This window comes from Aestuarium zhoushanense, from assembly GCF_056431045.1.
Map to the genome: position 1 here is coordinate 584955 of NZ_JBWKMA010000023.1, position 113817 is coordinate 698771.

Below are 113817 nucleotides of genomic sequence, written 5' to 3' on the forward strand. Positions count from 1 at the left end.
TCCGTTGAGACGCGTGACCTGTTCCGCCGTCCACTTTTGCCCGATGAAATGAATGAATTCGACGCTATCGTGATCGACCCGCCGCGTGCGGGTGCAGAGGCTCAAGTTGCTGAAATTGCTGAGTCCAAAGTTGCAACGGTGGCAATGGTGTCGTGCAATCCAGTGACGTTTGCTCGTGATGCGAAGACATTGATTGATGCGGGCTTTACGCTTGGCCCCGTGACGGTTGTCGATCAGTTCCGTTGGTCTCACCATACCGAGGTCGTTGCTGCATTTACGCGCAATTGATGTCAATTTGGGTAGCTAGGCGGCGGATTCAAATTCGTGTAAACGGTGCGCAATAAAAGCGAAAATCGCATCGAGGCAGTACCCAATGTTCACACGGATTCTATTGATCCTAACCATCGCGCTTGGCCTATCGTCATGCGGGCGCACGTCGAAATTTGTGTCCTATGACGGACCAGAGGTGACGTCGATTGTGGTGAACAAAGGTGCGCGTCGCATGTATCTTATGCACGATACCGATGTGATGCGGAGCTACGACATCCGCATGGGATTTGCCCCCGAAGGGCACAAACAGTTCGAAGGTGACGGTAAAACGCCCGAAGGAACCTATGTGATCAACCGTCGGAATCCGAATTCGGCTTATCACCTGTCGCTCGGCATTTCATATCCGAACGCTCAGGACAGAGCCTATGCCGCCTCGCAAGGCCGCGCCCCAGGTGGTGAAATCTTTATCCACGGGACGCCATCACTCGCGGATAGCAGCATTGATTGGACGGCGGGCTGTATCGCTGTTTCGAACGCTGAGATCGAAGAGATTTACGCGATGGTCCCGAACGGAACGCCAATCTTTATATACCCTTAAAGGGGCTTGCCCGTCACAAAGGTCCACCAGATTTTGCCGTTGGATTCTTGGAACCACGCAAAACCCATTTCGCGGGCGCTGGGGTCAAGAATCACATCGCGGGTGTCTGCCTGTTCAAGCCAGGCAGCCAAGGTTTGCATCTCTGTCTCGAAGGTTTCAGAGATGTTTTCACCCAAGATCTGGCCCGAATAGCCAACGCGACGACCACGGTCGAGCGGCGAGGAGCCGTCCGATCCAAAGTGCCACGGACGGTTCTGGAGGGACATGTCACGCGAATGAGTCGCGGCAGCCGCGTTCAATTGGGCGTTCAGCGTAAGCGGTGTCAGGCCTCGTGCCTGACGCAGAACGTTCACACCGTCGAGCATCCGATACTCGATCGCGGCCTCGTCGCTTGGTTCGATGACATAGATAGACGGCAGAGGGAGCCCATCTGGACCAAGACGCGGCCCGTTACCCAACGTGCAGCCCGCAAGACCCAAAGCCGCGAACCCGAACATAACGTGACGACGATTCATGATGAACTCCTGTTAGACGCGAAACTCATAACCGTTGATTCGTGGCAATTCAAACCCAGTTGCGCAAGGTTTGGCCGATCTCCGCTATGTGTGAATTGAATGAAACAGCACAAAAGCGTATTTCATCATCAAACAACCGTGGACCTTACCACGCCGGAGCATACAGACATGACCGACCCGAAATTTAGCCGCCGTGCATTTGTGGCCGCTGCCGCCGCAACCATCGGCACCCGCAGCGTCGCGCAGACCGAAGGTTCGACCGAAATCGAAAGCGATATCTCGCATTCGGTTCAACGGAACATCTCGAGCTTCCGATCCTTGGATTGGCGCCCGTATTTCGACACCCTTCGCAACGGTGCGATATTGGTCGATACGCAGAGCCGTGCACTTCATTTCTGGTCCGAAGATCAGTCTGTTTACAAGCTCTTCCCGACCTCTGTGCCGTTGACGGCCGACCTTACCCGCTTGGGTAAAACAGAGATTGTGCGTCGCGTTATTGGGCCTGAATGGCGTCCGACACCGTCGATGCTAGAACGGAACCCCGAATGGCCAGACTACATTGGGCCGGGGCCAGATAACCCACTTGGGACCCACGCCCTCTATCTGTCGTGGCAGTATTACCGAATCCACGGCACCCATGACACGCGCAAAATCGGTCGTCGGTCGTCGAACGGGTGTATCGGCCTGTACAATGAACACATCGCCGAGCTTTATGGATTGACCAAAGTAGGCACTCAGGTGTTGCTGATTTAACCACAATCACAAAATCTTTTGTGGCGAAAATAAGAAAACCTCTTGGCAGAACGCCTGATTATCTAGTTTACACTCGTACACGAGGTAAGTCTTGACTGTCGCGGACCGTCCTCAACACTTAGGTTCCTGCGACAAGAAAATTGGAGAATTGTTATGAAAAAAATCGCTCTCGCCGCTGCTTTCACCGGTTTCGCTTCTGCTGCTTTCGCAGGTGGCATGGCTCCGGTTGTAACTGTTGAGCCAGTAGTTGTTGAAGAAGCAGCGACTTCGTCGTCCGCTTCGGGCCTGATCATTCCGCTGATCCTGGTTGCTCTGATCGCTGCTGCAGCTTCGAACTAATTCGAAGTCTCAGTGACAAGATTGGGCCGGTTGCGATGCAACCGGCCCTTTTCTTTTACCCAATCCAGCCTTTGAGGTTCTGGATGATGATGCCAGTCAGCGCTTCGATATGCGCTGGGTCATCGTTGAGGCATGGAATGTAGCTGAAATGCTCGCCCCCCGCCTCTTCAAAGCTCTCTTTGATCTCTTCGTTGATTTCTTCCAGCGTTTCGATGCAATCGGCGCTGAAGGCAGGTGCGATCACTGCAATGTGTTTGTGACCTTGTTCGGCAAGGCGGGCGACCTCTTCGACGGTGTAGGGCTGAAGCCATTCTTCGGGGCCAAATTTCGACTGGAAAGTCGTTTTGATCTGCGTGTCATCCCAACCAAGCCGTTCTTTCAAGAGGCGCGTGGTTTTGGCGCAATGGCAGTGATAGGGGTCGCCCGCTTCGGTCAAGTATCGTTTCGGCAAACCGTGGTATGAGCAAACCAACATTGATGGCTTTTCGTCCATCGCGTCATAGGCACGCTGCACTGATGCCGCTAGTGCGTCGATATAAGCGGGATCTTCGAAATAGGGCGGTACGATACGGGCGACGGGCTGGAATTTTTCCTTCATCAGCGCACGGAAGAACTGATCGTTTGCCGTGGCTGATGTCGCGCCCGCATATTGCGGATAGAGAGGGAAAAACAGGATGCGGTCACAGCCTGCATCAACCATCTCGCGGACCTTCGATTCCGTTGATGGATTGCCGTAGCGCATGCAGAAATCGACGATCACTTGTTCACCGAACAACCCGTTCAAGCTCGCACGGATCGCAGTGGTTTGGTCCCGTGTGATCGTCATCAACGGGCTTTCGTCTTTTTCAGTGTTCCAGATAGAGCGATAGGCAGCACCAGATTTTTGCGGACGGATCGAAAGAATGATGCCCTGCAGGATTGGTTGCCATTTCCACGCTGGGTAATCGATGACACGTTTGTCCGACAAAAACTCGCTCAGGTATCGGCGCATCGACCAGTAATCGGTCGCATCAGGCGTACCTAGGTTTGCCAGCAAAATGCCGATACGGCGCGGTTTGATGGCGGGGTGGTCGGCTGGTGCGTGGACGGGGCATTTCGCCAATCCGCCAGTGTTCTTTACGTCTTTCATGTCAGTCCCGTTCCGTAGTTTGGGCCAGAGATATGTCAAAACCCCGATGGGTCAATCATCCGTCTGGGGCAGGTTGAGTTCTTTTGCACCAAGTGCGTCCGCCAGTCGCGCCGTGGCTGATCCTGGGCGGAGGGGCTTTTGTTGGCTCTCATCAGGAGCCCAGCCCGTTAAAAAGATCACTTCGAATGTTGCACGAATACGCCCGTCCGCATCGCTAAAGTGTTCGGCATATAGCTTTGCCGCCTCCGCAAAGACTGCGCGGCGGGTCGGCTTTCGTAGTCGTTGCGACAGCGCGTTGGCCTCACCCATCGCACGAAGGTCACGCATCAGCGCCCAAGCATCCTCGTAGGTCACATTCAGTGGCATCGCGTCCGCAACGGGCAACGCCATGCCTGATCGCTGCAACAACGCACCTAGGTCGCGGATCTCTGCCATTGGGGCGACGCGTGGCGATAGGCCGCCCGTCACGCGACTCTCGGCTTCGGCTAGAACGCTCCGTAGTTCGTGGAGCGTTTGTCCCCCGAACATCGCGCCCAAAAACAGGCCATCGGGTTTGAGAGCGTGACGAGACTGGACGATTTGGCCGATGGGATCGTTGGCCCAATGCATCGACATCGCATGGATCACGAGATCATGCCGACCTGCATCAAGGGCTAGTAAATCGGTATCTGCCACTTGGACCGCGTCAGGGAAGTGCGTCGCCCAATATTCAGGCTGACTAGAGACAATCGCGGGCGCGTTAAACGGCCTGTTAACCTCGATCAGTCTTTCCTGAATCTCGTCTGCCACAGCATCGAGCATGAATGTTGCAGTCATACGAGACCGGTTGCGGTCTAGCGATGCGCGGTCGGCGATATTTGGCGGGGTTCTCATGCCCTTTGTTTAGGGAATACCAACGATGTTGCATAGTGTTGTCCGCATGGTTCTGCCGCGTCAGTGTGGCCTATGTGATCAACTCACCGACGCTGACTTTGGCCTATGTCCTGACTGTTGGGCCACCACGGATTTCGTGAATGGTTTGGTCTGCGACCATTGTGGTGTGCCGCTGATGGGTGAGGATGAAACCGCGCTCTGCGACGAATGTCTGGCCGAGCCGCGACCTTGGGCAACTGGGCGGACTGTGTTTGGGTATTCAGGTGGAGGGCGAAAGCTGGTTCTGTCGCTCAAGCACGGGGACCGACAAGACCTTGTTCCAATGCTGTCGGCGATGCTGTCCCGCGCGGCCCGTCCGTTGTTGAGCGATGATACGGTGATTGTTCCGGTTCCGCTGCATTGGACGCGGTTGTTTCGGCGCAGGTTCAACCAATCGGCCCTTTTAGCTGCCGAAACAGGGCGTATTTTGGGTCGTCCCGTTGTCGTTGATGGTTTGGCGAAGGTGCACCGCACGCGGCCGACTGAAGGCATGTCGCGCGAGGCCCGACTTGCTGTCCAGCAAGGTTCAATCCGACCACATCCTAAAAATGGCTGCCGTATGCGGGGGCGTTCCGTTCTGATCATCGACGATGTGATGACCACTGGCGCTACTCTTGCTGCGGCGACTGAAGGGGCGCGTTTGGCTGGCGCAAAGCAGGTTTGCGTTCTGACACTGGCGCGAGCGTATAAAGAAACCTAAATATACGGGTGAACACGAAAGGTCCGTTATGAAACCCGTAGAAATCTACTCCTCCCCGTTTTGTGGCTTTTGCCACCGCGCAAAGCATCTGCTGACCTCCAAAGGTGTCGCCTTTACTGAGATCGACGTGATCGAGCATCCCGATCGTCGCGCTGAAATGGTGGAGCGCGCCAATGGTGGCCGCACCGTGCCACAGATTTTCATTGATGGCGCCCATGTTGGGGGCTGCGACGATCTATTCGCTCTTGAACGCGCGGGTAAGCTCGACCCGATGCTGGCGTGAGGGCTGCGCTTTTACAGATCAGTTCAAGTGACGATCCGCTGACGAACCTGTCGCGGGTCAAAGAGATGATTGCATCGGCCGTTGCTGGTGGTGCTGGGTTCGTCCTGACGCCCGAAGTGACGAACATCATTAGCCAAGATCGGCAGCATCAGAACGGCGTTCTACACCTCGAAGCAGATGATCCCGTTTTGGCAGGGCTGCGCGATGCTGCGGCTGAGCATGGAATTTGGCTCGCTATCGGTTCGCTCGCGATCAAAACGGGGGATGAAGATGGGCGTTTTGCCAATCGGTCCTTCGTGATCGCGCCCGATGGGTCGATCCGCGCCCGTTATGATAAAATCCATATGTTCGACGTTCAGGTCTCTGAGACTGAAACGTTTCGCGAATCCGCAGGGTTCCGACCAGGCGAAGAGGCGGTAACATGCGAAACGCCCTTTGGCATTTTGGGGCTGACGGTGTGTTACGATGTTCGGTTCCCGTATTTGCATCGTGCGCTTTGTCAGGCGGGTGCGACGATCCTACTGGCCCCTGCTGCGTTTTCACCCGTCACGGGCGCCGCGCATTGGGAACCTCTCTTGCGGGCGCGCGCGATTGAAAACGGAGCCTATGTTCTGGCTGCAGCACAAACAGGCAATCACGCTGTGCTTTCGGGCAAACCACGTCAAACCTACGGTCATTCGATGGTAATCTCTCCTTGGGGAGAGGTTTTAGTCGATGCTGGAGTAGACGAAGGTATTGTTTTCATTGATTTGAACCCCGATGAGGTGGCACAAGCACGGGCGCGCGTACCGTCTTTGTTGCATGATCGAGTTTTTAGGGGACCGGATGGACAAGAATTCAAATAACCTTGCCGTTTCGCTCTTTAGCGAGATCTTGACCGTGGATCAGTTGGCCCGCGCCAATGTTGTTCGCGTGCTGCCCAAGGGTATGGAACTGTCCCATTTTTCCGTTCTGAATCACCTTGCTCATGCTGGTGATGAACGCACGCCAGCGCAATTGGCAAAGACGTTTCACCTGACCCGAGGTGCGATGACGAATACGCTGGGGAAACTAGATTGGGCAGGTTGGGTGCATATTCGCCCTGACTGGGATGATGCACGACGCAAGTTGGTGGCTATCAGCCCTGCGGGTCTTGCCGCGCGTGATGCGGCACTTGCTGCTATGACGCCCGTGATTGCGGGGCTCGTTGATAAGGTCGGCGCAGAAAAAGTCCGCGCCGTCCTGCCTGTGTTGCGCGAGCTGCGATTGCAGCTGAGCGAAAACGATTAACGTTTGATCGATGCGGTGACGTAGTTCACTGACAAATCACGATCACTGATCGACCATGTCCATAGCACTGGATTGAACACGAACCCTTTGCGATCAACGGGGTCGAGGCCGCCCTTGCGGATCAAGTCATAGAGTTCGTCTGGCGTGATGAACTTTGACCATTCGTGCGTGCCTTTTGGCAGCCAGCGCATCACATACTCCGCACCTAAAATCGCAACGGCAAAGCTCTTGGGGTTGCGATTGATAGTCGAACAGATGTGCAGCCCGCCTTGCTTCAAGAGTTGCTGGCAGGCGGTCAGATAGGCCAGTGGATCAGCCACATGTTCCACCACTTCCATGTTGAGAACCACGTCGTACTGTTCACCCGCAGCAGCCATCGTTTCGGCGGTGGTCCAACGGTAATCGATGTCGAGGCCAGATTGACGAGCGTGGGCTTGGGCCACGGGGATGTTCCGTTCGGCCGCATCGACGCCTACAATCGTGGCACCCAGACGCGCCATCGGTTCGCACAAGAGGCCGCCACCGCATCCGATATCCAGAATTCGCAGCCCCGCAAACGGTTTGTCGTCGTCCAGATCACGACCAAACTCCGCTGCGATTTGTTCGGTGATGTATTTCAGCCGGATTGGGTTCATCATGTGGAGCGGCTTGAACTTGCCCTCAAGATCCCACCATTCCGCTGCCATAGCTTCGAATTTGGCAACTTCTGCGGGATCAACGGTCGTCTGGGTCATCTTTGCCTCCAAAGGGGGAATGGTCTGGCGGTTTACCGTGCTATATAGAGGTGACATGGACAAAGTCTCAGGTCAAAGACGCGCGGTGCCGCACCTTTATCCCCCGATCGACCCATTTGACCAGCAGATGCTGGATGTGGGTGACGGGCACAGAGTGTATGTCGAACAATGTGGTCGCCGTGACGGTGTGCCTGTCATCGTTGTTCACGGCGGACCGGGTGGCGGTTGTAGCCCTGCGATGCGGCGTTATTTCGACCCAGACGTGTATCGTATCGTTCTGTTCGATCAGCGTGGATGTGGTCGGTCCTTACCTCATGCGAGCATCGAGGCGAACACGACGTGGGACCTTGTCGCGGATATGGAGAAGATCCGTGAGACCCTGAATATTGGACGTTGGTTTGCCTTTGGCGGAAGTTGGGGCGCGACGCTGGCCTTGATCTACGCGCAGACCCATCCTGAACGCGTGTTGGGTTTGATCCTGCGCGGCGTATTCCTTATGACCGATCCAGAGCTGGATTGGTTCTATGGTGGTGGCGCGGGTGCGTTCTGGCCAGACCTTTGGGCCCGTTTCGAAAGCCTCATTCCTGAGGAAGAGCGGGACGATATGATCGGCGCCTATCACCGTCGTTTGTTCAGCGGGAACCTGATGGAGGAGACACGTTATGCGCGGGCTTGGGCCAATTGGGAGAACGCGCTGGCATCCATCGAATCCAATGGTTTTGCAGGCGAAGCACCGGGGGAATACGCGCGGGCATTTTCGCGGCTAGAGAACCATTACTTTATCAACAAGGGGTTCCTGACCGAAGACACTGCGATCTTGAATAACCTTCACCGTCTGCGCGGTATCCCAGGCCATATTGTCCAAGGTCGCTACGACATGATCTGCCCGCCGACTTCGGCTTACAAACTGCACAAAGGCTGGATTGGCTCGCGGATGCGGATGATCCCACAGGCGGGTCATGCGCTGTCTGAGCCGGGGATCACGCGGGAATTGGTGCGGATCATGGATGAGATCGCGGCGGAGTTTTAATAGCCATTCATCCATAAGGAGGCTGCGGGTAACCTGCTGGCTCCCAACAAGTTCTTGGATGGCATGGACCCAAGCGATTTGCTTCGCTACGGTATTCAAGTTGAACCCAAACGGAGTCTGCACAGGTGCAGTCCTACAAACGAAGAAACCTGCTGAAATACGGTATCGCCGCTGCGGTTTTGACTGCATCGGGCGTATCGGCGCGTGCGGGTTCTGTTGGTGGACGACTCACTGTTGGTCTTTCGGGGGCATCGCCGCTGGACAGTTGGGATGCACGGACGTTTTCAGACAGTTTCATGATAGCCTGCGGGCAGGGCGCTGTTTTTGATTGTCTGACCGAAGTGACGGCGGATGGATCGTTGGTCGGTGAGCTCGCCGAAAGCTGGGAGTCATCGGCGGACGGACGTATTTGGACGGTTGCGTTGCGGCGTGGCGTGAGTTTTCACAACGGCAAACCGTTTGTCGCGCAGGATGTAATCGACAGTTTTGATCTACATCGTGGAACGGCATCAGGCGCGCGGGTTATTGTCGATGGCATTCAGAACATATCTCGTTTGTCGGACCATCAGGTGCGATTCACGCTGACTTCTGGGAATGCTGATTTTCCGTATTTGCTGTCCGACTATCACCTGATCATCTACCCCTCTGGTCAGATCGATGAAGCGATCGCCCACGGGATTGGCACTGGCCTCTACCGCGTTGAAAGCTTTGAACCGGGGGTACGGTTTGTCGGTCGTCGCGTGCAGAGCCATTACAAAGACGGCTCGGCAGGTTGGTTCGACCGCGTTGAATACGTGGCGATGAATGATCGTGCGCGGCGTATGAATGCGCTTCTTACAGGTCAGGTGGATGCTGTTGATCGGGTGGACCCTGCTGCCGTATCGCGGCTTTCGACCCATCCGCGGATAAATATCGTCGAGACGACCGGGAATATGCACCTCGCGTTTGGAATGCGGACAGATACGGCTCCGTTTGATGATCTGAATGTTCGTCTGGCGCTCAAGCACGGCATCGATCGGCAGGCGATTGTTGATCAGGTGCTGCATGGTCACGGACGGGTCGCGGCGGATAGCCCGATTGGACCTGCGAACCAGTTCTATGCGGGGCTCGAACCTCTGGCTCATGACCCTGAGCGTGCCGCATGGCATTTGCGTCAGGCTGGGCTGTCGAACGTTTCTGTTGATCTGTTCACGTCTGATGTCGCGATGAATTCGTCTGCGGTCGATCTGTTCCGCACGGCTGCCGCGCCAGCGGGCATTGATATTCAGATCATAGAGGCGGCATCTGTTGGGTATCGGGGCGACACATTCGGGAGCCAGCCATTTGCAGCGACCTATTGGTCAGGTCGAGTGACCGAAGACTGGATGCTCTCGACGGCCTATCATGCAGGTAGCCCTTGGAATGATACGCGCTGGGCGGATGGACGGTTCGAACAGTTGCTTGTCGCGGCGCGGGCGGAATTTGACCCTGATCTGCGGTCAGAACTCTACTCTGAAATGCAGAAAATCCTACGCGATCAGGGCGGTGCAATTATTCCCGCGTTTGCAAATTGGATCGGTGCAACCTCGGATCGGGTCGCAATCCCCACGTCGATTGGCAACCTTTGGCCCATTGATAACGCGCGCATGGCAGAACGGTGGTGGGTGGCCTGACGGTTTCCCTTGCAGACTCAGCAGTATGGGCCTATATGGCCTCTCAACAGCGGCGCTGACGGTTCCGACCCGACGCTCCACCGGGAAAGATCGACGGGCCGCGAGCCCGTTTTTTTGTTTTTGGAGAACAGATGACTGATCTGATCGCCAAGGCGGCATTGGACCGCCGGATCGCAGAAATTATTACCCCTGTCATTGAGGACATGGGGTACGAAGTTGTGCGCGTCCGTTTGATGAAAAGCCTCAAGGAAACCACCTTGCAGGTCATGGCGCAGAAACCCGATGGCACCATCGAGGTTGACGACTGCGCTAAGATTTCGACCGCGCTTTCGGCAACGCTCGACGTCGAGGACCCGATCATTGAGGCCTACAGCCTCGAAGTATCGTCCCCCGGTATCGATCGTCCGCTGACACGTCTCAAGGATTTCGAGCAATGGGCCGGCAACGAGGCCAAGATCGAAACCAGCGAGATGATCGACGGTCGTCGGCGCTTTAAAGGCCAGCTTGCTGGCGTCGAAGGTGATGAAGTTCTGATCACGCTTGATGAGCAGGGCGAAGACATCACCATCGGTCTGAAATTCGACTGGCTGTCAGATGCCAAACTGGTTCTGACAGATGAATTGATCCGCGAAGTTCTGCGCGGTCGCAAAGACAAGGGCCAAATCGATGAGGCCCAGTATGATGAAGTTGAAACCATCATTGATGGCGACGAGGAGTAAGAGACATGGCAATTACCTCTGCCAACCAGCTTGAGCTGCTGCAAACAGCCGAAGCCGTAGCCCGCGAGAAAATGATCGACCCGAACTTGGTCGTCGAAGCGATGGAAGAGTCGCTCGCTCGTGCAGCGAAATCGCGTTACGGTTCGGAAATGGACATTCGCGTGTCGATCGACCGCAAAACTGGTAAAGCAACCTTTACCCGTGTTCGTACCGTTGTTGCTGACGAAGATCTTGAGAACTATCAGGCTGAGTTCACCGTTGATCAGGCGAAGCAATATATGGCTGACCCGCAAATTGGTGACGAGTTCTCTGAGGAAGTTCCGCCAGTTGAACTGGGCCGTATTGCTGCTCAGTCCGCTAAACAGGTTATCCTTCAGAAAGTCCGCGAAGCTGAGCGTGACAAGCAGTACGAAGAATTCAAGGACCGCGCAGGCACCATCATCAACGGTTCCGTTAAGCGTGAAGAATACGGCAACGTCATCGTTGACGTAGGTGCTGGTGAAGCCGTTCTGCGTCGTAACGAGAAAATCGGCCGCGAAGCATACCGCCCAGGTGACCGTATTCGTGCATACGTTAAAGACGTTCGTCGTGAACCTCGTGGCCCACAGATCTTCCTGTCGCGTACCGCTCCTGAGTTCATGGCTGAGCTCTTCAAAATGGAAGTGCCGGAAATCTACGAAGGCATCATCGAGATCAAAGCGGTTGCTCGTGACCCAGGTTCGCGCGCAAAGATCGCTGTTATCTCGTTCGACAACTCGATTGATCCGGTTGGCGCTTGCGTCGGTATGCGCGGTAGCCGTGTTCAGGCCGTTGTGAACGAGCTTCAAGGCGAGAAAATCGACATCATTCCGTGGAATGAAGATACTCCAACCTTCCTTGTGAACGCACTGCAGCCGGCAGAAGTGTCGAAAGTGGTTCTGGACGAAGAAGCTGGCAAAATCGAAGTCGTTGTTCCTGAAGAACAGCTGTCGCTTGCGATTGGTCGCCGTGGTCAGAACGTGCGTCTGGCGTCTCAGCTGACCGGCCTCGACATCGACATCATGACTGAGGAAGAAGAATCCAAACGTCGTCAGGCCGAGTTCGAAGTGCGCACCAAGCTGTTCATGGAAAACCTCGATCTGGACGAATTCTTTGCTCAGTTGCTGGTTTCAGAAGGCTTCACCAACCTCGAAGAAGTTGCCTACGTTGACGTTGACGAACTGCTCGTGATCGACGGCGTTGATGACGACACTGCAAACGAACTGCAAGCGCGCGCTCGTGACGTTCTGGAAGCCCAGAACCGCAAAGCGATGGAACGTGCACGTGAGTTGGGCGTCGAAGACAGCCTCGTTGAATTCGAAGGTCTGACACCGCAAATGATCGAAGCCCTTGCCGAAGACGGCGTGAAATCGCTCGAAGATTTCGCGACCTGCGCGGACTGGGAATTGGCTGGCGGCTGGACCACTGTGGACGGCGAACGCGTCAAGGACGATGGCGTCCTTGAGAAGTTCGACGTGAGCCTCGAAGAAGCTCAGGACATGATCATGACCGCTCGCGTCATGCTTGGCTGGGTTGACCCTGAAGAGCTCGAAGCGGACGCAGCAGATGAGATTGAAGAGGGGGCTGAGGAGTAATCCTCGGAGTTCTTGAGAATGACCCGTGGCGGACAACATAAAAATCGGGATATGGAAACTGAACGCAAGTGCATCGTCACTGGCGAAGTTCAGCCTGTGTCTGGGTTGATCCGCTTTGTGGTTGGTCCTGATAATCAGGTCTATCCTGATGTGATGGAGAAACTTCCCGGTCGGGGCATGTGGGTTTCAGCCACTCGTAGTGCTCTGGAACAGGCTGGAAAGGGTCATTTTTCGCGATCTGCAAAGGCTCCTGTGACGGTGCCTGAAGGGCTCGCCGATGACGTAGAGCGTCAACTTGTGCGCCGTGTGACTGATTTGATCGCACTGGCTCGAAAGGGCGGCTATGCCATTGGCGGCTTTGAGAAAGTTAAGGACTGGTTGGCAGGTGGGGAACGTGTTCGCGTTCTCTTGCAGGCCAGCGATGGATCCGCGCGCGGAAAAACCAAACTCTGGACGCCGGAAGGCGCCCGATATTTCGACTGCCTCACGGCTGATGAATTGGGTTTGGCTTTCGGGCGTCAAAGTGTGATACATGGCGCGCTCGCTTATGGCGGACTCAGCGACCGTGTTGTAGAGGAAGCCGCAAAGCTGAAAAGCATGCGTATAACTGACGGCGGCAATTCGGCCACCGGAAAGGAAAAAGTAGCTAGATGAGCGATAACGACGGAAAAAAACCTCTTGGTCTGCGTGGCGGTTCGGGAAATGTGAAGCAGAGCTTCAGCCATGGACGCACCAAGAACGTCGTGGTTGAGACCAAGCGCAAACGCGTTGTGGTTCCCAAACCAGGTGCAGCCAAACCAGGCGGCACTACACGACCAACTGTAGGTGACCCCTCCAAGCGTCCAGCCGGTATTTCTGATGCCGAACTGGAACGCCGTATGAAGGCACTCGCGGTAGCGAAAGCCCGCGAAGCCGAAGATGCCGCAAGGCGTGAGGCCGAAGACAAAGCACGCGAAGAAGAGCGTGATCGTCGTCGTGCCGAAATCGAAGCAAAAGAACGCGAAGAGCGCGAGCGCGAAGAAGCGCTCCGTGCGAAGGCGGAAGAAGAAGAGCGCAAAAAGCGTGAAGCTGAAGAAGCCGCACGTGCTGCTGAAGTAAAGAAAGCTGCCGCTGCTGCGCCGGCACCTGCTGCCGCTGCTGCGCCGGCAGGTGGTGAGGATGACCGCTCTGGTCGTTCCGTGGGCGCTGGCCCGCGCAAGGTTGATCGTCAACGTGACGACGCCCGTGATGACGCGAAAAACGCGAAAGCCAAAGTGGCGTCGCGTGATGGCGGCCGCCGCTCTGGTAAGTTGTCGCTGAATGATGCGCTGGCAGGTGGTGACGGTCGTCACCGCTCGATGGCGGCGATGAAGCGTAAGCAAGAGAAAGCCCGTCAAAAAGCGATGGGTGGACAAATGCAGCGCGAGAAAATCGTGCGTGACGTCCAGCTTCCTGAAGCGATCACCGTTGCAGAACTTGCGAACCGTATGGCCGAACGTGTGGCTGATGTTGTGAAAGCTCTGATGCAGAACGGCATCATGGCGACACAGAACCAGACGATCGACGCGGATACCGCAGAACTGATCATCGAAGAGTTCGGCCACCGTGTACAACGTGTGTCGGATGCTGACGTTGAACAGGCGATTGAGCAGGTTCAGGACAAAGCTGAAGACCTGAAACCGCGTCCGCCGGTCATCACCATCATGGGACACGTTGACCACGGTAAGACTTCGCTTCTCGACGCGATCCGCAAGGCGAACGTTGTATCTGGCGAAGCTGGCGGCATCACCCAGCACATCGGTGCGTATCAGGTCACCACTGACTCTGGCGCTGTTCTGTCGTTCCTCGACACTCCGGGCCACGCTGCGTTTACGTCAATGCGTGCTCGTGGTGCGCAGGTCACGGACATTGTTGTTCTCGTTGTTGCGGCTGACGACGCCGTGATGCCGCAGACCATCGAAGCAATCGCTCACGCAAAAGCGGCGAAAGTTCCGATGATCGTTGCGATCAACAAGTGCGATAAACCATCAGCGAACCCTGATAAGGTCCGTACAGACCTCTTGATGCACGAAATCGTGGTCGAGAAGATGTCTGGCGACGTTCAGGACGTTGAAGTTTCGGCCAAAACTGGCATGGGTCTCGACAGCCTCCTCGAAGCAATTGCGCTTCAGGCGGAAATCCTCGAACTCAAAGCTAACCCGAACCGCGCTGCTCAGGGCGCTGTGATCGAAGCTCAGCTCGATGTGGGTCGTGGTCCGGTTGCAACTGTTCTGGTCCAGAACGGTACTCTGAAACGCGGCGATATCTTCGTTGTGGGTGAACAGTGGGGTAAAGTCCGCGCGCTGATCAACGACCAAGGTGAGCGTGTTGACGAGGCTGGCCCGTCTGTTCCTGTTGAGGTTCTTGGCCTCAACGGCACTCCGGAAGCAGGTGACGTTCTGAACGTGACCGAAACCGAAGCGCAGGCGCGTGAGATCGCTGAATACCGTGCTCATGCTGCGAAAGAAAAACGCGCAGCGGCAGGTGCAGCGACCACCCTCGAACAGCTGATGGCGAAAGCGAAAGAAGACGAGAACGTTTCTGAGCTGCCCGTTGTTGTTAAAGCTGACGTTCAGGGTTCTGCCGAAGCAATCGTTCAGGCGCTGGAAAAAGTCGGCAACGACGAAGTCCGCGTTCGCGTTATTCACTACGGTGTTGGAGCGATCACCGAGACTGACGTTGGTCTTGCAGAAGCATCGGGCACCCCGGTTATCGGCTTTAACGTTCGTGCGAACGCACCGGCACGTAACTCCGCGAACCAGAAGGGCGTTGAAATTCGTTACTACTCGGTCATCTATGACCTCGTTGACGACATCAAAGCTGCTGCATCTGGCCTTCTGTCCGCAGAAATCCGCGAGAACTTTATCGGTTACGCGAACATCAAAGAGGTGTTCAAGGTTTCCAACGTCGGCAAAGTTGCTGGCTGTCTGGTCACCGAAGGCGTGGCCCGTCGTTCGGCTGGTGTGCGCCTGCTGCGTGATAACGTTGTTATCCACGAAGGCACGCTCAAGACCCTCAAGCGCTTCAAAGATGAAGTGGCCGAGGTTCAGTCCGGTCAGGAATGCGGTATGGCGTTCGAGAACTACGACGATATCCGTCCAGGCGACGTTATCGAGATCTTCGAACGTGAAGAAATCGAGCGCAGCCTGTAATCAGGCCGCGTTTCGCACAAAAGAAAAGGGACGGTCCAACGAGGACCGTCCCTTTTTCTTTGTCATGTCGGAAAATGTTCCGATCTTAGGCCGCAACGTTTGCTGGACGCCCAACGTAAGTGCGGTTGCCGATGCTGATTACAACGTTGCCGTTATCCGCGTCGCGCAGAAACTTGCCCTGCAAGGACACACTGCTGCCGATAATAATTGTACGGTACATATCTAACACCTCAGGTTGTCGCCTAGAGTTAAAGCTACCTGATGGGTGGCTGTTAAAAATAGCTATCCCAAAGGATGATTTTAGAGCCAGTCGCGTAGAATTGGGATGAGCGGAATGTCGGCAGGGGGCATCGGGTAATCGTTCAGATGTTCCTTGCGGACCCAAGCCAGCTTTTGGCCCTCTTTGGGTTGTGGTGTGCCATTCCAGCGCCGGCACGCAAACAACGGCATCAGAAGGTGGAAATCGTCGTAGCTGTACGAGGCAAACGTCAGCGGCGCGAGGCAGGAATTCCACGTTTCGATACCGAGCTCTTCTTGGAGTTCGCGGACCAGTGCGGCCTCGGGCGTTTCGCCTGTTTCGACTTTACCACCTGGGAATTCCCATAGGCCCGCTAGGGACTTTCCCTCGGGCCGTTGCGCAAGCAGAACGCGCCCATCGACATCGATGAGCGCGACTGCGGAAACGAGGATGATTTTCTTCGTCACGAGCGATAATCCGCGTTGATCCGAATGTATTCGTAGGTCAGGTCACAGGTCCAAACTGTTGAGGCGCCAGTCCCGATACCGAGATCAACACCGATGATCAGTTCAGCGTTTTTCATGTAAGCGCTTGCGTCCGCTTCGGAATAATCTGGCGCGCGCCATCCGTTTTCAGCCACGGTGATGTCGCCAAACCGAATGGAGAGACGATCACGGTCGGCTTCGGCACCAGATTTACCGACAGCGGCAACGATACGACCCCAGTTGGCATCTTCGCCAGCAATCGCGGTTTTAACCAACGGAGAGTTTGCGACTGAAAGGCCGACGCGTTTTGCGTCTGCGTCGTTGGCTGCGCCTGTAACTTGGATCTCAACGAACTTCGTTGCGCCTTCGCCGTCGCGGATCACTTGATGAGACAGGTCGAGCATCACCTTGTGAAGCGCGGCCTCAAAGTCAGCATTGCCGGTGACATCCACGCCAGATGCGCCCGTTGCGCCGATGAGGAGCGTGTCAGAGGTCGATGTATCGCTGTCGACGGTGATGCAGTTGAAGGTTTTGTCGGTGAGTTTCGACAGGACACCCTGCAGAGCGTCGTAGCCGATTTTCGCATCCGTAAAGATGTAGACGAGCATGGTGGCCATGTCAGGCGCGATCATGCCTGAACCTTTGGCGATGCCTGCAATCTTGACCGTCTGACCGTTCACGGTGATTTCAGCCGCGGACCCCTTCGGGAAGGTATCGGTGGTCATGATTGCCTTTGCAGCGCCTTCGATGCCGCCCGCGTTGAGGTTTGCGGATAGCTCGCCAATTTTCGCGGTGATACGGTCGTAGGGTAGGGGTTCGCCAATTACGCCAGTTGACGAGGTAAAGATGCGATCAGCGTCGATACCAGTCTGTTCCGCAACGCCAGCGCAAAGGGCGGTCACAGCCTCAACACCACGAGCGCCTGTAAACGCGTTCGAGTTGCCCGAGTTCACGATGATGGCGGCCCGTCCCGCCTGTGTTTTCCCGTTTTTGGCCTGACAGTCCAAAACGTTCGCCGACCGTGTGGCCGAGCGAGTGAAAACGCCCGCAACGGTGCTGCCTTCGACCAATTCGGCCAGCATCACATCGGTGCGGTTGTTGTATTTCACACCAGCCATAGCCGATGCAAAACGGACGCCATCAATGACCGGAAGGTCGGGGAATGCCGCAGGGGCAAGAGGCGAGACGGGCATAGTTTTACTGCTCCAGCAGGTCGAGGTTGGTGAGAGCGGCTGGATCGATCGAGCCAGCTTCGATGCGTGTAATGTCAGAATCAGAGGTGATCTGAGCCAGATAGGTGGTGATCATTTCCTCTTGGATTTTAGCGGCGAGTTCGTCTCGCATATCGTCGAGGGTCGGGTTTGCCTGATCGCGTGTTTCGTTCAGTTTGATGATGTGCCAGCCGAATTGAGTCTCAACGGGTTCAGATACAGTGCCGACTTCCATAGCGACGACGGCTTGTTCGAAGGGCTCTACCATCATGCCTGGGCCGAACCAACCGAGCTGGCCACCGTTCGGGCCAGATGGACCTGTCGACAGTTCAGTAGCGACGGTTGCAAAGTCTTCGCCTGCATCAACGCGTGCTTTCGCGGCGAGCGCTTCTTCCTGGGTGGCCAAGAGGATGTGCGATGCGTTGTATTCAGGTGTCGGCTCTGCGTCAGCGAATTGCGCGTCATAGGCAGCCTGAAGAGCCTCTTCGGTGACTGCAGCTTCGGACAGAACAGAGATACGTTCGCCCGCTTTGATCGAACGGGTTTCGTTTTCGATCGCGTATTGAGCGCGTGCAGGCAGATCAGTCATTTCATCGGCGAGCAACTGTTGTTGGATCAGTTGTTCGAGGATACCGTCCCAGAGAACTTCGGGCGGGAGTTGCTGATATTGGGCGGGCAGTTGCGCCATGGTGATAATCATGTGCGACAGTGTGATGTCGGTGCCATTTACAGTCGCGACGACGGTATTTCCGGTCGGTTCCTCAGCCTGTGCAGTGGCCGCAAAGAGGGCGAGGGCACTTACTGCTGCGAATGTAGCGAATTTCTTCATCAAATCTTTCCCAATTCGGCTGCGAAAGCCCCGCAGCGTTGACACTTTATGGCCCTCCCCTTACATCCCGAAGAGGCATTGAGGGACCGTCTTGTCACCTGTTTAGGCGTTGCTGCTGTAAGCGACAAGCAACCTCCTCATCATAACGACGTCATTAGGCCCCAAATTGAGGGCGCGGAGAGAACATGCTGGGATTCGGAACGCTGGCCAAAAAGGTGTTTGGCACCGCGAACGACCGCAAGATCAAGGCAACCAAGCCGATCATCGCAAAGATCAACGCGCTGGAGCCCGAATTCGAGAAGCTGACAGATGAACAGCTGATCGAGAAGTCCAACGAATTTAAGGGACGCATCGAGGGTGGTGAATCACTCGACTCGCTGCTGCCCGAGGCCTTTGCGAACTGTCGCGAAGCCGCCAAGCGTGCATTGGGTCTGCGGGCCTTTGATGTGCAGTTGATGGGCGGGATTTTCCTGCACCAAGGTAACATTTCCGAGATGAAGACCGGTGAAGGTAAAACGCTCATGGCGACCTTCGCGGCCTATCTGAATGCTCTCACGGGCAAAGGCGTTCACGTTGTGACGGTGAACGACTACCTCGCACGTCGTGACGCGGAATGGATGAGCAAAGTTTACGGTGCCTTGGGTCTGACCACGGGCGTTGTCGTTCCTCAGCAGCCCGAAGACGAAAAGCGCACGGCTTATGCCTGCGACATCACCTACACGACCAACAACGAACTTGGTTTCGATTACCTTCGTGACAACATGAAGTCCGAACTGAGCCAGATGATGCAGCGTCAGCACTACTTCGCGATTGTGGACGAGGTCGACTCGATCCTTATCGACGAAGCGCGGACCCCGCTGATCATTTCTGGTCCAGCGCAAGACCGTTCGGAGCTGTATAAAGCCATCGACGCGTTGATCCCAGAGCTGGCTGAATCGCACTACACCATCGATGAAAAGTCCCGTCAGGTGACCTTTACCGACGAGGGCAACGAATTTCTCGAAGAACGTCTTCGGACCGCAGGTATTTTGCCAGCCGACCAGTCGCTCTACGATCCGGAAAGCACCACCATTGTTCACCACGTGAACCAAGGCCTCCGTGCTCACAAGCTGTTCACCAAGGACAAAGACTACATCGTTCGTGACGGCAACGTTGTGCTGATCGACGAATTCACAGGCCGTATGATGGCGGGCCGTCGTCTGTCGGACGGTCTGCATCAAGCGATCGAAGCCAAAGAGAACTGCGCGATCCAGCCCGAGAACGTGACACTCGCGTCGGTGACATTCCAGAACTACTTCCGCCTGTATGAAAAACTGGGCGGTATGACGGGTACGGCGATGACCGAAGCCGACGAGTTCATGGAAATCTACCGTCTCGGCGTCGTCGAAGTTCCGACCAACCGTCCGATTGCGCGTAAAGATGAACACGATCAGGTGTACCGTTCGGCACAGGAAAAATTTGATGCCATCGTCAAAGAAATCGGTATCGCCCATGAAAAAGGCCAGCCGATCCTTGTCGGTACGACCTCGATTGAAAAATCGGAATTCCTGTCCCAGCTTCTGACCGCTGCAAAAATCCCGCACAACGTTCTGAACGCGCGTCAGCACGAGCAAGAGGCGCAGATCGTTGCAGAGGCTGGTAAGCTCGGCGCTGTGACGATTGCGACGAACATGGCGGGCCGTGGCACTGACATTAAGCTCGGCGGTAACGTTGAGCACAAAGTTCTCGAGGCGATTGCTGCGAACCCTGAGGCCGACCCCGAAGCCATCCGTGCGCAGATCGAAGAAGCGCATAAGGGTGACGAAGAGGCGGTTAAGCAGGCCGGTGGTCTGTTCGTTCTGGCAACCGAACGTCACGAATCCCGTCGTATTGACAACCAGCTCCGTGGCCGTTCGGGCCGTCAGGGTGACCCAGGTCGTTCGGTGTTCTTCCTGTCGCTTGACGATGACCTGATGCGTATCTTTGGGTCCGAGCGTCTAGAGAAGGTTCTCTCTGGCCTTGGCATGAAAGAGGGCGAAGCGATCATTCACCCGTGGGTGAACAAATCGCTCGAACGTGCGCAGGCTAAGGTCGAAGGCCGCAACTTTGACATTCGTAAGCAGCTGTTGAAGTTCGATGACGTGATGAACGATCAGCGTAAGGTGATCTTTAAGCAGCGCCGCGAAATCATGGAAGCGGCGGACCTGTCCGAGATTGTTGGTGATATGCGTCAGGACGTTGTCGACGATCTGGTCGACCAGTTCATTCCTGCGCGGTCCTATGCGGATCAGTGGGATGCTGAAGGTCTTAAGGCTGCATGTCTCGATAAGCTGGGCGTTGACGTGCCTGTCGTTGAATGGGCGTCTGAAGAGGGCGTGGACGACAGCGATATCCGCGACCGTCTCTATGAGGCGACCGATGCGCTTATGGCAGAAAAAGCCGAAGCCTTTGGTGCCGAGACTATGCGCCAGATCGAAAAGCAGATCCTGCTTCAAACCATCGACGGTAAATGGCGCGAGCATTTGTTGACGCTCGAACACCTTCGGTCGGTCGTTGGCTTCCGTGGTTATGCGCAGCGTGACCCGCTCAACGAATACAAAACCGAAGCCTTCCAGCTGTTCGAAAGCCTCTTGGATGGTTTGCGTGAGGACGTGACCCAGAAACTTTCGCGCATTCAGCCGATGTCCAAAGAGCAGCAAGAACAGATGCTGCGTCAAATGGTGGAACAGCAGCGTCAGTCGCAGGCAGCTGCTGCAGCGGCAGAACAGCCAAAGCATCCAGCAGCGAACGCAAAACCCGGGTTTGATGAGAATGACCCAACGACTTGGGGTGATCCGTCGCGAAACGATCCGTGCCCCTGTGGTTCGGGCGAGAAGTTCAAATACTGCCACGGCAAGTTCTGAGCTTTAGCGGCAGGTGAAATTTGGGGCCGGTGTCAGCAATGACGCCGGCCTTTTTCTGTCCTATGACCAATTACGCCCCAATTCAGCCCAGAACTTTCCCCAGTCAGGTCCAGCTAACACCATCTTCCACCCCTAGGTTGAAAACTGAATTTAAGTGTTGGTGGAGGGTGAATTGTCCCGCTCTAGAAAAATGATGACTGCTGGCGTCACGTTTTCGGCTGCTCTTGCCGTTGGTTTTGTTATGCAAAACGGCAATGCGTTTGCTGAACGTTCGACTGATGTTGAGGCGATGCCAGCACCCGTCCAAAGCACCGTTTTAGTTGAGCCATCTGTGGCGCTGCGCGATGTTGCCCTGCCCGAAGACGCTGGCCCATTCATGGTCGCGCCCGAGGTTCAGGTCACAGAATTGAAGGTGCCCGCCAGCATTGATCCTGTCGTGACGGACATTGTGCCGATCCTTGTTGCCGCAACGGACCCTGACGAGCCAATTTCCGACCCCGCCGATGAGATCGCGTTAAACGTCGACTGTGTGCCCGAAATGGCAGCGGAGGCGAGGGCTTTCGGCATGGTGAATCTGACGGTAGACGCGTCGTGCTATCCACAGGCGCGGTTCACCGTGCACCATCAGGGCATGATGTTCTCTGTCGCAACCGATGAGGACGGCCAGTTTGCGGCCGAAGTTCCAGCTCTTACCGAAAACGCCGTATTTATTGCGGCTTTTGACGACGGGATGGGTGCGGTAGCGAGCGTGAGTGTTCCTGATGTCGCGGACTTGGATCGCGCTGTTCTGCAATGGCAGGGCAACTCAGGGGTTGGGATACATGCCTTTGAGTTTGGCGCTGAGTTTGGGTCGGACGGTCACGTCTGGGCGGATGCACCACGGTCGCCGAGCGCTGCCGCGAATGGGCAGGGTTTCCTTGTTCGATTGGGCAATGACGAATTGCCTGAACCCCTGATCGCCGAGGTCTATACCTACCCAACAGCTCATTCTGCGTCCGGCGGAGCGATCGAACTTAGTGTTGAAGCGTCTATCACGATCCGCAACTGTGGACGTGAAGTTGCAGCCCAAAGTATCCAGATTGGGCCAGAGCACGACGCCGAAGCTGTTGACCTACAAGTCACTATGCCAGACTGCGTTGCAGTTGGAGACTTTCTTGTGTTGAAAAATATGTTCACGGACTTAACACTCGCCGCGAAATGACGCGTATAAGTTGTAAGGTCCCGAATTTGAAACGCATTGGCGCGGCTGCTTTGGCCGCGCTCTTTGCGTGTGACATTGCCACTGCTGAACCCGTTAATCTGCGGACAGAGGGCGGGCTCGCGATTAGTGGCGATGTACTAAGCTTTGATGGCGACTACATGCGCCTGCGGACCGAATACGGCGTTGTGACGGTCGCCTATGCAGGTGTGATTTGCGAGGGATTGCGGTGCCCTGCACCCAACGGAGCGGCCGAACTTCGGTTCGCAGGATCGCCCCGCATTGGCGAGGTCCTTCTTCCTGCGTTGGTCGAGGCATATGGACGGCAACGGAACCTGAATATCTCGGCGATCGAAGGCGAAAGTGCACTGCAATACCAGATCGGGCCTCTCGGTGCGCCCGAACTGCAGGTCTATTTTGCGTTGAACGAGAGTTCGGTTGGTTTTGAAATGCAGCGCAATGGAACAGCCGATGTGGTCATGTCTGCGCGTCCCGCGACAGTTGCAGAAAATGCAGCATCAATGGCTGCGGGTTTAGGGGCGCTTAACGCGAATGGTCGGGCACGCATATTGGCGCTTGATGCTTTGGTGCCCGTTGTATCCCCGCTCCAACCCGTCAAATCGATTTCTCTGGATGCTCTGTCGTCTGTGTTCAGTGGCGACGTTACAAACTGGTCCGACCTCAAGGGCGATGACGGTGTAGTGCATCCTGTACTAGCGGCTGAAAACTCTGATCAAGCGCATGGGTTCCAATCCATGGTTTTGGGTGACTCTGCTGCGGTCGAGGATGCTGTTCGGATTGAGGTCGGGCCCGAAATGACCAACCTCGTGGCCGAAGACCCACTGGCTATCGGTGTTGTGCCGATGGGGGCTTTTGGCAAAGCGGCGCCGATGATTTTGCAGGATGTCTGTGGGTTGAGGTCCATCCCCCGTCGGACGTCGTTGAAGACGGGTGATTATCCACTGACGATGCCGCTTTATCTTTATCTACCTGAATACCGGATCGCACCGCAGGCTGCGGACTTTCTGGCTTGGCTGCGTAGCAACGAGGCGCAAGCCGTCATACGGAGAGCTGGTTTTGTGGACCAAGGTGTGGTGCCAATTGGCTGGGATGAACAAGGCGAGCGGCTTGCAAACGCTATTTTGCAGGCGGGTAGTGAAGTTTCATTGACCGAGCTTCAAGAAATGTTGCGCACGTTGGATGGGCAAGCCCGTTTGTCGACAACCTTCCGATTTGCCGAGGGCTCGACCACGCTGACACCTGTTTCTGAATCGCATCTATTGTTCCTCGCCCAAGCGATACGCGATGGCCAGTTTGACGGTCGCCGTTTGACGCTTGCAGGCTTTAGCGATGGCACTGGGGCCGCGAGCATTAACAAGAACCTCTCTCAGACTAGGGCCGATGCGGTGTTGGCAGAACTTACAGCAGCACTGGGTGGCGACGTTCCTGATGCGGTGCGCATTTCCGCGAACGGATTCGGTGAGGCCCTGCCGATGGGCTGCGATGAAACAGAGTGGGGTCGCCGCATGAATCGCCGTGTAGAACTCTGGGTCGGTGACTAGATCAGACCCTCGGCGCGGAAACTGAGTTCCCGAGATTTTCCAATGATCAGATGATCGTGCAGCGTGATCCCCATCACGGTTAACGCCCGCTCGATTTGATGCGTGATGGTTATGTCAGCTTCTGACGGGGTTGGGTCACCTGACGGATGATTATGAACGAGGATCAAAGCGGAGGCGTTCAATTCAAGGGACCGTTTGACGACTTCTCTTGGATAAACGGGCACATGATCGACCGTGCCTTTGGACTGTTCTTCATCGGCAATCAGGACGTTCTTTCGGTCGAGAAACAGGATGCGGAATTGTTCGGTTTCCCGATGCGCCATGACTGTGTGGCAGTAGTCGAGAACCTCATTCCAACTGCTTATCACCTGCCGCTGCATGATCTTTGACCGTGCGAGCCGTTGCGCGGCTGCTTCAATGATCTTGAGTTCAACGACGACCGCATCACCGACGCCTTTGATCCCTTTAAGAGTAGCAGTTGGCGCGGTGATCACACGACCTAAATCCCCAAATGTATCCAAGAGCGCATGCGCCAGTGGTTTCACATCCTGACGCGGAATGGCGCGAAACAGCACGAGTTCTAGCATTTCGTAATCGGGGAGGGCGGCTGCGCCACCCGTCATGAACCGTTCCCGTAGACGGGTGCGGTGATCCTTGATGTAGGATGGTTGGCCTTTTGCCTGAATAGGCAAGACAACCTCGTCATTGAGGTCGAAAAACGGGAGTGGCGCCTCGGCCATGTGCGGGGACTGGGTCATACCGCGAGCATCGCCGATGACAGATTAAGGCGGAGTAAACGAAAAAGGGCGACCGTGATGGCCGCCCTTTGATCGTTGGGATGGAGGCTGGATTAGCCTTTCATCGAGTCCCAGAACCCTTTGACCGCCGAAAAGAATTTCGACGAATGCGGGTTGTTTTCGGTGCTGAGCTCTTGGAACTCGTGGAGGAGTTCCTTTTGCTTGGACGTCAGTTTCACAGGTGTCTCGACAACCAGCTCAATCAGCATATCGCCGGTCGAGCCACCGCGCAGAGCGGGCATACCTTTGCCGCGAAGACGCATCTGGCGACCAGATTGGCTGCCTTCAGGGATCTTCACGCGGCTACGGCCACCTTCGATTGTTGGCACCTCAACTTCGCCGCCCAGTGCTGCATCAACCATTGATACTGGAACGCGGCAGAACAAGGATGTTCCTTCGCGTTCAAAGAGCTCGTGCTCTGCCACTTCGATAAAGATATACAGGTCGCCCGATGGGCCACCGCGTAGACCGGCTTCGCCTTCGCCAGCGAGGCGGATGCGAGTGCCAGTTTCAACGCCTGCCGGGATGTTGACCGACAGTGCTTTTTCTTTTTCGACGCGGCCTGCACCGTGGCAGGATTTGCACGGGTTCTTGATCGTCTGACCCATGCCGTTACAGGTCGGACAGGTCCGTTCGACGGTAAAGAAGCCCTGTTGAGCGCGCACTTTACCCATGCCCGAGCAGGTTGGACAGGTGATGGGTTCGCTGCCGCCTTCGGCACCCGTTCCGTTACACGAACCACATTGGCTCGATGCTGGAATGTTGATGGTCTTTTGCAGACCACCAAAGGCTTCTTCGAGCGTGATGCGCAGGTTGTAGCGCAGGTCGTTGCCGCGTTGCGCGCGCGAACGGCCACCGCCTTGACGGCCACCACCCATGAAGTCGCCAAACAGATCGTCGAAAACATCAGAGAAGGCAGAGGCAAAGTCGCCGTGCCCGTGACCACCACGTGGTCCGCCACCCATGCCACCGTCAAACGCAGCATGGCCATAACGGTCATAAGCTGCTTTTTTGTTGGCGTCTTTCAGGACGTCATAGGCCTCGTTCACTTCTTTGAACTGGGATTCTGCGTCCGGATTGTCAGAGTTACGGTCTGGGTGCAGTTCTTTGGCTTTCGTGCGGTAGGCCTTTTTCAGCTCTTCCGCGGTCGCGCCTTTGGATACACCTAAAACTTCGTAATAATCGCGTTTTGACATGCGTTCCCCCTTTGGGAAAGGAACAAACCGGCCCAGTCAGTCTGGGCCGGCCTATTCACAGCAGGGCTATGATTAGCCGCGCTTGTCTTCGCCAAGGTCCTCGAAGTCAGCGTCGAGGATGTCGTCATCTGCACCATCGTTGTCAGCAGCGTCAGAGTCGCCACCGTCTTGGGATGCTTTGTAGATGGCTTCACCAAGGCGCATGGACGCTTCGGTTACGTTCTGGATGCCCGACTTGATCTTGCCAGCGTCGTCACCTTCAAGTTCGTCCTTGAGGGCAGCTACTGCCAGTTCGATTGCTTCGATGGTCGACGGATCAACCTTGTCGCCGTGCTCTTCGATCGATTTCTCGGTTGCGTGAACGAGGCTTTCAGCCTGGTTTTTCGCTTCGACCAACTCTTTACGCTTCTTATCGGCTTCTGCGTTTTCTTCTGCGTCCTTGACCATCTTTTCGATGTCTTCGTCCGACAGACCGCCAGAGGCCTGAATCGTAATCTGCTGTTCTTTACCTGTGCCTTTGTCTTTTGCGCCAACGGATACGATACCGTTTGCGTCGATGTCGAAGGTCACTTCGATCTGTGGCATGCCGCGCGGTGCTGGCGGGATGTTTTCGAGGTTGAACTGACCGAGCATTTTGTTGTCGGCAGCCATCTCGCGTTCACCCTGGAACACACGAATGGTCACAGCGTTCTGGTTGTCTTCTGCGGTTGAGAAGACTTGGGATTTTTTGGTCGGGATCGTGGTGTTGCGGTCGATCAGACGTGTGAACACGCCACCCAACGTTTCGATGCCCAGCGACAGCGGGGTCACGTCCAGAAGAACGAGGTCCTTCAGGTCGCCCTGCAGAACGCCAGCCTGAATAGCAGCGCCCATCGCAACAACTTCGTCCGGGTTCACACCCTTGTGCGGCTCTTTACCGAAAAATTTGGTTACTTCTTCGATAACTTTCGGCATGCGGGTCATACCACCGACCAGAACGACTTCGTCGATGTCGGAAGTGGTGAGACCAGCGTCCTTAAGAGCAGCCTGACACGGTTTGATCGAGTTCTTGATCAGGTCAGCAACCAGGCTTTCCAGCTTTGCGCGGGTCAGTTTCATGACCATGTGCAGCGGCTGACCGTTCGAACCCATCGAGATGAACGGCTGGTTGATTTCGGTCTGCTGCGACGAGGACAGTTCGATTTTGGCTTTTTCAGCGGCTTCTTTCAGACGCTGCAGAGCCATTTTGTCAGAGGTCAGGTCAACGCCGTGCTCTTTTTTGAACTCGTCAGCGAGGTAGTTGACGATGCGCATGTCAAAGTCTTCACCACCGAGGAAGGTGTCGCCGTTGGTCGATTTTACTTCGAACAGACCATCGTCGATTTCGAGGATGGTAACGTCGAATGTACCGCCGCCAAGGTCATAAACAGCAATGGTTTTGGTTTCATCTTTGTCCAGACCGTAGGCGAGTGCCGCAGCGGTCGGTTCGTTGATGATACGCAGAACTTCGAGGCCAGCGATTTTGCCGGCGTCTTTGGTTGCCTGACGCTGAGCGTCGTTAAAGTATGCCGGAACGGTGATAACCGCTTGGGTCACGTCTTCGCCGAGGTAGGATTCAGCGGTTTCTTTCATCTTTTGCAGAATGAAAGCCGAAACTTGGCTCGGAGAGTATTTCTCGCCACGGATCTCAACCCATGCGTCGCCGTTGCCGCCGTCTACAATTGCGTAGGGGACGAGCTTCTTGTCTTTTTCGACTTCAGCGTCGGTGGTGCGACGACCGATAAGACGCTTAACAGCGAATACAGTGTTGTCAGGGTTGGTAACGGCCTGGCGTTTTGCCGGCTGACCAACAAGGCGCTCGTCTTCGGTGAAACCGACGATCGACGGAGTGGTACGTGCGCCTTCAGCGTTTTCGATGACGCGCGGTTTGGAACCATCAAGGATGGCTACGCAGGAGTTCGTGGTACCAAGGTCAATACCAATGACTTTTCCCATTTTTCAAATCCCTCTTCTTAGGCGGTTTGAGCTGCCCAGGCCCGGTGAACGGCACCTGAACCATCTGGAGTTAAATCTGGCTCGGAAAGTGGTCCGAACCGTGGATCAACGGGTATATAAGGTTGACAATTGCTGCCTGCAACGGGGGCAGGGCCGCAAAGATGGTAAAAAACAACTTGGGCAACAAAGATATGCAGGATCAACCAGAGCCAACCCTAACTGTTCGGGGTGTGAATGTGTTCAAGGGGCTATTATCGAAAGCCGAGCAGTCCGCGATGGTTGATGATTTGCGCGTGGTTGCCCAAGCGGCTCCGTTCTTTACGCCGAAAACGGCAAGCGGGCAGTCGATGAGTGTGAAGATGACATCGGCGGGTCGATTCGGTTGGGTGTCTGATGCAAATGGTTATCGCTACGAACAGCAGCACCCCTCAGGTGTCGCGTGGCCTGAGATTCCTCAATCTGTTCTTGCCGTCTGGAATGCGGTCTCTCGGTCAGAGCGAAGTCCTGAAAGTTGTCTGATCAACTACTATTCCTCAACAGCAAAAATGGGTTTGCATCAGGATCGGGATGAAAAGGATTTCGGCGCACCTGTGGTTTCGATTTCTTTGGGAGACTCTGCATTGTTCCGCATTGGAAACGAAACACGCGGTGGTTCGACCGAGAGTATCTGGTTGGAAAGCGGCGATGTCTGTGTCCTCGGAGGGCCTTCGCGCCTTCTGTTTCACGGCATTGACCGAGTGAAGCCGAACACATCAACGCTGCTGACCAATGGTGGTAGGATCAACGTCACCTTGCGGGTGGTGACGTGATTACCGAGCGGCGCTCCAGCTTTCGGAGGCGTATTTGCGGGTGAAGAATTCGGCCATGAGGCCGATTGTGATGCACACCACGCTTACGACGATCGGATACACGTAATTGCTGTGGTGCGGGTAGTAGTTCACGAAAACAAAGCCGCGTTCCTGATCGATGCAGTGGAACAATGGGTTCCAGTCAAACATGGCGAGAATGTAGCTCGGCGTTGCGTTGGCGACGAACATTTTGCCAGAGGCAATCATGTTCATGCGTGCGTAAATCTGCTGCGCAATGCCTGTGAACTCGGGGAGCCATGGTTTGACCGACAGAAAAATCACGCCGATTGCCACGCCTGAGAACCAAGCAAGGAGGAGCATGGACATAGCACCAACGGGGTTATCGATTGAAATTGGGTTCCCGATCACGTGGTAGAGATACAGGATAGTCAGGAGCGAGAGCACCTGTGTGTAGAGCGAGCCTAGTGCCGCAGATGAGATCAGTATTAATGAGTTCAGTGGTGCGTGTTTGAGCATCGCCGATGTTGATCCACCAGAACCGTAGACGGCGCCCATCGCTTTGGTGTGGGTGAGAAATAGAAACACCCCAGACATAATATAGAGAAGGAAATCGCCGCGGATTTGACTACGGCGCATCCCCAAGAGTTGGAACATGAGGTAAAACGCACCAACAAAAACGAGCGCCTGCACCATGTTCATCAACAGGCCGACGATTGCGTTGCGGTGGCTCTTGCGAATTTCGCGCACAGTCGAGTGGAAGATGAGTTCCAGCATGGACCCGAGGGACCCCAGCATTGTGCGCGGTTGCTTGACTTGGAACATCTTAAACTTGCCTGTGACTGGCCGGGTCTTACGCCCGAATATCAACGAATTTCTTGCCGTTCTCTTAAGCCTCTACCATAAGAGGCACGACTTTGCCGATCAATTTTATGGTAAATACGGGCAGTCCGTCAGGAGAATTTAATGAATTTAGAAAAACTCGTCACCGTGATGCGTCAACTCTCGCTCGAAGCGGGGGACAAAATCATGGAAGTTTACAATAGTCCTGACTTTGAAATTAAGACCAAGAGCGACGAAAGCCCAGTGACCGAAGCCGATGAAGCTGCTGATGCGATCATCTCGGCTGGATTGCGTGCTGCGTTTCCTGATGTCGCGCTTGTGACCGAAGAGCAAGCTGACAGCCACGGCCAAGATGTTTCAACGTTTTTGATCGTTGATCCGCTCGACGGCACCAAAGAATTCATCAACCGCCGCGGCGACTTCACAGTGAACATTGCTTATGTTCTGGATGGTTCGCCTGTGCGCGGTATTGTCTATGCACCAGCAAAAGAACGCCTGTTCTACACCGATGCCGGCGGGAACGCGGTCGAAGAAATCGGTCCGTTCGACAAAGAGACCGTTGGCGAATTGAAGCCTATTCGTGTGTCAAAACCTGATAATGAGGCGCTGTTCGTCGTCGCTTCGAAATCGCACCGTGATCAGGCAACGGATGACTATTTGGCGAAGTATAAAGCCAAAGATTTAAAGTCCGCCGGCTCTTCGCTGAAGTTCTGCCTTGTTGCCACGGGTGAGGCCGACCTCTATCCGCGCGTTGGCCGCACGATGGAGTGGGATACGGCTGCTGGACACGCTGTCTTGGTCGGCGCAGGTGGCGACGTTGTGCGTTTCGACAACCATCAGCCACTTCGCTACGGCAAAGAGGGCTTCGCGAACCCGTTCTTTATCGCCTATGCGCCGGGCGTTGATCTCAAGGAGGCTTAAGTGTCCACACTCATCGTAATCCCAGCACGTTTTGCTTCCACTCGCTATCCGGGGAAGCCTCTTGTTGAGCTAAAGGGCGCAACGGGTGAAGCGAAAAGCCTGATCAAGCGCAGCTGGGAAGCCGCGATGATGGTTCAAGGCGTGGACAAGGTTGTCGTTGCGACTGACGACGACCGCATTCGCGAGGCTGCGGAAGCGTTCGGTGCCGAGGTCGTTATGACCTCTGAGTCCTGCCAAAACGGTACAGAGCGCTGTGCGGAAGCGTTTGATAAACTGGGCGGCGGTTACGATGTAGTTGTGAACCTTCAAGGTGACGCACCCCTGACCCCGCATTGGTTCGTCGAAGAGCTGATCAAGGGTCTAAAGGCGAGCCCCGTCGCCGAAGTTGCGACACCTGTTCTGCGGACCGAAGGTGAAGCTCTCAACGGGTTCCTTGAAGATCGCCGCGCTGGGCGTGTTGGTGGCACGACCGCTGTGTTCGGCATCGACTATAACGCACTCTATTTCAGCAAAGAGGTCATTCCCTACACTGGCAAGACTTACGCTGATGACGAAGAAACACCCGTTTTCCACCACGTCGGTGTCTATGCCTATCGTCCTTCGGCTTTGGCTGCTTACCCGCGCTGGGCTGCTGGCCCGTTGGAAAAACTGGAAGGGCTTGAGCAGCTACGTTTCCTTGAACGTGGCGTGCATGTTCTCTGCGTTGAGGTTGAAGCCCGTGGTCGCCAATTCTGGGAATTGAATAACCCCGAAGACGTGCCGCGCATCGAAGCGATGCTCAAGAAAATGGGAGCGGCGTGAGCGCGGCTCCTGTCAGCGTAATTGTCGTCAGCCGCGACCGCCCGCAGCATTTGCGGCGGTGCGTGAAGGGGCTGATGCAGCTATTGCACCCGAATTTCGAAATCATTGTGGTCGCGGATCAACGCGGCTGCGAAGAGATGGCAGCGGGTGGATTTGCGAAAAGCGTCAAGTTGATCCCGTTCGATGAGGCGAACATTGCTGCAGCGCGCAATGCAGGGCTTGAGGTGGCGGCAGGGACCATCGTCGCGTTTATCGATGACGATGCGATCCCAGAGCCGACGTGGCTCGACCACCTCGTCGGACCAATTGCGAGCCGTCAGGCCGTTGCTGCTGGGGGCTATGTGCGCGGTCGCAATGGAATTTCTTTTCAATGGAAAGCCCGCGACGTACGTCCGAATGGGTGGTCAGAGGAACTGCTTCTCGACAGTGATGATCCGATTTGTGTTGAAGGCTCAGCACAGCAAGGAATCAAAACCGAAGGCACGAATATGGCCTTTGATCGTGATGTGCTCTGCAAGCTAGGTGGCTTTGATCCTGCGTTTCAGTTCTATTTGGACGAAACAGACCTAAATATGCGTCTGGCAGGATTGGAAATGACAACAGCGATTGTCCCGCGGGCGCAGGTTCATCATGGTTTCGCAGCCAGTGATAAGCGCCGTGAAGATCGTGCGCCGACAACGCTTTTCCCAATTGGTCGGAGCTTGAAGGTTTTCCTGCGCAAGCACTTGCCCGAGGCAAAGCACGGTCCGGTCATCGACTCCGAAGTCAAAGCCCAGGGTCGGCGGTTGATTGAACATATGATCGCAGGTCGGATTGAGCCGAAGGATGTGTCAGTGCTCATGGCGACGATGACCCAAGGTCTGCTTGAGGGTGAAACCGCGAATATCGCTCCACTAGCGCCTATTTCGCCGTCAAAAGAGCCGTTCTTGAAGTTTGAAAAAGAGGTCGCCGACGCGGGGCATATGGCGTTGGTCGGGCGCTGGTATTCATGGTCTCGGGTCAAGGCAGCTGCGCGAATGGCCCGCGAAGAAGGCTACCGCGTGACCGTGTTCCGCTACAGTCTAACGGCTCTGTTCCATCACGTTCGGTTCCAAGAAGACGGTATCTGGTTACAACGCGGTGGATTGTTTGGCCGCTCTGATCGGTCAGATCCTATGTTCCGTCTGTGGACAAAAAAGTCACGAACCGCACATGAAATGAGCCGATTGGCTGGGATCAGAGACAAATTTCCGTAGCATTGGGCTGAAACGTGCCGAGCGTGTCGATACTGTTACTTATTGTGAATAAGGCGATGTGAACGGCATTTTTGTTGTGATAGGCGACAGCTGTTAAAAAATTTAGCCAAGTTAATTGGAGTACGACATGAGCAGAAAAGTAACCAAAGCGATTTTCCCGGTTGCTGGTCTCGGAACGCGGTTTTTGCCCGCAACCAAATCGGTCCCGAAAGAGATTATGACTCTCGTGGATCGTCCATTGATCCAATACGCGATCGATGAGGCCCGCGAGGCAGGTATTACCGATTTCATCTTCGTTACCTCCAAAGGGAAGTCGGCGCTCGAAGATTATTTTGACCGCTCGGTCGAGCTGGAAACTGACCTCGAAGCGAAGGGCAAACATGAACTGCTCGACGTTTTGAAGAGCACCTACATGGAAAGCGGCGCGATTGCGTATATTCGTCAGCACCGTGCTTTGGGTCTGGGTCACGCGGTCTGGTGTGCCCGTCGTTTGATTGGCGATGAACCCTTTGCTGTAATGCTGCCTGACGACGTGATCGCGGCTGATAAACCCTGCTTGAAGCAAATGGTTGAAGCCTACGAAGAAACGGGCGGCTGCATGGTTGCCGCGATGGAAGTCCCGCAGGAGAAGGCGTCGTCCTACGGTCTTTTGGATGTCAAAGCTGACATGGGCTCGGTCGTTTCGGTCAAGAACATGGTTGAGAAGCCAAAGCCCGAGGATGCGCCGTCCAACCTCGCTGTTATTGGCCGTTATATTCTGACCCCCGACGTGATGCGGAACCTTGAGACCATCGATCGTGGCGCAGGTGGTGAATTGCAGCTAACCGATGCGATCGCCGAAGAGCTACGTCAGAACCGCAATGTGTTCGGCTATCGTTTCGAAGGCCAACGCTTTGACTGCGGTTCTAAGGCAGGCTTCTTGCAGGCAACTGTTGCGTTTGGTCTTGCTCGGTCGGACCTTCGCGGTGAATTCGAAACGTATCTTGATGATCTCTACGCGGTTCGTCAGGCCCAACTTTAAGGGCGAAGTTTATGACAACTGTTCTGGTAACGGGTGGTGCGGGCTATATCGGCTCGCATGCGTGTAAGGCGCTCAAGGCGGCGGGTTATACGCCCGTCACCTTTGATAACTTGATCACGGGTTGGGAAGACGCCGTAAAATTCGGTCCATTTGAACGCGGTGATTTGCTTGATCGCGCGCGCTTGGACGAGGTTTTTGCAAAGCATAAACCCGTTGCCGTGATGCACTTTGCGGCGCTGAGCCAGGTTGGCGATAGCATGAAAGACCCAGGTAGCTATTGGCGCAACAACGTCAGCGGGTCCCTGAACCTGATTGAGGCCGCTGTCGATGCGGGTTGTATGCAGTTCGTATTTTCGTCGACCTGTGCCACCTATGGCGAACAGGATGGCGTGACGCTCGACGAAACCTGTGTTCAGCAGCCGATCAACGCCTATGGCGCGTCCAAACGCGCCATTGAGGATATGTTGGTCAATTTTGGTCAGAGCCATGGCCTGCGGTCAGTGATTTTCCGGTATTTCAACGTCGCAGGCGCCGATCCTGAAGCTGAGGTTGGCGAATTCCACCAGCCAGAGACGCACCTCATTCCGCTCATGCTGGATGCGATTGACGGTAAGCGCGCGGCGTTGACGATCTTTGGTACCGATTACGATACGCCTGATGGCACCTGCATTCGTGACTATGTTCACGTTTGTGATCTCGTTGATGCGCATGTGTTGGGCGTTAAGTGGCTCGAAGATGGCAAAGATGGTCGGGTGTTCAATTTGGGCACCGGCAGCGGCTTTTCCGTCCGCGAGGTCGTGGCGCATTCTGCCGAGGTCACGAACAAAGAGGTCCCGATGATCGAAGGGGATCGCCGACCCGGTGATGCAACGAAATTGGTCTCAGGTAGCACGCGTGCAATTGAGGAGTTGGGTTGGGCGCCGTCTCGGTCTACACTTCGTCAAATGATTACAGACGCGTGGCGTTGGCACCAAAGTGGACACTATAATAAATAACTCTTCAGGCAGGGTTCTGGACATCACACGTCTGGTTGGACGTGCGGGTCGAGTCCTGACGGGTGTTGATCGTGTCGAACTAGCGTATCTGCGCCGTTTCCTAGCCGATGATGTCCCCTGCTATTTCATCGCCCGAACGTCCTATGGGTATGTTTTGCTGGACCGTTCTGGCGGGCAATCCATTCTTCGGGCGACGTTGAAAGGTGAGTGGGGGCAGTCAGACCTTCTTTCGCGTCTCAGGTTCAAGATGCCAAAGCGTGTTCAGGCAGCTCAAAGCTTTGTGCGCAAGCATCGTGTCGCCCGTTGTGGACGCAGCCGATTGGCGTTGATGTTATCAGAGCATCTGCCAAAAGGTGTCGATCTCTACATTGTTGGGCATACGAATTTGGAGTTCGAATTCGTGTCTGCGTTCAAGTTAAGCGTCGATGCGCGTGTCCACGTGATGATCCACGATACGATCCCGTTGGATTATCCAGAGGTTCAGCGTCCGCAAACCGTCACCGACTTCAATCGGCAACTGCGTGTCGTATCCGAAGAAGCCGACCGTGTGATCGCAGTGTCTAAGGTCACGAGCGATAGCCTCACACCACATTTGCAGCGGCACGGGCGTGTTCCGCCGATCATTGTGGCGCATCCGGGTATTGACCCCGTGATGCCGCGGTATGCTGAAATTCCGCCAGATCTTGATCTGTCTCGGCCGTATTTCGTGACAGTCGGCACCATTGAACCACGGAAGTATCATTCTCTCTTGCTAGAGGTTTGGGAGTCTCTGGATACCGAAGAGCGACCTCTTTTGCTTATCTGTGGCAACCGTGGTTGGCTGAACCAAACTGTCTTTGAGGCTTTGGATCGTGGTGTGCCCGATGTGATCGAAGTGCCCGATCTGAGCGATTCTGCTCTCGCGGCGGTTGTGCATGGTTCTAAGGGGATGCTCTTTCCATCGATTGCAGAAGGATTCGGGATGCCCCCAATTGAAGCTGCCGCGCTGGGCACGCCTGTCGTTTGCGCAGATTTACCCGTTTACCGCGAAACCTTGGGTGATCGGATTGTTTACCTAGACCCACAAGATAACTATTCTTGGCGGGAAACCGTTAACGAATTAAAGACAAACGAAGACGGGGAGCGGGTTGCCTACGTATCATTGCCAAAGTGGGACGATCACTTTGCTGCTGTGTTGGGAGTAGTGACAGCTTCGCTTGAAAGCTGACTAGGTAAGGGGCCGTTTTGGGGCTTTGGAGATCATACAGGCTAAGGGTTCAGCGTCGCCGCTGGCTCGTTCGTGCGCTGCGCAAGCGTCACGAGCTTACGCCTATCGCAGATCGCACCTCTCAAATCCGGAAAAGCGACATCCTGCTTGTCTCGACGCTGCGCAACGAAGATGTGCGGTTGCCGTATTTCCTGAAGTATTACCGTGACCTCGGCGTTAACCACTTTCTGATGATCGACAACGATAGCGATGATGGTGGGCGAGAGTATCTTGCGGATCAATCGGACGTTTCGCTTTGGTCGACGGGTAAAAGCTATAAGCGGTCCCGCTTTGGCATCGACTGGGTGAACTGGCTGTTGATGCGATACGGCCACGGGCATTGGACTTTGGTCGTCGATCCAGACGAGCTGTTTGTTTTCCCGTTCTGCGATACGCGACCCATTCGCGCTTTGACCGACTGGCTCGACGCGTCATCGATCAAATCGTTCTCGGCGATGCTGTTGGATATGTATCCAAAAGGCCCTATTTCAGCGATCCCATACCGCCGCGGTGATGACCCCCTAGAGATCGCAAACTGGTTTGATAGCGGAAATTATGCGATTCAGCGGAACCCGTCATTCGGCAACCTTTGGATCCAAGGAGGCCCACGGGCGCGTGCGTTTTTTCAAGAAAACCCGGAACGTGCACCGGCGTTGAATAAGGTCCCATTGGTGAAATGGGATCGTCGTTACGCCTATGTCAGTAGCACGCACATGCTGCTGCCCCGTGGTCTAAACCTCGTCTACGATGAATGGGGTGGCGAAAAGGCATCGGGCATTCTGCTCCATACAAAGTTTCTCGATACGCTGACCGTGAAAGCCCACGAGGAACTCGCGCGTAAACAACATTACGCGGCGAGCCACGAATATAAGGCCTATGTCGCAGGGCTACAGGACAACACTGATTTGTGGTGCAAGTGGTCCGAAAAATACATCAACTGGCGTCAGCTCGAAATTCTGGGCCTTATGTCCAAGGGGAACTGGGCATGACGCAGGTTGGGGTAGTTATGCTGGTTCACACCGCGCTGCATCGTGCAGAGCAGGTGATCCGCAACTGGGTGAAAAGCGGCTGTCCGGTTGTTGTCCATGTTGACGCCAAGGTGAATAAGGCGCGTTACGACAAATTCGTAAGTGCCGTGTCGGACATGCCTGAAGTAACCTTCTCGCCCCGTCACAAATGTGAGTGGGGGACGTGGGGCATCGTTGCCGCGACCCAAGAGGCCAGCGAAAAAATCCTGCGGGATCATCCGTCGGTTACGCATGTCTATTTGGCATCTGGCTCGTGCTTGCCTTTGCGGCCTGTCGATGAACTGCACGACTATCTGACCGAACGTCCACGCGTTGATTTTATCGAGAGCGCGACAACGGCTGACGTGCCTTGGACAGTCGGCGGGCTTGATCACGAACGTTTCACGCTGCGGTTTCCGTTTTCGTGGAAGACCCAGCGGCAGTTGTTCGATTTCTACGTGGACCTGCAGCGCCGCGTGAAATTCAAACGCAAAATCCCCAAGGGCATTGTCCCGCACATGGGCTCGCAATGGTGGTGCCTGACGCGCCAGACCTTGTCTGCGATCCTCGAAGACCCAGATCGACCTACTTATGATCGTTATTTCAAGAAGGTTTGGATCCCAGACGAGAGCTATTTCCAAACGCTGTCTCGTTTGTATTCACCGAATGTTGAGAGCCGTTCGCTGACCTTGTCGAAATTCGATTTCCAAGGGAAGCCGCACATTTTCTATGACGACCACCTGCAGCTTTTGCGGCGGTCGGATTGTTTTGTGGCGCGTAAGATTTGGCCTCATGCGAACCGTTTGTATGACGCCTTCCTTGGACCGTCGGCGGGCCTAAAGGCGGCTGAACCGAACCCCGGTAAAATCGATCGAATTTTTGCCCGCGCGGTTGATCGTCGAACCCGTGGTCGCGCGGGTCTTTACATGCAGAGCCGTTTTCCGAACCAAGACTGGGAAAATGGCGTAACCTGCGGTCCCTATTCGATGTTCGAAGGCTTTACTGAGTTGTTCGAGGATTTCGAACCTTGGTTGGCGAAGGCGACAGGTGCGCGGGTGCACGGTCACTTGTTTGCGCCGGAACGGGTTGAGTTCGAGGGGCGTCAGGCGACTTTTGTTGGTGCATTGTCGGACTGTCCGAAGTTGCGGGACTACAACACGAGAAGCTTCTTGCGGAGCCTTGTTTGGAATACCCGCGGCGAACGTCAGTGTTTTCAATTCGGCCCACATGACACCCAAGATATCAGCTGGGACGTTGCGCGTGATCCTAACGCGCAGATCAGTGTTATTTCTGGTGCATGGGCCGTGCCTTTGTTCCAATCGAACCGCAATTTTGCTGATCTCCGCGAAGAAGCCGCGCGGCTGCAAAGGATCGAAAGCGAACACCTGCTTGCGCTGCGTGCGATTTATACAAAGGCGCGCGTCCGAATTTGGACCATGGCCGAGTTTATTGAGTCGCCGATGGAAGCCCTGCAAACGGTTGTGGATGAGATCACGGGCAAGAACGTTCGCCGTCTGACCGAAGCCCCTCGGATGGTTGATCTGACAGGCTTTGGGCAGTTCCTACAAAATTTGAAGAATCAGGGGATGCACCCCTACCTCATGGGCGATTTTCCAGTCGATCCCGTGGCCACGAATGAACCGCGCAGTGCGCGAAAACCCTATTTGGTTCGGTAGTTTATGTCGAAATTCGATTACTTTATTGTTTTTGCCGAAATGCGAACGGGGTCGAATTTCCTCGAAGCGAATTTGAACGCTTTTGAGGGCATTGAATGCCACGGTGAGGCGTTTAACCCGCACTTCATCGGCTACCCGAACAAAGACAATATCTTGGGGGTGTCGCAAGCTCAGCGAGACGCAAATGCGAACCATCTGATTGATACGATCAAAGCGCATTCCGACGGGCTAGGTGGCTTTCGCTATTTCCACGACCACGATCCGCGCGTTTTGGACATTGCTTTGTCTGATCCGCGTTGTGCAAAGATCGTCCTGACCCGAAATCCAGTCGATAGCTATGTGAGTTGGAAAATCGCGCAGGCGACGGGGCAGTGGAAGCTTACGAATGTTAAGAACGTTCGGTCAGAGACTGTCACGTTCAATGCCGAAGAGTTCGAAAACCATCTGACGGCTTTACAAGAGTTCCAGATCTTCTTGCTCAACAGCCTGCAAAAGACGGGTCAAACAGCGTTCTATGTGGCCTACGAGGACCTGCAAGACGTCGATGTGATGAATGGCCTCGCGGCATTCCTCGGTACGGGCGCTCGGCTTGAGACTCTTGATAAGACGCTCAAGAAACAGAACCCAGAGCCGATATCTGAGAAGGTGAGTAACTTCGAGGCGATGGAGCGGGCGCTCACGCGTTTGGATCGGTTCAATCTGTCTCGCACGCCGAACTTTGAACCGCGCCGTGGGGCCATGATCCCCCAGTATATCGCGGCGGCCGAGACGCCATTGATGTATATGCCGATCAAAGGTGGACCTGAGGCTGCCGTGGCAGAATGGTTGACCTGTTTGGATGGTGCCCCTGTGATAGAGGGCTTTACCCAGAAGACGGTGCGTCAGTGGAAACGGTCTAATCCTGGCCACAGAGCGTTTACGGTTGTGCGTCATCCTTTGGCGCGCGCCCACGCTGCGTTCTGCACACATATCCTCGGGCTGGATGACGGGCCTGTTTATGGTGAAATTCGAAAGACCCTGCGCCAGATGTTCAAGGTGCCGATTCCAAAAGACACCCCTCCGGGCGAGGCTTACGACGACGATGCCCATCGGGCGGCCTTTTTGTCGTTCCTGAGTTTCCTCAAGGCAAACGTGCAGGCGCAGACGGCGATCAGGGTCGATAACTCATGGGCCTCGCAATGGGCCGTTGTTCAGGGGTTTTCGAATTTCGCGACGCCAGACATTATCATCCGTGAAGACCAACTTCCCTTGGATTTGGCATACCTTGCTGCGTCCGTAGGGCGCACGGATGCCCCAGATTTTGCATCCGTGACCGATCCATTCGCGGATCGTTTGGCGCGCATCTATGACGCAGAATTGGAAAAGGCATCTAACGATGCCTATTCACGCGATTACATGAGTTTTGGGTTTGACGCGTGGCGCGCTTAGGCGGCCTGTGTCGACTGCACTTCCGTCAAGATAGCGTGCAGGGTCGCAGGATCGCTATTCGCCCGTAGCTTTGCGCAGATCGCAGGGTCCCGCATTGTGCGCGAGACGAGAGCGAGTGCTTTAAGGTGCTCAACACCAGCGGTGTCGGGGGCCAAGAGTGCAAACACGAGGTCCACAGGCTGGCGATCAACGGAATCAAAGTCGAGCGGCTTCTCTAGACGCAGAAAGATGCCGCGTACGGCGTTCGCATCTTTCAAGCGGGCATGGGGCAAGGCAATGCCGTGTCCCACGCCAGTAGGCCCAAGGTTTTCGCGATCCAACAACGCATCGACAACGTCGGACGCATTAAAGCCGTAGCAATTCTGCGCCAAGTCGGCGAGGTCATGGAACAACCGTTTCTTGCTGGTCGAAGACGTGATTGTCTTGACCGCATCGGTCTTCAGAATATCCGAAAGTTGCATTAAATCGCCTTGGGCCTTTCGACGGCATAAGTCGATTACTTCGGATCGACCCAGCCTATGTTTCCGTCTTCCCGGCGGTAAACTACGTTCAGTCCGCCGTGTTTTTCGTTTCTAAAGACCTGGACCGTGCTATGGGCCAACTCCATCTGCATCACCGCCTCACCAACTGAAATAGATGGAATTTTGGTTTCCATCTCAGCGATGATCATCGGCGCGACAGCTGCTTCGCTCTCGTCTTCCGACTCCTCGGTTGCGGCGAGGATATAAGAGGAACTGGCCATAAGTTCAACCGGAGTTGTCCTTTCGGAGTGGTGATCCTTCAACCGACGTTTGTAGCGGCGGAGTTGTTTGTCCATTTTTTCGCAGCAGCTGTCAAAAGCTGCATAGATTTCATGGGCATGCGACTTTGCTTGGGCCGTGAGGCCAGTCGATAGGTGGACAACGGTTTCGCAAACAAATTCGGGACCGGACTTGGAGAAGATAACAACCGCATCGGTTGGTCGACCTGCGTATTTGCCTAACGTCTCACCGAGTTCGGTTTTGACGTGGCTCTGCAGGGCTTCGCCGATATCAATTTGTTTTCCGCTGATTTGGTAACGCATGGTATCTCCTCTTCACTTGCTTACACGACCATAGAAAAGCATTCGCGAGTCAACGCGGCTGGTATGATGGTGTGTGGGATAAGATGACATTTGGTCTGAGCGCGTCCGTCAGGCTGGTGAGCCTGCGAAGGAACGCGAAGGGGAACAAATTGTGTCATCGCATTCATGACACGACCGTTCCGAAGTTTTGTCAATGACCCACTTCGGCTAGTGGCGAAAATCGGTCAGTTCACGCGGAACGTATTGCCCAGATAAACGCGGCGCACGTTTACGTCGCGCACCACGTCTTCAGTGGTGCCAGACATGAGGACTTTGCCATCGTGAAGGATGTATGCGCGGTCCACAATTTCCAATGTTTCCCGTACGTTATGGTCAGTGATCAGAACGCCGATACCTCGGTTTTTCAGATCAGATACGAGATGCCGAATTTCACCTACGGCGATCGGGTCAACGCCTGCAAAGGGTTCGTCGAACAGCACATATTTCGGACCCGCAGCAAGGCAGCGGGCGATTTCAACGCGGCGACGTTCCCCGCCTGACAGCGCGAGGGCGGGCGCACGGCGGAGGTGTTCGATGCTGAATTCGCTGAGTAGGCTTTCGAGTCGTTCACGGCGGCTCTTGGGGTCACTCTCGCAAATTTCGAGGATCGACATGATGTTGTCCTCGACGTTGAGGCCGCGAAAGATCGACATCTCTTGGGGGAGATAGCCGATGCCAAGACGGGCTCTGCGATACATGGGTAGGGCAGTCACGTCGCGGCCATCCACGATCACCTTACCGCCTTCGGGCGAAACGAGGCCCGCAATTGAATAGAAGGTCGTTGTTTTACCGCAGCCGTTTGGACCGAGCAGGGCGACCACTTCACCACGATTGAGACGCAGCGTTACGTCCCGAATGACGGTCCGCTTTTTGTAGCTTTTCCGCAGATTGACGATTTGCAGACCAACATCGCCTTCGGTGACAGAGAGGTCAGTCATCAATTGTTGTCCTGTTGCGTGAGCGTGGTCCGCACCCGACCATCAAGCTGCGCTTCGCCTGTGTCGAGGTTCACGGTCATCCGTTCTGAGGCAATCGAGCTGGCGCCTTGGGTCAACATAACGTTGCCTGTCATGATGAGACGGCGGTCGGTGAGGTTGTATTCAGCACGATCCGATTGGGCAGCATCGTTTTCGGTGACAAAGATCACATGACCTTCGGCAAGAAGGTGGGAAATATCGCCGCTGGCTTCGAGGTAGATCACCTCAACGCTATCAGCCGATAGCCGCAGATTGCCTTGGGCAATCACGACATCGCCAGTGAAAACAGCCGATCCAGACTCGCGGTTTACTGTTAGAGATTCGGACGCGATTTCGACGGGCGCAGTCGCGTCGGCGGAAAAACCGTCCAGCGCAATATTCGTTTGCGCGAGGGCTGGTGATGCCAGCAAAAGCGACAGGGCAAACAAATATCCGCGTTTCAAAGACATATGATTATTCCTCGGGTTGGGGCTGATATATCAGCCTGACCCCATTGTTGAAAACAATTAGCTGCGGTTCGTCTGAATCTGGCGTGATCGTCAATCGGCCAGCAGTCAGGCTTCCATATGGAGCGCGGACCTCAAGCGGATCGGTCGTTTCGAGACTACCATCGGTAAGAGACGTGACGAGGCCTCTGGTCTCCATCAGATATCCATCGGATGTGGTCACCCGAGCGAGGTTATCGAGCGTGACAACCTTTGCATTGGAATCGAGCTTTCCAATTCCCGCAGACACGGTGGTCTGAATCCCGTCAATGGTGGTCATGTTGACGACGATGGCTTCGGCAATGAGCCCATTATCTGTGTCGGGGTCCTGTCGCGCGACGTCAGCTTCAATTGTATAGGTCCCGCCCGTCTCGCTCATGCCAACCATTTTGGGCGCGGAGAGCCGAGGCTGTCGCGCGATCTCTTCGATGTCGGCGTAAGGGATTTGGCTTGTGTCACCCACGTTTCGGGCAATCAAGAAAAGCGTCGACAACAGCACAATTGCGCTCAGGGGGAGAACCACCTTTGCCCAAGAGACGAACTGGCTGTAGGCGTCGTTTTGCACCTGTTACACCACACCTGCACGCAGGCAGTCGTGGATGTGGAGGATGCCTACGACCCGACCCGACTGCACAGGATCTTCGACGAATAGACAGGTGATCTTCTTTTCGTTCATCACGGCAACGGCTTCTTCAGCGAGGGCGTCAGGACCGATGGTACGGGGTGATTTGGTCATCACTTCACCAGCGGTATGGTCCAGTAGCCCGTCCATATGTCGGCGCAAGTCGCCGTCGGTTACGATGCCACAGAGATAACCATCGGAGTTGAGAACGCCAACGACGCCGAATCCTTTTTGGCTGATGGTGAGCAAAGCATCGCCCATCGCCGCGTTTTCCGCGATGAGTGGGATGGTATCGTCTTTGTGCATCAGGTCGCGCACTTTGGAGAGTCGCGCGCCCAGCTTGCCACCTGGGTGGAATTGACGGAAATGTTCCGCGCCAAATTCGCGGTGTTCCATCAGTGCAACGGCCAGCGCATCCCCGAGTGCAAGTGTCATCGTGGTCGAGATGGTTGGAACGACGCCGTGACCGCAGGCTTCGCCCAACTGCGGGAGCAGCAACTGCACGTCTGCCTGTTGCATAAGGGAACTCTCTGCGCGAGACGCGATGCCGATCATCGTGATCCCAAATCGGCGCGTATGAGCGATGAGGTCGGCCAGTTCAGGTGTTTCGCCAGAGTTCGACAGAATCAGAACGACATCGCCTTTGGTGATCATGCCCAGATCGCCATGCGATGCTTCGGCAGGATGGACAAAATGCGCGGGCGTTCCAGTGGAGGCCAAAGTCGCGGTGATTTTCTTGCCGATGTGTCCCGATTTCCCCATGCCCGAAACGATCACGCGACCCGGTGCGTTTAGGATCAGTTCTGCGGCTTGGGCGAGATTGTCACCAATCGTCTCGGCCAGAACGGTCAGCGCACGCGATTCGTCTTGGATCACGCGGCGGGCGGTGTTGATGAGCTTTTCTCTATCCATGTCAGTGCGAAAAAATGTCCATATCGGGCCAGCCTGCGATATCGAGCTGTGCACGGGTTGGCAGGAAATTAAAACAGGACTGGGCAATCTCTGTGCGGCCTTCGCGGGCGAGTTTTTTGTCCAGTTCAGTTTTCAAACGATGAAGATACAGTACGTCCGACGCGGCATAGTCCAACTGCGCGTTGGTAAGCGTTTCCGCGCCCCAATCGCTCTGTTGTTGCTGCTTGGAAATATCGACGCTCAGGAGTTCTTGCAGAAGATTTTTGAGACCATGGCGGTCCGTAAACGTGCGGATCAGTTTTGACGCGATCTTTGTGCAATAGACTGGAGCTGTGAGCGCACCAAAGGTTTTGTACATCGCTGCGATATCAAAACGGCCGAAATGGAAGAGTTTCAGGACGTTTGGATCGGTCAGCATTTTGCACAGATTTGGTGCTTCGGTCTGACCAAAGGCGACCTGAACGATGTGGCAGTTCCCATCACCGCCCGACATCTGAATAAGACAAAGACGGTCACGATGCGGGTTCAGACCCATCGTTTCACAATCAATCGCGACGATGTTCCCGAGGTCTAGTCCGTCGGGGAGGTCATTCTGATACAGGAAGTTCGCCATAAATATCGTTCCAGAGTCTTTGGCCTAAGGCTTTGGAACGGGTCTAGTCCTGCTGTCGCTATCGCGCAACCTCGGGATGGAGCACAGATGTCTGCGAAAACGGCGGAAACACGCCGTATTAGGCGCAGTTTTTTCCATAAAAGATGAGATGGGGAGTTTTATGGTGCCCAGAAGAGGACTCGAACCTCCACGACCTTGCGGTCACTGGCACCTGAAGCCAGCGCGTCTACCAATTCCGCCATCTGGGCACAGATGGTGGCGGGCTTCTACGAGTGGCGCGTGGCGCTGTCAATGCTATTTCATGAAGAAAATGCAAAACCCCGATTGCGCCTTGTCTGCCAAGGGCCTGAGGGGTAAACCAAGCCAAGTTTTCGAAAGAGGCGCTCCATGTCCAAGCTTGTCACAATCTACGGCGGATCGGGTTTCGTCGGTCGTTATATTGCACGTCGTATGGCTCAGCAGGGGTGGCGCGTGCGCGTCGCAACTCGCGATCCCAATGAGGCGCTATTCGTTAAACCGTATGGCGCTGTTGGTCAGGTCGAGCCGGTTTTCTGCAATATTCGCGATGATGCGAGCGTTGCGGCGGTCATGGATGGCGCGGATGCCGTTGTGAACTGCGTCGGTATCTTGGCTGAGTCGGGTCGCAATACATTTCAATCGATTCAGGCAGAAGGCGCGGCTCGCGTTGCACGTCTGGCTGCCGAAATTGGCGTTGCACGTTTGGTTCAGATCTCTGCGATCGGCGCTGATGCGGATGCGGACAGCGAATATGCTCAGACCAAAGCGGCTGGTGAAGCTGCGGTTCTAGCAGCATTCCCTTCGGCAATCATTCTGCGTCCGTCGATCATTTTCGGTTCTGAAGACGAGTTCTTTAACCGCTTCGCGGGCATGACCCGTTTCGGTCCGATCCTGCCTGTCGTTGGCGCGGACACAAAATTCCAGCCGGTATGGGTGGATGATGTGGCTCAGGCTGCAGTCAAAGCTGTCGTCGGTGATGTGGCGTCGGGCACTTATGAACTGGGTGGTCCTGCCGTGGCGACGTTCCGCGAGCTGATGGAAACGATGCTGACAATCGTTCACCGTCGCCGTTTGGTTCTCAACATTCCGTTTGGAATCGCAAAATTGATCGCGACCTTCGGTGGCATTGGGCAAGCGCTGTCGCTCGGCATCGTTAAAGCACCGATCACCAGTGATCAGGTGAAAAACCTACGTGTCGACAACGTTGTGAGCGAAGGTGCTCAGGGCTTTGAGGCGCTGGGCATTGTTCCGACAAACATGGAAGCGGTTCTGCCTGACTACCTGTGGCGCTTCCGTCCGTCGGGTCAGTATGACGCGATCAAGGACTCAGCAAAAAACCTGAAGCACAGCTAAGCATTTCAGGTCTTGTGGATATTCAAAGGGGCGCGCCATTGGTGCGCCTTTTTACATATAGGCTACTGCGATGAGGATGACGCCAAGGATCACGCGATAGATAACGTAAGGCGTAAAGCTGATCGTGTTCAGCAGTTTCATCATCAGCGACAGGGCAAGCATAGCGGCGCCAAAGGCAAACACAGCACCAATCCCTGCCAGTTTCAGCAGTTCCCAATCTGCTTGACCGATCACATCTGCGCCAAGAAGAACACCTGACGCGATGATGGTCGGGATCGACATCAGCATAGAAATTCGAGCGCCGTCTTTGCGGTTGTAGCCCATCTTGCGGGCCCCAGTGATCGTGATGCCAGAACGCGAGGTGCCTGGGATCAGTGCTACGGCTTGCCAAAAGCCGAGTTTGATCGCTTCACCCAAGGTCCAGTCCTGAATGGTTTTCTCTTCAGTACCGATCTGGTCGTAATAATAGAGCACGACGCCAAACAGCAGCATCGACCAACCGATCACGGTAATGGACCGCATTTGATCGGCGATTCCCGTCACTTTGAGGATCAAGCCAATGATTACGACCGGGATCGTGGCGACCATCAAAAGGAACGCCAGTTTCGAACCATCGGTATCGATTCGCCCTGTGAGCATACGGGGAACGCCCAAAATCGCACTTTTCACATCGTTCCAAAAGAAAAGTATCACGGCACCCAAAGTGCCGACATGAACGGCGACATCAATTGCAGGGCCTTGGTCTTGGGTTCCGACAAGGTGCGGAAGAAGAACGAGGTGGCCTGAGGAGGATACGGGCAGAAATTCTGTAAGTCCTTGAATTACAGCAACTAAAAGCAGGTAGTAGAGACTCATGATTTCCGACCTTGAGCGATTTTGATGTCTACGAGGATTGTCATGATCTATTTCGGGTGACTTTAAAAGGTCAGTATGGGTTACCTAAATTTTGATCAATTGTCTGACTTTCAGAGTGTTCGGAGCTCGATGATTGAAAAATAGGTCAGCACTTTTGACTTTTCTTTTCTTTTGAGAAGAATTAATCAGCAAATCCGAGAAGACTGCGGAGGGATGCCTGTGGCTACTGAAAAGATGCTAAAGTTCGTGACGGTTGGCCGTGACATGCCCGAAAAGCGTGGCGCGGAAGTTCGTCGTGAGGACTTCAACGAAATTTATTCCGAGTTCGCTGCTGCGAAAGCAGAAGAGCAAGCGAGCCGCTGTAGCCAGTGTGGTGTGCCTTATTGTCAGGCGCATTGCCCGCTGCACAACAACATCCCTGATTGGCTCCGCATGACTGCCTCTGGCCGTCTGCAAGAAGCATATGAGATCAGCCAAGCGACAAACACTTTCCCAGAAATCTGTGGCCGCATCTGCCCACAAGATCGTCTGTGCGAAGGTAACTGCGTTATTGAACAGTCTGGTCACGGCACTGTCACCATTGGTTCGGTTGAGAAGTACATCACTGACACCGCGTGGGAACAGGGTTGGGTTAAACCGATCGTTCCTGCCGCAGAGCGTAGCGAATCCGTTGGCATCATCGGCGCTGGTCCTGCGGGCCTCGCTGCGGCTGACGTTCTTCGTCGCCAAGGCGTTCAGGTCACAGTGTATGACCGTTACGACCGCGCTGGCGGTCTGCTAACCTACGGTATTCCGGGCTTCAAGCTCGAAAAAGACGTCGTGATGCGTCGTATCGCTCAGTTGGAAGAAGCAGGCGTCGAGTTTGTCATGAACTGTAACGTTGGCGAAGATCTGACCTTTGATGCGATCCGTGGAAAACATGACGCGATCCTCATTTCGACAGGTGTTTACAAAACCCGCGATCTGGTTGCTCCGGGCTCTTACGCGTCTGGTATCGTTCGTGCTATCGATTACCTCACCGCGTCGAACCGCAAGAACTTTGGCGATGATGTTCCTGAATACGATTCGGGCGAATTAAACGCAGAAGGCAAAAACGTCGTTGTTATCGGCGGCGGTGACACCGCGATGGACTGCGTTCGGACTGCGATCCGTCAGGGCGCGACCTCGGTGAAGTGTCTCTATCGTCGTGACCGTGCAAACATGCCGGGTTCGCAGCGCGAAACTCAAAACGCAGAGGAAGAAGGCGTCGAATTCGTCTGGCTCGCTGCGCCGAAAGGTTTCGAGGGCGATGCTGCGGTTACTGGCGTTGAAGTTCAGAAAATGCGTCTGGGTGCACCAGATGCGTCTGGCCGTCAGATGCCTGAAGTGATCGAAGGTGCTGACTATGTCGAGCCCGCAGACCTCGTGATCAAAGCGCTGGGCTTTGAACCCGAAGACCTGCCGAAACTCTGGGGCGTTGATGGTCTGGATGTGACCCGTTGGGGCACTGTGAAAGCGGACTTTGGCACAGGCCAAACGAGCCTCGACGGTGTTTATGCAGCGGGCGACATCGTTCGTGGTGCATCGCTTGTTGTTTGGGCTATCCGTGACGGCCGCGATTGTGCTCAGTCCATCCTGTCCTACCTGAACCAATCGGCAACGGTAGCAGCGGAATAAGGCTTGCGATGAACGGTTTGCGCTCCCTCTCCTTGGTTTTGACAGCGGTTTGTGCCGCTGGCTCTGCCGTGGGTGCGCAGCAGGTTGCTTTGCCCGAGGGCTGTGAGGCTTACGTCAGCATGCAGAAACGCAGCTGCACTGTGTCTCACATCTTTCATTGTGCAAATGATCCCGAAGGCTATCAGCGGCGTGTCGATTTCAATCAGGAAGGCATGACCTATCTGGGTATCATCGACGCCGAAGCCCAATGGATCGAGAGTTTTTCACCCGCCCGTGGTGAGACAACACGATTGATGGCTGGGGCTCTCGACCCTGCGTCCTTGACCGAGTTGTTGGCAACAGGCGGCGACACGTTCGAGTTTTTCACGAACGGTGATGTAAACGGGGCGACCCAATACATTGGTGAAGACCAGCTAACCGGCGAAACCGAAACTATCGATGGTGTTGATGTTCTGGTTACCAGCTTTGTGGTGCAGATTGAACGCTCCAACGGTGACATCGAAACTGTTCAAGGCAACGAATACGTCCATCCCGAATGGCGCACGTTCCTATCTGGTGTGCGCACATTCACGACCGCCAGCGGCGAAAAGATCACTCAAGATCACCGCCCTGTCGACTTTATCTTTCCGGGCGAGGGCGGGTTTCTGTCCATGACCCCGATCTATGACTGTGGCGCTACGCTGTCCAAGGCGGTGCGTTCATGAACCTGATTACTAATCATGACTGCGGTTGCGCGACGGTTGCGCCCGACAATGTCCTGAATTCCAAGGAGATGCCTCATGACCATCTATGATGAAAACTGGGTCGCAGCCGAAGAGGCAAAGCGCGAGTGGATGTCGAAGAACAGCCTCTACCGTACCGACGACGAACATTCGTCTTGCGGTGTAGGGCTTGTTGTTGCGCTGGATGGTAAACCGTCCCGCAAAGTGGTCGATAACGGGATCAACGCGCTCAAGGCGATTTGGCACCGTGGCGCTGTCGACGCTGACGGCAAAACGGGTGACGGCGCGGGTATCCACGTTCAGATTCCTGTGACCTTCTTCTACGACCAAATCCGTCGCACTGGCCACGAGCCAGATATGAACAAACTGATCGCAGTTGGTCAGGTGTTCCTGCCGCGCACCGATTTCGGCGCTCAAGAGCGTTGCCGCACGATTGTAGAGTCCGAAGTACTCCGCATGGGTCACTACATCTACGGCTGGCGCCACGTTCCAGTGAAAACCGATTGCCTTGGTGAGAAAGCGAACGCGACCCGCCCTGAGATCGAACAGATCCTGATCCGTTGTGAAAAGGACATCGACGAAGAGCAGTTCGAGCGCGAACTCTACATCATCCGTCGTCGGATCGAGAAAGCAGCTCTCGCGGCACAGATCCCGTCGCTGTATTTCTGTTCGCTGTCCTGCCGTTCGATCATCTACAAAGGCATGATGTTGGCAGAGCAGGTTGCGGAATTCTATCCAGACCTGATGGACGCACGTTTTGAATCGGCATTCGCGATTTATCACCAGCGTTATTCGACCAACACCTTCCCTGAGTGGCGCTTGGCTCAGCCGTTCCGCATGCTTGCGCACAACGGTGAGATCAACACCATCAAAGGCAACATCAACTGGATGAAGAGCCACGAGATTCGCATGGCTTCTTCGACATTTGGTGACATGGCTGAAGACATCAAACCGATTATCCCTGCTGGCACCTCCGACTCGGGTGCTCTGGATACTGTGTTTGAGGTTCTTGTTCGCGCTGGTCGTAACGCACCGATGGCGAAGACGATGCTTGTCCCCGAAGCATGGTCGAAGCAGGGCGAAGACATGCCGCAGGCGTGGCAGGACATGTATTCTTACTGCAACGCTGTGATGGAGCCTTGGGATGGTCCGGCTGCTCTCGCCATGACTGACGGTCGTTGGGTTTGCGGCGGTCTCGACCGTAACGGCCTACGTCCACTGCGCTACGTTGTTACTGGCGACGGTCAGCTGATCGCTGGCTCCGAAGTTGGTATGGTCCCGACCGATGAAGCGACCGTTGTTGAAAAAGGCGCGCTTGGTCCGGGTCAGTTGATTGCCGTCGATATGAAAGAGGGCAAGCTCTACCACGACGTCGATATGAAGAACAAACTCGCGTCCGCTCAGCCGTTCGGTGACTGGATCGAGAAAGTCGTCGATCTGACCGATCTGATGGGCAACGTCGAAGAAAAGACCCTGTTCTCTGGCGACGCACTGCGTAAACGTCAGGTTGCTGCTGGCTACTCACTCGAAGAGCTTGAGCAGGTTCTGGCAACGATGGCCGAGGACGGCAAGGAACTCATCGCGTCGATGGGTGACGATACGCCGTCTGCGGTTCTGTCGAAACAGTACCGCCCGCTGTCGCACTTCTTCCGTCAGAATTTCTCTCAGGTCACCAACCCGCCGATTGACTCGTTGCGTGAAACACGCGTGATGTCGCTGAAAACACGGTTCGGTAACCTCAAGAACGTGCTCGACGAAGACAGCTCGCAGACCGAAATTCTGGTTCTGGAAAGCCCGTTTGTTGGCAATGCTGAATTCGACAAAATGGTCGAACAATTCGGCGATAGCGTTGCGTTCATTGATTGTACGTTCGAAGCTGGATCGGATCAGGAAGCCCTGCGTCAGGGCCTGGCTCGCGTTCGTTCCGAGGCAGAAGATGCGGTGCGTTCGGGCGCTGGTCACATCGTTCTGACCGACGAACATCAGAACGAAAACAAAGTTCCGATGCCGATGATCCTCGCGACCTCGGCGGTCCATTCGTGGCTGACCCGCAAAGGTCTGCGGACGTTCACATCGATCAACGTGCGTTCGGCTGAATGTATCGACCCGCATTACTTTGCTGTTCTGATCGGCTGTGGCGCGACCACTGTGAACGCTTATCTGGCACAAGACTCGCTCGCGGATCGTATTGAACGTGGCTTGATCGATCTGTCGCTGACAGACGCAGTTGAAAACTACCGCGCTGCTGTCGACGCTGGTCTGCTGAAGATCATGTCGAAGATGGGTATTTCGGTTCTCGCGTCCTATCGCGGTGGTCTGAACTTTGAAGCTGTGGGCCTGTCGCGTGCGATGGTTGCGGAATATTTCCCAGGTATGCACAGCCGCATTTCGGGCATTGGTCTGCACGGTATCCAGCACAAGCTGGAAGAAGTGCACGCGAAAGGTTGGAAGTCGGGCGCAAACGTGCTGCCGATCGGTGGTATCTACAAATCGCGTCGTTCGGGCGAAAAGCACGCTTGGGAAGCGTCGACTATGCACTTGCTGCAGTCGGCATGTGACCGTGCGTCTTATGAACTGTGGAAACAGTATTCGACGGTTATGCAGTCGAACCCGCCGATTCACCTGCGCGATCTCTTGGCGATCAAGCCGATGGGCAAGCCAGTTCCGATTGAAGAAGTTGAATCGATCACCTCGATCCGCAAACGCTTCGTAACGCCTGGTATGTCGCTTGGCGCACTGTCGCCTGAGGCACACAAGCTGCTGAACGTTGCGATGAACCGCATTGGCGCGAAGTCCGACTCTGGTGAGGGTGGTGAGGATCCAGCACACTTTGTTCCTGAGCCCAACGGTGACAACCCATCGGCAAAGATCAAACAGGTTGCTTCGGGTCGTTTCGGTGTAACAGCCGAATACCTGAACCACTGTGAAGAGCTTGAGATCAAAGTCGCTCAGGGTGCGAAACCGGGTGAAGGTGGTCAGCTGCCTGGCATGAAAGTGACCGACCTGATCGCACGTCTGCGTCACTCGACCAAGGGCGTGACGCTGATTTCGCCGCCGCCGCACCACGACATCTACTCGATCGAAGACCTCGCTCAGCTGATCTATGACCTGAAACAGATCAACCCGACTGTTAAGGTTACGGTGAAACTGGTTGCGTCGTCGGGCGTTGGTACGATTGCGGCTGGTGTTGCGAAGGCAAAAGCCGACACCATCCTGATTTCAGGTCATAACGGTGGTACAGGTGCTTCACCTGCGACCTCGATCAAATACGCGGGTCTGCCGTGGGAAATGGGTCTGACCGAAGCACACCAAGTGCTCGCGATGAACAACCTGCGTGACCGCGTTACTCTGCGGACCGATGGTGGTCTGCGGACAGGTCGTGACATCGTCATGGCAGCAATGATGGGTGCGGAAGAGTTCGGCATCGGTACGGCTGCTCTGATCGCGATGGGCTGTATCATGGTGCGTCAGTGCCAGTCGAACACCTGCCCAGTTGGCGTTTGTACTCAGAACCCTGAACTGCGCGCCAAATTCACCGGCACCGCAGAGAAGGTCGTGAACCTGATCACTTTCTACGCAACCGAAGTTCGCGAAATCCTCGCGTCGATCGGTGCACGTAGCTTGAACGAGGTTATGGGCCGTGCAGATCTGTTGACACAGGTATCGCGTGGTTCTGCTCACCTCGACGATCTTGACCTTAACCCGCTGTTGATCACGGTCGATGGCGCGGAAAAGATCAAATACGACCTGAACAAACCGCGTAACGTTGTTCCAGACACACTGGACGCTGAGATCGTTAAGGACGCCGAGCGCTTCCTGCGCGATGGTGAGAAGATGCAGCTGGAATACGCTGTTCAGAACACCCTGCGGACCATCGGTACGCGCACGTCGAGCCACATCGTTAAGAACTTCGGTATGCGCAACTCGCTGCAGCCCGATCACCTGACGGTGAAACTTAAAGGTTCTGCGGGTCAGTCTCTCGGTGCGTTTGGCGCACCGGGTCTGAAGATCGAAGTCTCTGGCGACGCGAACGACTATGTCGGTAAGGGTCTATCGGGCGCGACAATTGTTGTACGTCCTCCGATGAACTCGCCGCTGGTTGCATCTGAGAACACCATTATCGGTAACACAGTTCTGTATGGTGCGACTGACGGCTACCTCTTTGCGGCAGGCCGCGCGGGCGAGCGTTTCGCTGTACGTAACTCTGGTGCGAAAGTGGTTGTCGAAGGCTGTGGTTCCAACGGTTGTGAATACATGACTGGCGGCGTTGCGGTTATCCTCGGCTCGATCGGCCCGAACTTCGGTGCTGGTATGACTGGCGGTATGGCCTACCTCTATGATCCTGAAGGCGCGAATGAGCCTCTCATGAACATGGAAACCTTGGTCACCTGCCCAGTCACCGTTGATCACTGGGAAGCTCAACTGAAAGATCTGGTTGAGCGCCATGCTAAGGAAACCGGTAGCCGCAAAGCTGCTGAAATCCTTCAGCACTGGGAGATGGAGAAGGCGAATTTCGTGCAGGTGTGCCCGAAAGAGATGCTCGTACACCTCAAGGCGCCACTGACGAACGAAGTCGCGGCAATGCCCGCCGAGTAAGTCAGCCAAAATAAGCATGCAGAAAACGCCGGCAGCACACTGCCGGCGTTTTTTATCAACAGATTTAATTTTTTTAATTTATAAAACGAATTAGACAACTGCCGTTGAGGACCAAAAGGGGTTCTCGGCACTCACGAACGACCCCCTTTTTTGTTTTTAATTAGGGAGAAGGTCGGCATGTCCACTATTCCATCAGCAAAGCTAAAAGCTCTGCTAACCAGCAACAGTGACCTTTCAAAGGCATCGCTGGGCACTCGCATCATGCTTACGCGGATGCGCCTTGAAGTTCAAAACAACCCTGCGTCAATTGATGCCGTTGTGACTGAACTTCAGCAAACCACTGATACCAAACCGCAATTGGCGGCTGATTTGGCAAACATCTAAGGTAACAAAGGTTATAAATATGAAAAACGAACTCTTGAGTGTTGCCGAGGCCGCTGAACGTATCCAGTCGGGTGATGTTTTGGTCGTAGCTGGTAGCAGCAATCTGATGGCCCAATTGCCGACTGGTAAGTGGATCGGTGGCTCGACCGCATACTTTGTTACTGAGAATGGCGGTGCCGTAGTTCTGGATAAACTGTTCTGCACCACCATTGATGACGCAACTGATGCGACTGTTCGCGTTGTGTCTCCTGACGAAGTTGCGACCATCTCGAAAGGCTATAAAGCTGGTGGTTTCACGGTCATCCTCGTTCCCGCAATGACCGATGCGCACATTCGCTTTGCTCTTGATAGTGCCAATGACGCAGACCTCTTTGATCAGCCGCTGGTAGGTTGGGTGACGGGCGTGCATCTCGATAATCTTGGCAGCGAAGCCTCTGTCGTCGTAGATGGCAGCACAGGTGCGAAGCTAGAGAACGCTGCAGTTCTGCTGCACGTGGAGCTGCCTGCTGGGTCGTCCGTTGATTTCGACATCGTGAACATCTTTACCCAAGGCGAAGAGATGTCGGTCGTCTTTTCCGAAACAGGCTTCACCGCGCGAACTGCAAAAGTGAACGGCGTTGAAGTGAACCTCGCGCAGTATCTGACTGACAATGCGATCGACACGCGTCTGCCGCTTGTGGCGAACTACGCTGGTTCGATGGTTAACGTGTCTGTTCAAGCCGTTGATGTTGCGGATGGCCGCGTCGATTTCTATGCGCCGATCGTTGCTGGTATGGAATACAAGCTCGCAGCTCCGCAGCCTGACTATGCGGCAGCTTTCGCCAACAGCATCGGTGAAGCTGGTGTCGGTCAGTATTCCTGTAACTGCATCCTGAACTACCTCTACGGCGACCTCGAAGGCAAAAAGACTGGTGGTTTCACTGGTCCTGTGACCTTTGGTGAAATTGCGTATATCTTGTTGAACCAAACTTTGGTCAAACTCGACGTCAAAGCCGCCTAAGTTCCCTAGAATGGCGCGGTCTTCTGGTCGCGCCATTTTTTTGCCCTGAAATTACCTTTGGTTGATCAAAATATCCTTAGGTTGTTTCAAATTATCGACCAATTCTGTCCTCATATTCTCAATTGTTTCGATTGATGAGTATTGAGAGGGGAGCATGAGACAGTCCCACCTACAGATTGCAAATACCGCCTCCATCCCTGCATTGCGGGCAATTGATGTTGTGGTGGAAAAACCCTCTGCAAAGCTGACTTTGCAGTTGGGTGACATCCAACTATACCTGTGGCTATGTCCAAAGCCACGCGTCGCAAATCGTCCGTCCAATCGCAATCACTTGCGGCTCGTTTACGCTCAGGCGTGAGGCGTTGGGCGTTTCGGGCGCTATGGGCTGTTTTAGGTTTTGGCCTTTTTGTTATTGTCCTGTTCTCGATCGTGAACCCGCCGATTACGCCCTATATGCAATCTGAAAGCTGGCGGTTGGGATCGATTGATCACGAATGGGTCGCGATGGAAGACATTGCGCCAGTTATGGCTCGTAGTGTTGTTGCTGCTGAAGATGCGGATTTCTGTTTGCATTGGGGGCTGGACGTATCCGCTATTCAGCTCGCAATGGCGCAGGGTGGCGCTCGTGGGGGCTCCACCATCTCTCAGCAGGTCGTAAAAAACGTCTATCTCTGGCAGGATCGGAGTTGGTTTCGAAAGCTCCTAGAGGCGCTTATGACGCCTGTAGTCGAACTGGTTTGGTCCAAAAACCGCATCATTGAAGTCTATCTGAACGTTGCTGAATTCGACGAAGGTGTCTTTGGTGTGGGCGCCGCAGCCCAACACTATTTTGGTGTTAATGCGTCCCAATTGACTGCGACACAGGCGGCACGGCTGGCAGCGGTTTTGCCGTCGCCAAAGACCCGAAGTGCATCACGTCCAGATCGAGCGTTGATCAACCGCGCATCTAGCATCGCGGATGGTGCTGCAACAATTCTGAACGATGGGCGCGCAGCCTGTTTCACGGCGACTTCCGGCTAGTTCGTTGAGTCCTTCGGGGTCCTCCCTTGATCCTTTCGCGGGAGGCTGGCATGGAGAGAACAATACCTTTCGGAGCTAGTGATGAACGTACTGTATCATTTTCCCCTGTCCCCATTTTCCCGCAAAGTGCGACTCTGCCTTGGTGAAAAGAAGGTAGAGGTTAAACTGGTTGAAGAACGGTATTGGGAACAAGATCCTGAATTCCGTCGCCGCAACCCCGCGGGCAAGGTGCCCGTTTTGAAGATGGGCAACAAAATGCTGACCGAGAGCATGGCGATTTGCGAGTACCTCGAAGATACATTTCCTGAACCAGCACTCATGCCGCGCACCGCGGACGGCAAATACGAAGTGCGCCGTATCGTGTCGTGGTTCGATGACAAGTTCTATCACGAAGTCACATCCAAGCTGATGGGCGAACGTGTGTTCCGCAAACTGATGGGCACAGGTTATCCTGATAGCTCAAACGTCAAAGCAGGCGCCAAAGCGATCAAGTATCATTTGGACTACATGACGTGGTTGCTGGAAAAACGCCGCTGGTTGGCTGGGAATGAATTGTCCTTGGCCGATTTCGCGGCTGCGTCGCACCTGTCCTGCCTCGACTATGTGTCTGATGTGGATTGGAACCGTTCTGAGGTGGTGAAAGACTGGTACGCAAAGATCAAATCGCGCCCAGCGTTCCGATCGATCCTCGCGGATAACATCCCTGGTTTTCCGCAGTCACCGCAGTATGCAAACCTTGATTTCTAAGGATCAGCTAAAGGCCTACGCCATTGATGCCGGTTTTTCGGCAATGGGTGTGTGTCGGCCTGATGCAGTTCCTGAAATTGCGGATCGTCTGCAGGTTTTTGTGGACGAGGGTCGTCATGGTCAAATGGCTTGGATGGCCGAGCGTATGAACTGGCGTGGCAATCCAGCGGCGCTCTGGCCCGAGGCCAAGTCGGTCATCATGCTGGCCGAAGCTTATACGCCGAACCATGACCCGATGACGGTCGTGGGGCAGCCCGATAAGGCTGCGATTAGCGTTTATGCCCAGAACCGAGACTACCATGACGTCGTCAAAAAGCGCCTAAAGGCCGTCGGTCGCTGGTTGCTATCGCACTACCCTGACGAACAGATCAAAGTTTTCGTCGATACAGCACCCGTGATGGAAAAGCCGCTCGGTCAGGCGGCGGGTCTTGGGTGGCAAGGCAAACACACGAACCTCTTGGGTCGCGAGTTAGGGAGTTGGTTCTTCCTCGGTGCGATTTTCACGACGATTGAATTCGAGCCTGATGCTGCAGAGCAAAGCCACTGTGGGTCATGCACCGCGTGCCTCACGGCCTGCCCGACTGATGCGTTTCCCGCGCCGTATCAACTCGATGCACGGCGGTGCATTTCATATCTAACCATCGAACACAGTGGGCCGGTTGACCTCGACCTCAGGGAAAAGCTCGGCAATCGGATTTACGGTTGCGATGATTGTCTTGCCGCCTGTCCATGGAACAAATTCGCGGTTGAGGCGCGGGAGGTCAAATATGCCGCCCGTGAGGACTTGATCGCGCCTGATCTGGCCGAGCTGGTTTTGCTGGACGACGCTGCGTTTCGGGCAAAGTTCTCGGGCAGTCCAATCAAACGCATTGGGCGAAACAGATTTGTGCGTAACGTGTTGTATGCGATCGGAAATACGGGGGATGCTGCCTACATTCCGTTCGTTACGCCATTGAGTTCAGACCCCGACGCCACTGTTTCGGACGCTGCCCAATGGGCTATGGATCGCATTTCGCGCTAAAATATGGTATGGCGTGATCCCGATAGGAGGAGAATGCCATGCAACGACATATCACCGATCATCCCAAAACCCGTTTGGAAGCGCCGCGTGTTCGGGCCTATTTGGTCATTGATCGTCAGACAAAACGCCATCGCGCCTATGATGTTTTGCATCGTCAACACAAGGCATCGGGTTCGGAAACGGCCGTCGTGAAATTCTGCGAGATTGACCGCGGATACGATGCTTAATTCCTCGACCCGGCCGTTTCGAGAAACAGGTGAAGCGAGATCGGATCGATCGGTTTATTCAAAACCTCAACGCCGATATTCGCGCTTAAGGCTTGCACATCGATGTTTCGATTTGCCGTGATCAGGCGTGTTGGAACGCGCCCAATAAGGCTGCGCAACCGCTTGATCACATCGGTTCCCAATTCACCATTATCCAGCTGGAAGTCGATGAGCATCGCATCGGGCGCGAGGTCGATTTCAGTGATCAATCGGGCGGCTTCTTCGCCCGATGATACGTCGAGAACCTCTACGTTCCACTTTTCCAACAGCAGCGTTAACGCGCGGCGCATGTCCAAATCGTTCTCGACGAGCAAAACGACAAGCCCGTCGTGCCGCCATGCCGTTTGAGCGGGCACGGAGAGCCGTGATGGCGGAATATGTGTTGTGTCGTCGGCAAGCGGGACTGTGACCTTAAAGGCAGTGCCTTTGCCCTCAGTCGACTCGACCGTCAGCGGATGTCGCAACAATGCGCATGCGCGGTCCACGATGGCCAGGCCAAGACCGAGGCCCTCGGATGCAGAGGATCGCGCGTTGAGGCGATGGAATTCCTTGAAAATCGTTTCGTGTTCAGAGGCTGGAATCCCCGGCCCCGTATCCCATACCTCGACCCGCACCGAACGACGTGTTCTGCGGGTGCCGACCAGAACCGTGCCTTCGTTGGTGTAGCGAACTGCGTTGGAAATCAGGTTTTGAAGAATGCGTCGTATGTAGGTCGCATCTGATTTGACCCTCAGATCAGAGGGCAGGACCTTGAGCCGTAGTCCTTTTTTCGCAGCAATTGGTTCGAACTCGTCTCTCAGCTGGCGAAGTAGTGCACCCAGATCGATCTGGTGAATATCGACCGCAGCACGTCCTGACTCTAGTTTGGAAATGTCCAAGAGGGCTTCGATGATGTCTTGGACAGAGGTCAGCGCATTCTGCGCTTTGCTCACGACTTCACTGTGGCGTGGATCGGTGAGTTCCTCGCCGATTGACGACAAATAGAGCGTTGCAGCGGACAGTGGTTGCAGAAGGTCATGCGATGCCGCCGCCACAAAGCGTGAGCGTGATGCAATCGCCCGTTCCGCTACTGCCAGTGCATCTTCGAGTTCGAGGGTGCGTTCCGTCACGCGCTGTTCGAGCGATTCATTGGCGAGCGACAGCGCGCGAGCCGCATCTTTTTCAGCGGTGATATCGGTGATCGAAATCACGAAGCCTTTGTCGGGCATCTCTTCCGCAAAGAGGTCAAACCACCGGGTTTCACCGCGTTTAAATTCGAACCTGAGCGGCGGGCGCGGGTCGGTCCGCGTGACCCAGCGCATCAAACCACCACCCGTCACATCACCTTCGATTGTGATATCGTTCTCGATGAGTTTGAGAATGATTTCGAAATCCAGTCCGATCCGAATTTGGGTCAGGGGGATGGACATGAGGTGCGCAAGCCGTTGGTTGAACCCCACAAGCCGCTGATTGTGGTCAAAAATGCCGACGCCTTGGTTGATGTGTTCGAGCGTTGCGCGGATCAGTTTCGCCTGATCATCCATCAGACGACCACGCTCCATCCGCTCCATCCGAATGATGTCGGAAATGTCGGTCTGCATGACCACGGTCTGCCCACCAGCCATTCGGTGTTCGCTCACCTGAACCCAGCGATCCCAGATCATGCGGACGTTGAACATCACATGTTCTTCGCCGTGGCGCAGCATCCGTTGCGCCACCCATGCCTCGGCGGATGAACCGTCGGGCAGGTGGAGGTATCGGCTACGGCTCACCATCCCGACATAGTCGTTAAAGCTAAGCCCAGGGCGCAACTGACTGCGAATGTCGGGCATGTGCATGCCGAAACGGCTGTTGCACATAATGAGTGTCCCGTCCGAGTCAAAAAGACCAAAGCCCTCTTGGATCGTTTCAATCGCGTTAGCGAGGTCAGAGCGGGCGCGTTCGGTTTCGAGGTTCGCCGTTGCGAGCCGCGCGTTGGATTCGTTCAAAAGGTCGAGCGCATGTTCAAGGTCGCGCGTGCGTTCGCGTACCTGCTCTTCCAAAAGGACCGCACGCTGGAACTGGGTATATGCCGCGCTGCGGTCGTCGTGGTTCTGTTCGACACGCTGCATCAGTGCATCACAGATTTTCAGCAGCTTATCTCGCTGCCGTTCAATAGGTTCAGATAGGTCGATCAGAGTGAGCGAATTGGGTGTCATTCACCATCCGGCGCGAAAATCGCCACCCCTGTCATCGTTTGGTTCACATGCATACTGTTGATCTGTTCGCCGTAGGTGGAGAACCCAACGACGCGATTGTTCGCCATAATCTGGGACAAAGCCGTCGTCGCCTGTTTTTCCTGCGCTTCTACCCGTCGTAAGATACAATCGCAGGCAAAAATCGCATCAGGTTTACGGCCTTTTCCGATGGCATTGAGTTCCCGTTCCAAGTGGGTGGCCATGTCCTCTGGTTCGGCAAGCGCGAGGACCAGCCCTTCGTCGATGGCTGAGAAGAACACCAAGTCCCCATTGTCCAAGACACGCTGGATGGCGCGAACATGGTGCGTGCCGCCAAAGCGCACGACCACGGGGTGGGCTGCAAAGGTAAAGGCGGACAGTTGTTCAGGGTCTTTGCCGAGGAGCCGCGCATATTCGCGCGCGGCGGGCTCTGCGTTGATCTTACGGACGATCCGGCGTTTCGGGTCGGCCTCTGTCACGACCATGCGAATTTCGGTTGGTTTCAGGTGATCGAGGCTAAACACATGGACAGGACAAATCGTGCGGACGAAACACAAAACAGCCGCGTGGGCATGGACCTGCCCATCCAGTGACACAAGCGTGGCGCCAAATCGATCGCCGTCACCTGCCGATCCTCCAAACAGAGGGACAGGACCTAGTCCGCTTGAAATTGCAGAAACGACTTCGTCCTCTTTGACAGACAGGCCATCGACGGCGAGGAATGCGAATTCATGCTGCCATTCTGGTGCTTGCGAGGTGAGGATGGTCCGCGTGCGGATCATTTGTCCGACGATTTCCTGTTGATCGAGGTCCTCAAGGTCTGGGATCAACATCGGTGCAGCCGCGAAATGGGATGCGGGAAGACCCATCGCTACAATAGTCTTTTCGTCATAACCACCCCGACCAAGCTCGCCTGCGGTGGTGCACCCGATCACATGCTCGGTTGGTAACGCTTGCGTTGCTTCGGCAACGACGGATTTAAAGTCCGAACAGGGGCTCGCAAACAGAATGACTAGCGCAAAAGGACCATCGCCCAATGCGTCGCTGAGTGCTGCAATAGGATCTTTAGCGTCACAAGGTACCTGTGCCGACTTCACTATTCCTGTCAGATGAGTCGCTGCATTTAGCAACGACTTCCCGCTTCCTCCCATAGCCCCCCTCCTTGGCTAATCGACCCACGCGGGTGGCGAGTCGAAGGGATCGTATGCCTGTCAGGACATGTCGTGCAAGACAGATGCAAAGCTGGCCTCCTGTGCCATCAAAACCGCTTGTGTGCGACTTTGGACACCCAGTTTGCGCATGATCGCCGTAACGTGTGCTTTTACCGTAGTTTCGGCAATTGTCAGATCATAAGCGATCTGTTTGTTGAGTTTTCCTTCGCAGATCAACTGAAGAATGCGGGCCTGTTGGCGTGTCAGGCGAGACAAGCGGGCAATGGCCTCTTCGTGGTCGGTCAGCGGTGTGTTTGGGTCTGTGTCGAGCGGAACCCCTTCGGGGACGTAGCGTTCGCCACGTGCGATTTTGTCGAATGCCATGCGGAACACATCGCGCTGACTATGTTTGGGGACAAACCCCGTAGCACCCGCACGAATGCAGGACCCAATCATTCGATGGTCAGCCATGGATGACACAACGACAATAGGTGTGATCGGCACGGCTGTGCGCAGGCGGATGAGGCCATCCAGGCCGCTCACGTCTGGCAAATTCAGATCCAAGACAATGACGTCAGGCGTAGCGCCGTTCGCTATTTTCCGAAGGCCAGTTTCGAGATTCTCTGCCGTATCAATCTGCTGAATGGCAGCAACGGTCCGCAGGGTCATGGACAACGCATCGCAAAAGAGCGGGTGGTCGTCGATGATCAGGGCGGTTGCGAAAGTGTTTGTCATGGGCATTGCGCGTAAAGGATACATGGTCAGAGTCCGGAGTTATCGGAACACTAGGCTAACAGGGTAGCGGCCATCCTCCTACGACACAAAGGTCTTATGTCAAAAACAAAGAAACGCGCCCGAAGGCGCGTTCCAAAAGTTCATATTGGCTAGATTAGGAGCCAGCGAGTTTGAATGTCCAAACCATGCCACCTTGGTTCAGGTAGTTTACACGGTTTGCAACTTCGCCACCCCAGAGCGGAACAGCGCCACCCCAGCCAGATACGACCGACACATACTGCGCGCCGTCCATTTCCCAAGTGACAGGCTGACCAACGATGCCCGAACCAGTCTGGAAGGACCAAACTTCTTCGCCAGTTTCGTCGTTCAGTGCGATGAACTTGCCTTCAGGTGTGCCGAAGAAAACCAGACCGCCAGCCGTGGTCATAACACCACCCCAGAGCGGAGCTTCGTTGCGGTATTCCCACTTGATATCGCCCGAATCTGGGTCGATCGCTTTAAGCGAACCGATGTAGTCTTCGAACAGTGGTTTGATGGTGAAGCCCGAACCGAGGTAGGCAGCGCCTTCGCGGTAGGTCACAGGCTCGTTCCAGATATCCATGCCCCATTCGTTCGACGGAACGTAGAAGTTACCGGTACGCTGAGAATAGGCCATCGGCATCCAGTTCTTACCACCGAGGAACGATGGAACAGCAAAGACCATTTCGCCTTTGTCGCCGTCAGATGCTGCACTCGGGTCACCAGGACGGTTGTCTTCGTTGTAAATCGGACGACCGTTTTCATCGATGCCCGAAGCCCACGAGATGTCACGCACGAATGGCGTTGCATGCACAAACGCACCGTCTTCGCGGTTCAGAACGTAGAAGAAGCCGTTACGGTCAGCCGTTGCAAAGCGGTCGTTGCCTTCGCGGTCGGTGTAGGCAACCACTTCGTTCACACCGTCAAAGTCCCAGCCTTCGCGCGGGGTCGTTTGGAAGTGCCATTTGATCTCGCCAGTTGCGGGATCGATGCCGAGGCGGGATGCTGCGTAGAGGTTGTCGCCTGCATTACCTTCGACAGGTGTGCCAGCGTTGCGGAGGTGCGAGTTCCAAGGCGCAGGGTTACCAGCACCAAAGACCAGCGTATCGGTTTCAATGTCATACGAACCACCGAGCCACGTTGCGCCGCCGCCAGTTTTCCACATGTCGCCCGGCCAGGTCGCGTTGAGCGTGCCAGTCATGGTCGATTCTTCGCCATTCAGGGTGCCCATGTGACCTTCGATCACCGGACGGGTCCAGACGAGCTCACCCGTTTCTGTGTCGCGTGCTTGGACTTCGCCAACGATACCGAATTCACCGCCCGAGTTACCGGTGATGATGAGGCCGTTCACGATGAGCGGTGCAGCGGTGTAGGAATAGCCAGCGCGGTAATCTGCAATTTTCTTGTTCCAAACAACGTCGCCAGATTTCAGGTCCAATGCGACCAGACGAGCGTCGAGAGTACCGAAGAAAATTTTGTCGCCGTAGATCGCAGCGCCACGGTTGATCACGTCACAGCAAGGCAGAATACCTTCGGGGAGACGTGCGTCGTATTGCCAAATTTCTTCGCCAGTGTGGACGTCAATCGCGTAGAGGCGCGAATACGAACCAGTGACATACATAATGCCATCGTAAACAAGCGGCTGGGTTTCCTGACCGCGCTGTTTTTCACCGCCGAGCGAGAACGCCCATGCAGGCACAAGGTTCTGAACTGAGTCAGTGTTGATCTGATCCAACGGGCTGTAACGCTGAAGGTTACGACCCATACCGTTGGTCACGATTTGATCTGTAATGGTTTGGTCATTGGCCACTTCTTCTTCGGTGACCTGTGCGGTTGCCTGCGTTGATGCCAGTGCCATAAGGCTGACCGACGCGGCCATGATGAAACGCTTCATCTGTTCCTCCCGTTCTCGAATTCGAGGGTCTTAAGAAGGACGGATGGACTCCGCACTTCCTCCCCGCCGCAAGTATTGGGAGCGTTTAATCCAAGGGGAATTACACCATGGTCGTAGCTATGGTCGTAGATGCAGCTGCAGCAATTGCGCCTATGGTCGTATTTCCGCAAAGCTGTGCGCTGATAGTGTTCCTTCAACTAGGGAGGAATAAATGACTTTACTCAAGACGCTGGGTTCAGCGGCTGTTTGTGCCGTGATTGCAGCCTCTTCGGCCTTTGCCGAAACCCCAGTTTTGCGTGCTGCGGTCATGGAATCGGGCACAGTGAACTGGGAGCTGGACACGATCACCCATTACGGATTCGATGCGGATCACGGCTTTGACCTTGAAGTGACAGGCATGGGCGGTGGCAACGCGTCTCAGATCGCGTTCTTAGGCGGTGAAGCAGATGTAATCGTGTCGGATTGGCTCTGGGTTGCGCGTCAAAAAGCAGCCGGCGTTGATCTGGTTTTTATTCCATACTCTAAAGCGGTAGGTGGTCTATTGGTCAAAGACGACAGCCCAGCACAGACCTTGGCCGACCTGAACGGCGCAAAAATCGGGATTGCTGGTGGGCCTCTCGATAAAAGCTGGCTGATCCTGCGTGCCTATGCAAAGCAAGAGTACGGCATGGACCTCGTTGCGCAGACTGAACAGGTTTTTGGCGCTCCGCCTCTGATTGCCGAAACGGCCCTTTCAGGTGAAACCCAAGGTGCGATCAATTTTTGGCATTGGGCTGCGAAAATGGAAGCGGGTGGGATGCACAGTCTGATCGATGTTTCGACGGCCGCAGAGGCGTTGGGGTTAGACCCCGAAACACCGTTGTTGGGCTATGTATTGCATGGTGAGACTTTCGCCGAAAATCCTGATATAGTTTACGCGCTGGCCGATGCGTCTGCCGATGCCAAGGCGTTGCTTGCGACTGATTCCTCTGCTTGGGATCGTTTGCGGGACCGCATGAACGCGAAGTCAGATGAGCAGTTCGAAGCTCTCAAGGCGGGCTTCATCGCGGGTATTCCTGCTGCTGGATCAGTTGATGAAGAAGCCGCGGCGCGGATGATGGCGCTTATGATTGAACTTGGTGGTGCAGAGTTGGTGGGTGACATGACTGAAATGCCTTCGGGCATATTCCTTCAGCCACGGAACTAAGAAGTGGCGTCCACTCTCAGAAAAACAATGGAGCCCGCTTTGGCGGGCTCGGCCGTTTTGGCGGTCGAATTGGACGGTTTCGCTATTAGGGGAACGCCAATTCTCGGCGCGCTCGCTCTCGAGGTGGCGCGAGGTGAAACCGTTGCTCTGACGGGGTCATCTGGGATCGGTAAGACGACATTGCTGCGGATCATTGCGGGGCTTGAGTCTGGCTATCACGGAAAAGTCCGATTGCGCGGTGTCCCCGCCGTCGTGTTTCAAGAGCCGACCTTACTGCGCTGGCGAACCTTGGTGCAGAACCTATGCCTCGCCACGCGCATTTCCGAACGCGATGCCTTGGATCATTTGGCCAGAGTGGGATTGGCGGACAAAGCTGACCTTTTCCCTGATCAACTCAGCCTCGGGCAGCAGCGAAGGCTATCACTCGCTCGGGCCTTCGCCCTGCGTCCTGATATCCTGCTGATGGACGAACCGTTCGTGTCGCTTGATCCGTCCTTGGCCGAAGAGATGATGACGCTCTTTGAAAAGCTCAGGGCCGATGATCAGCCCGCAACACTTCTGATCACACATGAAGAGCGCGAAGCTGAACGATTGGCGGACCGCATCGTTCGGCTGGATGGCCGCCCTGCAGTGGTCGTTTAGAACAACGGTGAGAATTTCCAGTTGTCCGCGTCAGGTGTAATTTCATTCAGATCATAGTCTGCGCCACGTAGGCGCTGAGCAATTTCGACGCCTTGCGATGCGGCTTGATCAACAAATGTTTTGCCTGCCTCGCTGTCCTGTTCGACGCCCCAGCCGCGCATCAAATCGATGCCGTGGTTAAACATGCCGACTGGATCGCCCGCTTCGGCGGCTTGACGGTTCCATTCTGCTGCGGCCTCGGGGTCGATGTAGCCGTCGCCACCAAACCCGTTGTCCTCCATGTAGGCCATCCAAGACATCGCGGCGGAATAGCCAGCATCAGCGCAGGTCTCAAAAGTAAGGCGGGCGCTGTCATGGTTGCCACCTTTGGTCATCAAATACCCCGCAGCGCAGCCTGTCATCGAAGTCTCGCCGCGGCTCATATCCTCGAGGATACGATCCATGGTTAGTTCTTCTCGGTTAAGGTCTCCGTAGAGCGATAGATCATCTTCTTCGGCCAAGACGGGTGTCACGAGAATTGCGATGATGAAAGCAAACTTAAACATATGCGTCGTCCTCCCTATCCGTTGAGACTAGCGAAAACCCCAAGAAAAGTCGCCCTTCCTATGGTCGTAGATCGGCGTCAGCCCTTTTTGCGGATCATACCTCGGGCAGGGTCGTATCCCCAGATGGCCAGTGCGAGAAATGCAGCGGTCGCAAGGAGACTCCACCCTAGAGCGGGCAAATTGAATTGCGCATAGAGGGCAAATCGGACCAATTCGACGGCTTGGGTAAAGGGATTTACAGCGCAAATGTCGTGCAACAAACGGCCCGCCTCGGCCATTTTCCAGAGTGGGTATAGAGCCGAGGACAGAAAGAACATCGGGAAGATCACGAAGTTCATCACACCTGCAAAGTTCTCTAGCTGCTTCACGAACGATGAGAGCGCGAGGCCTAAGGCGCCTAGCATCAACCCGCCTACCAATAGGGCGGGGAATGCGGTGATGTACCCGAAGGCGGGCATCCGAATGCCGTAGATTCCCGCGATAAGAAGGAAGGTGTAGCACTGTAGGATGCTGATGATCGCAACTGCGACCAGCTTGCAGAACAGCAACCACCAACGCGGCAGAGGGGCCGTTAACAGCACCTTCATCGATCCCATTTCACGATCGTAGACCAGCGATAGTGACGACTGCATCCCGTTGAACAGCAGGATCATGCCGCACAGTCCGGGGATGATGTAAATCTCGTAGGTGATGTAGGTCAGGTAGGGCGGCGTGATCGAGAGACCGAGCGCCGCGCGGAATCCTGCTGCAAAGACCAAAAGCCAGACCAATGGACGGACCAAGGCCGCAACAAAGCGCTCGCGTTGACCGATGTAGCGGAGCGCCTCGCGTTGAATAATGGCGATGAGGGCGTTGAAGTAGATCATGCTGTCTCACCGACCATTTCGAGGAAGGCAGTCTGCAGGGGGCGGTCATCGGCGATGCTGTGAGCGGTGTCAGATGCCAAAACCTCGCCTTTATGAAGGATAACTAAATCGTCGGTCAGGCGGACTTCGTCGGTCAAATGTGTCGCCCATAGAACCGTCATTTGTGTGTCGTCGCAGAGATCATGAACGTGGCTCGTGATCGCGGCTCTGGCTGGAGCGTCGAGACCAACCGTTGGTTCATCCAGCAGCATAACCGCAGGTCGATGAAGTAGCGCTCGTGCGATCTCTGTCCGCCGTCTGTGGCCGCCGTTCAGGGCGCGGACTTTCTCGGATGCACGTTCCCGCATGCCCAAACGATCAAGGGCTTCATCAATACGCTTTGCTGCCGTTTGACCTGACAACCCATGCAGCGCCGCAAAATACCGCAAGTTCTGCGCGACCGTCAGATCAAGGTCGAGTGTGGTTTGTTGAAAGACTACTCCCATCTGAGCGAGCGCGGCTCTCGGCTGGGTTCTTATGTCATGACCTGCAATCGCGATTCCACCTTGCGGAGCTGCCAATAATCCCGTCAGCAGGGAAAAAAGCGTGGATTTCCCTGCTCCGTTCGGTCCGAGGAGGGCACAAAACCGGCCTTCATCGATGCTAAAGCTGACGCCATCTAGCGCCACCTTCGAGCCGTATCGGTAGTGCAGATCACTGACGCGGAGAGCGCTCACTTAGTCGTCCTTTACTCAGTCGGTCGAAATGCTGCGCCCCAAGGGAACCGACCGACCTTGATTGTGCGGATCGGTGTGCGGCTTGCAACATCAATCACCGTGACGTCCCCAGAGACGCCGTTGGTGGTGTAAAGCTCTGTGTTGTCGTCGTTGAATGCCATGTGCCAAACGCGGCGGCCCACGAGGATGTAGTCTTCGACTTCAAACGTCTTCGCGTTGATCGTCGCGACATGGTTAGACGGACCCAAGGTTACGAATACCGTTTCACCGTCTTCGGTAAATTCAAATCCGACAGGTTGGATATTATCAGGGTGAACCCCTGAGATCTCGAACGTGATTTTCGCGATCTCCGATTGGTCGGCCACGTTAAACACAGTCACGGTGCCGCCGATTTCCGAGCTTACCCAAAGCTGGCTTCCATCATGGGTGAATTCTGCGTGACGAGGACGGCTATCGACCAAAGTGTTCGCGAACAGTTCGTGCGTTTCTGTGTTGATCCAATGCGCCATATTGGTCGTTTCAGAGGTCGTAATGGCAATCAAACCGTCAGGTGAAATTGCCATACCTTCTGGTTCAATGCCTACGTCAATTTGGGCGATGACTTTGCGGGTCTCGACATCGACTACGGTGGCAATCGCATCGTCTTCGTTGGCGATGTAGAGGTGCCGATTGTCGGGGTGCAGCGCGAATTGTTCGGGGTCTTCGCCAGAGGGCAGATCGTGTAGGATTTCACCTGTATTAGGGTCGACAACCTGAACTGTGTCGCTGTCAGATGCGCAGATATAAACGACCGAGTAATCCTTGGAGAATGTGATCCCGCGGGGGCGTTCGCCTACCTCGATCGTGCGTGTGACTTCGTAGGTTTCCGTATCGATGACGCTGACGGTGTCGTCGTGTTCATTGGTGACCCAAATCTCACCAGACATTGCAGGACTTGCCGCCAGTAAGGCGGGGATCAAAATCTTTTTCATAAATTACTCCTTAAACGCTGAGCATCGGGACTCGGGTTTATCAATCCCGAGTGTGTCTAGCTCGTTAACTGGGTGTAAAAAGCCGTCCATCGGGGGCACCGCGATGACCGCATGAGCATGGACGACAGGGATCGGCTGACGCATTTGGCCATTCCAATCCCGAAACGAAAGCGGACGGCCTTTGAATGCGCCGAGTTCAAATTCGGGCGATAAGATGTAGTCGCGCAAGACGGAGGCATCATCTGATCCTGTGCGCGTGACAGCTTCGCCGATGGTGCGGATGGCGGCGAAAGCAGCGTAGTCGACCGAACGCATCGAGCGGCCTGCGTACTCTTCGAACCTGTTCTGAAGCTGAACACCGCCCCATTGCTCCATCACAGGGGACCATGCGACGGGTTGTGCACCTTCGGACCCGGCCAAAAGCACGGGCTCCCAGGTATTGAACGGTAGATACCGCGCGAAGTCGCCCGTTTCATCGGCGACGAGCATCGCGTCGTGGTTGTGAAAATCTTGGGTGAACAAAGGCACTTCGGCACTGGCGGCGCGGCGCATATTCGCGTCGAAAACCCATTCTTTTTCATCTCTGATACGCAGGCCGAATTTAGTTGCTGACCGCCGCAAAGCGTTTGCGAATGCGATGTCTGGCTCATGGGTGCCCGACACCATCACGAGGTCGGTCCACCGCCGTGATTGTAGGAGCTGCATAAGAGCGTCCGACCGCATTGCGTAACTTGGTAGTGTGTGCAGCAGGTTTGTTCGGCATCCGTCGTCCCGTAGCGCGTCATCGTAGTTCGATACGTTAAAGAACAGGGCGTCTTGCGCCGCCTCCAGATCAGCGATCTGGGTCATTTCTGCGCTGGGCGCATCAATCAAAATGAGGTCGGTGGATGCCAGAATTTCATTGGCGGTTGCCACAAGATCACCGCCCACAGGAACGCTGCGAATATCCAGCGTGAAAGTCTGGCCGAGGAATTTCCCCGTGGTGATGTTGTCCGCTAGCCCGACAAAAGCACCGGCGATTCCTTCGTCTTCGGGGACGGCATCGAGGTTCGATAAAACAGGTGGCCTGTCAATTTCTTGACGCAGATAGGCAATATTCACAACGGTCTCGGCAACGACAGGCGCTGCCAAGCAAAGCGCAAAAAGCCCGCAAAATGTGCGCGTTACGGTCTTCATAGCGATCCTCCCTCACCGCAGCCTAGGGCCTCAGAGAAGTGAGGCGAATACGACTATCGTCGTGGCTCCCCTTAAACCAAGGTCGCATAGATTAGTGGGACGAGAGCATGGCAATCAGATCGCCAAACATGCGTTCGAGGAGGAACACTCATGAAAACGTCACGCAAGACGTCGATTTTCGCAGCCGGCTTCATCGCAGTTGCGGCACTGGCACATGCTCATGGCGACGTGGCGCCCCAGCCAATTAATACCGATGCTCTGCCAGATGTGGGTGACGAATGGTTGAGTGAGAACCCGTACCGCGCTGAAGCTGCAGGTGACGAAGTATGGCTCAAGGCTGTTGAGATCGGCTCGTCGGGGTACAACCAGAACTGCGCACGTTGCCACGGCCTCGGCGTGATTTCTGGTGGTCTTGCTCCGGACCTCCGTTTCCTTGAAGCTGAAGAATACGGCGATGAGTGGTTCGTTGAGCGCTTCCAACACGGGTACACCCAAAACGGTACGACAAAGATGCCTGCGTTCGGTGAAATCCTTGGTCAGAAAGCGGGCTGGGCGATCCGCACCTATATCGAAACTCGTCCTGATGACGTCATGGTCACAGATCAAGCGCCCCGTTTGATGGAGTTGCGTGACCTGCTCATGTCGATGTCCACGGGTGGTGACGGCGATGCGGCCGCTATTCAAACCGAACTCAATGAGATTGCGTCGAGCATCGAAACCCTGTCCGGCGCACCTGTGGCTGTGTCCATCGCATGGGAAGCAGCGCGTTCTATCAGCGATACGCCTGAGAGCTACAAACACGCAGGCGAAATCCTAACCGTTGGTCTGTCGGCGGCGCACTGATGATTAAAAGCCGATCCGCTCTCGCGCGTTCCATACTAGCGATTGCATTCGCAATCGGGTCGGCCAATTTTGCGAATGCTCGGTGCGAAGACTACGCGCCGAGCGCACGTCCCCAAAATACGGCTCGCGACTATGTTGGGGCAGATCTGGACACGATTGTTGAACGTGGGTGGATCGAGTTCGCCGTTTACGAAGACCTTCCTCCTTATAGCTGGAAAGACGGTGCCGAAGATCGTGGTGTAGACGTCGAGATCGCCCGTCTGATCGCCGAAGCGCTGGGCGTCGAACCGCGTTTTAAATACGTGACCTCGGGCGAAAACGTCGAAGCTGATCTGCGCAACTGGATTTGGAAAGGTCCCGTAGTTGGCGGCGCAGTTGCGAATGTGATGATGCACATTCCGTACAACAGCGATCTTGGGTGTCGGGTCGAACAGGTGACGTTTACGGGGCAGGTCTACGCTGACACGATCGGCATCGCATACGATCCAGTGTTCTATGAGGACAGTCAGCCAACGCCGCCCTATTTCCGCTTTGACCCAGTTGGGGTGGAAAATGACACCATCGCTGATTTCTACCTAACCAACTTGTTGGGAATGGCTGCGGCTCCGAATATCCATCGTTACCCTGATGTAGGCGATGCAGTGCAAGCGATTGACGCGGGTGACGTACGCGCGGCCATGGGGCCTTTGGCGCGTTTGGAACATTGGGCGAGTGATGAGACAGAAGTATACGCTCCGCCTTTACCAAATTTCGCCGTCGGTAAATGGACTGTTGGTGTTGCGGTCCACATGTCGTACCGTCCTCTCAGTTACGCGGTAGATGATGCCATTGTCGCTGCTTTGGACGACGGTCGGATTGAGCAGATTTTTGAAAACTACGGGCTGACCTTTTTGGCCCCAGAACGTTAGGGTCTAGCCCTTTAGTCTTATATGAATGTTAGCGCCCATCGGCTTAGCTTGGGTGCATAAAGATGGAGGAAACCTTGGAACTTTCTGATTCCCGCGTGATCAATGCACCCAAGAATGAGGTTTGGACCGCATTGCTGAATCCCGAAGTTCTGAAAGATTGCATCCCAGGCTGTCAGGAAATGGCGGGATCAGTTGAAGAAGGTTTCGAGGCGACAGTTGTCCAAAAAATCGGTCCGGTGAAGGCGACCTTTAAGGGCGCGGTTCAGTTGACCGATATCGTCGAAGGCGAGAGCTGTACCATTAGTGGTGAAGGCAAAGGTGGTCCCGCTGGCTTTGCCAAAGGTGGCGCAAAGGTGCGTCTTGCCGAAGTCGAAGGCGGCACAGAGCTGACCTATGATGTCGAGGCCAAGATCGGCGGTAAGATTGCCCAGCTTGGCAGTCGGATCATCGATGGTGTTGCCCGCAAATTGGCAGACGAATTTTTTACGAAATTCCAATCGGTCGTCGAAGGCCCCGCTGAGGAGAGCGGAGCCGTCGAAGAAGGAGCGACCGAGACAGAAGTGAAGAAAGGCTGGCTTAAACGCACTTTTGGCGGCTGAGCCCAATCGTTTCAGGGAGGAGAAACATGACCAAAGTCACAATGACCGTGAACGGCAAGTCCGTAAGCGGGGAAGTTGAAGGTCGGACGCTACTCGTAGATTTTCTACGTGATGCACAGCGACTGACAGGAACCCACGTTGGTTGCGATACCTCGCAGTGTGGTGCGTGCACCGTGCATGTTGACGGGCTTCAGGTGAAGTCCTGCACCATGTTCGCGCTCGAAGCTGACGGCGCGACGGTTACCACCATTGAAGGTATGGGCAATGCAGACGGCACAATGTCGGCCCTGCAGGCATCCTTCCAAGAGCATCACGGCCTACAGTGCGGTTTCTGCACTCCGGGTATGATCATGGCTGCGTCGTCGCTTTTGAAGGTGAACCCGAAGCCCACCGAGGCTGAGATCCGTCATCACCTTGAAGGCAATATCTGCCGCTGCACAGGCTACCATAACATCGTCAAGGCGATCATGGCGGCCAGCGGTCAGGACGTAAGCGCAATCGCTGCTGAATAAGCGGCGTCGACAACAGTCTAGGGAGGAATAAATGCCTAAAGATCATGGTATCGGCGCCAGCCCAAAGCGGCGCGAAGACGTAAGATTTCTGACCGGTAAAGGTCAGTACACAGACGACATAAACCTGCATGGCCAAACATACGTGCATTTCCTGCGGTCCGATGTTGCACACGGCATCATCAAATCGATCGACACTTCTGACGCCGAAAACATGCCGGGCGTTGTTCGTATCTTCACCGGTGCGGATTTCGAAGGCGTTGGCGGTCTTCCGTGCGGTTGGCAGGTCACTGACCGTCACGGCCAACCGATGCAGGAACCGGGTCACCCCGTTCTGGCACGTGGTAAGGTCCGTCACGTCGGCGATCCGATTGCAGCGATTGTCGCTGAAACCAAGGAGCAAGCGCGCGACGCTGCCGAAGCAATTGGCCTCGACATCGAAGAGCTTCCTGCTGTTGTGGACATGGTGTCTGCACTCGCTCCCGATGCGCCAAAAGTTCACGACGAACTGACTTCGAACCTCTGCTACGATTGGGGTTTTGTTGAAGAAAACAAGGCAGCAGTTGACGAAGCGTTTGAAAAAGCGGCTCACGTCACCACGCTTGAGCTGATCAACAACCGTTTGGTCGCGAACCCGATGGAGCCGCGTGTTGCTGTTGGTGACTATAACCAAGCGAACGATGAATCGACGCTCTACACCACCTCGCAGAACCCGCACGTTATCCGTCTTTTGATGGGCGCGTTTGTTCTGGGCATCCCAGAGCACAAACTGCGTGTTGTTGCTCCTGACGTTGGCGGTGGCTTCGGCACAAAAATCTTCCATTATGCGGAAGAGGCGTTTGTTACCTTCGCATCGCGTCAAATCCGTCGTCCGGTGAAATGGACCTCGACCCGTTCCGAAGCGTTCATGTCGGATGCTCATGGTCGCGACCACAAGACCAAGATCGAACTGGCGCTGGATGCTGACAACAACTTCATGGCGATCCGCACGGACACCTACGCAAACATGGGCGCATATCTGTCCACCTTTGCACCGTCGGTTCCGACATGGCTCCACGGCACACTGATGGCGGGCAACTATAAAACCCCGTTGATCTATGTGAACGTTAAGGCGGTCTTTACCAACACGGTTCCAGTCGACGCATACCGCGGCGCTGGTCGTCCTGAAGCGACGTTCCAGCTGGAGCGTCTGGTCGATAAGGCGGCTCGTGAACTCGGCGTTGATCCGATTGCGCTGCGTCGTCAGAACTTCATCACACAGTTCCCATATGCAACTCCAGTTGCTGTGGAATACGATACTGGCGACTACATTGCGACGATGGACCGTATGGAAGAGATCATGGATATCTCTGGGTTCGAAGCTCGCCGCAAAGCGTCTGAAGCCAAAGGCAAATGGCGTGGTCTGGGCGTGAACTGCTACATCGAGGCATGCGGTATCGCGCCGTCCAACCTCGTTGGTCAGTTGGGTGCGCGCGCAGGTCTCTATGACGCGGCAACAGTTCGTGTGAACGCAACGGGTTCGATTTCGGTCATGGTCGGTGCGCATAGCCACGGTCAGGGTCACGAAACCACCTTCCCGCAGGTTATCGCAGAGATGATCGGTATCGACGAAAGCCAAGTGGACATCGTTCACGGTGACTCGTCTAAGATCCCGTTCGGTATGGGTACCTATGGTTCCCGTTCGCTCGCTGTGTGTGGCTCCGCGATGGTGCGTGCTGCTGAAAAGGTCATTCGCAAGGCGAAAAAGATCGCGGCTCACCTTCTGGAAGCATCCGAGGCAGACATCGAACTGAAGGACGGTAAATTCAGCGTGGCTGGTACGGACAAAGAGTGCGCATGGGGTGACGTTACCCTCGCAGCCTATGTCCCGCACAACTACCCGTTGGAAGATATCGAACCAGGTCTCGAAGAAACCGCGTTCTACGATCCAGCCAATTTTACCTATCCATCGGGCGCTTATGCCTGTGAGGTCGAAGTTGATCCCGAAACCGGCAAAGTCACGATCGAGAAGTTCGCTGCGGCGGACGACTTCGGCAACGTGGTCAACCCGATGATCGTGGAAGGTCAGGTCCATGGCGGTATCGCTCAAGGTATTGGTCAGGCCCTTCTCGAAGCAGCGGTTTATGATGAAAACGGTCAGCTGCAATCGGCGTCCTACATGGACTACGCAATGCCGCGCGCAGATGATGTTCCGTTCTACATCGTAGACCATTCCTGCTGCACACCGTGCACTCACAACCCGCTGGGTGTGAAAGGCTGTGGTGAGGCTGGTGCCATCGGTTCCCCGCCTGCAGTTGTGAACGCCGTCATCGATGCTCTTGCCTCTGGTGGTAAGAACGTTCCGCACATCGACATGCCCGTGACGCCTCACCGCGTCTGGAAAGCAATCAACCAGTAAGAGGAGGACGTATCATGTATGCATTTGACGTAACCCGTCCCAAAACCGTGGCCGAAGCCGTCGCCGCCCTTGCTGGTGATGAGGCTCAGGCATTGGGTGGGGGCCAGACTCTCATCCCAACACTGAAGCAACGTTTGGCGTCACCCGCTACGCTGGTCAGCCTTACGGCGATCGACGAAATGAAAGGGGTTTGCGCCGATGGCGGAACCCTGACCATTGGCGGTGGGACAACTCATGCCACCGTCGCAGCTGAGGCTTCAGCATATCCAGCACTTGCTGCTCTTGCGGCAAATATCGGTGACCCAGCAGTCCGTAGCCGTGGCACAATCGGTGGTTCGTTGGCCAACAACGACCCGTCGGCGTGCTACCCCTCTGCGGCGCTTGCTTCGGGTGCGACTATCGTCACCAACAACCGCGAGATCGCTGCGGATGACTACTTCCAAGGTCTGTTCACCACTGCCTTGAACGAAGGCGAAATCATCACAGCGGTGAAGTTCCCAGTGCCGGAAAAAGCGAACTACCAGAAGTTCGTTCAGCCTGCATCGCGTTTTAGCCTCGTTGGTGTGTTCGTTGCCAAATACGCGGACGGTGTTCGTGTTGCTGTGACAGGCGCATCTGAAAATGGTGTATTCCGCTGGACGGAGGCCGAGGCTGCGCTGTCTGCGAACTTCTCTGCAGATGCGGTCGAAGGCCTGACAGCGTCGGCTGATGGCTTGATCAATGACCTTCATGGTGATGCAGAATATCGCGCTCACCTGATTAAGGTGATGACCAAGCGCGCGGTTGCCGCAGCAAAGTAAGACCCAACTACCTCTGGGTAAGATTGGCCTCCGGAAACGGGGGCCTTTCTGTTTTAAAGGGTGCGAAGGTTGCCAGATAGATCGATGAGGCGGATCGTGAGTGGCACGTCGAGACGCGCAGCTATCAGGGGAATTTCGACAGCCGTTGCATGGCAAAGCGCTGTCGATAGCCCATCGGCAATTGCTGCACTGGGTGCGCACACAGAAACCGTCGACCACTGTGGAATGTCGCTGGCCCCCGTCGGATCAATGATATGGGCTGTGCCATCGGGAAGCCTCATGGCTGCTGGGCTTGAGGTCGCGGTCGCACGGTCGGTGAGGGTGAATTGGCCGAGTTGCCCAAACGCTGGATCAGAAAGCCCGAGCTGCCAAGGGCCAGAGAGGGCGTTGTATTCCCCAATATTGACCAGCGCATGCGTTAGGCCATGATCCTTGAGCACTTTAGCCACTCGGTCCGTTGCATAACCCTGCGCGATGCCGTTCAGCGTGAGGGATTGTCCGTCAGCTATCCTAACCACATCATCTGCAACTTCGACCCTGTGCCACCCCGTTTTGCCACGCGCGGCGGCAACGTCGCCCCCGCGAGCATGAGCCAGCCAAAGGGGTTGAACGGTGGGATCGAACCGACCGCCTGTTGCGTTGTGGATCGTGTCACATAGCCGAAGCAATTCAACGAACTCGGGCGCAGGATTGCGGAGCACTCCATCACGGTTCAGTCGAGTCAAATCGGACTCTTTGTAGAGGCTAAACAGGTCTTCTATGCGATCAATTTCAGCCCATGCAGCTGTGCGAGCCGCGCCGGTGATTTCATCTGGCCCACGCAAGTTCATCGAAACATCAGCGCCCAGCGCATAGCGTCGATCCTGTGCGAAGGATGCGGTGGGCACGGTTGCGGCGGCAGCAAAAATCTTGAGAGCACGGCGGCGGGTGATCATGGTTTTGCTCCTTTGCGATCAGCGAGGATCAGTGGAACGCACTGTTTGCGATCGTCAAAAATCTGAACGCAGTCCAAGCATTGGAAACATTCCGAGTATGAGATCGCACCGTCCTTTTTGATCGCATTGTAGTTGCAGCGGACCTTGCACAATTGACATGGCGATCCGCAGGCCTCACGGCGTTCGATCCAGTTGCGACCGCGTAGCAGGCCGCCAATGGCCATGAAGGCGCCGAGCGGACAGACATAACGGCAGAACCCTTTAAAGATCACCATCCCGAGCAACAGCCAGAACACAGCGTAGGCTACGTAATACCAGTTGCGGACAAAGAAGACGGAGATTGCCGTTTTGAATGGCTCAACTTCTGCGGCTTTCACACTGTAGCTAGGTGCAAAGAGGGCAACGCCGATCAAGGTTCCGAGCACTAAGAACTTCACCCATTTGAGCCGACTGTCCCAACGATCTGGCACCTTGACCTGAGGGAGCCTTAGCAATCGCCCTAGGTGGTGTGCGAATTCTTGTAGGGCGCCGAACGGACATAACCAGCCGCAAAACAATCCGCGGCCCCAAAGGACAAATCCAACGATTGCGGCACCCCAAATGAGCAATGAGAATGGATCGTAGAGAAGAAACTCCATCGACTGATCTTTGACGAGGGCCTGCAATACGCCTGTGACTGTCACGATCGACAGCTGACCTTGTCCCCACCAACCGACGAACACGGTAATAAATGCAAGGATCGAAAGTCGGACTGGTGTGAGGCGCGCCTTTCTTGCGATCCAGCTTTGCCCGAAGCCTAGGACGACTAGCAGAACCGTGATGAAAATTGCTCCGATAATTAGGTCGGCCTGGCGGTTGCGAAGGGCTTCTTTCAGAGGTGACGTTTCAATCGGCTGACCCGTGTTGCTGATAAAGAACCGAGGCGCAGCGATGTATTCCGCGTCCAATGTGATGCGACCAATCTCGGGCTGGAAAACGCCGCGTTCTCGAAGGGCGTCAATGTGGAGAACCCAATCGCGTGAGGGGTCGAACCCGAGGCGACGATCCGTTCGCAGGATCATCGCAAAACCATCTGGGCCACCAGTGGTGAGATCGACCGAGACATCTGCGTCACGCAATTGGACCGGTAAACCATCTTGTGTTGCTGATACCCAGTCGGGTGAGGTGTTTCGGACAAAATCAGGCCCGACCAGACCGTGCCGTCCGTTCTCAATAAGTAGGATCATCTCGGAAGACGGCACTAGGCGTTGTAGGACATCTAGTTGATCGATGGTGTCTTGGCCCAATGCTGCTCGGGCAATTGTAGGTGGTCCGATGTCCAACATCCAAAGGTCCAGATACGCACCATCTGGATCGGACAAAGCTTCGGCGTCAGTGCGGGCAAAGGGGGTGCCCTCGAACGCTGCTTCTACTTCCGCGTTGGTCACACGGATGTTCTGTGCCAATCCTTCTTCGATAAGGCGCGGCCAGTCTAGGTCCTCATGATAGGTCATGTTTGGTGTGGCGGGCGGGACCGAGGCAACGCCTTGCATCTTTTCCTGCGCAACTGTGCGCGTGGCGGCCAATATCGACTCATGTGCAATGCGGACGCTGGCCGTCGCTTTGGTCACGCCGTCCAAATATACCAGAGCCGATCCGTCCGATGCATTGCCATAGGGCGTGCCGACCACGATGGGCTGAGAGATCGATAGCCCCCTATATTGTTCCAGAAACGCGCGGAGTGGTGCCTCGCCCAACCCCGATACAAAAATGGGTTCGTGGTGAGAGATAAGACGTACATCAATGAACCGCCCTTCGAGGTCGATGGCGACGAACATGTTAATCGGTTCGCCGGCAAAGCCCGGCAGCGGGGCAAGCATTCCAGTTTCGAACACGTAGCCAACGTGCGCTCCACCAGAGTTCAGCAACTCCCAAACACCGCGATCATTCACGGGGTCGCCCAGCGCCATTGGAGCACTGACGTATTCTGACATCTGTTCTCGGGTCATGGTTTCGGCGTGCGTGATCTGCGTGCTGAAGAGGATCATCAGCAGCACAACCAAAAGCGACCTAAGGGCATTCAACATCAAGCGCATGGCGAAACATTATGCATGCGCTGAGGTTTGACCCATACGACCTAAGTCTCGACCTGCGCTTGGCTTTGTTGACTTGGGCCCCACTGCCGCGAAATGGTGAGCCGTAGGGAGGGCTGTGATGCCTCAAATGACGGGACTTTTCTCACGCTTGGCCGTGCTCGCTGGATCGCTAGCGGGAATGATCGCGCTATGGTGGGTGGTCAGCATGATCTACGCTACGCCAAGGATTTTTCCCGATCCGATCGTTGTCTTCAAACTTATAGTATCCGAGATCGACTCGGGGCGTTTGCCCTATCATCTCTGGCAAACGCTCAAACGTGTCGCTGCTGCCTTTGTGGCTGCGATGGTTTTGGGTTCGATCATTGGGGTGATGCTGGGCACGCTGCCGCGGTTGAACAGATGGGCAGAGCCATGGGTTATCCTCGCGCAGAACCTCCCGGCCTTGGTCGTGATCGTTCTGTGTTACCTGTGGTTCGGTTTGAACGACCTTTCCGCGATCATCGCGGTTGCTTTTAACAAAACGGCACTAGTGATCGTGACTCTGCGCGAAGGTGCGCGGGCGATGGATCGAAAAGTCGCCGAAATGGCGAAGGTGTTTGGAATGTCCCCGATGCAGAGGTTGCGCCATGTGGTGCTTCCTCAGTTGGCCCCGTTCATGGCGGCGAGTGCGCGAAACGGGCTGGCCATCATTTGGAAACTGGTGCTCGTAGTCGAATTCTTGGGTCGATCAAACGGGATAGGGTTTCAAATCCACCTCTATTTCCAGATGTTCGATGTGGCGCGCGTGTTGGCCTATTCTGGTGCGTTCATCGTGATCATGCTGTTGATCGAATATCTTCTGATTCAGCCGATTGAAGCGAAAGCTACGCGGTGGCGCCAACTTCAGGGCAAAATCACCGTTTAAAATGAGTGGTATTCGACTTTAGTTTATCAACTTAAGGTCTAATACCCGCCGGACAGCCTTCTCTCTACCGTTTCGCTTGCCCCCAAAGGAGAGGGGTAAACAGGGAAGGAGAAACTATGAACTTGATTAACGCGTTAGCGATTTCAATCGGTGTATTGGCGGCCGTGGCAACATGGGTCTGCCTTGGGAATGGAGCGGGCTTGCAAGTCTGGGCGCTCTTTATCGGTTGGGGCGCATTCTATCATACGGGCGGAAAATTTGAGGCCCTGACTAAGAATAGCATTAACCACATCTGGGGCGTGGCAGTTGCTGCTGTGACCTTGTTCGTTGTTGGATCGGTCGCTGGTTCCGTCGTTGTCACATCTATCATCGTGGGTCTGTCGGTGGTTGTTCTGGTGCTGGGCGCGCATCTGCCAGCCCTCGCCACCATTCCGGCGGGCGTCTACGGCTATGCGTCAACAGCAGCGGGCACGCTTCTGACGGGTGTTGCGCTGACCGATACTGCCGCACTTGGCAAAGCGGCGATGATGATCGCGGTCTCGCTCATTGTCGGCAACGTCTTTGGTATCGTGTCCGAGAAGGTCGCGGGTGCCATGGTTGCAAAAGCTGAGTGATCAGCACGGCGGCGCGTTTTCAGGACGCGCCGCTTAGCTATTAGAATACCCATTGGCGCGCGCCCATTGAGTGCTACAAGGTCCCTAGAACAAGGGCGACCTATGCAGTTTTTCCGAGCCATCATTTTCAAAGTATTGTCGGTGCTTCTCTTCGTCGTCATGGCGGGGATCATCAAATCTGTCTCAGGCCATGTGCCGCCAGGACAGTCGGTCTTCTTTCGATCCCTCTTTGCCATTCCAGTGATCGTTGTTTGGCTCGCGATGCGCAAAGAGCTGCGGATCGGTTTTAAGACACAAAACCCAATGAACCATGTTTGGCGCGGCGTAATCGGCACGTCCGCAATGGCCATGACTTTTGGGGCGCTGGGCCTTTTGCCGCTGCCTGAAATGACCGCTATTGGCTATGCGATGCCGATCTTCGTCGTCGTTTTCGCAGCGATGTTTTTAAATGAAACTGTTCGCCTGTTTCGATTGATGACAGTCGCTGTCGGCCTCGTCGGGGTTATGATCATCATGGCCCCGCGATTATCGGTTGATGTGATCGACGTTTCAGAGACACTTGGCGCGGTTCTGGCGTTGGGGTCTGCTGTGGCAGCAGCCTTGGCGCAGGTCTTTATTCGGAAACTGACGAAGACCGAGACGACCTCATCGATCGTATTCTGGTTCTCAGTCACTGCCACTGGACTGTCGTTGCTGACGATTTACTGGGGCTGGGTCGTACCCACGCCCAAAGAGGCGGCACTTCTGGTACTTGCGGGCATTATTGGTGGGGTCGGTCAGATCCTTCTCACCTCAAGCTATCGGCTTGCGGACGCGTCGTTCGTGGCACCATTCGAATATTCGTCGATGCTGTTCTCGATCGCCATTGGCTTTGCATTTTTTGATGAGGTGCCGACAATTACGACGTTGATCGGTGCGTCCGTGGTGATCTTTGCTGGCATATTGATCATTTGGCGCGAACGCCAACTCGGGCTCGAACGAACCAAGACTCGAAAAGCAATGTCGCCGCAGGGCTAACCTACGGCGACACAATGTTCATCAGAACCTAAGATTAGGCGCGAACGAGCGCTTCGTAGTCCTCTGCGATTGAGCGGGTGATATCACCAACTTCAAAGGTGTAGTCACCGATCTGACCAACGGGAGTAACCTCAGCCGCGGTGCCTGTCAGCCAGCACTGTTCAAACTCAGCCAGCTCTTCCAGTTGAATACGGCGCTCGATCACGTTGATACCTTTGTCACGAAGCATGCCGATGACAGTTTGGCGGGTGATGCCGTTCAGGATCGCGTCCGGGATCGGGGTGTGCACTTCGCCGTCTTTGACGAAGAAGATGTTCGCGCCAGTCGCCTCAGCCACATAGCCACGATAGTCGAGGAACAGTGCGTCAGAGCAGCCTTTGGCTTCTGCGGCGTGTTTGGACATCGTGCAGATCATGTAGAGACCAGCGGCCTTTGCAGCGGTCGGGATGGTTTCGGGCGACGGGCGCTTCCATTTCGCGATGTCCAGCTTTGCGCCTTTCATCTTTGCGTCGCCGTAGTAGGCACCCCAAGTCCAAGCGGCCACAGCCATGCGAACAGGGTTGCGCGCGGATGCAACACCCATGTCTTCGCCCGCGCCACGCCATGCAACAACGCGGATGTATGCGTCGGTCAGGCCGTTCGCATCCAAAACAGCTTTCTTCGCAGCTTCGATTTCTTCAACAGTGTAGGGGATCGGCATGTCGAGCATTTCGCCCGATTTCAGCAAACGCTCAGAGTGCTCGACGGATTTAAAGATTTTGCCGTTGTAAGCGCGCTCGCCTTCGAAAACGGACGATGCGTAGTGCAGCGCATGGGTCAGAATGTGGACATTCGCGTCACGCCAATCGACCAACTGGCCGTCCATCCAGATTTTACCGTCACGATCATCATAGCCAGCCATAGTGCACCCTCTGCTTTTCATTTATTTCTCAACGCACTACGATTTCTATCGTAAAATTGCGTGAATTCATGAGATTCGCTAACAGTGAAGGCTTGGAATGTCAACAAGGCTGACGTATTCTGTCCGTGAACGAAAGAAGGGTTTCGGCCATGAATGACGTGCCAAGCGGACAGTCCTTGCTGTTTTTGACGGATGAACAGCTACGGCAGGGGATCGAGGCGATGTATTTTGCCTACCGCGGTTTCACGGCAGACCCTGATCGCATCCTCGAAGATAAAGGCTACGGACGGGCGCATCACCGTGCTGTCCACTTTATCAACCGAAGCCATGGCACGACGGTGAATAATCTCTTGTCTATTCTTGGTGTTACAAAGCAGTCCCTTAATCGTGTGTTGCGCGCTTTGATCGATGACGGTTTGGTAGAGAGCAGGGTCGGCCAAGAGGACAAGCGTGAACGTCACCTTTTCCTCACCGAAGCTGGCCAGCGTCTGGAACGCGAGCTGTCCGATGCGCAGCGGGATCGAATGCGGGCAGCGTTTCGCGCCGCAGGTCCAGCTGCCGTTGGTGGGTTCCGCCAAGTTCTAGAGGCGATGATGGATACGGACATGCGTCGTCAATACGAGGCGCTGAGGGATAGAACGACATGAGCGCCGATGACGCCCATATTCTAATTGTTGATGACGACGAACGGATCAGGGGACTTCTACAGAAGTTCCTTATGCGGAATGGTTTTTTGGTGAGCACCGCACGCGATGCGGCTCATGCGCGTCGTATCCTGTCTGGTCTCGAATTCGATTTGATCGTTTTGGATGTCATGATGCCTGGCGAAGACGGCATGTCGTTGTGCCGTGATCTGCGGGCACGGTTGGGCACGCCCATTATGTTGCTGACCGCAAAGGGTGAGACCTCTGATCGGATTGCTGGTTTGGAAGCGGGCGCTGACGATTACCTAGCAAAGCCGTTCGAGCCCAAAGAACTGTTGTTGCGGATCAATGCAATCCTGCGCCGTGTTCCGCAGGCGGTTCCTGCTGTCGTGGTGCCGAAGTCGCTTAATATGGGTCCGTTTCGCTACGATGTGGATCGGGGGGAGTTGTGGAAGGGTGATGATCTGATCCGCCTGACCGCGACCGAGAGTCAGTTGATGAAGATCTTCAGCGCTAAGCCCAGTGAACCCGTATCGCGGGGCACCTTGGTTGAAGAGCTTAGCCGTTCTGGTGGGCAAACGCAGGAACGCGCGGTCGATGTTCAGATCACCCGTCTACGCCGCAAGATCGAGGTCGATCCGAAGCAGCCTCGTTATCTACAGACGGTTCGCGGTTCTGGCTACATGTTGCAGCCTGATTGACGGACGGATGGGTTTGGGGTTCCTTGCGGTATGACCACAGCCTTAATCACACACCCCGCCTGCCTGAACCATGTGACGCCCGACGGACATCCTGAACAAGTTGCCCGTCTTCAAGTCGTTTTGGACGCCTTGTCTGATATTCCGTTGGAGCGTTTTACAGCCCCAATGGCGGCGGACGACGATCTAAAACGGTGCCATCCGCAGTCCTACATTGATCGACTTCGTGCTGCGCTCCCGTCATCGGGCTCGCGGCAATTGGATGCCGACACGCATATGTCGCCCGGTTCGTTTGAGGCGGCGTATCGAGCGGCTGGTGCGGTCATGCTCGCGGTCGACAAAGTGCTGAATGGGGATGTGAAAAACGCCTTTGCCGCCATTCGCCCCCCCGGTCACCACGCAGAACAAGAAATCCCGATGGGCTTTTGTCTATTCGGCAACGTCGCCATCGCGGCAAAGTATGCGCTTGATCATCATGGCCTGCGCCGTGTCGCCATCGTTGATTTCGACGTTCATCACGGCAATGGCACTCAGGCTTTGTGCGAAGATGATCCTCGTATCCTAACCATCACATCGCAACAGATGCCGCTTTGGCCCGGGACGGGTGATCCCGTTGATACGGGTGAGTTTGATAACGTCCTAAACATCGCCTTGCCGCCTGCCAGCGGCTCCGACGTTTTCCGCAAAGTATACGAAGAGCAAGTGTTCCCCCGCCTGACGGCTTTCGCACCCGAGCTATTGATTATCTCTGCTGGCTTTGATGCGCACCGTGACGATCCGCTTGCCCAGTTGGAATTCGAGACCGAAGACTTAGCGTGGGTGACACACCGCCTATGTGATATTGCCGAGGCCTCTTGCAACGGGCGCGTGGTATCTGCATTGGAAGGTGGCTATAACCTTGACGCGTTGGCAGCCTCCGCTGCCGCCCATGTAAGTGTTTTGGAGGAAAGAGGCCGATGACTGACACGCCCGTTGATGAAATGAGCTTTGAGCAGGCGATGAAAGAGCTGGAGTCGGTTGTGAACCGTCTCGAGCATGGCGACGTGGCGCTCGACGATTCCATCGCGCTTTACGAACGTGGCGCGGCGCTTAAGGCCCGTTGCGAGGCCAAGCTGAAAGAAGCCGAAGAAAAAGTGGCCAAGATCACTTTGGGCGCTGATGGCGCGCCGACTGGAACGGCACCGCTGGACGCTGGCTAATGTCATTGACCGCCGCACTAATCCGCGCTCGCGATCTGGCCGAGGCTGATATCGCGCAGGCGCTCTCGGGCCTTGATATGCCTGTCGCGGATGCGATGGGATATGCAGTGCGCGGCGGAAAAGGGTTGCGCGGTTTTTTGGTTCTCGAAAGCGCGGCGCTCCACGGTATTTCGAACGCAGTCAAGGTCGCGGCAGCTATCGAATGTCTTCACGCTTATTCGCTGGTGCATGATGATCTGCCCTGCATGGACGATGATGATCTGCGCCGTGGGCAGCCGACCGTTCATCGCAAATGGGACGAAGCGACCGCCGTCCTCGCAGGTGATGCGCTTCAATCGTTAGCATTTGAATTCTTGGCTTCCGCTGATTGTGCCGCTGAACGGCGCATAGACCTGATCCGTTCCTTCGCCGAGGCATCGGGTGTGCGTGGCATGGTTGGTGGTCAGGCGTTGGACATCGCAGCAGAGACGGCCACGGCTCCGCTCACACTCGATCAGATCACCATATTGCAGGCAGGTAAAACGGGTGCGCTCATCACGTGGTCCGCGACCGCGGGGCCTCGAATGGCGGGCGCTGACATTGGACCGTTGAAACGCTATGGCGATGCCTTGGGGCTGGCTTTCCAAATCTGGGATGATGTTCTGGACGTGACGGGCGATGCTGAAACGGTCGGCAAAGCCGTTGGTAAAGACGCTGATGCTGGCAAAGCGACATTCGTGTCCCTTTTGGGCTTGGACGGGGCGAAACGCCGCGCAGCCGATTTGGTGACCGAGGCTTGCGATGCCCTATCTATCTATGGTGAAACCGCGCAAACCCTGCGCGACGCGGCACGTTTTGTGATCGCCCGCGACAAGTGAGACAGCCATGACTGACACACCGATGACACCACACCTCGACCGCGTTCATACGCCTGCCGACCTAAAAGGTATGTCGGATGCTGAACTGCGTCACGTGGCCGACGAACTGCGCGCAGAGACAATCAGCGCGGTATCGGTGACAGGCGGGCATTTGGGCGCTGGATTGGGCGTGGTGGAACTGACGGTCGCGCTTCATGCGGTGTTCGATACGCCCAAAGATAAGATCATCTGGGACGTTTCGCACCAGTGCTACCCGCATAAGATTTTAACGGGCCGTCGTGATCGTATTCGGACCCTCCGTCAGAAAGACGGCCTATCCGGTTTCGCGAAACGCAGTGAGAGCCCGTATGACGCGTTTGGCGCTGGTCACTCGTCGACGTCGATCTCTGCGGCGCTCGGCTTTGCCGTGGCGCGTGATTTGGGCGGCGTCACCGAAGAGGGCGTCGGCGACGCGATTGCGGTGATCGGTGATGGGTCCATGTCCGCGGGCATGGCGTTCGAGGCGATGAACAACGCGGGCCACTTGGGCAAGCGGATGATCGTTGTTCTGAATGACAACGAGATGTCGATTGCAGAGCCAGTGGGCGCACTGTCGTCTTATCTATCACGTCTTTATGCGGGTGCTCCGTTCCAAGAGCTGAAAGCAGCGGCCAAGGGCGCCGTCAGCCTTCTCCCTCCACCATTTCGCGAGGGCGCTAAGCGGGCGAAGGATATGCTCAAGCATATGACCGTCGGTGGGACTATGTTCGAAGAGCTTGGGTTCTCTTACATCGGGCCGATTGATGGGCATGACATGGAGCAGCTTTTGGCCGTCTTGCGCACGGTCAAGGCGCGAGCAACTGGTCCGATCCTGATCCATGCGATCACGAAGAAAGGCAAGGGTTACGCCCCTGCGGAGGCGGCACGCGACAAAGGTCACGCGACGGCCAAATTCGACGTTCCGAGCGGAAAGCAGCACAAAGCGCCGTCCAACGCACCAAGCTACACGAATGTTTTTGCTGAAACCTTGCTCGATTTGGCGGCAAAGGATCAAAAAATCTGCGCGATCACGGCGGCAATGCCAGATGGCACGGGTCTGTCGAAATTTATGGAACGCTACGCGTCACGTTGTTTCGATGTGGGCATCGCCGAACAGCATGCGGTGACCTTTGCTGCGGGGTTGGCAGCGGGTGGGATGAAACCGTTCTGCGCGCTCTATTCGACGTTTTTGCAGCGTGGTTACGATCAAGTCGTTCACGATGTTGCAATCCAACGTCTGCCCGTTCGTTTCGCAATCGACCGTGCTGGTCTCGTTGGTGCTGATGGCGCGACACACGCAGGTAGCTTTGATGTGGCGTTTCTGGCGAATTTGCCGGGCATGGTTGTCATGGCTGCGGCGGATGAGGCCGAACTGGTGCGGATGGTTGTGACGGCTGCGGCGCATGACGAAGGTCCGATTGCATTCCGCTTCCCTCGTGGTGAAGGTGTTGGCGTCGAAATTCCAACCTATGCGGAGCCTCTCGAAATCGGCAAAGGCCGCATGATTGTTGAGGGTAAGAAGGTTGCAATCCTCTCGTTCGGGACTCGGCTTCAAGAGGTGATGCAAGCCGTAGAGAGCCTGAACGCTAAAGGCATCTCGCCGACCGTCGCAGATGCACGTTTCGCAAAACCGCTCGATCGTGATTTGATCCTGAAACTTGCAGCAGATCATGACGCCTTGATCACTATCGAAGAAGGCGCGGTTGGCGGTTTCGGCAGTCACGTTGCGCAATTGCTGTCTGACGAGGGTGTATTCGATGCGGGTCTGAAATTCCGTTCGATGGTCCTGCCTGATACGTTCATCGATCACGCCAACCCGCGCGATATGTATGCGACGGCTGGATTGAACGCCGACGACATCGAAGCAAAAGTGCTGGAGGTTCTGGGCGTGGCGACGATCGGCAAGACTGCTTAATCGGTTCCAGCGGCGAGAAGGGCGTCCAGACCGCTGCGGTAGTCTGGATACTTCAAAATCACACCCAATTCGTCCTTAATCCGGTCGTTTTTCACCTTTTTACTCTCGGCATAGAACGACCGCGCCATAGGCGTCATTTCGGCTGTCTCGAAATCCTCGGCTGGCGGGATTGGAAGTTTCAGCAGTTTCGCGGCATAGGCGATCACATCTTCGGGCGGGGCAGGGTCGTCGTCGCAGACATTATACGCGGCCCCCGGATTTGGACGGTTGATTGAAGCCCAAAGCACCTGCGCGATGTCTTCGACATGGGTACGGCTGAACACCTGACCCTGTTTAATGATCCGCCGCGCCGTCCCGTTGCGCACTTTCGCAAACGGTCCACGACCGGGTCCGTAAATGCCCGCGAGCCTAAAGATATGGAGCGGCAGGCCCATAGTCCGCCATTCGGCCTCTGCCTTAACCCGCAGTTGCCCACGTTTCGTGGCGGGCGTCAGGGGAGCATCCTCATCCACCCAATCGCCGCTGTGATCGCCATAGACGCCCGTCGTGGACAGATATCCGACCCATTCAAAGGTATTTGCTCGCGATAGAATTTCATCGCGCAGATGCTGAAGCACTGGGTCGCCATCTTCATTCGGCGCAGCGGAAATCAGAAGGTGCGTCGCACAGTCCAGTGCAGGCCGCATGTCTGCGCCGGGCCAAACGCGGGGATCGACGCCTTCGGAGAGCAATCTTGTGGCCTTGTCGGCGGACCGAGTGGTCCCGATCACCGTCCAGTCGTCGGGCAGAAGTCGTGTAAGAGCTTGGGCGGAATATCCGTGACCGAATGAGAGAAGCGTTTTCATGTTTCGCAATGTGACGTGACCGCAGGCATGGTCAAGTGGTCAGTCCCACCAGAACTGCCAAGTGCCCGCATTCAAGAGCGCCCCAGCAAGCGCATCCAGCGTTTCGAACCCTTGATCAACGACATCTGGGCAATAGGCATAATGCTCTTCCGCAAGCGTCAGCGCTTCCGCAAGTGTGTGAGGCGGGCGCAGAACGTGGAAGGTCAGCGTGTCGTGGCTGTGACCAATTAGCCGTGCGCCGAACCGATCACGCCAGCGGCGCATGAGACCCATATGCACTTCGGTTTCTGGAAAGGCATTCCATCCACCGCAGTCGAGGTATGCAGGAACTTCGGTTGGGTCTGCGGTGGGGAAAAGCGCGATGTAGATCGTCTGCAACGCCGCGCCGCGTGCTGGATCCCAGACGGCGCTGTCAATCGCATCGGCGTGGTTGGTGTGCGTATCCGTTGCTCCGCGCGGCGGCACTGGCTGTCTGGTGTTATTTGATCGAGTGGCCCAGTCGAGCTTTGCCTGTTCCATCCATGCAGGGAAATCGAATTTGGCAGCCCGTAACGCGATGTCTGTGATGGGTCGCGGCGTCGCATCGTTCAGCAATTCGACGGATCGGATTGAGCCGATGATGATGGGAGTATGGTCCCGATTTTGGGCTTCTTTTGCGATGACGGCCTGAGCGAGATCGCTGTGACAGCGGATCAGTGGAAAGCGAGTCACCGTGGTTTCGACCAATGAACCAGCGTCGTAGATCAGAGCCTGATCATCATCTGGGCCAAATAACTTTTTCAAAATACTCATGCTTGCCCCCAAGCGGTTTGACGCCATTTGCCATCATCGCTTTGCCAGCGGCAAGTGCCATTGCGTCTTGAAGACGTTGCATAACTGGTGTCAGATTTGAGGATGGACCGATCAGGCATCATAACCGGACACTCCGACCCCGTAATCGGGGCGCATGCCGACGTCCAAAACAATTCCAAAAAGGTAGAAGAATGAACCAAATCATTACGGCCGACACATTGGCGGCGGAGAGCTTTGATAACGCAGATCAGGCCGTTGAGCGCTTGATCGAATTGTATGACGCCGCCGTTCATTTCCTTGGCAAAGAGTTTTCGCGCGCAGTGACCGAAGGCAAGCCAGAAGCCCGCTATCGCGCGTTTTATCCCGAAATCCGAATTGAAACCAAAAGCTATGCCCAGACCGATAGCCGCCTGTCGTTTGGCCATGTGGCGACGCCCGGTGTTTATTCGACGACCGTGACGCAGCCCCGTTTGTTTGCGAATTACTTGCGGCAGCAGATTGGTCAGCTGATCGAAAATCACGGCATTTCGGTCGAAATTGGGCCCTCTACGACGCCGATTCCTGTCCACTTTGCTGTTGTGAACGATGCGGCGGTTACGATCCCCCAAGAAGGCGCGATGAACTTCACCTTGCGGGATGTGTTCGACGTGCCTGATCTGTCGATCACGCACGATGATATCGTGAATGGCACGGGGTTTACGTATCCCGATGGCTCGCATCCACTCGCTCCGTTCACGGCGCAGCGGGTGGACTATTCGCTGGCGCGGTTGTCGCACTACACGGCCACATCGCCTGATCATTTCCAGAATCACGTTCTGTTTACGAACTACCAGTTCTACGTCGAAGAATTCGAATCCTACGCCCGCCAAGTGCTGGCTGATCCCGATAGCGGCTACATCGCATTCGTCGGGCCAGGGAACACCGTGATCACGGGCGCCGCGGAGCCGTTGCTCATTCCTGCAAAACTCCCGCAGATGCCGACATACCACCTCAAACGCGCTGACGGCTCGGGTATTACGTTGGTCAATATTGGCGTCGGTCCATCGAACGCGAAGACGGCAACAGACCACATTGCAGTGCTTCGTCCGCATGCGTGGCTGATGGTCGGACACTGTGCTGGTTTGAGGAATAGCCAACGCTTGGGTGATTTCGTTTTGGCCCATGCTTACCTGCGCGAAGACCACGTTCTGGACGATGATTTGCCTGTATGGGTTCCGATACCAGCACTTGCCGAAATTCAGATCGCGCTCGAGAATGCCGTGGCAGAGGTCACAGAGGTCTCTGGCTATGATCTTAAGCGCATCATGCGCACAGGCACCGTTGCGACCATTGACAACCGCAACTGGGAACTACGGGACCACTCTGGCCCTGTGCAGCGGTTGAGCCAATCAAGGGCCGTAGCGCTCGATATGGAGAGCGCGACCATCGCCGCCAATGGTTTCCGCTTCAGAGTGCCCTACGGCACGCTCCTGTGCGTCTCTGATAAGCCGCTGCATGGTGAGTTGAAATTACCCGGAATGGCGTCAGATTTCTATAAAACACAGGTTGCACGGCACCTCATGATTGGTGTTCGTGCTATGGAACATCTGCGAGAAATGCCTCTTGAACGCATTCATAGTCGGAAATTGCGCAGCTTTGAGGAAACAGCCTTCCTGTGATTTCGCCTTTTTGGTCGAAAATAGGGCTTTTTTGCTTGCATCGATCCACTTTTCATAGTGGTGATCTACTATATACCGTTATTATACGGGACATGAGGCCCAATATCGGGCGGAACTAGGGAGACCATAAAAATGGCAAAGCCGATGACTAAGGCGCAACTCGTCGCCGCACTCGCTGAAAAAGCAGGCACAGACAAAAAGACCGCAACCGCTGGTCTCGAAGCTCTGATCGATATCATCACCTCCGAAGTTTCGGGCGGTGGCGCTGTGACCCTTCCGGGCGTAGGCAAGATCTACTGCCGCGAGCGCCCCGAGCGTATGGTTCGCAACCCTGCAACCGGCGAAACCATGTCGAAGCCGGCAGACAAGGTTGTGAAAATGACCATCGCGAAAGCACTGAAAGACAGCGTTAACGCATAAGTCGTTCTGCAGGTCTTGCACCTGACGCATTCTTAAGAAAGGGTCGCTGGCATCAGCGGCCCTTTTTTCATTCTCGGGGACATTATGGATTTACGTGCTATTTTGATGGGGTTGTCTTTTGCCCTCATGTGGTCGTCAGCTTTCACCTCAGCACGAATTATCGTTCAATATGCCCCGCCAATGGCCTCTCTATCGCTTAGGTTTTTGGTCTCGGGTCTTCTGGGGATCGCGATTGCTTATGCGATGGGGCAGCGGGCCAAACTTACGCGAGAGCAATGGAAGGCCACGCTGATTTTTGGCGTTTGCCAGAACGCGCTTTACCTCGGCCTGTTCTTTGTGGCGATGCAAACGATTGAAGCGTCGCTGGCTGCAATCATTGCAGCGACGATGCCGTTGATCGTTGCTCTCTTCGGGTGGGTGATGGGCGATCGGCCAAAGCCGTTGGGTATGCTCGGGCTTGTTGCAGGGATCATCGGCGTGACTGTGATCATGGGCGCACGCCTGTCGGGGACCATCGATGTGATCGGCCTCGTTCAATGCGCCATTGGTGTGACGGCACTGGCAGTTGCAACGCTGTCCGTGCGCGGTGCGTCCTCTGGCGGAAACGTTCTGATGATCGTTGGTCTGCAAATGTTGGTCGGTTCGGCTGTTCTGTCCGTGCCTGCGACGCTGCTCGAGAGCTGGGACATTATCTGGAGTTGGCAGCTTATTGTGGCGTTCTTCTACACCACTTTGGTTCCCGGTCTTTTGGCGACCCTTGTCTGGTTCCTGCTCGTTCAGCGGATCGGAGCGATCAAAGCGGCGACGTTCCACTTTTTGAACCCGTTCTTTGGCGTAACCATCGCGTGGGCTCTGATTGGTGAGGAGCTGACACACTGGGACGTGATCGGTGTTGCGATTATTGCAGCGGGAATTTTGGCCGTCCAATTGTCCAAGCAGGGCGCAAAACTATAACGGCGCCCGAAAGGCGCCGCTTAGTATCTTTAGCATCAACAGTGTTAGCCGATCTGACCTCGGACGCCGCCGGTGTGGGCGCGGTCGAGCAGGATATGATCGAGGATGACACACGCCGCCATTGCTTCACCAACGGGGACTGCGCGGATGCCGACGCAGGGGTCGTGGCGACCTTTTGTGACGACTTCTGTCGGTGTGCCGTCCATGCGAATGGAACGGCGTGGAGACAGGATGGACGAGGTCGGCTTTACAGCAAAGCGCACGACGACATCTTGGCCAGTGGAAATACCACCAAGGATGCCGCCAGCGTGGTTTGATCCGTAGCGCACCTGACCGTCTTCAAAGAAGATCTCGTCGGCGTTGTCGCGTCCCGTCAGGGCTGCTGCAGCCATGCCTTCGCCGATCTCAACGCCTTTGACGGCGTTGATCGACATCATCGCTGCTGCGAGATCGGTATCCAGCTTTGCATAGATCGGAGCGCCGATCCCCGCAGGGACATTGCGGGCCACAACTTCGATCACCGCGCCAACGCTGTTGTGGTCATCCTTGCGCAGCCACTGAAGGTAATCTTCCCACTCCAACGCCATTTGCGCGTCAGGGCACCAGAAATCATTCTGGTCAATGGCGTTCCAATCGAACCGATCACGGTCGATCTTTCTGTCGCCCATTTGGACCATGTAGCCTTTGATCTCAATCGCGGGTGCGAGGGTCTTCAACACTTCACGCGCAACGCCACCAGAGGCAACGCGTGCCGCAGTTTCGCGCGCAGAGGAGCGACCGCCACCGCGATAATCGCGCAGGCCATATTTTTGGTGATAAGCGAGGTCAGCGTGACCGGGGCGGAAGGTCTGGGCGATGTCGCCGTAGTCCTTGGACCGCTGGTCTGTGTTTTCGATCATCAGCTGGATTGAGGTGCCAGTGGTCACGCCTTCAAACACGCCCGACAGGATTTTCACTGCATCGGGTTCATTGCGCTGGGTCGTATTTTTGTTCTGGCCCGGTTTGCGCTTATCCAACCAGACTTGAATCATCTCTGGTGTCAGCGCCACGCCCGGAGGGCAGCCGTCGACCGTTGCGCCCAAAGCTGGACCATGGCTCTCGCCCCACGTGGTGGTGCGGTAGATGTGACCGAAGGTATTATACGACATGGGCGCCTCCTTTGGTGTTTCCTCTATCGCGGACAGGGCGAGGGGCCAAGGTCTTTTGCGAATTCCTCTTGAACATCGTTTTTGCGCGTCTATGTTCGCCGTTACCTCGGGGTGCTCTGGCAACAGGGCTGAGATGCGAAAGCGAACCCGTTGAACCTGAACCGGTTAAGACCGGCGGAGGGAAGGTGCAGAGTTGATCCTCTTGACCCCCGTCCGTTCGGCGCATGAAGAGGAAAGACCATTATGAAAACGACCCTCACGCATGTCGCAGGACTATGTTTCGTTGCCACTGGCGCAATCGCTGAAACATCGACCCTGACGATTTACACCTACGACGGCTTTAACAGCGAATGGGGCCCAGGTCCGCAGATCGAGGCGAACTTTGAGGCCGAATGTGCCTGCGATCTGGAGTTTGTCGCCGCTGGTGACGGCGCAGCCGTACTGTCGCGCCTGAAACTCGAAGGCGCAAATACGGATGCAGATATCGTGCTCGGCCTTGATACGAACCTGACGGCGGATGCAGCGGCGACGGGCCTTTTTGCGGCATCGGGCGTGACTGCAGCCTATGATTTGCCGATTGAATGGTCGGACGACACGTTTGTTCCGTTCGATTGGGGCTATTTTGCTTTCGTTGCTGGGAAAGACGTCGATGCACCGACCAATTTCCGTGAACTCGCTGCAAGCGACCTGAAAATCGTAATCCAAGACCCGCGGTCATCGACACCAGGTCTGGGCCTCGTCCTCTGGGTTGAAGCGGCCTATGGTGACGAAGCTGGCAGCATTTGGGCTGATCTGGCGGACAACATCGTCACCGTAACCCCCGGATGGTCCGAAGCCTACGGTCTATTCCTCGAAGGCGAAGCAGACGCCGTGTTGTCCTACACAACCTCGCCTGCCTATCACCTGATCGCGGAAGGCGACGACAGCAAGACATCGTGGGCCTTTGAAGAGGGTCATTACATGCAGGTCGAAGTTGCAGCAAAGGTCGCATCGACCGATGTGCCAGAGCTTGCGGATGCCTTCCTCGCGTTCATGACGACCGAAGGGTTCCAGTCTGTGATTCCGACAACCAACTGGATGTATCCTGCGGTGACACCTGCGGTTGGTCTGCCCGAAGGGTTTGAGACCCTTGTCACACCCTCGACCGCTTTGTTGCTCAGCTCTGAGGATGCGGCTGCAAAATCGGGTCCGGCGATTGACGCATGGCGCGCAGCACTCGCTCAATAAACTATCCACGCTGGCCGGGGGCGATGGTGATCGCCCTCGTGCTGGTGTTGACGCTGGGAACACTATTGGCTGTTCTTTGGCGGGCCGAAGGCGTGGGTGGGTTAGGTCGGGCTGAATGGGCAGCCGTTAGGTTTACCGTGCTTCAGGCCATACTATCTGCAGCGGCCAGTGTTGTGCTGGCGATCCCAGTTGCACGGGCGCTATCTCGACGCAGGTTTCGAGGACGCTCGGTCCTTATAACGCTCCTCGGCGCTCCATTCATTTTGCCAGTCATTGTCGCGGTCATGGGGCTGTTGGCGGTGTTTGGGCGCAATGGTCTTTTGAATGATGCGATCGCTATGGCGGGTGGGGATCGGATCTCAATCTATGGGCTGGGCGGCGTTGTGTTGGCTCATGTCTTCTTCAACCTTCCGCTTGCGGTGCGGATGATCCTACAAGGCTGGATCGCTATACCCGCCGAGAGATTTCGGTTGGTCGTGAGCCTCGGTGCCTCGGTGAGCGCAATGCTAGAGCGACCGATGTTACGAGCCGTTTTGCCGGGTGCGTTTATGGCCATTTTCCTGATTTGCTTGACGAGTTTTGCTGTCGCACTCGTTCTGGGCGGTGGCCCAAAGGCAACCACGGTTGAATTGGCAATCTATCAGGCTGTGAGATTTGACTTCGACCTCGGGCGGGCCGCGCTTTTGGCCGCTGTCCAATTCGGTTTGTCCATTATCGCCGCGCTGGCTGCGTGGTTCATCACTGTTCCTGAAGGATTTGGCGCGGGGTTGGACCGTGTTCTGCCGCGATGGGACGGAGCCAGCCTATGGGAGCGGTCATGCGATGCTCTCGCGATCGCATCGGCCGCTGCATTTCTGATTCTGCCTCTGTCGATGGTCGTCATCAAAGGCGTGATTGGGTTGTCCGATCTGCCAGCGTCCATGTGGCCCGCAATTGCGCGTTCGGTTTCGGTCGCTGCGGTTTCTACTGCTTTGACCATCGCTGCTGCAGTCCTTTTGTCGATGCGTGGCGGACGCGCCGTTGGGCTGGCCTCAGCCTTGCCGTTGGCTGCGTCCTCATTGGTGGTCGGGACGGGGCTCTTTGTTGTTGTTCAACCTGTGTTCAATCCCGCGAAACTAGCGCTGCTGGTCACAGCCTTGATGAACGCACTTATGGCGCTTCCTTTTGCGCTGCGCGTCATCGCGCCTGCGTTTGAACGTGTTGAGGCGGACTACGGACGCCTTGCCGATTCGATTGGGCTGAGAGGTTGGGCGCGTGTTAGGATTGCTGTCCTGCCTCGCATAAGAAAGCCGTTAGGCTTTGCTGCAGGATTGGCTGCGGCTCTTTCGATGGGTGATCTAGGTGTGATCGCTCTCTTTGCGACCTCGGACCAGCAGACCTTGCCGTTGTTGATGTATCAATTGATGGGAAGTTACCGCACGGACGCCGCGTCTGGCGCGGCACTTGTGTTGTTGGGGCTGAGCCTTTGTGCCTTTTGGATTTTCGACAGGGGAGGACGCGCCGATGCTGACGCTTGAAAACCTGAATGTGCGTCAGGGTGATTTCCGCCTAACGGCAAATGTAGGCTTTGCGGCGGGCCAGATTACAGCTCTCATCGGCCCGTCTGGTGCTGGTAAATCCACGATTCTTTCTGTGATCGCAGGTTTCTATCAAGCCGAAGGGCAGGTGTTGTGGCGCAGTGAGCCGATAACTGATTTGCGACCTGATCAGAGACCGGTTTCGATCCTGTTCCAAGACAACAACCTCTTTCCTCATTTGACCGTTTCACAGAATGTCGGCCTCGCGCTGCGAGCATCGCTTCGGCTGACGCGCGATGAACAGCGCCGTGTTGATGAAATGCTCGTCAGCGTCGGTTTGTCTGGGATGGGTGGGCGTAAGCCCGCCGCTCTCTCGGGCGGGCAACAGAGCCGCGCAGCGTTGGCGCGGCTTTTGCTGCAAGATCGTCCTGTGATCCTCTTGGATGAACCCTTTGCGGCTTTGGGGCCCGGTCTCAAGCAAGAGATGCTTGCCCTCGTGCGTGAGCGAGCGCTTGCCGACAATCGTGTTGTTTTGATGGTGACCCATGACCCGCAGGATGCGCTGGTCGCGGCTGATCAAATTGCCTTGGTTGATGAAGGGCAGTTATTCGCACCATTGCCGACGCGAGAGGTGATGGATAACCCGCCTGATGTGCTGCAGCGGTATTTAGGAACATCCACCCAGAAATGAAAAAGGCCCGCCAATTTAGCGGGCCTTCTCCTATTCAGAGCGCGTCAGATTACTCTTCGTCGCGCTTTTTACCTTTGTGCGGTGCCCACAGGCGTTTGTTGGTCATGTAGAGCAGAACCGACAGAACGATCAGGAAGATCACGCCGGTCAGGCCAGCTTCTTTACGAGCGTTCAGTTTCGGCTCAGCAGCCCACATCAGGAATGCAGCAACGTCCTGAGCTTCGTGGTGCAGGTCGTTGGAGTGACCGTCATCGAATTCAGTGTCTTCACCGTAGAGCGGCTGTGCCATCGCGATCCAGCTTCCCGGATAGAGGTGGTTGCCGTGCTCGTCTTTACATTCGTTCGGGTAGCCACCTGCAGTAAAGACGGTGTTGTAGTTACCGTCAAAGCCTTCAGGTGCACATTCTGGTGCTTCTTCGTAACCAGTCAGAAGCGAAGCAATGTACTCGGGGCCGCCCATGCCTTTGACGATCTGGTTGATACCGAGGCCGTAGGGGCCGTGGAAACCAGCGCGTGCTTTGGCCATCAGGGACAAGTCAGGTGCATTTGACAGCGACGAACCAGGGAATTTGTCAGCCGGAGTTGCAGCACGGAAGTCGCCTTCACCGTCTGCAAGCTCAGGATCCCAAACTTCGAACTGACCAGCGTAGTCCCAGACTTCGTCGATGCCGTAGTGCGGTCCGCCCTCATCGGCGAGGGTGCCGATGCGAACGTGCTCGAGGCCGTGACATGCTGAACAAACTTCGGTGTAGATTTTCAGACCGCGCTGAAGCTGCATCTGGTCGTAAGAGCCGAACGGGCCTTCGAACGAGAATGCGAAATCTTCGACGTGGCTGGTGCCACCCGATGCCAGAGCGGCACCGGAGGACAGACCAAGAGCGATCGCGGCGGAAAGGGTAAGTTTACGGAACATAGTTCTTGTTTCCTTTCTCACTCGGCCGGGTTGCCGTAGTGGGCATTGAAATCTTCCTCGATGGTCGCAGGCTGTGCCAGCGGCTTTTCGATAACACCCAGCAGCGGCAGGATGATGAGGAAGTACGAGAACCAGTAGGTCGCAGCGATGAGCGAGATCCAGTCATACGGGAAGGTTGTTGCCTGTGCGCCAACCCACATCAGTACGAAGAAATCGACGACCAGCAGAGCGAACCACCATTTGAACATCGGACGGTAACGACCCGAACGAACTTTGGATGTGTCCAGCCAAGGTGCCAGAGCCATCACGGCGATCGCACCGAACATCGCCAGAACGCCGAAGAACTTCGCGTCGACGATACCAGCAGTGATGAAGCTTACGAACTGAACAGCCCAAACGTCAGCGGTGAACGCACGCAGGATCGCGTAGAACGGCAGGAAGTACCATTCAGGAACGATGTGCGCAGGTGTCGCCAGCGGGTTTGCCGGAATGTAGTTGTCTGGGTGGCCGAGGTAGTTCGGCATGAAGCCTACGATAGCAACGAAGACCACGAGGATCACAGCGAGTGCGAAGAGGTCTTTGATGACGAAGTAGGGCCAGAACGGCAGAGTGTCTTTCTGTGCTTCTTCTTTCGAGCCACGACGAACTTCAACACCAGTTGGGTTGTTGTTGCCTGTCGAGTGGAATGCCCAGATGTGCACCAATGTCAGGCCGGCCAGAACGAACGGCAGCAGGTAGTGCAGCGAGAAGAAACGGTTCAGAGCAGGCTGACCAACAGCGGATGCGCCGAGCAGCCAAGTCTGGATCGATTCACCGATGAACGGGATCGCACCAAATAGACCGGTGATAACAGCGGTACCGTGGAACGACATCTGGCCCCAAGGCAGAACGTAGCCCATGAACGCGGTGCCCATCATGATCAGGTACATAAGCATACCGATGATCCATGTGACTTCGCGCGGTGCTTTGTACGAACCGTAGTAGAGGCCGCGGAAGATGTGGGCGTAAACAGCCACGAAGAACAGCGATGCGCCGTTCATGTGGAAGTAACGGATCATGTGACCGCCGTTTACGTCACGCATAATGTGTTCGATCGAAGCGAACGCCATGTCAACGTGCGGGGTATAGTGCATGACGAGCACAACACCAGTGACAATCTGAAGACCCAGTGTGAAGGCCAAGACAATGCCCCAGATCCACATCCAGTTAAGGTTCTTCGGAGTTGGGATCATGAGGGTGTCATAGAGAAGACCGATGACGGGCAGGCGGCTGTGGAGCCACTTTTCTGCGCCAGTCTTCGGCTCGTAATGATCGTGCGGGATACCGGACATTCGTGCCTCTCCTTAGCCGAGCTGGATTGTGGTTTCGTCGATAAAGGCAGCGACGGGGATATCGAGGTTGCGCGGTGCCGGACCTTTGCGGATGCGGCCTGCGGTGTCGTAGTGCGAACCGTGGCACGGGCAGTACCAGCCACCGAAATCGCCCGACTCACCGAGCGGCACGCAGCCAAGGTGGGTACAAACGCCCATCTGAACGAGCCATACGCCGTCTTCCGACAGTGCACGGTTTTCGTCCGACGCATCTGCATCGGCAGCCAAGTTTGCGTTTTCAGCATTCTGGTCAGGCAGCGCATTCAGTTCAACTGCGCGAGCTGCGTCGATTTCTTCCTGCGTACGTGCGCGGATGAAAACAGGCTTACCCTGCCACAGAACGGTCAACTGGGTGCCAGCGGCAACCGAGCTAACGTCTACACGCTTCGAGGCTTGCGCCTGAACGTCTGCGGACGGGTTCATCTGATTAACGAGAGGCCAGACAGCGGCGCCGGTCACCACTGCGCCCGCACCTGCGGTAGCGTAGTAGATGAAATCGCGGCGTGTGCCCTGGTGTTCTTCTTGATGTGACACGGGGTGCATCTCCGATTTTTCCGGGCCTCGGCCCATACGAATAGGACAGACGGCAGAAAACCGCCGTCCGTTCGGGCGCTGTTTAGCTATCAAAACCTGTCGCGTCTAGCGGACAATCGGGCGCAGGCATTGGGAATAAGGTCGTATGGTGGGGAAAGATGGCGCAAAAACCACAATTTGCCCCGTAATCTGGTGGTAATTTCGATATTTGCGAGATTCCGTAGCGATTTTTTTGTGCGGGAGGCAAAATGACGCGAAGCCGCCGCGACGCTTGATAGCCTAGGGTTCGAGGCGTAGGACGGGAACAGATATCAATTTTGGGATGTTATCATGACAAAAGCCAAACTTCTTGCGGCCATCGCATTTGTCGCCCTGCCGACCTTCGCCGCGGCAGAATTCGAAATTAGTGGCTATACGGGAATCCAAGAAGCCCCGCATGCAAAAGTGACGGGTAACGATCCTTCAAACACCCTAAATTCAGGTGTGTTGGACTTCACCGCTGGATGGGAAGGTAAACCTTTTGCGATGCCTCCTTACTATGGCTTCCGTGGCACGTGGTGGCGCACCGATAGCCTTGGTTTCGGCATCGAGTACACCCACTCGAAGGTTTATGCTGATGCGGAAACTCTAGCGGCAGCTCGTTATGATCGTTTTGAGTTGACGGACGGCATCAACGTTTTGACCGCAAACGCGACGTATCGATGGAACGATAAGTGGGCTTCTGGTTCTGTAACCCCATATGTTGGTGGCGGTCTCGGCTTCACATTCCCTCATGTCGATATCGAAGCGACTGATGGCGGCCCGCACACTTGGGAATACCAAATCACAGGCGCTGCAGCTCGCCTGTACGCAGGTGCGAAGTATGACCTAAGCGATACTTGGGCCGTGTTCGGTGAATACCAGTTCACATACAGCAAACAGGACATCGATTTGGACAATGGCGGCAACGTCCAGTTCAACTTGATTACAAATGCGCTGAACGTTGGCCTTAGCTACACGTTCTAATCCTTATTCCGGTACGGTGTCCGTCATGGATTTCCGTGCCGCGAATTCGGCGTGCCATTTTGCCAGTTCAGGCCGTGTGGCGCGCCAATTCCGATCCCCCAAACGAAAATCGACGTAGGACAGCGCGACGCCAATCGCAATCTGACCCATGTCGAGCGGCCCCAGAAGATTGCTGATCCAGCGTTCTTCGACGGCAGTGAGCGCACGGTCAATCTTTGCCCACTGAGCCTCAACCCATTCGGGATACTGATATTCGGCGGGACGCATACGGGCTTCATAGACAATCGCCACAGCGGCTTCGAGAATCGCATCCGCGGTCGCTTCGAGCGTCAGAACATCCCACTGGCGATCAGCTGGATAAAGGCCGAGGTCCCAATGAGTATCGAGGTAGCGCGTGATGACGCGGCTATCGTAAATTGCGGGGCCTGACTCGCGGATCAGGGCGGGGATTTTTCCCAGCGGGTTCGCCGCAATAACCGACGAATCGGTGGCCAAAGGCGTAGTGGCGACCATCACCTCTTCGACTTCGTCCGTTTTGCCAGCTTCGCGGATCAAAACGCGGACTTTTCGAACGAAGGGGGATGTGATCGAGGCGATTAGTTTCATTGTCGTATCCTACGTTGAGTTGCCCAAGGTTAATCAGTGAGAGTCGCCCGCATCAAGGCTCCAATCGTAGACGGCTCTAGACCAAACCCATGTTTGTCTACCTCGTTCGATGCGGCCAACCGTGCTTCGGCGGTCTTATTCTGGGCGAGCTTCCATGTGCCATCGACAGAGGTGATGGTCAGTCGAACAGGAACGATCTGCCGCATCATTCGCTCAATGACCTCGCTGGGCATTTTCTCCGTTCTCCAAGGCGTCTTTGGCAGAAGGCGCGATTCGAAAAACGCCGATTGGCGGTCGAGCATGTCGCGCATTGTGTCATCAGGCAGCTTTTCGAGGGTTCCGCGCAGATGTGCCGCCACGTAGTTCCAAGTCGGCACTTGATCGTCGAGACCATACCAATCGGGCGAGATGTAACTATCGGCCCCGTTCACGGCCAAAAGACACGTTTGAGGCTCTGATAGGGCACGGACGATCGGGTTGGACCGAACGAGGTGAATATCGGCGGTCTTGCCATCCTCGGAGAGCAGAAACGGCACATGAGAGGCCAGCGGCCCTTCATCACCGTTGACCATTAGGGTCCCAAACGCACGATTCCGAGCGAATTCGGTAGCTTGGTCGGGTGGCGTCTGTCTGTAGATCGGATTCGGGTGCATGGGGCGCTTTCGTTTGGCATGTCGTATCGACAGCCAACGATCAGGCGCGAAGCTGTTGTCCGTCAACACCCACAATTGTAGCGGTCACAATTTCCGATTCGGGCTGGTCTGAATCGAACATCACTTCGGTGAATTGTTCGGTCCGACCCATACGCGCGTTTTCCATCAAAATCTGATGCGTCTGGCCGATCTGTTGTCCCAGATGGGCGGCGACTCGTTCGTTCCCTTTAGCGCGAAGTCTAGCTGCGCGATCTTTGATGAGCTTGCCATTCACTTGCGGCATCCGCGCGGCTGGTGTGCCCTGACGGATCGAATAGGGAAACACATGAAGCCACGTCAGATGGCAGTCATCGACCAGACGTAGTGAGTTTTGGAAGTGCTCTTCGGTCTCGGTCGGGAAGCCCGCGATAATGTCTGCACCGAACGTCATGTCGGGGCGCAGCTTAATCGCGTCTTCGGCAAAGCGGATCGCATCATCACGGAGGTGGCGGCGCTTCATCCGTTTGAGGATCAAATCATCACCATGCTGTAGCGACAAATGCAGGTGAGGCATGAGTCGAGGTTCAGTAGCGATGGCCTGCATGAGGTTTTCGTCAACTTCGATTGAATCAATCGAACTGATCCGAAGGCGCCGAAGGTCTGGCACCAGTTTCAAGATTCGCATGACCAGATCGCCGAGTTTTGGCGTGGCGGGGAGGTCGGCGCCCCACGAGGTCAGGTCCACACCGGTGAGGACGACTTCGTTATATCCCTTATCAACCAACCGTTTGATCTGATCGACCACGACACCAGCAGGGACCGAACGGGAGTTGCCGCGGCCAAACGGGATAATGCAAAACGTGCAGCGGTGATCGCAGCCGTTTTGAACCTGAACATAGGCACGCGAACGTGTCCCAAACCCGTCGATCAAATGGCCGGCGGTTTCAGTGACCGACATGATGTCGTCAACCCGCACAGCCTCGGTTTGGCCGATGAGGTCAGGGGCCATGGATGCCCAAGTATCCGCCTGCATCTTTTCGGTGTTTCCGATGACACGTGTCACTTCGGACATCGCCGCAAATGTCTCTGGTTCGACCTGAGCGGCACAGCCCGTCACGATCAGAACTGCATCAGGGTTTTCACGACGAAGTTTGCGAATCTCTTGTTTGGCTTTGCGCACGGCCTCGGATGTCACCGCACAGGTATTCACCACCACAGCGTTTTCGACCCCTGCTTTCGCAGCAAGATCTTTCATCGCTTCGGTCTCGTAGGCGTTCAGGCGGCAGCCCAAGGTCGAAAAGACAGGTGCGCTCATCGCCAGATACCATCAAACACATGCGCCGTTGGCCCTGTCATCCAGACGCCATCCTCGCGCCAGTCGATGTGGAGGGTGCCGCCATCCAGCTCAATCCGTACCTTGCGCCCTGTGAGCCCCCTGCGGGCCGCTGCGACAGCGGTTGCGCATGACGACGATCCAGACGCCAGAGTTAGGCCCGCGCCACGTTCCCAAACGCGCATACGGATGTGATCAGGGCCAACAACCGTAGCGACCTGTACATTCGTGCGCTGGGGGTAGAGGGGGTGATGTTCGATCATGGGGCCAAAGGTGGTCAGATCGACAGCCTCGGCATCGTTAACAAAGAACGTGCAGTGTGGGTTGCCCATTCCAGTTGCCGTCGGGGCGCCGTCAATCGGCAGCGACAGCGTATCCATTTCACGAGCGAGCGGGATTTCGTCCCAGTCCAACTGGGGTGGGCCCATATTCACAGAGGTCAGGCCATTGCCTGCATCTTCGGCGAATAGGGTGCCGCGATCTGTAGTGATCGTGAGGGCGGATTTGCCCGTGCGATCCATTTCCCAGCGGGCAATACAGCGAGTCGCGTTTCCGCAGGCGGCGGATTGCGATCCATCAGAGTTCCAAAAAACCAGATGAAGGTCCGAATTTCGGCCTTCGTGAATGGTCGCCAGTTGATCGAACCCGATTCCCATGTGGCGATCGGCCATGGCAATAGCCAAGGCTTCGTCCACGACAGTGCCGAGGACGCGTTCATCAATGACTACGAAATCATTGCCCAAACCGTGCATTTTCATGAACGGCAGGCCAGTATTTTGTTCTGCGCGCATGGTCGTCCTATACGCCTCGATAAAAATTAAATCCAGAGATCGCGATTTTCGGGTTGACCCTACCCAGCGACCTTTCTAGAAGCCCCACCACAGTGGGCCGTTAGCTCAGTTGGTAGAGCAACTGACTTTTAATCAGTGGGTCGCAGGTTCGAATCCTGCACGGCTCACCACTACAAACAAAGGCTTAGCCTAAATCGGGCTGAGCCTTTTGTTTTTTCAGCGAGACAACCAGCGAGACAAAGTTGCGGAAGAGCATGAAGCTCTGCGTCGAACTGAGTCGCGACACCCTCGCGCGCACGCGTGTCTCCGTCACCCAATGCTAGGTTCACTGGCATTCATGTGAATGCAAAAACACGAGGGTAAACCATGAAAAAGATCCTTCTCGCTTCCGCATCGATCGTCGCTTTCGCTGGCGCAGCTGCTGCTGAAGTTTCGTTCGGCGGCGACGCTAAACTGGGCTACAACGACGACGTAGAAGACGGCTTCTACTGGGACGCTGGTCTGACCGCGAAACTGTCGCAAGATCTCGACAACGGCCTGACCGTTGCTGCATCGCTCGACATCGACCTGACCCGTAACAACGCAGGTTCGCTCGGCGCAGTAACCACCTCTGACTGGGTTGTAACTGTTTCTTCTGAAACCGCATCGCTCGCATTCGGTGACGTAGCAACTGCTGCATCCACCTTTGCTTTCGCGAACGACATGGACGGTGGCATCAACGACCACACCGAAGATTACGCTGGCGAAAATGACTCGGGCATTCTTGCAAAAGCTTCGTTCGGCGATTTCTCGATCGCAGCTTCGACTATCATCGAGGACTCCGCTGCTGGCTCGACCACGACTGGCGCTGGCGACAACGGCGCAACCCAGATTGCTGTTGCTGGCTCCTTCGGTGGCATCAACGTTGGCCTTCTGAGCGTTCAAGATGAAACACTTGCTGGTATCGCTCAAGACGACGCTATGCTCGTTTCGCTCGGCGGTACTTTTGGTGGCGTTGACGTAACCCTGAACGCTGGCAACGTAAACGACGTTGACCGCATGGGTCTCGACCTCGGCTACACCGTTGGTGACGTTGTTCTCGGCGCTTACTACATGCAGGACGACGCTGCTGGCGCAGAAGACATGTACGGCGTTAAAGCGACCTACACCGCTGGCGCAGTCACTGTAAAAGGTTACTACACCGAGAACCGTGGCAACGTAGACGGCGACAACGAGTACTCGGTTGCTGTTGCATACGACATGGGTAACGGTCTCGTAATCAACGCTGGCCTCATCGACGGTGAAACCGCTGGCGGCACCGACGACGACCAGTACAACTACATCGTTGCTGACTATAACCTCGGCGGCGGCGCATCGTTCCTCGTTTCCTATGCTGATGCAAACGACGACGCGACTGCAAACTCGAACGACATCGACACCACCCTCGGTGGTTACGAGCTGAAGTCGGGTCTGACTGCACAGCTGAAGCTGGCATTCTAATCTGACCTAGTCAGTTTGAATGAGAGAGCGGTCCTTCGGGGCCGCTCTTTTCTTTTGTGACCACAGGTTTACCCCTTAAGCCTTGTGACAGGCTCTGCCCCACGTTACACATTTTGCGACGTCGGCCCCAAAGCGGGGTCATGGACATGAGGGCAATACTGTGACCGCTTTCCAAAAAACGACCCGCGTGATGCTGGTGACCGCAATGGCCTTGGGCCTGTCTGCTTGTTCGGGCGGCTTTAGCTCACCGTTTAGCGGCCTATTCGGTGGCAAATCAAACGATGCTGGCGCTGTGCGTCAGGCAACGCGGACCGCTGGATCAGAATCTGTGGCCGTGAACCGCTACCTCTGGGCCGCTTCGATCGATGTTCTGTCGTTCCTCCCCGTCGAGAGTGTCGACCCCTTCACTGGCGTGATCGTCTTTGGTTACGGCACCCCACCGGGTGGTGGCCGTGCATATCGTGCGACTGTGCATATCTCTGATCCTGCGCTTGATGCTCGTTCGCTCAATGTCGCGCTGCAATCGCGCAATGGCGCGGTCAGCCTAGAGACGCAGCGCGCTGTTGAGGACGCAATCCTCGCCCGCGCTCGTCAGATCCGTATTCAAGACCGCGGCCTATAGAAACTGCCGCGAAAACCTTTTAATACCGCGCCGGGCCCTGTTGCCCGGCGTTTCCATGTCCCAAAGGACCGATCCATGTCCCGCTATACCGCCGCTGATATCGAACAAAAATGGCAAGCCGCCTGGGAACAGGCTGGCGTATTCACCGCAAAACGCGATGAGACAAAGCCGAAATACTACGTGCTCGAGATGTTCCCCTACCCGTCGGGCCGCATCCACATGGGTCACGTGCGGAACTACACCATGGGCGACGTGGTAGCGCGTTTCAAAATGTCGACGGGTCACAACGTTTTGCACCCAATGGGCTGGGACGCGTTCGGTATGCCTGCGGAAAACGCTGCGATGGCATCGGGTGGGCACCCCAAGGACTGGACCTATAAGAACATCGCCGACATGCGCGGCCAGATGAAACCTCTTGGCCTGTCGATCGACTGGAGCCGTGAATTCGCGACCTGCGATCCAGAGTATTACGGCCAGCAGCAGGCGCTGTTCATCGATATGCTCGACAAGGGTCTGGTTTACCGCAAGAACGCCGTGGTGAACTGGGACCCAGTCGACATGACTGTTCTTGCGAACGAACAGGTGATTGACGGCAAAGGCTGGCGTTCTGGTGCGGACGTTGAGCGCCGTGAGCTGACACAGTGGTTCTTTAAGATCTCGGACATGGCTGGCGATCTGCTGGACAGCATCGATAACCTCGATGATTGGCCTGCCAAGGTGAAGCTGATGCAAGCCAACTGGATCGGCAAATCCCGCGGCCTGCAGTTCTCGTTCGAGCGCACGGACGCTGGTGACGCGATTGAGGTTTACACCACGCGCCCCGACACGCTGATGGGTGCGTCCTTCGTTGGTATTTCACCCGATCACCCGATTGCGAAAGAGCTCGAAGCCAACAATCCAGACATCGCGGCGTTTGTCGCTGATTGCCGCAAGGGTGGCACGACCGAAGAAGCGCTGGAAAAGGCTGAAAAGAAGGGCCTTGATACCGGTATTAAAGTCAAACATCCGCTGGACCCGTCCAAAGAGCTTTCTGTTTGGATCGCGAACTTCATTCTGATGGACTACGGCACGGGTGCGATTTTCGGTTGCCCTGCGCACGACCAACGCGACTTTGACTTCGCGACGAAATATGGCCTCGGCATTACGCCGATTTTTGTTGCGGATGGAGCCGAAGAAGAGACCCTGACCGAAGCCTACACTCCGCTGAAATCGGAAAAGGTCCGCTATATCCGCGGCTTCGCTGGCCAAGAGCTTCAAACTGGTGAAGAGGGTGTGAATAGCGCAATCGACAAGGCCGAAGCAGAAGGCTGGGGCACGGGTGTGACCAAATTCCGCCTGCGCGATTGGGGTCTTTCGCGTCAGCGCTATTGGGGTTGCCCAATTCCTGTTGTTCACTGTGACGACTGCGGCGTGGTTCCTGAGAAAAAAGAAAACCTGCCTGTTCAGTTGCCTGACGATGTCACCTTTGACGTGCCGGGTAACCCGCTGGACCGTCACCCCACGTGGCGCGATTGTGCTTGCCCGTCGTGCGGCAAACCCGCACGCCGCGAAACGGACACCATGGATACCTTCGTGGATTCGTCGTGGTATTATGCGCGCTTCACCTCACCACGTGCTGACACTCCGACCGTTCAGGCCGATGCCGACTACTGGATGAACGTTGACCAATATATCGGCGGTATTGAGCACGCGATCCTTCACCTGCTTTATTCACGCTTCTTCGCACGTGCGATGAACGTGACAGGTCACTTGCCCGATAGCGCGCGCGAGCCGTTCAATGCGCTCTTCACCCAAGGCATGGTGACACACGCAATCTATCAGACGACCAACCCTGAAAACGGACGTCCGATCTATCACTATCCCGAAGCGATCGAGCTGCGGGACGGTAAGGCATTCGTCATCGCGACCGGTGAAGAAGCTCAGATCATTCCGTCTGCCAAAATGTCGAAATCGAAAAACAACGTGGTCGACCCGTTGAACATCATTTCGTCGTTTGGCGCTGATACTGCCCGTTGGTTCGTTCTGTCCGACAGCCCGCCAGAACGCGACGTCGAATGGACCGCCGCTGGTGCCGAAGCGACGGCAAAGCACCTCGCTCGTGTGTTCCGCATCTGTGCCGATATTGCAGAGATGGATGATGCCACGACTGAGTCCGATCTGGAGCTGCTCAAAGCAACGCACAAAGCGATCTTTGACGTGACCCAAGGCTTTGAATCGTTTGGCTTTAACGCCGCGATTGCGAAACTCTACGCCTTCACCAACCTCCTGCAGAAATCACCTGCAGGCGGAAAGGCAAAGAAAGAGGCAGCGCGCATTCTGGCCCAGTTGATGTCGCCGATGACGCCGCACCTTTCCGAAGAACTCTGGTCGCTCTTGGGCGGTGAGGGACTTGTGACCACAGCCGCGTGGCCCGTTGTCGACGAAACCATGCTGGTCGAAGACACAGTCACCCTGCCGATCCAGATCAACGGCAAACGCCGCGCGGAAATCAGCGTGCCTGCAGATATGTCGAAGGAAGAGGTTGAAAAGCTCGTCCTTGAGAACGAAGCTGTGGTCAAAGCGCTGGACGGTGGCCAGCCGAAAAAACTGATCGTAGTTCCAGGTCGTATCGTCAATGTCGTCGTCTAAATCCATTACCCGCTACACCCGTCGCGCCCTCTTAGTGGGGGCTGTGGCGGTGTTGGCGGGGTGTGGGTTTACGCCAATCTACGGCAACAATGGTTCCGCATCCAATCTTCGGGGCAAAGTCGCTTATGACACTCCCGACACGTTGGACGGCTACCATCTGCGCGAACGTCTCCAACGACGTTTAGGGCAGACGGAAACGGCTGAGTATCAACTGACGGTCAGAACGGCTCTCAGCAGCAGTTCGGTTGGTATTGCAGAAGACTCTACAGTTCTGCGAGCGACATTGACGGGAACGGCAACCTTCTCTTTGGTTGATAGCGCGGGCGCCGTCATCACAAACGGCACGGTCGAAACATTCAGCGGCTACTCGACAACTGGTAACGTTGTGTCGACTCGTTCGGCTGAACAAGATGCCCATGAACGTCTGTCCATCGCGCTAGCCGACCTCATTGTAGCCCATATTCTTGCGGCTCAAGTCGCTGATAAGCCATGAAATTAGGTGCGCGCGAAGCGTCTGGTTACTTCCGGAAACCAGACCCGAGCAAGGCTGGCCTACTGATTTATGGCACCGACGGCATGCGCGTAGCTCTTCGCCGCAAAGAAGTCGTCGACGCCCTCGTAGGACCACAAGGCGAAGCAGAAATGCGTTTCACTCGCATAGCCGCTGCCGATTTACGTAAAGACGGCGCTCTGCTGAACGATGCAATCAAATCCCAAGGTTTCTTCCCAGGACAACGCGCGGTTTTAGTGGAAGACGCCGCAGACGGTCTGGCAGAAACGATCCGCGTCGCAATGTCGGATTGGAGGGATGGCGATGCGCAAGTGATCGTGACAGCGGGTTCGCTCACGGCAAAGTCGTCGTTGCGTAAATATTTCGAGGCCCACCCGAACGCCTTCGCGATCGGGATCTATGACGATCCACCTGCCCGCGACGAAATCGAAGCCAGCCTTGCCGCAGCAGGACTTAAGGCGATTGGACGCGACGCGATGGACGCTATCGTCGCGTTGTCGCGGACTCTTGATCCCGGTGATTTTCGGCAGACCATTGAAAAGCTGGGCCTCTACAAACTCAACGATAACAGCGAGTTAAACGTCGACGATGTCGATGCCTGTCGACCACAATCTGCAGAGGCTGGCGTTGATGATTTGCTCAAAGTTGTTGCTGATGGACAGCCCCAGTTAATTGCCCCGCTGCTGCGCCGGCTTTACGCGCAGGGCGTCAATCCCACCGGTTTATGCATCAACGCGAACCGTCATTTTCGCGCTCTTCACACAGTCGCATCGGACCCTGGGGGACCGTCATCGGGGATTGGGCGACTTAGACCACCAGTGTTCGGCCCTCGTCGTGACGCAATCCTTCGACAAGCCAGCACATGGGGTCGTGATCGACTAGAACGCGCTTTGAGCGAGCTGCTGACGACTGACCTGACACTGCGTTCATCTTCAAAGGCCCCACAGCAAGCCTTGATGGAGCGTGCTTTGGTCCGCCTCGCGATGATGGGGAAGCGGTAAAATAAAAAGGGCGGACCATTGGCCCGCCCCTTTCGAAACTCTATTCGGACCGATTAGGTGCCCGAAGAAGAAGACGAACCAGCAACTGCAGCAATTGCGCCCAGTGCCAGCAGTGGAAGTACAAACTTCGACAGGCCTGGCTTCGGTGCCACGGCAACAACACCAGTGTTAACTGGCTGTTGAACAACAGCGTTCATGCCACCAGCGTGAGCAGAGGTTGCTGCAACTACGGCAACAGCCGCTGCGAGAAATACTTTACGCATTAGATATGCTCCAATTGAATACCAAACTACGCTTTGAATACCTCGAAAAACCCTCACAATCAACTTTCAACTTTGAATTGTTCTTAAAATTGCTGCGTTGTGGCATGTCCGACGCTTTTGCCAAGCCATTGCTGTGATTGAACAACGTCGCGGTACCCATTCACCCAATAATAATTGGCGAATGCGACGTCTTCGCTTCGGCAGGTCTCCTGCAACTTTGTTGCCCCAAAGCTACGGTCAAGGATCGTGACTTGATCCTGTCCGACCGGTTCAAGCTCACATGAGAATTCCATTCGGATAACTTCATCCGAAGAATCAAGTTGTTCGATGCGGCGGGAATAAGATCCTACACCACGGCGCAAAGCCGCCGAAAGTCCGCGAGTATCAGCTGCGTAGATGTCTTCGCCAAATCCACGCGTCGCTACGACAATACCGTTCTCAAGCGTGATAGTCATCCCGATAGACGAAATCCATGTCTCTTGATTTCCGTTGGACCCGATCTTTTGAAAGATGTCTGCAACCTCCAACGACGGAACGGCAGCCAAGATAACAGGTGTTTCCGAGGCAGTTAGATCGGCGAAAGTGTAGGTCGGAATGGCCTCTGCATCAGGTTGGTCAAAGCGTGACTTAACCGCTGCCGAAACTTTCGAAGCCGTGTTTCCATGAGCCAATGGACCGCAGGCGACGAGCGCTGAAAATGCGACAAATTTTAGTAGATTTTTCATCGCCAGAACCGTCCCCAAGAATCGCCAAAGTCTGAAATGTCACCAGACCGAATTGCATCGTAAAGTCGCCCATCCACATCAAGCCGCGCGCCGCCGTCACGTGTAAGCGAGCTCAATCGAGTATCAACCAACTGAGTTGACGGCATACCCGTTGCCCAATCCATCGGAATGGTCAGACGAATACCTTTATCGAACGATCCCTCACCAAAGTCTTCAAACGGAACATCGGTAAAGGTTGCATAGGCCCCGATCCGCCAGCCGTTTTGAAACTCTCGTTCCACAGAAACGGTCGCGCCCCAATCTCCGGCCAAATAACGACCAGCGTCGACTTGAAGGTGGAAGTCATTTTGCATTGCCCAATAGGCAGACAGATGACCCGTGATGACATTGTAGTCTTGGAACCCAAGGCCCTGATCAAAATCGCGCTGCGCGGTGTAGTTTAGCTCAACTCCAAATGCGAGGTCGCTATCGACTGGCCTCCAGAGTAGCTCTGTCGAAATACCGCCGAACATGGGTTCTAAGTAACCAAGGGTTACCCGTGAATAGAGTTCCGAGGCGGGACGCCCATACCAAGCAAACGTGAGATAATCGATTCCACCATCACCTTGATCCGCATAATAGGGCGCATAGCGACGAACGGGTTCGATCGTCGAAGCCGAAATCGAGGGATTGTCGATCCGGTTGTCGTAGACCGATTTACGAATTGAACCCGCAACGACAATGTTGGGGCGAATTTCGTACCGCATCGCCGCTTCAATACCGACTTCGACTGTTGCAGGGTTCTGGCTATCGAAAAGCGTCAGCTCTCCATACGGCATGATGCCCCACTTAAAGTTACTCGTTTGGGTCGGAACAAGAGCAGCGTCGTCACCGACCATCGCCTCTGACACATCGGCCCGAGCGTAAATTGCTTTGGCAGACCCGATTTGGTTCTCAAGGCTCTCCAAGTCGCTACGCTTAATCGTCGTCGTAGAAGTCGGAACGCCCAATCGGGTTGGCTCGAAGATGAAAGTTTCAATCGACGGAGGGAGCGCATAGGTCAAAACGCGCGAAATACGCCCGACGGCCTGTGCCTCGGATCTGTATTGGGTGTTCTCATATCGAAGTCGGATCGAAGTATCAGTGAGTTCAATGCCTTGAACAACAATCCCGTCCTGACCGAGGGCCTCAACGAGAGCGGTCTGAAGGGTCTCATCTGGTAACACTGACCGATCCCATGTCCGCGCAGCTCGCAAATCCTCTGGCCGAACGACGACTGGCATCGGGGCGGTATCGTAACCGCCAACCGCAGGACGGCGGTTTGGGTTCAAAACCGAAGTAGCCGTGACGCCGATTTCGCTACCGTAGAGCGCGTAAATGCTGAGTTCATAGTTTTCGTTCGGGTGATATTTGAGACCAAAGTTGAGCGGCAACTTATGATCGAACGTCCCGTTGGCTACTTCGCGCTCGTAGGCATCTGAAGAATACTCAGCCGCGAAAGTCAGCGAAGGGTTAATCTGCCATTCGACCCCGCCGAACAAAGCGGCGTCACCACGAAAATAGAGGTCATATGCAGGAACACCGCCTTTGCCAAATATACTGCTGCGCGACGGACGCGTCTCCATTGCGTTCACAATCGCGCCGAGCGGGTTGGTAAAGCCGTTATAGCTCCCCATTCGGCCCCAACCGATACCAGCTGTCGCCCGCAAATTGGTGCCAATTGTTTTTGTTCCGACGACGTACTCAGAGGTGAGGACGCCCGTCCCCATAAAGTCACGCAGTCCGACAGCAACAGCCGGGAGCCATTCGGATTCATCCCGCAGCCGATATTGGAAATCAAAACTGCGATCATAAAGCG

General features: G+C 55.4%; 111 protein-coding genes, 2 tRNA genes and 1 riboswitch (2 of these 114 running past the window's edge). Of the genes, 67 read left to right on the forward strand and 46 right to left on the reverse strand.

Annotation, left to right across the window (positions count from 1 at the left end):
* Together AC07ED_RS14590 and AC07ED_RS14595 are read left to right on the forward strand one after the other, a co-directional pair.
* Positions 1-288, forward strand: the 3' portion of a protein-coding gene (locus AC07ED_RS14590; protein WP_105236171.1) for a class I SAM-dependent RNA methyltransferase. It extends 906 nt beyond the left edge of the window; the window shows 288 of its 1194 coding nt (coding positions 907-1194); its start codon lies off the left edge, out of view; it ends in the stop codon at positions 286-288.
* A gap of 85 nt (positions 289-373) precedes the next feature.
* Positions 374-868, forward strand: coding sequence for a L,D-transpeptidase family protein (locus AC07ED_RS14595; RefSeq protein WP_105236170.1), 495 nt, complete (start codon positions 374-376; stop codon positions 866-868).
* On the opposite strand, the gene dalA is transcribed toward AC07ED_RS14595, so the two are convergent.
* Positions 865-1383, reverse strand: coding sequence for a divisome-associated lipoprotein DalA (dalA, locus tag AC07ED_RS14600; RefSeq protein ID WP_105236169.1), 519 nt, complete (start codon positions 1381-1383; stop codon positions 865-867). The two genes, AC07ED_RS14595 and dalA, sit on opposite strands and share 4 nt — an antisense overlap.
* A gap of 168 nt (positions 1384-1551) precedes the next feature.
* Between dalA and AC07ED_RS14605 the strand changes: the two genes are divergently transcribed.
* Together AC07ED_RS14605 and AC07ED_RS14610 are read left to right on the forward strand one after the other, a co-directional pair.
* Positions 1552-2136 carry a L,D-transpeptidase gene (locus AC07ED_RS14605; protein ID WP_067552486.1) on the forward strand — a complete coding sequence of 195 codons (585 nt, stop codon included), beginning with the start codon at positions 1552-1554 and terminating at the stop codon, positions 2134-2136.
* Positions 2137-2289: 153 nt separating this feature from the next.
* Positions 2290-2475, forward strand: a complete 186-nt coding sequence (locus tag AC07ED_RS14610) for a hypothetical protein (RefSeq protein WP_067552489.1) — start codon at positions 2290-2292, stop codon at positions 2473-2475.
* Between the two features lie 55 nt (positions 2476-2530).
* On the opposite strand, the gene hemH is transcribed toward AC07ED_RS14610, so the two are convergent.
* Positions 2531-3604 carry a ferrochelatase gene (gene hemH / locus AC07ED_RS14615; protein WP_105236168.1) on the reverse strand — a complete coding sequence of 358 codons (1074 nt, stop codon included), beginning with the start codon at positions 3602-3604 and terminating at the stop codon, positions 2531-2533.
* Between the two features lie 51 nt (positions 3605-3655).
* Entirely contained in the window at positions 3656-4477 is an 822-nt protein-coding gene (locus AC07ED_RS14620; protein WP_105236167.1) for a methyltransferase domain-containing protein, read from the reverse strand.
* A 25-nt stretch (positions 4478-4502) separates the two neighbouring features.
* On the opposite strand from AC07ED_RS14620, the gene AC07ED_RS14625 reads away from it, so the two are divergent.
* From AC07ED_RS14625 to AC07ED_RS14640, 4 genes are read left to right on the forward strand one after another with little or no spacing between them, the layout of a single operon-like run.
* Positions 4503-5216 carry a double zinc ribbon domain-containing protein gene (locus tag AC07ED_RS14625; protein ID WP_245918097.1) on the forward strand — a complete coding sequence of 238 codons (714 nt, stop codon included), beginning with the start codon at positions 4503-4505 and terminating at the stop codon, positions 5214-5216.
* A 28-nt stretch (positions 5217-5244) separates the two neighbouring features.
* On the forward strand, positions 5245-5499 hold the full coding sequence (gene grxC, locus AC07ED_RS14630; RefSeq protein WP_067552498.1) for a glutaredoxin 3: 255 nt from the start codon (positions 5245-5247) through the stop codon (positions 5497-5499).
* Positions 5496-6344 carry a carbon-nitrogen hydrolase family protein gene (locus AC07ED_RS14635; protein ID WP_105236166.1) on the forward strand — a complete coding sequence of 283 codons (849 nt, stop codon included), beginning with the start codon at positions 5496-5498 and terminating at the stop codon, positions 6342-6344. The genes grxC and AC07ED_RS14635 overlap by 4 nt, the downstream gene beginning before the upstream one ends.
* Entirely contained in the window at positions 6325-6768 is a 444-nt protein-coding gene (locus tag AC07ED_RS14640; protein ID WP_067552504.1) for a MarR family winged helix-turn-helix transcriptional regulator, read from the forward strand. The genes AC07ED_RS14635 and AC07ED_RS14640 overlap by 20 nt, the downstream gene beginning before the upstream one ends.
* Here AC07ED_RS14640 and ubiG read toward each other — a convergent pair.
* Positions 6765-7502 (reverse strand): bifunctional 2-polyprenyl-6-hydroxyphenol methylase/3-demethylubiquinol 3-O-methyltransferase UbiG, encoded by a 738-nt coding sequence (gene ubiG, locus AC07ED_RS14645; RefSeq protein ID WP_105236165.1) that lies wholly within the window; start codon positions 7500-7502, stop codon positions 6765-6767. The two genes, AC07ED_RS14640 and ubiG, sit on opposite strands and share 4 nt — an antisense overlap.
* Before the next feature lie 55 nt (positions 7503-7557).
* Here ubiG and pip point away from each other — a divergent pair, with 55 nt between their 5' ends.
* The 6 genes from pip to infB all read left to right on the forward strand — a co-directional run bounded on the left by pip (position 7558) and on the right by infB (position 15686).
* Positions 7558-8532: a prolyl aminopeptidase gene (pip, locus tag AC07ED_RS14650; RefSeq protein ID WP_105236164.1), complete on the forward strand. Its 975-nt coding sequence runs from the start codon at positions 7558-7560 to the stop codon at positions 8530-8532.
* 125 nt (positions 8533-8657) lie between these two features.
* The gene (locus AC07ED_RS14655) at positions 8658-10184 is read left to right on the forward strand and encodes an ABC transporter substrate-binding protein (protein WP_105236163.1); all 1527 of its coding nucleotides are present in this window, start codon (positions 8658-8660) and stop codon (positions 10182-10184) included.
* Positions 10185-10315: 131 nt separating this feature from the next.
* Positions 10316-10903: a ribosome maturation factor RimP gene (gene rimP / locus AC07ED_RS14660; RefSeq protein WP_067552516.1), complete on the forward strand. Its 588-nt coding sequence runs from the start codon at positions 10316-10318 to the stop codon at positions 10901-10903.
* Between the two features lie 5 nt (positions 10904-10908).
* Positions 10909-12516: a transcription termination factor NusA gene (nusA, locus tag AC07ED_RS14665; protein WP_105236162.1), complete on the forward strand. Its 1608-nt coding sequence runs from the start codon at positions 10909-10911 to the stop codon at positions 12514-12516.
* Positions 12517-12534: 18 nt separating this feature from the next.
* Positions 12535-13170, forward strand: a complete 636-nt coding sequence (locus AC07ED_RS14670) for an RNA-binding protein (protein WP_067552522.1) — start codon at positions 12535-12537, stop codon at positions 13168-13170.
* Positions 13167-15686 carry a translation initiation factor IF-2 gene (gene infB / locus AC07ED_RS14675; RefSeq protein ID WP_105236161.1) on the forward strand — a complete coding sequence of 840 codons (2520 nt, stop codon included), beginning with the start codon at positions 13167-13169 and terminating at the stop codon, positions 15684-15686. Before AC07ED_RS14670 ends, infB begins: the two co-directional genes overlap by 4 nt.
* A gap of 85 nt (positions 15687-15771) precedes the next feature.
* On the opposite strand, the gene AC07ED_RS14680 is transcribed toward infB, so the two are convergent.
* From AC07ED_RS14680 to AC07ED_RS14695, 4 genes are all read right to left on the reverse strand, one after another.
* Positions 15772-15906, reverse strand: coding sequence for a hypothetical protein (locus AC07ED_RS14680; protein WP_478242353.1), 135 nt, complete (start codon positions 15904-15906; stop codon positions 15772-15774).
* A gap of 80 nt (positions 15907-15986) precedes the next feature.
* Entirely contained in the window at positions 15987-16391 is a 405-nt protein-coding gene (mutT, locus tag AC07ED_RS14685) for an 8-oxo-dGTP diphosphatase MutT (RefSeq protein ID WP_105236160.1), read from the reverse strand.
* Entirely contained in the window at positions 16388-17602 is a 1215-nt protein-coding gene (gene argJ, locus AC07ED_RS14690) for a bifunctional glutamate N-acetyltransferase/amino-acid acetyltransferase ArgJ (RefSeq protein WP_105236159.1), read from the reverse strand. Before argJ ends, mutT begins: the two co-directional genes overlap by 4 nt.
* A gap of 4 nt (positions 17603-17606) precedes the next feature.
* A complete protein-coding gene (locus AC07ED_RS14695) occupies positions 17607-18449 on the reverse strand; it encodes a peptidylprolyl isomerase (protein ID WP_105236158.1) in 843 nt (280 codons plus the stop codon).
* Between the two features lie 185 nt (positions 18450-18634).
* Between AC07ED_RS14695 and secA the strand changes: the two genes are divergently transcribed.
* The 3 genes from secA (at position 18635) to AC07ED_RS14710 (ending at position 24091) form a co-directional block, all read left to right on the forward strand.
* Positions 18635-21331 (forward strand): preprotein translocase subunit SecA, encoded by a 2697-nt coding sequence (gene secA, locus AC07ED_RS14700; protein WP_105236157.1) that lies wholly within the window; start codon positions 18635-18637, stop codon positions 21329-21331.
* A gap of 172 nt (positions 21332-21503) precedes the next feature.
* On the forward strand, positions 21504-22532 hold the full coding sequence (locus AC07ED_RS14705) for a hypothetical protein (RefSeq protein WP_158664571.1): 1029 nt from the start codon (positions 21504-21506) through the stop codon (positions 22530-22532).
* A 26-nt stretch (positions 22533-22558) separates the two neighbouring features.
* Positions 22559-24091, forward strand: a complete 1533-nt coding sequence (locus AC07ED_RS14710; protein WP_158664570.1) for a phosphate ABC transporter substrate-binding/OmpA family protein — start codon at positions 22559-22561, stop codon at positions 24089-24091.
* Here AC07ED_RS14710 and radC read toward each other — a convergent pair.
* From radC to dnaK, 3 genes are all read right to left on the reverse strand, one after another.
* Positions 24088-24849, reverse strand: a complete 762-nt coding sequence (gene radC / locus AC07ED_RS14715; protein ID WP_105236154.1) for a RadC family protein — start codon at positions 24847-24849, stop codon at positions 24088-24090. The two genes, AC07ED_RS14710 and radC, sit on opposite strands and share 4 nt — an antisense overlap.
* Before the next feature lie 92 nt (positions 24850-24941).
* On the reverse strand, positions 24942-26084 hold the full coding sequence (gene dnaJ, locus AC07ED_RS14720) for a molecular chaperone DnaJ (RefSeq protein WP_067552542.1): 1143 nt from the start codon (positions 26082-26084) through the stop codon (positions 24942-24944).
* 72 nt (positions 26085-26156) lie between these two features.
* Positions 26157-28058 carry a molecular chaperone DnaK gene (dnaK, locus tag AC07ED_RS14725; RefSeq protein ID WP_105236153.1) on the reverse strand — a complete coding sequence of 634 codons (1902 nt, stop codon included), beginning with the start codon at positions 28056-28058 and terminating at the stop codon, positions 26157-26159.
* A 161-nt stretch (positions 28059-28219) separates the two neighbouring features.
* Here dnaK and AC07ED_RS14730 point away from each other — a divergent pair, with 161 nt between their 5' ends.
* On the forward strand, positions 28220-28867 hold the full coding sequence (locus tag AC07ED_RS14730; protein ID WP_245918096.1) for an alpha-ketoglutarate-dependent dioxygenase AlkB: 648 nt from the start codon (positions 28220-28222) through the stop codon (positions 28865-28867).
* Here the strand turns inward: AC07ED_RS14730 and AC07ED_RS14735 are convergent, their stop codons facing one another.
* Complete coding sequence (locus tag AC07ED_RS14735; RefSeq protein ID WP_105236152.1) at positions 28868-29689, reverse strand: ABC transporter permease; 822 nt, start codon at positions 29687-29689, stop codon at positions 28868-28870. It lies immediately after the preceding gene.
* A gap of 141 nt (positions 29690-29830) precedes the next feature.
* On the opposite strand from AC07ED_RS14735, the gene cysQ reads away from it, so the two are divergent.
* The 9 genes from cysQ to AC07ED_RS14780 all read left to right on the forward strand — a co-directional run bounded on the left by cysQ (position 29831) and on the right by AC07ED_RS14780 (position 40037).
* Positions 29831-30628: a 3'(2'),5'-bisphosphate nucleotidase CysQ gene (gene cysQ, locus AC07ED_RS14740; RefSeq protein WP_105236151.1), complete on the forward strand. Its 798-nt coding sequence runs from the start codon at positions 29831-29833 to the stop codon at positions 30626-30628.
* Complete coding sequence (locus AC07ED_RS14745; protein WP_105236150.1) at positions 30629-31429, forward strand: 3-deoxy-manno-octulosonate cytidylyltransferase; 801 nt, start codon at positions 30629-30631, stop codon at positions 31427-31429.
* Positions 31426-32664 (forward strand): glycosyltransferase family 2 protein, encoded by a 1239-nt coding sequence (locus AC07ED_RS14750; RefSeq protein ID WP_105236149.1) that lies wholly within the window; start codon positions 31426-31428, stop codon positions 32662-32664. Before AC07ED_RS14745 ends, AC07ED_RS14750 begins: the two co-directional genes overlap by 4 nt.
* Positions 32665-32791: 127 nt before the next feature.
* Complete coding sequence (galU, locus tag AC07ED_RS14755; RefSeq protein ID WP_105236148.1) at positions 32792-33685, forward strand: UTP--glucose-1-phosphate uridylyltransferase GalU; 894 nt, start codon at positions 32792-32794, stop codon at positions 33683-33685.
* An 11-nt stretch (positions 33686-33696) separates the two neighbouring features.
* A complete protein-coding gene (galE, locus tag AC07ED_RS14760; protein WP_105236147.1) occupies positions 33697-34680 on the forward strand; it encodes a UDP-glucose 4-epimerase GalE in 984 nt (327 codons plus the stop codon).
* Positions 34661-35887 carry a glycosyltransferase family 4 protein gene (locus AC07ED_RS14765; protein WP_158664569.1) on the forward strand — a complete coding sequence of 409 codons (1227 nt, stop codon included), beginning with the start codon at positions 34661-34663 and terminating at the stop codon, positions 35885-35887. Before galE ends, AC07ED_RS14765 begins: the two co-directional genes overlap by 20 nt.
* Positions 35888-35904: 17 nt before the next feature.
* Entirely contained in the window at positions 35905-36915 is a 1011-nt protein-coding gene (locus tag AC07ED_RS14770; protein ID WP_105236145.1) for a glycosyltransferase family 2 protein, read from the forward strand.
* A complete protein-coding gene (locus AC07ED_RS14775) occupies positions 36912-38609 on the forward strand; it encodes a beta-1,6-N-acetylglucosaminyltransferase (protein WP_245918095.1) in 1698 nt (565 codons plus the stop codon). Before AC07ED_RS14770 ends, AC07ED_RS14775 begins: the two co-directional genes overlap by 4 nt.
* Positions 38610-38612: 3 nt before the next feature.
* Positions 38613-40037 (forward strand): sulfotransferase family 2 domain-containing protein, encoded by a 1425-nt coding sequence (locus AC07ED_RS14780; RefSeq protein WP_105236144.1) that lies wholly within the window; start codon positions 38613-38615, stop codon positions 40035-40037.
* Here the strand turns inward: AC07ED_RS14780 and AC07ED_RS14785 are convergent.
* The 8 genes from AC07ED_RS14785 to AC07ED_RS14820 all read right to left on the reverse strand — a co-directional run bounded on the left by AC07ED_RS14785 (position 40034) and on the right by AC07ED_RS14820 (position 44996).
* On the reverse strand, positions 40034-40498 hold the full coding sequence (locus tag AC07ED_RS14785) for a PTS sugar transporter subunit IIA (protein ID WP_105236143.1): 465 nt from the start codon (positions 40496-40498) through the stop codon (positions 40034-40036). The genes AC07ED_RS14780 and AC07ED_RS14785 overlap by 4 nt on opposite strands.
* 35 nt (positions 40499-40533) lie before the next feature.
* Entirely contained in the window at positions 40534-41100 is a 567-nt protein-coding gene (gene hpf / locus AC07ED_RS14790; RefSeq protein ID WP_105236142.1) for a ribosome hibernation-promoting factor, HPF/YfiA family, read from the reverse strand.
* Between the two features lie 224 nt (positions 41101-41324).
* The gene (lptB, locus tag AC07ED_RS14795; RefSeq protein WP_105236141.1) at positions 41325-42077 is read right to left on the reverse strand and encodes an LPS export ABC transporter ATP-binding protein; all 753 of its coding nucleotides are present in this window, start codon (positions 42075-42077) and stop codon (positions 41325-41327) included.
* Entirely contained in the window at positions 42077-42565 is a 489-nt protein-coding gene (lptA, locus tag AC07ED_RS14800) for a lipopolysaccharide transport periplasmic protein LptA (protein ID WP_105236140.1), read from the reverse strand. The genes lptB and lptA overlap by 1 nt, the downstream gene beginning before the upstream one ends.
* A 4-nt stretch (positions 42566-42569) precedes the next feature.
* Positions 42570-43166: an LPS export ABC transporter periplasmic protein LptC gene (locus tag AC07ED_RS14805; RefSeq protein ID WP_105236139.1), complete on the reverse strand. Its 597-nt coding sequence runs from the start codon at positions 43164-43166 to the stop codon at positions 42570-42572.
* A 3-nt stretch (positions 43167-43169) separates the two neighbouring features.
* The gene (locus AC07ED_RS14810) at positions 43170-44135 is read right to left on the reverse strand and encodes a KpsF/GutQ family sugar-phosphate isomerase (RefSeq protein WP_105236138.1); all 966 of its coding nucleotides are present in this window, start codon (positions 44133-44135) and stop codon (positions 43170-43172) included.
* Position 44136: 1 nt separating this feature from the next.
* Positions 44137-44748: a ribonuclease D gene (locus AC07ED_RS14815; RefSeq protein ID WP_105236137.1), complete on the reverse strand. Its 612-nt coding sequence runs from the start codon at positions 44746-44748 to the stop codon at positions 44137-44139.
* 161 nt (positions 44749-44909) lie between these two features.
* A tRNA-Leu gene (locus AC07ED_RS14820) sits at positions 44910-44996 on the reverse strand.
* A 139-nt stretch (positions 44997-45135) separates the two neighbouring features.
* Here AC07ED_RS14820 and AC07ED_RS14825 point away from each other — a divergent pair.
* A complete protein-coding gene (locus tag AC07ED_RS14825) occupies positions 45136-46119 on the forward strand; it encodes a complex I NDUFA9 subunit family protein (protein WP_105236136.1) in 984 nt (327 codons plus the stop codon).
* A 51-nt stretch (positions 46120-46170) separates the two neighbouring features.
* Here the strand turns inward: AC07ED_RS14825 and AC07ED_RS14830 are convergent, their stop codons facing one another.
* Positions 46171-46974 (reverse strand): undecaprenyl-diphosphate phosphatase, encoded by an 804-nt coding sequence (locus AC07ED_RS14830; protein ID WP_105236135.1) that lies wholly within the window; start codon positions 46972-46974, stop codon positions 46171-46173.
* A 219-nt stretch (positions 46975-47193) separates the two neighbouring features.
* On the opposite strand from AC07ED_RS14830, the gene AC07ED_RS14835 reads away from it, so the two are divergent.
* From AC07ED_RS14835 to AC07ED_RS14875, 9 genes are all read left to right on the forward strand, one after another.
* Positions 47194-48630, forward strand: a complete 1437-nt coding sequence (locus AC07ED_RS14835) for an NAD(P)-dependent oxidoreductase (protein ID WP_105236431.1) — start codon at positions 47194-47196, stop codon at positions 48628-48630.
* A gap of 38 nt (positions 48631-48668) precedes the next feature.
* Positions 48669-49334, forward strand: coding sequence for a hypothetical protein (locus AC07ED_RS14840; protein ID WP_158664568.1), 666 nt, complete (start codon positions 48669-48671; stop codon positions 49332-49334).
* 75 nt (positions 49335-49409) lie between these two features.
* Complete coding sequence (gltB, locus tag AC07ED_RS14845; protein ID WP_105236133.1) at positions 49410-53948, forward strand: glutamate synthase large subunit; 4539 nt, start codon at positions 49410-49412, stop codon at positions 53946-53948.
* A 177-nt stretch (positions 53949-54125) separates the two neighbouring features.
* Positions 54126-54332: a hypothetical protein gene (locus tag AC07ED_RS14850; protein WP_158664567.1), complete on the forward strand. Its 207-nt coding sequence runs from the start codon at positions 54126-54128 to the stop codon at positions 54330-54332.
* A 19-nt stretch (positions 54333-54351) separates the two neighbouring features.
* The gene (locus AC07ED_RS14855; RefSeq protein ID WP_105236132.1) at positions 54352-55332 is read left to right on the forward strand and encodes a DUF6976 family protein; all 981 of its coding nucleotides are present in this window, start codon (positions 54352-54354) and stop codon (positions 55330-55332) included.
* A gap of 279 nt (positions 55333-55611) precedes the next feature.
* Entirely contained in the window at positions 55612-56352 is a 741-nt protein-coding gene (mtgA, locus tag AC07ED_RS14860) for a monofunctional biosynthetic peptidoglycan transglycosylase (RefSeq protein ID WP_478242363.1), read from the forward strand.
* Between the two features lie 81 nt (positions 56353-56433).
* Complete coding sequence (gene fzlA / locus AC07ED_RS14865) at positions 56434-57099, forward strand: FtsZ-binding protein FzlA (RefSeq protein WP_067552609.1); 666 nt, start codon at positions 56434-56436, stop codon at positions 57097-57099.
* On the forward strand, positions 57080-58120 hold the full coding sequence (queG, locus tag AC07ED_RS14870) for a tRNA epoxyqueuosine(34) reductase QueG (RefSeq protein ID WP_105236130.1): 1041 nt from the start codon (positions 57080-57082) through the stop codon (positions 58118-58120). The genes fzlA and queG overlap by 20 nt, the downstream gene beginning before the upstream one ends.
* A gap of 38 nt (positions 58121-58158) precedes the next feature.
* A complete protein-coding gene (locus AC07ED_RS14875; RefSeq protein WP_105236129.1) occupies positions 58159-58347 on the forward strand; it encodes a hypothetical protein in 189 nt (62 codons plus the stop codon).
* Here AC07ED_RS14875 and AC07ED_RS14880 read toward each other — a convergent pair.
* The 4 genes from AC07ED_RS14880 to AC07ED_RS14895 all read right to left on the reverse strand — a co-directional run bounded on the left by AC07ED_RS14880 (position 58344) and on the right by AC07ED_RS14895 (position 64379).
* Positions 58344-60563: a PAS-domain containing protein gene (locus AC07ED_RS14880; protein WP_105236128.1), complete on the reverse strand. Its 2220-nt coding sequence runs from the start codon at positions 60561-60563 to the stop codon at positions 58344-58346. The genes AC07ED_RS14875 and AC07ED_RS14880 overlap by 4 nt on opposite strands.
* Entirely contained in the window at positions 60560-61732 is a 1173-nt protein-coding gene (locus AC07ED_RS14885) for an FIST N-terminal domain-containing protein (RefSeq protein WP_105236127.1), read from the reverse strand. Before AC07ED_RS14885 ends, AC07ED_RS14880 begins: the two co-directional genes overlap by 4 nt.
* A 60-nt stretch (positions 61733-61792) precedes the next feature.
* The gene (locus AC07ED_RS14890; protein WP_245918094.1) at positions 61793-62467 is read right to left on the reverse strand and encodes a response regulator; all 675 of its coding nucleotides are present in this window, start codon (positions 62465-62467) and stop codon (positions 61793-61795) included.
* Positions 62468-62621: 154 nt separating this feature from the next.
* On the reverse strand, positions 62622-64379 hold the full coding sequence (locus tag AC07ED_RS14895) for a PQQ-dependent methanol/ethanol family dehydrogenase (protein WP_105236126.1): 1758 nt from the start codon (positions 64377-64379) through the stop codon (positions 62622-62624).
* Positions 64380-64590: 211 nt separating this feature from the next.
* On the opposite strand from AC07ED_RS14895, the gene AC07ED_RS14900 reads away from it, so the two are divergent.
* Entirely contained in the window at positions 64591-65565 is a 975-nt protein-coding gene (locus tag AC07ED_RS14900; protein WP_105236125.1) for an ABC transporter substrate-binding protein, read from the forward strand.
* A gap of 27 nt (positions 65566-65592) precedes the next feature.
* Complete coding sequence (locus tag AC07ED_RS14905) at positions 65593-66207, forward strand: ABC transporter ATP-binding protein (RefSeq protein ID WP_105236124.1); 615 nt, start codon at positions 65593-65595, stop codon at positions 66205-66207.
* Here AC07ED_RS14905 and AC07ED_RS14910 read toward each other — a convergent pair.
* The 5 genes from AC07ED_RS14910 to AC07ED_RS14930 form a co-directional block, all read right to left on the reverse strand.
* On the reverse strand, positions 66204-66752 hold the full coding sequence (locus AC07ED_RS14910; protein ID WP_105236123.1) for a tetratricopeptide repeat protein: 549 nt from the start codon (positions 66750-66752) through the stop codon (positions 66204-66206). The genes AC07ED_RS14905 and AC07ED_RS14910 overlap by 4 nt on opposite strands.
* 77 nt (positions 66753-66829) lie before the next feature.
* Positions 66830-67618, reverse strand: coding sequence for an ABC transporter permease (locus AC07ED_RS14915; protein ID WP_105236122.1), 789 nt, complete (start codon positions 67616-67618; stop codon positions 66830-66832).
* Complete coding sequence (locus AC07ED_RS14920; protein ID WP_105236121.1) at positions 67615-68334, reverse strand: ABC transporter ATP-binding protein; 720 nt, start codon at positions 68332-68334, stop codon at positions 67615-67617. The genes AC07ED_RS14915 and AC07ED_RS14920 overlap by 4 nt, the downstream gene beginning before the upstream one ends.
* A gap of 11 nt (positions 68335-68345) precedes the next feature.
* Positions 68346-69305 (reverse strand): YVTN family beta-propeller repeat protein, encoded by a 960-nt coding sequence (locus AC07ED_RS14925; protein ID WP_105236120.1) that lies wholly within the window; start codon positions 69303-69305, stop codon positions 68346-68348.
* 3 nt (positions 69306-69308) lie between these two features.
* Positions 69309-70481 carry an ABC transporter substrate-binding protein gene (locus AC07ED_RS14930; protein ID WP_105236119.1) on the reverse strand — a complete coding sequence of 391 codons (1173 nt, stop codon included), beginning with the start codon at positions 70479-70481 and terminating at the stop codon, positions 69309-69311.
* Positions 70482-70631: 150 nt separating this feature from the next.
* Between AC07ED_RS14930 and pedF the strand changes: the two genes are divergently transcribed.
* From pedF to AC07ED_RS14960, 6 genes are all read left to right on the forward strand, one after another.
* Positions 70632-71324, forward strand: coding sequence for a cytochrome c-550 PedF (gene pedF, locus AC07ED_RS14935; RefSeq protein ID WP_105236118.1), 693 nt, complete (start codon positions 70632-70634; stop codon positions 71322-71324).
* Entirely contained in the window at positions 71324-72232 is a 909-nt protein-coding gene (locus tag AC07ED_RS14940; protein ID WP_105236117.1) for a substrate-binding periplasmic protein, read from the forward strand. Before pedF ends, AC07ED_RS14940 begins: the two co-directional genes overlap by 1 nt.
* Positions 72233-72306: 74 nt before the next feature.
* Positions 72307-72831: an SRPBCC family protein gene (locus tag AC07ED_RS14945; RefSeq protein WP_105236429.1), complete on the forward strand. Its 525-nt coding sequence runs from the start codon at positions 72307-72309 to the stop codon at positions 72829-72831.
* A gap of 26 nt (positions 72832-72857) precedes the next feature.
* Positions 72858-73343 carry a (2Fe-2S)-binding protein gene (locus tag AC07ED_RS14950; RefSeq protein ID WP_067552651.1) on the forward strand — a complete coding sequence of 162 codons (486 nt, stop codon included), beginning with the start codon at positions 72858-72860 and terminating at the stop codon, positions 73341-73343.
* A 31-nt stretch (positions 73344-73374) separates the two neighbouring features.
* Positions 73375-75738 carry a xanthine dehydrogenase family protein molybdopterin-binding subunit gene (locus tag AC07ED_RS14955; protein ID WP_105236116.1) on the forward strand — a complete coding sequence of 788 codons (2364 nt, stop codon included), beginning with the start codon at positions 73375-73377 and terminating at the stop codon, positions 75736-75738.
* 14 nt (positions 75739-75752) lie between these two features.
* Positions 75753-76538, forward strand: coding sequence for an FAD binding domain-containing protein (locus AC07ED_RS14960; RefSeq protein ID WP_105236115.1), 786 nt, complete (start codon positions 75753-75755; stop codon positions 76536-76538).
* Positions 76539-76591: 53 nt separating this feature from the next.
* Here AC07ED_RS14960 and AC07ED_RS14965 read toward each other — a convergent pair whose 3' ends face one another.
* Both AC07ED_RS14965 and AC07ED_RS14970 read right to left on the reverse strand, forming a co-directional pair.
* Positions 76592-77473: an FAD:protein FMN transferase gene (locus AC07ED_RS14965; RefSeq protein ID WP_105236114.1), complete on the reverse strand. Its 882-nt coding sequence runs from the start codon at positions 77471-77473 to the stop codon at positions 76592-76594.
* Positions 77470-79548, reverse strand: a complete 2079-nt coding sequence (locus AC07ED_RS14970; protein ID WP_478242373.1) for a 4Fe-4S binding protein — start codon at positions 79546-79548, stop codon at positions 77470-77472. The genes AC07ED_RS14965 and AC07ED_RS14970 overlap by 4 nt, the downstream gene beginning before the upstream one ends.
* Before the next feature lie 118 nt (positions 79549-79666).
* Between AC07ED_RS14970 and AC07ED_RS14975 the strand changes: the two genes are divergently transcribed.
* From AC07ED_RS14975 to AC07ED_RS14985, 3 genes are all read left to right on the forward strand, one after another.
* Positions 79667-80452 (forward strand): ABC transporter permease, encoded by a 786-nt coding sequence (locus AC07ED_RS14975; RefSeq protein ID WP_245918092.1) that lies wholly within the window; start codon positions 79667-79669, stop codon positions 80450-80452.
* Between the two features lie 116 nt (positions 80453-80568).
* Positions 80569-81066: a DUF1097 domain-containing protein gene (locus tag AC07ED_RS14980; RefSeq protein ID WP_105236113.1), complete on the forward strand. Its 498-nt coding sequence runs from the start codon at positions 80569-80571 to the stop codon at positions 81064-81066.
* Positions 81067-81168: 102 nt separating this feature from the next.
* Complete coding sequence (locus AC07ED_RS14985; RefSeq protein WP_105236112.1) at positions 81169-82083, forward strand: DMT family transporter; 915 nt, start codon at positions 81169-81171, stop codon at positions 82081-82083.
* Positions 82084-82117: 34 nt separating this feature from the next.
* On the opposite strand, the gene AC07ED_RS14990 is transcribed toward AC07ED_RS14985, so the two are convergent.
* The gene (locus AC07ED_RS14990; protein ID WP_105236111.1) at positions 82118-82984 is read right to left on the reverse strand and encodes a branched-chain amino acid aminotransferase; all 867 of its coding nucleotides are present in this window, start codon (positions 82982-82984) and stop codon (positions 82118-82120) included.
* Positions 82985-83133: 149 nt separating this feature from the next.
* Here AC07ED_RS14990 and AC07ED_RS14995 point away from each other — a divergent pair, with 149 nt between their 5' ends.
* Genes AC07ED_RS14995 through dxs form a run of 6 tightly spaced genes read left to right on the forward strand, consistent with a single transcriptional unit; the run spans position 83134 to position 88315 of the window.
* Positions 83134-83631, forward strand: a complete 498-nt coding sequence (locus AC07ED_RS14995) for a MarR family winged helix-turn-helix transcriptional regulator (RefSeq protein ID WP_105236110.1) — start codon at positions 83134-83136, stop codon at positions 83629-83631.
* A complete protein-coding gene (locus AC07ED_RS15000) occupies positions 83628-84329 on the forward strand; it encodes a response regulator (protein ID WP_105236109.1) in 702 nt (233 codons plus the stop codon). Before AC07ED_RS14995 ends, AC07ED_RS15000 begins: the two co-directional genes overlap by 4 nt.
* Positions 84330-84359: 30 nt before the next feature.
* Positions 84360-85286, forward strand: coding sequence for a histone deacetylase family protein (locus tag AC07ED_RS15005; RefSeq protein ID WP_105236108.1), 927 nt, complete (start codon positions 84360-84362; stop codon positions 85284-85286).
* A complete protein-coding gene (locus AC07ED_RS15010) occupies positions 85283-85525 on the forward strand; it encodes an exodeoxyribonuclease VII small subunit (RefSeq protein WP_067552682.1) in 243 nt (80 codons plus the stop codon). Before AC07ED_RS15005 ends, AC07ED_RS15010 begins: the two co-directional genes overlap by 4 nt.
* Positions 85525-86382, forward strand: coding sequence for a polyprenyl synthetase family protein (locus AC07ED_RS15015; protein WP_105236107.1), 858 nt, complete (start codon positions 85525-85527; stop codon positions 86380-86382). Before AC07ED_RS15010 ends, AC07ED_RS15015 begins: the two co-directional genes overlap by 1 nt.
* 7 nt (positions 86383-86389) lie before the next feature.
* The gene (gene dxs, locus AC07ED_RS15020) at positions 86390-88315 is read left to right on the forward strand and encodes a 1-deoxy-D-xylulose-5-phosphate synthase (RefSeq protein ID WP_105236106.1); all 1926 of its coding nucleotides are present in this window, start codon (positions 86390-86392) and stop codon (positions 88313-88315) included.
* Here the strand turns inward: dxs and AC07ED_RS15025 are convergent.
* The gene (locus AC07ED_RS15025) at positions 88312-89160 is read right to left on the reverse strand and encodes an SDR family oxidoreductase (protein WP_105236105.1); all 849 of its coding nucleotides are present in this window, start codon (positions 89158-89160) and stop codon (positions 88312-88314) included. The two genes, dxs and AC07ED_RS15025, sit on opposite strands and share 4 nt — an antisense overlap.
* A gap of 39 nt (positions 89161-89199) precedes the next feature.
* Positions 89200-89952, reverse strand: a complete 753-nt coding sequence (locus AC07ED_RS15030; RefSeq protein ID WP_158664566.1) for a DUF4253 domain-containing protein — start codon at positions 89950-89952, stop codon at positions 89200-89202.
* Positions 89953-90143: 191 nt separating this feature from the next.
* On the opposite strand from AC07ED_RS15030, the gene AC07ED_RS15035 reads away from it, so the two are divergent.
* From AC07ED_RS15035 to AC07ED_RS15045, 3 genes are all read left to right on the forward strand, one after another.
* Positions 90144-91610, forward strand: a complete 1467-nt coding sequence (locus tag AC07ED_RS15035; protein WP_105236103.1) for an AMP nucleosidase — start codon at positions 90144-90146, stop codon at positions 91608-91610.
* Positions 91611-91742: 132 nt separating this feature from the next.
* The gene (locus AC07ED_RS15040; protein ID WP_067552698.1) at positions 91743-92030 is read left to right on the forward strand and encodes an HU family DNA-binding protein; all 288 of its coding nucleotides are present in this window, start codon (positions 91743-91745) and stop codon (positions 92028-92030) included.
* Positions 92031-92114: 84 nt separating this feature from the next.
* Positions 92115-92984, forward strand: coding sequence for a DMT family transporter (locus AC07ED_RS15045; protein WP_105236102.1), 870 nt, complete (start codon positions 92115-92117; stop codon positions 92982-92984).
* A 44-nt stretch (positions 92985-93028) separates the two neighbouring features.
* Here the strand turns inward: AC07ED_RS15045 and aroC are convergent, their stop codons facing one another.
* Positions 93029-94132, reverse strand: a complete 1104-nt coding sequence (aroC, locus tag AC07ED_RS15050) for a chorismate synthase (protein ID WP_105236101.1) — start codon at positions 94130-94132, stop codon at positions 93029-93031.
* 97 nt (positions 94133-94229) lie between these two features.
* Positions 94230-94332: riboswitch (TPP riboswitch) on the forward strand.
* A 43-nt stretch (positions 94333-94375) separates the two neighbouring features.
* Between aroC and thiB the strand changes: the two genes are divergently transcribed.
* From thiB to AC07ED_RS15065, 3 genes are read left to right on the forward strand one after another with little or no spacing between them, the layout of a single operon-like run.
* Complete coding sequence (gene thiB, locus AC07ED_RS15055) at positions 94376-95359, forward strand: thiamine ABC transporter substrate binding subunit (RefSeq protein ID WP_105236100.1); 984 nt, start codon at positions 94376-94378, stop codon at positions 95357-95359.
* Positions 95335-96876 carry a thiamine/thiamine pyrophosphate ABC transporter permease ThiP gene (locus AC07ED_RS15060; protein WP_105236099.1) on the forward strand — a complete coding sequence of 514 codons (1542 nt, stop codon included), beginning with the start codon at positions 95335-95337 and terminating at the stop codon, positions 96874-96876. The genes thiB and AC07ED_RS15060 overlap by 25 nt, the downstream gene beginning before the upstream one ends.
* Complete coding sequence (locus AC07ED_RS15065; protein ID WP_105236098.1) at positions 96863-97567, forward strand: thiamine ABC transporter ATP-binding protein; 705 nt, start codon at positions 96863-96865, stop codon at positions 97565-97567. The genes AC07ED_RS15060 and AC07ED_RS15065 overlap by 14 nt, the downstream gene beginning before the upstream one ends.
* A gap of 49 nt (positions 97568-97616) precedes the next feature.
* Here the strand turns inward: AC07ED_RS15065 and AC07ED_RS15070 are convergent, their stop codons facing one another.
* Genes AC07ED_RS15070 through petA form a run of 3 tightly spaced genes read right to left on the reverse strand, consistent with a single transcriptional unit; the run spans position 97617 to position 100384 of the window.
* Positions 97617-98480: a cytochrome c1 gene (locus AC07ED_RS15070; RefSeq protein ID WP_105236097.1), complete on the reverse strand. Its 864-nt coding sequence runs from the start codon at positions 98478-98480 to the stop codon at positions 97617-97619.
* A gap of 17 nt (positions 98481-98497) precedes the next feature.
* Positions 98498-99811, reverse strand: coding sequence for a cytochrome b (petB, locus tag AC07ED_RS15075; protein WP_105236096.1), 1314 nt, complete (start codon positions 99809-99811; stop codon positions 98498-98500).
* A 12-nt stretch (positions 99812-99823) separates the two neighbouring features.
* Positions 99824-100384, reverse strand: a complete 561-nt coding sequence (gene petA, locus AC07ED_RS15080; RefSeq protein ID WP_067552827.1) for a ubiquinol-cytochrome c reductase iron-sulfur subunit — start codon at positions 100382-100384, stop codon at positions 99824-99826.
* A 330-nt stretch (positions 100385-100714) separates the two neighbouring features.
* Here petA and AC07ED_RS15085 point away from each other — a divergent pair, with 330 nt between their 5' ends.
* Entirely contained in the window at positions 100715-101389 is a 675-nt protein-coding gene (locus tag AC07ED_RS15085) for an outer membrane protein (RefSeq protein ID WP_105236095.1), read from the forward strand.
* 3 nt (positions 101390-101392) lie between these two features.
* On the opposite strand, the gene AC07ED_RS15090 is transcribed toward AC07ED_RS15085, so the two are convergent.
* From AC07ED_RS15090 to dapF, 4 genes are read right to left on the reverse strand one after another with little or no spacing between them, the layout of a single operon-like run.
* Positions 101393-101995, reverse strand: coding sequence for a glutathione S-transferase (locus AC07ED_RS15090; protein ID WP_105236094.1), 603 nt, complete (start codon positions 101993-101995; stop codon positions 101393-101395).
* Between the two features lie 29 nt (positions 101996-102024).
* On the reverse strand, positions 102025-102648 hold the full coding sequence (locus AC07ED_RS15095) for an FMN-binding negative transcriptional regulator (RefSeq protein WP_105236093.1): 624 nt from the start codon (positions 102646-102648) through the stop codon (positions 102025-102027).
* Between the two features lie 40 nt (positions 102649-102688).
* A complete protein-coding gene (gene mtaB / locus AC07ED_RS15100; protein WP_105236092.1) occupies positions 102689-103942 on the reverse strand; it encodes a tRNA (N(6)-L-threonylcarbamoyladenosine(37)-C(2))-methylthiotransferase MtaB in 1254 nt (417 codons plus the stop codon).
* On the reverse strand, positions 103939-104751 hold the full coding sequence (gene dapF, locus AC07ED_RS15105) for a diaminopimelate epimerase (RefSeq protein ID WP_105236091.1): 813 nt from the start codon (positions 104749-104751) through the stop codon (positions 103939-103941). Before dapF ends, mtaB begins: the two co-directional genes overlap by 4 nt.
* A 94-nt stretch (positions 104752-104845) precedes the next feature.
* On the opposite strand from dapF, the gene AC07ED_RS15110 reads away from it, so the two are divergent.
* The 6 genes from AC07ED_RS15110 (at position 104846) to holA (ending at position 110992) form a co-directional block, all read left to right on the forward strand.
* A tRNA-Lys gene (locus tag AC07ED_RS15110) sits at positions 104846-104921 on the forward strand.
* Positions 104922-105117: 196 nt separating this feature from the next.
* Positions 105118-106230 carry a porin gene (locus AC07ED_RS15115; protein ID WP_105236090.1) on the forward strand — a complete coding sequence of 371 codons (1113 nt, stop codon included), beginning with the start codon at positions 105118-105120 and terminating at the stop codon, positions 106228-106230.
* A 160-nt stretch (positions 106231-106390) separates the two neighbouring features.
* Positions 106391-106852, forward strand: coding sequence for a DUF3576 domain-containing protein (locus AC07ED_RS15120; protein ID WP_478242385.1), 462 nt, complete (start codon positions 106391-106393; stop codon positions 106850-106852).
* Between the two features lie 75 nt (positions 106853-106927).
* Positions 106928-109480, forward strand: a complete 2553-nt coding sequence (gene leuS / locus AC07ED_RS15125; RefSeq protein WP_105236089.1) for a leucine--tRNA ligase — start codon at positions 106928-106930, stop codon at positions 109478-109480.
* Positions 109467-109973: an LPS assembly lipoprotein LptE gene (gene lptE, locus AC07ED_RS15130; protein WP_105236088.1), complete on the forward strand. Its 507-nt coding sequence runs from the start codon at positions 109467-109469 to the stop codon at positions 109971-109973. Before leuS ends, lptE begins: the two co-directional genes overlap by 14 nt.
* Positions 109970-110992: a DNA polymerase III subunit delta gene (gene holA, locus AC07ED_RS15135; protein ID WP_105236087.1), complete on the forward strand. Its 1023-nt coding sequence runs from the start codon at positions 109970-109972 to the stop codon at positions 110990-110992. The genes lptE and holA overlap by 4 nt, the downstream gene beginning before the upstream one ends.
* Before the next feature lie 53 nt (positions 110993-111045).
* Here holA and AC07ED_RS15140 read toward each other — a convergent pair whose 3' ends face one another.
* The 3 genes from AC07ED_RS15140 to AC07ED_RS15150 form a co-directional block, all read right to left on the reverse strand.
* Positions 111046-111255: a hypothetical protein gene (locus AC07ED_RS15140; RefSeq protein WP_067547432.1), complete on the reverse strand. Its 210-nt coding sequence runs from the start codon at positions 111253-111255 to the stop codon at positions 111046-111048.
* Between the two features lie 83 nt (positions 111256-111338).
* Positions 111339-111980, reverse strand: a complete 642-nt coding sequence (locus AC07ED_RS15145) for a YjbF family lipoprotein (protein ID WP_105236086.1) — start codon at positions 111978-111980, stop codon at positions 111339-111341.
* Positions 111977-113817, reverse strand: partial view of a YjbH domain-containing protein gene (locus tag AC07ED_RS15150; protein ID WP_105236085.1) — the 3' portion only. Its footprint extends 277 nt past the window's final position; the window shows 1841 of its 2118 coding nt (coding positions 278-2118); its start codon lies beyond the right edge, outside the window; it ends in the stop codon at positions 111977-111979. Before AC07ED_RS15150 ends, AC07ED_RS15145 begins: the two co-directional genes overlap by 4 nt.

What these genes read in the sequence shown, in the direction of transcription:
- dnaK (WP_105236153.1), bottom strand. Translation starts at nt 28,058, where the DNA reads ATGGGAAAAGTCATTGGTATTGACCTTGGTACCACGAACTCCTGCGTA.
- queG (WP_105236130.1), top strand. Translation starts at nt 57,080, where the DNA reads ATGCAAACCTTGATTTCTAAGGATCAGCTAAAGGCCTACGCCATTGAT.
- AC07ED_RS15000 (WP_105236109.1), top strand. Translation starts at nt 83,628, where the DNA reads ATGAGCGCCGATGACGCCCATATTCTAATTGTTGATGACGACGAACGG.
- grxC (WP_067552498.1), top strand. Translation starts at nt 5,245, where the DNA reads ATGAAACCCGTAGAAATCTACTCCTCCCCGTTTTGTGGCTTTTGCCAC.
- dnaJ (WP_067552542.1), bottom strand. Translation starts at nt 26,084, where the DNA reads ATGTCAAAACGCGATTATTACGAAGTTTTAGGTGTATCCAAAGGCGCG.
- AC07ED_RS14980 (WP_105236113.1), top strand. Translation starts at nt 80,569, where the DNA reads ATGAACTTGATTAACGCGTTAGCGATTTCAATCGGTGTATTGGCGGCC.
- AC07ED_RS14925 (WP_105236120.1), bottom strand. Translation starts at nt 69,305, where the DNA reads ATGAAAAAGATTTTGATCCCCGCCTTACTGGCGGCAAGTCCTGCAATG.
- AC07ED_RS14595 (WP_105236170.1), top strand. Translation starts at nt 374, where the DNA reads ATGTTCACACGGATTCTATTGATCCTAACCATCGCGCTTGGCCTATCG.
- AC07ED_RS14965 (WP_105236114.1), bottom strand. Translation starts at nt 77,473, where the DNA reads ATGATCACCCGCCGCCGTGCTCTCAAGATTTTTGCTGCCGCCGCAACC.
- AC07ED_RS14880 (WP_105236128.1), bottom strand. Translation starts at nt 60,563, where the DNA reads ATGACACCCAATTCGCTCACTCTGATCGACCTATCTGAACCTATTGAA.
- AC07ED_RS14825 (WP_105236136.1), top strand. Translation starts at nt 45,136, where the DNA reads ATGTCCAAGCTTGTCACAATCTACGGCGGATCGGGTTTCGTCGGTCGT.
- lptE (WP_105236088.1), top strand. Translation starts at nt 109,467, where the DNA reads ATGTCGTCGTCTAAATCCATTACCCGCTACACCCGTCGCGCCCTCTTA.
- infB (WP_105236161.1), top strand. Translation starts at nt 13,167, where the DNA reads ATGAGCGATAACGACGGAAAAAAACCTCTTGGTCTGCGTGGCGGTTCG.
- AC07ED_RS14915 (WP_105236122.1), bottom strand. Translation starts at nt 67,618, where the DNA reads ATGATCTACTTCAACGCCCTCATCGCCATTATTCAACGCGAGGCGCTC.
- AC07ED_RS14695 (WP_105236158.1), bottom strand. Translation starts at nt 18,449, where the DNA reads ATGAAGAAATTCGCTACATTCGCAGCAGTAAGTGCCCTCGCCCTCTTT.
- AC07ED_RS14730 (WP_245918096.1), top strand. Translation starts at nt 28,220, where the DNA reads ATGGTAAAAAACAACTTGGGCAACAAAGATATGCAGGATCAACCAGAG.
- gltB (WP_105236133.1), top strand. Translation starts at nt 49,410, where the DNA reads ATGACCATCTATGATGAAAACTGGGTCGCAGCCGAAGAGGCAAAGCGC.
- leuS (WP_105236089.1), top strand. Translation starts at nt 106,928, where the DNA reads ATGTCCCGCTATACCGCCGCTGATATCGAACAAAAATGGCAAGCCGCC.
- AC07ED_RS15045 (WP_105236102.1), top strand. Translation starts at nt 92,115, where the DNA reads ATGGATTTACGTGCTATTTTGATGGGGTTGTCTTTTGCCCTCATGTGG.
- nusA (WP_105236162.1), top strand. Translation starts at nt 10,909, where the DNA reads ATGGCAATTACCTCTGCCAACCAGCTTGAGCTGCTGCAAACAGCCGAA.
- AC07ED_RS15090 (WP_105236094.1), bottom strand. Translation starts at nt 101,995, where the DNA reads ATGAAACTAATCGCCTCGATCACATCCCCCTTCGTTCGAAAAGTCCGC.
- AC07ED_RS14955 (WP_105236116.1), top strand. Translation starts at nt 73,375, where the DNA reads ATGCCTAAAGATCATGGTATCGGCGCCAGCCCAAAGCGGCGCGAAGAC.
- AC07ED_RS14605 (WP_067552486.1), top strand. Translation starts at nt 1,552, where the DNA reads ATGACCGACCCGAAATTTAGCCGCCGTGCATTTGTGGCCGCTGCCGCC.
- AC07ED_RS15085 (WP_105236095.1), top strand. Translation starts at nt 100,715, where the DNA reads ATGACAAAAGCCAAACTTCTTGCGGCCATCGCATTTGTCGCCCTGCCG.
- mtaB (WP_105236092.1), bottom strand. Translation starts at nt 103,942, where the DNA reads ATGAGCGCACCTGTCTTTTCGACCTTGGGCTGCCGCCTGAACGCCTAC.
- AC07ED_RS14815 (WP_105236137.1), bottom strand. Translation starts at nt 44,748, where the DNA reads ATGGCGAACTTCCTGTATCAGAATGACCTCCCCGACGGACTAGACCTC.
- holA (WP_105236087.1), top strand. Translation starts at nt 109,970, where the DNA reads ATGAAATTAGGTGCGCGCGAAGCGTCTGGTTACTTCCGGAAACCAGAC.
- AC07ED_RS14970 (WP_478242373.1), bottom strand. Translation starts at nt 79,548, where the DNA reads ATGCGCTTGATGTTGAATGCCCTTAGGTCGCTTTTGGTTGTGCTGCTG.
- AC07ED_RS15065 (WP_105236098.1), top strand. Translation starts at nt 96,863, where the DNA reads ATGCTGACGCTTGAAAACCTGAATGTGCGTCAGGGTGATTTCCGCCTA.
- petB (WP_105236096.1), bottom strand. Translation starts at nt 99,811, where the DNA reads ATGTCCGGTATCCCGCACGATCATTACGAGCCGAAGACTGGCGCAGAA.
- AC07ED_RS15015 (WP_105236107.1), top strand. Translation starts at nt 85,525, where the DNA reads ATGTCATTGACCGCCGCACTAATCCGCGCTCGCGATCTGGCCGAGGCT.
- AC07ED_RS14775 (WP_245918095.1), top strand. Translation starts at nt 36,912, where the DNA reads ATGACGCAGGTTGGGGTAGTTATGCTGGTTCACACCGCGCTGCATCGT.
- pedF (WP_105236118.1), top strand. Translation starts at nt 70,632, where the DNA reads ATGAAAACGTCACGCAAGACGTCGATTTTCGCAGCCGGCTTCATCGCA.
- dxs (WP_105236106.1), top strand. Translation starts at nt 86,390, where the DNA reads ATGACTGACACACCGATGACACCACACCTCGACCGCGTTCATACGCCT.
- AC07ED_RS14950 (WP_067552651.1), top strand. Translation starts at nt 72,858, where the DNA reads ATGACCAAAGTCACAATGACCGTGAACGGCAAGTCCGTAAGCGGGGAA.
- AC07ED_RS14780 (WP_105236144.1), top strand. Translation starts at nt 38,613, where the DNA reads ATGTCGAAATTCGATTACTTTATTGTTTTTGCCGAAATGCGAACGGGG.
- AC07ED_RS14890 (WP_245918094.1), bottom strand. Translation starts at nt 62,467, where the DNA reads ATGACAAACACTTTCGCAACCGCCCTGATCATCGACGACCACCCGCTC.
- AC07ED_RS14735 (WP_105236152.1), bottom strand. Translation starts at nt 29,689, where the DNA reads ATGTTCCAAGTCAAGCAACCGCGCACAATGCTGGGGTCCCTCGGGTCC.
- AC07ED_RS15070 (WP_105236097.1), bottom strand. Translation starts at nt 98,480, where the DNA reads ATGTTCCGTAAACTTACCCTTTCCGCCGCGATCGCTCTTGGTCTGTCC.
- AC07ED_RS14990 (WP_105236111.1), bottom strand. Translation starts at nt 82,984, where the DNA reads ATGGCTGGCTATGATGATCGTGACGGTAAAATCTGGATGGACGGCCAG.
- rimP (WP_067552516.1), top strand. Translation starts at nt 10,316, where the DNA reads ATGACTGATCTGATCGCCAAGGCGGCATTGGACCGCCGGATCGCAGAA.
- AC07ED_RS14885 (WP_105236127.1), bottom strand. Translation starts at nt 61,732, where the DNA reads ATGGGAGGAAGCGGGAAGTCGTTGCTAAATGCAGCGACTCATCTGACA.
- ubiG (WP_105236165.1), bottom strand. Translation starts at nt 7,502, where the DNA reads ATGACCCAGACGACCGTTGATCCCGCAGAAGTTGCCAAATTCGAAGCT.
- AC07ED_RS14895 (WP_105236126.1), bottom strand. Translation starts at nt 64,379, where the DNA reads ATGAAGCGTTTCATCATGGCCGCGTCGGTCAGCCTTATGGCACTGGCA.
- argJ (WP_105236159.1), bottom strand. Translation starts at nt 17,602, where the DNA reads ATGCCCGTCTCGCCTCTTGCCCCTGCGGCATTCCCCGACCTTCCGGTC.
- AC07ED_RS14995 (WP_105236110.1), top strand. Translation starts at nt 83,134, where the DNA reads ATGAATGACGTGCCAAGCGGACAGTCCTTGCTGTTTTTGACGGATGAA.
- AC07ED_RS15115 (WP_105236090.1), top strand. Translation starts at nt 105,118, where the DNA reads ATGAAAAAGATCCTTCTCGCTTCCGCATCGATCGTCGCTTTCGCTGGC.
- AC07ED_RS14850 (WP_158664567.1), top strand. Translation starts at nt 54,126, where the DNA reads ATGTCCACTATTCCATCAGCAAAGCTAAAAGCTCTGCTAACCAGCAAC.
- AC07ED_RS14620 (WP_105236167.1), bottom strand. Translation starts at nt 4,477, where the DNA reads ATGAGAACCCCGCCAAATATCGCCGACCGCGCATCGCTAGACCGCAAC.
- radC (WP_105236154.1), bottom strand. Translation starts at nt 24,849, where the DNA reads ATGACCCAGTCCCCGCACATGGCCGAGGCGCCACTCCCGTTTTTCGAC.
- AC07ED_RS15025 (WP_105236105.1), bottom strand. Translation starts at nt 89,160, where the DNA reads ATGAAAACGCTTCTCTCATTCGGTCACGGATATTCCGCCCAAGCTCTT.
- AC07ED_RS15095 (WP_105236093.1), bottom strand. Translation starts at nt 102,648, where the DNA reads ATGCACCCGAATCCGATCTACAGACAGACGCCACCCGACCAAGCTACC.
- AC07ED_RS14810 (WP_105236138.1), bottom strand. Translation starts at nt 44,135, where the DNA reads ATGGATAGAGAAAAGCTCATCAACACCGCCCGCCGCGTGATCCAAGAC.
- thiB (WP_105236100.1), top strand. Translation starts at nt 94,376, where the DNA reads ATGAAAACGACCCTCACGCATGTCGCAGGACTATGTTTCGTTGCCACT.
- AC07ED_RS15060 (WP_105236099.1), top strand. Translation starts at nt 95,335, where the DNA reads ATGGCGCGCAGCACTCGCTCAATAAACTATCCACGCTGGCCGGGGGCG.
- lptB (WP_105236141.1), bottom strand. Translation starts at nt 42,077, where the DNA reads ATGACTGACCTCTCTGTCACCGAAGGCGATGTTGGTCTGCAAATCGTC.
- galE (WP_105236147.1), top strand. Translation starts at nt 33,697, where the DNA reads ATGACAACTGTTCTGGTAACGGGTGGTGCGGGCTATATCGGCTCGCAT.
- AC07ED_RS15005 (WP_105236108.1), top strand. Translation starts at nt 84,360, where the DNA reads ATGACCACAGCCTTAATCACACACCCCGCCTGCCTGAACCATGTGACG.
- AC07ED_RS14975 (WP_245918092.1), top strand. Translation starts at nt 79,667, where the DNA reads ATGCCTCAAATGACGGGACTTTTCTCACGCTTGGCCGTGCTCGCTGGA.
- AC07ED_RS14830 (WP_105236135.1), bottom strand. Translation starts at nt 46,974, where the DNA reads ATGAGTCTCTACTACCTGCTTTTAGTTGCTGTAATTCAAGGACTTACA.
- AC07ED_RS14940 (WP_105236117.1), top strand. Translation starts at nt 71,324, where the DNA reads ATGATTAAAAGCCGATCCGCTCTCGCGCGTTCCATACTAGCGATTGCA.
- AC07ED_RS15035 (WP_105236103.1), top strand. Translation starts at nt 90,144, where the DNA reads ATGAACCAAATCATTACGGCCGACACATTGGCGGCGGAGAGCTTTGAT.
- dapF (WP_105236091.1), bottom strand. Translation starts at nt 104,751, where the DNA reads ATGCGCGCAGAACAAAATACTGGCCTGCCGTTCATGAAAATGCACGGT.
- dalA (WP_105236169.1), bottom strand. Translation starts at nt 1,383, where the DNA reads ATGAATCGTCGTCACGTTATGTTCGGGTTCGCGGCTTTGGGTCTTGCG.
- AC07ED_RS14785 (WP_105236143.1), bottom strand. Translation starts at nt 40,498, where the DNA reads ATGCAACTTTCGGATATTCTGAAGACCGATGCGGTCAAGACAATCACG.
- AC07ED_RS14905 (WP_105236124.1), top strand. Translation starts at nt 65,593, where the DNA reads ATGGAGCCCGCTTTGGCGGGCTCGGCCGTTTTGGCGGTCGAATTGGAC.
- AC07ED_RS14900 (WP_105236125.1), top strand. Translation starts at nt 64,591, where the DNA reads ATGACTTTACTCAAGACGCTGGGTTCAGCGGCTGTTTGTGCCGTGATT.
- AC07ED_RS14930 (WP_105236119.1), bottom strand. Translation starts at nt 70,481, where the DNA reads ATGAAGACCGTAACGCGCACATTTTGCGGGCTTTTTGCGCTTTGCTTG.
- AC07ED_RS14625 (WP_245918097.1), top strand. Translation starts at nt 4,503, where the DNA reads ATGTTGCATAGTGTTGTCCGCATGGTTCTGCCGCGTCAGTGTGGCCTA.
- AC07ED_RS15040 (WP_067552698.1), top strand. Translation starts at nt 91,743, where the DNA reads ATGGCAAAGCCGATGACTAAGGCGCAACTCGTCGCCGCACTCGCTGAA.
- AC07ED_RS14960 (WP_105236115.1), top strand. Translation starts at nt 75,753, where the DNA reads ATGTATGCATTTGACGTAACCCGTCCCAAAACCGTGGCCGAAGCCGTC.
- AC07ED_RS15145 (WP_105236086.1), bottom strand. Translation starts at nt 111,980, where the DNA reads ATGAAAAATCTACTAAAATTTGTCGCATTTTCAGCGCTCGTCGCCTGC.
- AC07ED_RS14610 (WP_067552489.1), top strand. Translation starts at nt 2,290, where the DNA reads ATGAAAAAAATCGCTCTCGCCGCTGCTTTCACCGGTTTCGCTTCTGCT.
- AC07ED_RS15140 (WP_067547432.1), bottom strand. Translation starts at nt 111,255, where the DNA reads ATGCGTAAAGTATTTCTCGCAGCGGCTGTTGCCGTAGTTGCAGCAACC.
- aroC (WP_105236101.1), bottom strand. Translation starts at nt 94,132, where the DNA reads ATGTCGTATAATACCTTCGGTCACATCTACCGCACCACCACGTGGGGC.
- AC07ED_RS14875 (WP_105236129.1), top strand. Translation starts at nt 58,159, where the DNA reads ATGCAACGACATATCACCGATCATCCCAAAACCCGTTTGGAAGCGCCG.
- pip (WP_105236164.1), top strand. Translation starts at nt 7,558, where the DNA reads ATGGACAAAGTCTCAGGTCAAAGACGCGCGGTGCCGCACCTTTATCCC.
- fzlA (WP_067552609.1), top strand. Translation starts at nt 56,434, where the DNA reads ATGAACGTACTGTATCATTTTCCCCTGTCCCCATTTTCCCGCAAAGTG.
- AC07ED_RS14985 (WP_105236112.1), top strand. Translation starts at nt 81,169, where the DNA reads ATGCAGTTTTTCCGAGCCATCATTTTCAAAGTATTGTCGGTGCTTCTC.
- hpf (WP_105236142.1), bottom strand. Translation starts at nt 41,100, where the DNA reads ATGCGTTACCAAATCAGCGGAAAACAAATTGATATCGGCGAAGCCCTG.
- lptA (WP_105236140.1), bottom strand. Translation starts at nt 42,565, where the DNA reads ATGTCTTTGAAACGCGGATATTTGTTTGCCCTGTCGCTTTTGCTGGCA.
- AC07ED_RS14670 (WP_067552522.1), top strand. Translation starts at nt 12,535, where the DNA reads ATGACCCGTGGCGGACAACATAAAAATCGGGATATGGAAACTGAACGC.
- hemH (WP_105236168.1), bottom strand. Translation starts at nt 3,604, where the DNA reads ATGAAAGACGTAAAGAACACTGGCGGATTGGCGAAATGCCCCGTCCAC.
- AC07ED_RS15010 (WP_067552682.1), top strand. Translation starts at nt 85,283, where the DNA reads ATGACTGACACGCCCGTTGATGAAATGAGCTTTGAGCAGGCGATGAAA.
- secA (WP_105236157.1), top strand. Translation starts at nt 18,635, where the DNA reads ATGCTGGGATTCGGAACGCTGGCCAAAAAGGTGTTTGGCACCGCGAAC.
- cysQ (WP_105236151.1), top strand. Translation starts at nt 29,831, where the DNA reads ATGAATTTAGAAAAACTCGTCACCGTGATGCGTCAACTCTCGCTCGAA.
- AC07ED_RS14640 (WP_067552504.1), top strand. Translation starts at nt 6,325, where the DNA reads ATGGACAAGAATTCAAATAACCTTGCCGTTTCGCTCTTTAGCGAGATC.
- AC07ED_RS15030 (WP_158664566.1), bottom strand. Translation starts at nt 89,952, where the DNA reads ATGAGTATTTTGAAAAAGTTATTTGGCCCAGATGATGATCAGGCTCTG.
- AC07ED_RS14680 (WP_478242353.1), bottom strand. Translation starts at nt 15,906, where the DNA reads ATGTACCGTACAATTATTATCGGCAGCAGTGTGTCCTTGCAGGGCAAG.
- AC07ED_RS14855 (WP_105236132.1), top strand. Translation starts at nt 54,352, where the DNA reads ATGAAAAACGAACTCTTGAGTGTTGCCGAGGCCGCTGAACGTATCCAG.
- AC07ED_RS14910 (WP_105236123.1), bottom strand. Translation starts at nt 66,752, where the DNA reads ATGTTTAAGTTTGCTTTCATCATCGCAATTCTCGTGACACCCGTCTTG.
- galU (WP_105236148.1), top strand. Translation starts at nt 32,792, where the DNA reads ATGAGCAGAAAAGTAACCAAAGCGATTTTCCCGGTTGCTGGTCTCGGA.